Origin of the sequence: Montanilutibacter psychrotolerans, from assembly GCF_003719825.1 — a bacterium.
GTDB lineage: Bacteria > Pseudomonadota > Gammaproteobacteria > Xanthomonadales > Xanthomonadaceae > Montanilutibacter > Montanilutibacter psychrotolerans.
In genome coordinates this window covers 1-110920 of the sequence record NZ_RIBS01000009.1, presented here as the reverse complement: position 1 = coordinate 110920, position 110920 = coordinate 1, and the positions used below count along the sequence as shown (strand labels likewise).

At 68.1% G+C, this 110920-nt stretch carries 113 protein-coding genes, 2 tRNA genes, 2 pseudogenes and 1 riboswitch (1 of these 118 cut by a window edge); of the genes and pseudogenes, 50 read left to right on the top strand and 67 right to left on the bottom strand.

Annotation, left to right across the window (positions count from 1 at the left end; genetic code table 11):
• From EER27_RS15305 to EER27_RS15285, 5 genes are all read right to left on the bottom strand, one after another.
• A protein-coding gene (locus EER27_RS15305) for a hypothetical protein (RefSeq protein ID WP_223807368.1) crosses the window boundary here: on the bottom strand, positions 1 to 1317 show its 5' portion. It extends 99 nt beyond the left edge of the window; 1317 of the gene's 1416 nt are visible here — the first part of the coding sequence; its start codon is at positions 1315 to 1317; the stop codon falls past the left edge of the window.
• Positions 1318 to 1370: 53 nt separating this feature from the next.
• Positions 1371 to 1775, bottom strand: coding sequence for a putative quinol monooxygenase (locus EER27_RS15300; protein WP_123089002.1), 405 nt, complete (start codon positions 1773 to 1775; stop codon positions 1371 to 1373).
• 41 nt (positions 1776 to 1816) lie between these two features.
• Positions 1817 to 2119 carry a hypothetical protein gene (locus tag EER27_RS15295; protein WP_123089001.1) on the bottom strand — a complete coding sequence of 101 codons (303 nt, stop codon included), beginning with the start codon at positions 2117 to 2119 and terminating at the stop codon, positions 1817 to 1819.
• 70 nt (positions 2120 to 2189) lie between these two features.
• Positions 2190 to 3650 (bottom strand): FAD-dependent oxidoreductase, encoded by a 1461-nt coding sequence (locus EER27_RS15290; RefSeq protein ID WP_190285830.1) that lies wholly within the window; start codon positions 3648 to 3650, stop codon positions 2190 to 2192.
• A 214-nt stretch (positions 3651 to 3864) separates the two neighbouring features.
• Positions 3865 to 5466, bottom strand: a complete 1602-nt coding sequence (locus tag EER27_RS15285) for a flavin monoamine oxidase family protein (RefSeq protein ID WP_123088999.1) — start codon at positions 5464 to 5466, stop codon at positions 3865 to 3867.
• A 354-nt stretch (positions 5467 to 5820) separates the two neighbouring features.
• Here EER27_RS15285 and EER27_RS15280 point away from each other — a divergent pair, with 354 nt between their 5' ends.
• Positions 5821 to 7839 (top strand): multicopper oxidase family protein, encoded by a 2019-nt coding sequence (locus tag EER27_RS15280; protein ID WP_123088998.1) that lies wholly within the window; start codon positions 5821 to 5823, stop codon positions 7837 to 7839.
• A 153-nt stretch (positions 7840 to 7992) separates the two neighbouring features.
• On the opposite strand, the gene groL is transcribed toward EER27_RS15280, so the two are convergent.
• Both groL and groES read right to left on the bottom strand, forming a co-directional pair.
• On the bottom strand, positions 7993 to 9633 hold the full coding sequence (gene groL, locus EER27_RS15275; RefSeq protein ID WP_123088997.1) for a chaperonin GroEL: 1641 nt from the start codon (positions 9631 to 9633) through the stop codon (positions 7993 to 7995).
• A 123-nt stretch (positions 9634 to 9756) separates the two neighbouring features.
• Positions 9757 to 10044 (bottom strand): co-chaperone GroES, encoded by a 288-nt coding sequence (gene groES, locus EER27_RS15270; RefSeq protein ID WP_123088996.1) that lies wholly within the window; start codon positions 10042 to 10044, stop codon positions 9757 to 9759.
• A 1145-nt stretch (positions 10045 to 11189) separates the two neighbouring features.
• Here groES and EER27_RS15265 point away from each other — a divergent pair.
• From EER27_RS15265 to fis, 11 genes are all read left to right on the top strand, one after another.
• Positions 11190 to 12935, top strand: coding sequence for an endonuclease (locus EER27_RS15265; RefSeq protein WP_123088995.1), 1746 nt, complete (start codon positions 11190 to 11192; stop codon positions 12933 to 12935).
• A gap of 257 nt (positions 12936 to 13192) precedes the next feature.
• The gene (gene cutA / locus EER27_RS15260; protein ID WP_123088994.1) at positions 13193 to 13528 is read left to right on the top strand and encodes a divalent-cation tolerance protein CutA; all 336 of its coding nucleotides are present in this window, start codon (positions 13193 to 13195) and stop codon (positions 13526 to 13528) included.
• A 127-nt stretch (positions 13529 to 13655) separates the two neighbouring features.
• Positions 13656 to 16001, top strand: coding sequence for a protein-disulfide reductase DsbD family protein (locus EER27_RS15255; RefSeq protein ID WP_123089015.1), 2346 nt, complete (start codon positions 13656 to 13658; stop codon positions 15999 to 16001).
• A 22-nt stretch (positions 16002 to 16023) separates the two neighbouring features.
• Positions 16024 to 16656 (top strand): TlpA family protein disulfide reductase, encoded by a 633-nt coding sequence (locus EER27_RS15250; RefSeq protein WP_123088993.1) that lies wholly within the window; start codon positions 16024 to 16026, stop codon positions 16654 to 16656.
• Positions 16657 to 16975: 319 nt separating this feature from the next.
• Positions 16976 to 17443, top strand: a complete 468-nt coding sequence (aroQ, locus tag EER27_RS15245) for a type II 3-dehydroquinate dehydratase (RefSeq protein WP_123088992.1) — start codon at positions 16976 to 16978, stop codon at positions 17441 to 17443.
• Between the two features lie 55 nt (positions 17444 to 17498).
• Complete coding sequence (accB, locus tag EER27_RS15240) at positions 17499 to 17972, top strand: acetyl-CoA carboxylase biotin carboxyl carrier protein (RefSeq protein WP_123088991.1); 474 nt, start codon at positions 17499 to 17501, stop codon at positions 17970 to 17972.
• Between the two features lie 67 nt (positions 17973 to 18039).
• Positions 18040 to 19407, top strand: a complete 1368-nt coding sequence (gene accC / locus EER27_RS15235; protein ID WP_123088990.1) for an acetyl-CoA carboxylase biotin carboxylase subunit — start codon at positions 18040 to 18042, stop codon at positions 19405 to 19407.
• A 362-nt stretch (positions 19408 to 19769) separates the two neighbouring features.
• A complete protein-coding gene (locus EER27_RS15230; RefSeq protein ID WP_123088989.1) occupies positions 19770 to 20312 on the top strand; it encodes a hypothetical protein in 543 nt (180 codons plus the stop codon).
• 117 nt (positions 20313 to 20429) lie between these two features.
• Positions 20430 to 21350 carry a 50S ribosomal protein L11 methyltransferase gene (gene prmA / locus EER27_RS15225; protein WP_123088988.1) on the top strand — a complete coding sequence of 307 codons (921 nt, stop codon included), beginning with the start codon at positions 20430 to 20432 and terminating at the stop codon, positions 21348 to 21350.
• Between the two features lie 121 nt (positions 21351 to 21471).
• On the top strand, positions 21472 to 22455 hold the full coding sequence (locus EER27_RS15220) for a DUF3426 domain-containing protein (protein WP_123088987.1): 984 nt from the start codon (positions 21472 to 21474) through the stop codon (positions 22453 to 22455).
• A gap of 150 nt (positions 22456 to 22605) precedes the next feature.
• Positions 22606 to 22878, top strand: coding sequence for a DNA-binding transcriptional regulator Fis (fis, locus tag EER27_RS15215; protein ID WP_123088986.1), 273 nt, complete (start codon positions 22606 to 22608; stop codon positions 22876 to 22878).
• 50 nt (positions 22879 to 22928) lie between these two features.
• On the opposite strand, the gene EER27_RS15210 is transcribed toward fis, so the two are convergent.
• The 8 genes and pseudogenes from EER27_RS15210 to EER27_RS15180 form a co-directional block, all read right to left on the bottom strand.
• Entirely contained in the window at positions 22929 to 23873 is a 945-nt protein-coding gene (locus tag EER27_RS15210; RefSeq protein WP_123088985.1) for a phosphatidate cytidylyltransferase, read from the bottom strand.
• A gap of 149 nt (positions 23874 to 24022) precedes the next feature.
• Positions 24023 to 24631 (bottom strand): annotated as a pseudogene (locus EER27_RS15205) (lysophospholipid acyltransferase family protein); the annotation flags it as partial.
• Positions 24628 to 25329, bottom strand: coding sequence for a CDP-alcohol phosphatidyltransferase family protein (locus tag EER27_RS15200; protein ID WP_425480854.1), 702 nt, complete (start codon positions 25327 to 25329; stop codon positions 24628 to 24630). The pseudogene EER27_RS15205 and the gene EER27_RS15200, both read right to left, overlap by 4 nt.
• On the bottom strand, positions 25322 to 26809 hold the full coding sequence (locus EER27_RS15195) for a TIGR04222 domain-containing membrane protein (protein WP_190285829.1): 1488 nt from the start codon (positions 26807 to 26809) through the stop codon (positions 25322 to 25324). The genes EER27_RS15200 and EER27_RS15195 overlap by 8 nt, the downstream gene beginning before the upstream one ends.
• Positions 26806 to 27273, bottom strand: a complete 468-nt coding sequence (locus tag EER27_RS17180) for a hypothetical protein (protein WP_190285828.1) — start codon at positions 27271 to 27273, stop codon at positions 26806 to 26808. Before EER27_RS17180 ends, EER27_RS15195 begins: the two co-directional genes overlap by 4 nt.
• Complete coding sequence (locus EER27_RS15190) at positions 27270 to 28658, bottom strand: phosphatase PAP2/dual specificity phosphatase family protein (RefSeq protein WP_123088982.1); 1389 nt, start codon at positions 28656 to 28658, stop codon at positions 27270 to 27272. Before EER27_RS15190 ends, EER27_RS17180 begins: the two co-directional genes overlap by 4 nt.
• On the bottom strand, positions 28655 to 30406 hold the full coding sequence (locus tag EER27_RS15185; protein WP_123088981.1) for a bifunctional alpha/beta hydrolase/class I SAM-dependent methyltransferase: 1752 nt from the start codon (positions 30404 to 30406) through the stop codon (positions 28655 to 28657). Before EER27_RS15185 ends, EER27_RS15190 begins: the two co-directional genes overlap by 4 nt.
• Positions 30403 to 31050, bottom strand: a complete 648-nt coding sequence (locus tag EER27_RS15180; RefSeq protein WP_190285827.1) for a CDP-alcohol phosphatidyltransferase family protein — start codon at positions 31048 to 31050, stop codon at positions 30403 to 30405. Before EER27_RS15180 ends, EER27_RS15185 begins: the two co-directional genes overlap by 4 nt.
• 313 nt (positions 31051 to 31363) lie before the next feature.
• On the opposite strand from EER27_RS15180, the gene purH reads away from it, so the two are divergent.
• The 4 genes from purH to EER27_RS15160 all read left to right on the top strand — a co-directional run bounded on the left by purH (position 31364) and on the right by EER27_RS15160 (position 35463).
• Positions 31364 to 32950, top strand: a complete 1587-nt coding sequence (purH, locus tag EER27_RS15175; protein WP_425480853.1) for a bifunctional phosphoribosylaminoimidazolecarboxamide formyltransferase/IMP cyclohydrolase — start codon at positions 31364 to 31366, stop codon at positions 32948 to 32950.
• Between the two features lie 205 nt (positions 32951 to 33155).
• Positions 33156 to 33632 (top strand): hypothetical protein, encoded by a 477-nt coding sequence (locus tag EER27_RS15170; RefSeq protein WP_123088979.1) that lies wholly within the window; start codon positions 33156 to 33158, stop codon positions 33630 to 33632.
• Positions 33633 to 33768: 136 nt separating this feature from the next.
• Positions 33769 to 35058 carry a phosphoribosylamine--glycine ligase gene (gene purD, locus EER27_RS15165; protein ID WP_123088978.1) on the top strand — a complete coding sequence of 430 codons (1290 nt, stop codon included), beginning with the start codon at positions 33769 to 33771 and terminating at the stop codon, positions 35056 to 35058.
• Between the two features lie 201 nt (positions 35059 to 35259).
• Positions 35260 to 35463, top strand: coding sequence for a hypothetical protein (locus EER27_RS15160; protein WP_123088977.1), 204 nt, complete (start codon positions 35260 to 35262; stop codon positions 35461 to 35463).
• On the opposite strand, the gene EER27_RS15155 is transcribed toward EER27_RS15160, so the two are convergent.
• A complete protein-coding gene (locus EER27_RS15155) occupies positions 35435 to 36097 on the bottom strand; it encodes a Fic/DOC family protein (RefSeq protein WP_123088976.1) in 663 nt (220 codons plus the stop codon). The two genes, EER27_RS15160 and EER27_RS15155, sit on opposite strands and share 29 nt — an antisense overlap.
• Before the next feature lie 3 nt (positions 36098 to 36100).
• The gene (locus tag EER27_RS17175) at positions 36101 to 36253 is read right to left on the bottom strand and encodes a hypothetical protein (RefSeq protein ID WP_190285826.1); all 153 of its coding nucleotides are present in this window, start codon (positions 36251 to 36253) and stop codon (positions 36101 to 36103) included.
• Between the two features lie 415 nt (positions 36254 to 36668).
• Here EER27_RS17175 and EER27_RS15145 point away from each other — a divergent pair, with 415 nt between their 5' ends.
• The 4 genes from EER27_RS15145 to EER27_RS15130 all read left to right on the top strand — a co-directional run bounded on the left by EER27_RS15145 (position 36669) and on the right by EER27_RS15130 (position 39849).
• On the top strand, positions 36669 to 38555 hold the full coding sequence (locus EER27_RS15145) for an MFS transporter (RefSeq protein WP_123088974.1): 1887 nt from the start codon (positions 36669 to 36671) through the stop codon (positions 38553 to 38555).
• 72 nt (positions 38556 to 38627) lie between these two features.
• Positions 38628 to 38993 carry a hypothetical protein gene (locus EER27_RS15140; protein ID WP_123088973.1) on the top strand — a complete coding sequence of 122 codons (366 nt, stop codon included), beginning with the start codon at positions 38628 to 38630 and terminating at the stop codon, positions 38991 to 38993.
• A gap of 92 nt (positions 38994 to 39085) precedes the next feature.
• Complete coding sequence (locus EER27_RS15135) at positions 39086 to 39424, top strand: CD225/dispanin family protein (protein WP_123088972.1); 339 nt, start codon at positions 39086 to 39088, stop codon at positions 39422 to 39424.
• A 29-nt stretch (positions 39425 to 39453) separates the two neighbouring features.
• A complete protein-coding gene (locus tag EER27_RS15130) occupies positions 39454 to 39849 on the top strand; it encodes a DUF2752 domain-containing protein (protein ID WP_223807367.1) in 396 nt (131 codons plus the stop codon).
• 287 nt (positions 39850 to 40136) lie between these two features.
• On the opposite strand, the gene EER27_RS15125 is transcribed toward EER27_RS15130, so the two are convergent.
• The 6 genes from EER27_RS15125 to EER27_RS15100 form a co-directional block, all read right to left on the bottom strand.
• Complete coding sequence (locus tag EER27_RS15125) at positions 40137 to 41039, bottom strand: hypothetical protein (RefSeq protein ID WP_123088971.1); 903 nt, start codon at positions 41037 to 41039, stop codon at positions 40137 to 40139.
• A 60-nt stretch (positions 41040 to 41099) separates the two neighbouring features.
• Positions 41100 to 42059, bottom strand: a complete 960-nt coding sequence (gene nudC / locus EER27_RS15120; RefSeq protein ID WP_425480852.1) for an NAD(+) diphosphatase — start codon at positions 42057 to 42059, stop codon at positions 41100 to 41102.
• On the bottom strand, positions 42056 to 42430 hold the full coding sequence (gene erpA, locus EER27_RS15115; RefSeq protein WP_123088970.1) for an iron-sulfur cluster insertion protein ErpA: 375 nt from the start codon (positions 42428 to 42430) through the stop codon (positions 42056 to 42058). Before erpA ends, nudC begins: the two co-directional genes overlap by 4 nt.
• Before the next feature lie 84 nt (positions 42431 to 42514).
• Positions 42515 to 43279 carry a DUF6776 family protein gene (locus EER27_RS15110; RefSeq protein ID WP_123088969.1) on the bottom strand — a complete coding sequence of 255 codons (765 nt, stop codon included), beginning with the start codon at positions 43277 to 43279 and terminating at the stop codon, positions 42515 to 42517.
• Between the two features lie 26 nt (positions 43280 to 43305).
• On the bottom strand, positions 43306 to 43722 hold the full coding sequence (locus EER27_RS15105; protein ID WP_123088968.1) for a bactofilin family protein: 417 nt from the start codon (positions 43720 to 43722) through the stop codon (positions 43306 to 43308).
• A 1-nt stretch (position 43723) separates the two neighbouring features.
• Positions 43724 to 44455, bottom strand: coding sequence for a DUF6776 family protein (locus tag EER27_RS15100; protein WP_223807366.1), 732 nt, complete (start codon positions 44453 to 44455; stop codon positions 43724 to 43726).
• 67 nt (positions 44456 to 44522) lie between these two features.
• On the opposite strand from EER27_RS15100, the gene EER27_RS15095 reads away from it, so the two are divergent.
• Positions 44523 to 45104, top strand: a complete 582-nt coding sequence (locus tag EER27_RS15095; protein WP_123088967.1) for a DUF4126 domain-containing protein — start codon at positions 44523 to 44525, stop codon at positions 45102 to 45104.
• Between the two features lie 96 nt (positions 45105 to 45200).
• Here EER27_RS15095 and bfr read toward each other — a convergent pair whose 3' ends face one another.
• The 3 genes from bfr to EER27_RS15080 form a co-directional block, all read right to left on the bottom strand.
• Positions 45201 to 45671, bottom strand: a complete 471-nt coding sequence (gene bfr / locus EER27_RS15090) for a bacterioferritin (protein ID WP_123088966.1) — start codon at positions 45669 to 45671, stop codon at positions 45201 to 45203.
• Between the two features lie 132 nt (positions 45672 to 45803).
• On the bottom strand, positions 45804 to 46007 hold the full coding sequence (locus tag EER27_RS15085) for a (2Fe-2S)-binding protein (protein WP_123088965.1): 204 nt from the start codon (positions 46005 to 46007) through the stop codon (positions 45804 to 45806).
• Positions 46008 to 46073: 66 nt separating this feature from the next.
• Positions 46074 to 46676 carry an RNA pyrophosphohydrolase gene (locus EER27_RS15080; RefSeq protein ID WP_123088964.1) on the bottom strand — a complete coding sequence of 201 codons (603 nt, stop codon included), beginning with the start codon at positions 46674 to 46676 and terminating at the stop codon, positions 46074 to 46076.
• A 150-nt stretch (positions 46677 to 46826) separates the two neighbouring features.
• On the opposite strand from EER27_RS15080, the gene EER27_RS15075 reads away from it, so the two are divergent.
• From EER27_RS15075 to EER27_RS15065, 3 genes are all read left to right on the top strand, one after another.
• Positions 46827 to 46903 (top strand) — tRNA-Met (locus EER27_RS15075).
• Positions 46904 to 47099: 196 nt separating this feature from the next.
• Positions 47100 to 47453: a 6-carboxytetrahydropterin synthase QueD gene (gene queD / locus EER27_RS15070; protein ID WP_123088963.1), complete on the top strand. Its 354-nt coding sequence runs from the start codon at positions 47100 to 47102 to the stop codon at positions 47451 to 47453.
• Between the two features lie 256 nt (positions 47454 to 47709).
• Positions 47710 to 48126, top strand: a complete 417-nt coding sequence (locus tag EER27_RS15065; RefSeq protein ID WP_123088962.1) for a phasin family protein — start codon at positions 47710 to 47712, stop codon at positions 48124 to 48126.
• 294 nt (positions 48127 to 48420) lie between these two features.
• Here the strand turns inward: EER27_RS15065 and EER27_RS15060 are convergent, their stop codons facing one another.
• The 3 genes from EER27_RS15060 to bioD form a co-directional block, all read right to left on the bottom strand.
• Positions 48421 to 51486 (bottom strand): efflux RND transporter permease subunit, encoded by a 3066-nt coding sequence (locus tag EER27_RS15060; protein ID WP_123088961.1) that lies wholly within the window; start codon positions 51484 to 51486, stop codon positions 48421 to 48423.
• Between the two features lie 201 nt (positions 51487 to 51687).
• On the bottom strand, positions 51688 to 52740 hold the full coding sequence (locus EER27_RS15055) for an efflux RND transporter periplasmic adaptor subunit (protein ID WP_190285825.1): 1053 nt from the start codon (positions 52738 to 52740) through the stop codon (positions 51688 to 51690).
• A 211-nt stretch (positions 52741 to 52951) separates the two neighbouring features.
• A complete protein-coding gene (bioD, locus tag EER27_RS15050) occupies positions 52952 to 53656 on the bottom strand; it encodes a dethiobiotin synthase (RefSeq protein ID WP_123088959.1) in 705 nt (234 codons plus the stop codon).
• Positions 53657 to 53734: 78 nt separating this feature from the next.
• On the opposite strand from bioD, the gene EER27_RS15045 reads away from it, so the two are divergent.
• From EER27_RS15045 to btuB, 3 genes are all read left to right on the top strand, one after another.
• Complete coding sequence (locus EER27_RS15045; RefSeq protein ID WP_123088958.1) at positions 53735 to 54220, top strand: GAF domain-containing protein; 486 nt, start codon at positions 53735 to 53737, stop codon at positions 54218 to 54220.
• A 67-nt stretch (positions 54221 to 54287) separates the two neighbouring features.
• Positions 54288 to 54710 carry a TfoX/Sxy family protein gene (locus tag EER27_RS15040; protein ID WP_123088957.1) on the top strand — a complete coding sequence of 141 codons (423 nt, stop codon included), beginning with the start codon at positions 54288 to 54290 and terminating at the stop codon, positions 54708 to 54710.
• A 210-nt stretch (positions 54711 to 54920) separates the two neighbouring features.
• Positions 54921 to 55244, top strand: a riboswitch (cobalamin riboswitch).
• 131 nt (positions 55245 to 55375) lie between these two features.
• Positions 55376 to 57223 (top strand): TonB-dependent vitamin B12 receptor, encoded by a 1848-nt coding sequence (btuB, locus tag EER27_RS15035; RefSeq protein WP_123088956.1) that lies wholly within the window; start codon positions 55376 to 55378, stop codon positions 57221 to 57223.
• 105 nt (positions 57224 to 57328) lie between these two features.
• Here btuB and EER27_RS15030 read toward each other — a convergent pair whose 3' ends face one another.
• Complete coding sequence (locus EER27_RS15030) at positions 57329 to 57970, bottom strand: glutathione S-transferase family protein (RefSeq protein ID WP_123088955.1); 642 nt, start codon at positions 57968 to 57970, stop codon at positions 57329 to 57331.
• A gap of 277 nt (positions 57971 to 58247) precedes the next feature.
• On the opposite strand from EER27_RS15030, the gene EER27_RS15025 reads away from it, so the two are divergent.
• Together EER27_RS15025 and EER27_RS15020 are read left to right on the top strand one after the other, a co-directional pair.
• Positions 58248 to 58523 (top strand): type II toxin-antitoxin system TacA family antitoxin, encoded by a 276-nt coding sequence (locus tag EER27_RS15025; RefSeq protein WP_123088954.1) that lies wholly within the window; start codon positions 58248 to 58250, stop codon positions 58521 to 58523.
• Between the two features lie 3 nt (positions 58524 to 58526).
• A complete protein-coding gene (locus EER27_RS15020; RefSeq protein WP_123088953.1) occupies positions 58527 to 59078 on the top strand; it encodes a GNAT family N-acetyltransferase in 552 nt (183 codons plus the stop codon).
• A 77-nt stretch (positions 59079 to 59155) separates the two neighbouring features.
• Here the strand turns inward: EER27_RS15020 and EER27_RS15015 are convergent, their stop codons facing one another.
• The 5 genes from EER27_RS15015 to glmS form a co-directional block, all read right to left on the bottom strand.
• The gene (locus EER27_RS15015) at positions 59156 to 59551 is read right to left on the bottom strand and encodes a GFA family protein (protein ID WP_123088952.1); all 396 of its coding nucleotides are present in this window, start codon (positions 59549 to 59551) and stop codon (positions 59156 to 59158) included.
• Positions 59552 to 59569: 18 nt separating this feature from the next.
• Positions 59570 to 60085 carry a hypothetical protein gene (locus EER27_RS15010; RefSeq protein WP_123088951.1) on the bottom strand — a complete coding sequence of 172 codons (516 nt, stop codon included), beginning with the start codon at positions 60083 to 60085 and terminating at the stop codon, positions 59570 to 59572.
• A 117-nt stretch (positions 60086 to 60202) separates the two neighbouring features.
• The gene (locus EER27_RS17655) at positions 60203 to 60652 is read right to left on the bottom strand and encodes a YbbD-related protein (protein ID WP_484502469.1); all 450 of its coding nucleotides are present in this window, start codon (positions 60650 to 60652) and stop codon (positions 60203 to 60205) included.
• Between the two features lie 200 nt (positions 60653 to 60852).
• On the bottom strand, positions 60853 to 61575 hold the full coding sequence (locus EER27_RS15005) for a zinc-ribbon domain-containing protein (RefSeq protein ID WP_123088950.1): 723 nt from the start codon (positions 61573 to 61575) through the stop codon (positions 60853 to 60855).
• A 122-nt stretch (positions 61576 to 61697) separates the two neighbouring features.
• The gene (gene glmS, locus EER27_RS15000) at positions 61698 to 63527 is read right to left on the bottom strand and encodes a glutamine--fructose-6-phosphate transaminase (isomerizing) (protein WP_123088949.1); all 1830 of its coding nucleotides are present in this window, start codon (positions 63525 to 63527) and stop codon (positions 61698 to 61700) included.
• Between the two features lie 311 nt (positions 63528 to 63838).
• On the opposite strand from glmS, the gene EER27_RS14995 reads away from it, so the two are divergent.
• The 7 genes from EER27_RS14995 to EER27_RS14965 all read left to right on the top strand — a co-directional run bounded on the left by EER27_RS14995 (position 63839) and on the right by EER27_RS14965 (position 71799).
• Positions 63839 to 65119 (top strand): efflux RND transporter periplasmic adaptor subunit, encoded by a 1281-nt coding sequence (locus EER27_RS14995; protein WP_123088948.1) that lies wholly within the window; start codon positions 63839 to 63841, stop codon positions 65117 to 65119.
• Positions 65120 to 65121: 2 nt separating this feature from the next.
• Positions 65122 to 65322, top strand: coding sequence for a hypothetical protein (locus tag EER27_RS14990; protein WP_123088947.1), 201 nt, complete (start codon positions 65122 to 65124; stop codon positions 65320 to 65322).
• Between the two features lie 102 nt (positions 65323 to 65424).
• Entirely contained in the window at positions 65425 to 66156 is a 732-nt protein-coding gene (locus EER27_RS14985) for an ABC transporter ATP-binding protein (RefSeq protein ID WP_123088946.1), read from the top strand.
• A 10-nt stretch (positions 66157 to 66166) separates the two neighbouring features.
• A complete protein-coding gene (locus EER27_RS14980) occupies positions 66167 to 67489 on the top strand; it encodes an ABC transporter permease (RefSeq protein ID WP_123088945.1) in 1323 nt (440 codons plus the stop codon).
• Positions 67490 to 67497: 8 nt separating this feature from the next.
• Positions 67498 to 68724, top strand: coding sequence for an ABC transporter permease (locus EER27_RS14975; RefSeq protein WP_123088944.1), 1227 nt, complete (start codon positions 67498 to 67500; stop codon positions 68722 to 68724).
• 290 nt (positions 68725 to 69014) lie between these two features.
• Positions 69015 to 70400, top strand: a complete 1386-nt coding sequence (locus EER27_RS14970; RefSeq protein WP_123088943.1) for a sigma-54-dependent transcriptional regulator — start codon at positions 69015 to 69017, stop codon at positions 70398 to 70400.
• A 130-nt stretch (positions 70401 to 70530) separates the two neighbouring features.
• Positions 70531 to 71799, top strand: a complete 1269-nt coding sequence (locus EER27_RS14965) for a sensor histidine kinase (protein WP_123089009.1) — start codon at positions 70531 to 70533, stop codon at positions 71797 to 71799.
• 176 nt (positions 71800 to 71975) lie between these two features.
• Here the strand turns inward: EER27_RS14965 and glmU are convergent, their stop codons facing one another.
• Entirely contained in the window at positions 71976 to 73346 is a 1371-nt protein-coding gene (gene glmU / locus EER27_RS14960; protein WP_123088942.1) for a bifunctional UDP-N-acetylglucosamine diphosphorylase/glucosamine-1-phosphate N-acetyltransferase GlmU, read from the bottom strand.
• 170 nt (positions 73347 to 73516) lie between these two features.
• Between glmU and EER27_RS14955 the strand changes: the two genes are divergently transcribed.
• Complete coding sequence (locus EER27_RS14955) at positions 73517 to 73900, top strand: GtrA family protein (protein ID WP_123088941.1); 384 nt, start codon at positions 73517 to 73519, stop codon at positions 73898 to 73900.
• Between the two features lie 288 nt (positions 73901 to 74188).
• On the opposite strand, the gene EER27_RS14950 is transcribed toward EER27_RS14955, so the two are convergent.
• The 10 genes from EER27_RS14950 to EER27_RS17170 all read right to left on the bottom strand — a co-directional run bounded on the left by EER27_RS14950 (position 74189) and on the right by EER27_RS17170 (position 81792).
• On the bottom strand, positions 74189 to 74614 hold the full coding sequence (locus tag EER27_RS14950; protein WP_123088940.1) for a F0F1 ATP synthase subunit epsilon: 426 nt from the start codon (positions 74612 to 74614) through the stop codon (positions 74189 to 74191).
• A 129-nt stretch (positions 74615 to 74743) separates the two neighbouring features.
• Entirely contained in the window at positions 74744 to 76144 is a 1401-nt protein-coding gene (gene atpD / locus EER27_RS14945) for a F0F1 ATP synthase subunit beta (protein WP_123088939.1), read from the bottom strand.
• A 79-nt stretch (positions 76145 to 76223) separates the two neighbouring features.
• Entirely contained in the window at positions 76224 to 77087 is an 864-nt protein-coding gene (gene atpG / locus EER27_RS14940) for a F0F1 ATP synthase subunit gamma (protein WP_123088938.1), read from the bottom strand.
• A gap of 90 nt (positions 77088 to 77177) precedes the next feature.
• Positions 77178 to 78728: a F0F1 ATP synthase subunit alpha gene (gene atpA, locus EER27_RS14935; RefSeq protein WP_123088937.1), complete on the bottom strand. Its 1551-nt coding sequence runs from the start codon at positions 78726 to 78728 to the stop codon at positions 77178 to 77180.
• Between the two features lie 75 nt (positions 78729 to 78803).
• Positions 78804 to 79331 carry a F0F1 ATP synthase subunit delta gene (locus EER27_RS14930; protein WP_123088936.1) on the bottom strand — a complete coding sequence of 176 codons (528 nt, stop codon included), beginning with the start codon at positions 79329 to 79331 and terminating at the stop codon, positions 78804 to 78806.
• 17 nt (positions 79332 to 79348) lie between these two features.
• The gene (locus EER27_RS14925; protein WP_123088935.1) at positions 79349 to 79822 is read right to left on the bottom strand and encodes a F0F1 ATP synthase subunit B; all 474 of its coding nucleotides are present in this window, start codon (positions 79820 to 79822) and stop codon (positions 79349 to 79351) included.
• A gap of 87 nt (positions 79823 to 79909) precedes the next feature.
• Positions 79910 to 80176 (bottom strand): F0F1 ATP synthase subunit C, encoded by a 267-nt coding sequence (gene atpE / locus EER27_RS14920; protein WP_123088934.1) that lies wholly within the window; start codon positions 80174 to 80176, stop codon positions 79910 to 79912.
• Between the two features lie 78 nt (positions 80177 to 80254).
• On the bottom strand, positions 80255 to 81094 hold the full coding sequence (gene atpB / locus EER27_RS14915; protein ID WP_123088933.1) for a F0F1 ATP synthase subunit A: 840 nt from the start codon (positions 81092 to 81094) through the stop codon (positions 80255 to 80257).
• Positions 81091 to 81450, bottom strand: coding sequence for an ATP synthase subunit I (locus tag EER27_RS14910; RefSeq protein ID WP_123088932.1), 360 nt, complete (start codon positions 81448 to 81450; stop codon positions 81091 to 81093). Before EER27_RS14910 ends, atpB begins: the two co-directional genes overlap by 4 nt.
• A 201-nt stretch (positions 81451 to 81651) precedes the next feature.
• Complete coding sequence (locus EER27_RS17170; RefSeq protein WP_190285824.1) at positions 81652 to 81792, bottom strand: hypothetical protein; 141 nt, start codon at positions 81790 to 81792, stop codon at positions 81652 to 81654.
• Between EER27_RS17170 and EER27_RS14905 the strand changes: the two genes are divergently transcribed.
• Entirely contained in the window at positions 81791 to 82009 is a 219-nt protein-coding gene (locus EER27_RS14905) for a DUF2061 domain-containing protein (RefSeq protein ID WP_123088931.1), read from the top strand. The two genes, EER27_RS17170 and EER27_RS14905, sit on opposite strands and share 2 nt — an antisense overlap.
• 232 nt (positions 82010 to 82241) lie before the next feature.
• Here the strand turns inward: EER27_RS14905 and lpdA are convergent, their stop codons facing one another.
• The 4 genes from lpdA to EER27_RS14885 form a co-directional block, all read right to left on the bottom strand.
• On the bottom strand, positions 82242 to 84083 hold the full coding sequence (lpdA, locus tag EER27_RS14900; RefSeq protein WP_123088930.1) for a dihydrolipoyl dehydrogenase: 1842 nt from the start codon (positions 84081 to 84083) through the stop codon (positions 82242 to 82244).
• Between the two features lie 16 nt (positions 84084 to 84099).
• Positions 84100 to 84795 carry a hypothetical protein gene (locus EER27_RS14895; RefSeq protein ID WP_223807365.1) on the bottom strand — a complete coding sequence of 232 codons (696 nt, stop codon included), beginning with the start codon at positions 84793 to 84795 and terminating at the stop codon, positions 84100 to 84102.
• 27 nt (positions 84796 to 84822) lie between these two features.
• Positions 84823 to 86253: a dihydrolipoyllysine-residue acetyltransferase gene (locus EER27_RS14890; RefSeq protein ID WP_123088929.1), complete on the bottom strand. Its 1431-nt coding sequence runs from the start codon at positions 86251 to 86253 to the stop codon at positions 84823 to 84825.
• Between the two features lie 147 nt (positions 86254 to 86400).
• Positions 86401 to 87162: a DUF2884 family protein gene (locus tag EER27_RS14885; protein WP_123088928.1), complete on the bottom strand. Its 762-nt coding sequence runs from the start codon at positions 87160 to 87162 to the stop codon at positions 86401 to 86403.
• Positions 87163 to 87443: 281 nt separating this feature from the next.
• On the opposite strand from EER27_RS14885, the gene EER27_RS14880 reads away from it, so the two are divergent.
• A complete protein-coding gene (locus EER27_RS14880) occupies positions 87444 to 88172 on the top strand; it encodes an OmpW/AlkL family protein (protein WP_123088927.1) in 729 nt (242 codons plus the stop codon).
• 81 nt (positions 88173 to 88253) lie between these two features.
• Here EER27_RS14880 and EER27_RS14875 read toward each other — a convergent pair whose 3' ends face one another.
• Positions 88254 to 89096 (bottom strand): DMT family transporter, encoded by an 843-nt coding sequence (locus EER27_RS14875; protein ID WP_123089007.1) that lies wholly within the window; start codon positions 89094 to 89096, stop codon positions 88254 to 88256.
• A gap of 308 nt (positions 89097 to 89404) precedes the next feature.
• On the bottom strand, positions 89405 to 89971 hold the full coding sequence (locus EER27_RS14870; protein ID WP_123088926.1) for a CcdC protein domain-containing protein: 567 nt from the start codon (positions 89969 to 89971) through the stop codon (positions 89405 to 89407).
• A 196-nt stretch (positions 89972 to 90167) separates the two neighbouring features.
• Between EER27_RS14870 and EER27_RS14865 the strand changes: the two genes are divergently transcribed.
• Positions 90168 to 90827: a hypothetical protein gene (locus EER27_RS14865; RefSeq protein ID WP_123088925.1), complete on the top strand. Its 660-nt coding sequence runs from the start codon at positions 90168 to 90170 to the stop codon at positions 90825 to 90827.
• Between the two features lie 61 nt (positions 90828 to 90888).
• On the opposite strand, the gene EER27_RS14860 is transcribed toward EER27_RS14865, so the two are convergent.
• The gene (locus EER27_RS14860; protein WP_123088924.1) at positions 90889 to 91959 is read right to left on the bottom strand and encodes an NAD(P)-dependent alcohol dehydrogenase; all 1071 of its coding nucleotides are present in this window, start codon (positions 91957 to 91959) and stop codon (positions 90889 to 90891) included.
• Between the two features lie 160 nt (positions 91960 to 92119).
• Between EER27_RS14860 and EER27_RS14855 the strand changes: the two genes are divergently transcribed.
• Together EER27_RS14855 and EER27_RS14850 are read left to right on the top strand one after the other, a co-directional pair.
• On the top strand, positions 92120 to 92602 hold the full coding sequence (locus EER27_RS14855) for a YajQ family cyclic di-GMP-binding protein (RefSeq protein ID WP_123088923.1): 483 nt from the start codon (positions 92120 to 92122) through the stop codon (positions 92600 to 92602).
• Positions 92595 to 93170 (top strand): DUF1415 domain-containing protein, encoded by a 576-nt coding sequence (locus tag EER27_RS14850; RefSeq protein WP_123088922.1) that lies wholly within the window; start codon positions 92595 to 92597, stop codon positions 93168 to 93170. Before EER27_RS14855 ends, EER27_RS14850 begins: the two co-directional genes overlap by 8 nt.
• A gap of 109 nt (positions 93171 to 93279) precedes the next feature.
• On the opposite strand, the gene EER27_RS14845 is transcribed toward EER27_RS14850, so the two are convergent.
• From EER27_RS14845 to EER27_RS14825, 5 genes and pseudogenes are all read right to left on the bottom strand, one after another.
• Positions 93280 to 93981, bottom strand: coding sequence for a pseudouridine synthase (locus EER27_RS14845; protein ID WP_123088921.1), 702 nt, complete (start codon positions 93979 to 93981; stop codon positions 93280 to 93282).
• Positions 93982 to 93991: 10 nt separating this feature from the next.
• Positions 93992 to 95113: a class I SAM-dependent methyltransferase gene (locus EER27_RS14840; protein WP_123088920.1), complete on the bottom strand. Its 1122-nt coding sequence runs from the start codon at positions 95111 to 95113 to the stop codon at positions 93992 to 93994.
• A 144-nt stretch (positions 95114 to 95257) separates the two neighbouring features.
• Complete coding sequence (locus EER27_RS14835) at positions 95258 to 95785, bottom strand: DUF6630 family protein (protein WP_123088919.1); 528 nt, start codon at positions 95783 to 95785, stop codon at positions 95258 to 95260.
• 100 nt (positions 95786 to 95885) lie between these two features.
• On the bottom strand, positions 95886 to 96827 hold the full coding sequence (locus EER27_RS14830; protein ID WP_123088918.1) for an MBL fold metallo-hydrolase: 942 nt from the start codon (positions 96825 to 96827) through the stop codon (positions 95886 to 95888).
• Positions 96828 to 97023: 196 nt separating this feature from the next.
• Positions 97024 to 98211 (bottom strand): annotated as a pseudogene (locus EER27_RS14825) (tryptophan--tRNA ligase); the annotation flags it as partial.
• A gap of 108 nt (positions 98212 to 98319) precedes the next feature.
• Here EER27_RS14825 and EER27_RS14820 point away from each other — a divergent pair.
• Positions 98320 to 99132, top strand: coding sequence for a hypothetical protein (locus EER27_RS14820; protein ID WP_223807364.1), 813 nt, complete (start codon positions 98320 to 98322; stop codon positions 99130 to 99132).
• A 131-nt stretch (positions 99133 to 99263) separates the two neighbouring features.
• Here the strand turns inward: EER27_RS14820 and EER27_RS14815 are convergent, their stop codons facing one another.
• The 3 genes from EER27_RS14815 to rocF all read right to left on the bottom strand — a co-directional run bounded on the left by EER27_RS14815 (position 99264) and on the right by rocF (position 101108).
• On the bottom strand, positions 99264 to 99464 hold the full coding sequence (locus EER27_RS14815; protein WP_123088916.1) for a CsbD family protein: 201 nt from the start codon (positions 99462 to 99464) through the stop codon (positions 99264 to 99266).
• A 264-nt stretch (positions 99465 to 99728) separates the two neighbouring features.
• Positions 99729 to 99881, bottom strand: coding sequence for an entericidin A/B family lipoprotein (locus EER27_RS14810; RefSeq protein WP_123088915.1), 153 nt, complete (start codon positions 99879 to 99881; stop codon positions 99729 to 99731).
• 303 nt (positions 99882 to 100184) lie between these two features.
• Entirely contained in the window at positions 100185 to 101108 is a 924-nt protein-coding gene (gene rocF, locus EER27_RS14805) for an arginase (RefSeq protein ID WP_123088914.1), read from the bottom strand.
• A 393-nt stretch (positions 101109 to 101501) separates the two neighbouring features.
• Between rocF and EER27_RS14800 the strand changes: the two genes are divergently transcribed.
• The 5 genes from EER27_RS14800 (at position 101502) to EER27_RS14780 (ending at position 103651) form a co-directional block, all read left to right on the top strand.
• A complete protein-coding gene (locus EER27_RS14800) occupies positions 101502 to 101912 on the top strand; it encodes an MAPEG family protein (RefSeq protein WP_123088913.1) in 411 nt (136 codons plus the stop codon).
• Positions 101913 to 102002: 90 nt separating this feature from the next.
• Positions 102003 to 102365, top strand: a complete 363-nt coding sequence (locus EER27_RS14795; protein ID WP_123088912.1) for a VOC family protein — start codon at positions 102003 to 102005, stop codon at positions 102363 to 102365.
• A gap of 117 nt (positions 102366 to 102482) precedes the next feature.
• Entirely contained in the window at positions 102483 to 102791 is a 309-nt protein-coding gene (locus tag EER27_RS14790) for a hypothetical protein (RefSeq protein ID WP_223807363.1), read from the top strand.
• A gap of 69 nt (positions 102792 to 102860) precedes the next feature.
• Positions 102861 to 103304 (top strand): GNAT family N-acetyltransferase, encoded by a 444-nt coding sequence (locus EER27_RS14785; RefSeq protein WP_123088911.1) that lies wholly within the window; start codon positions 102861 to 102863, stop codon positions 103302 to 103304.
• 62 nt (positions 103305 to 103366) lie between these two features.
• Positions 103367 to 103651: a hypothetical protein gene (locus EER27_RS14780; RefSeq protein ID WP_123088910.1), complete on the top strand. Its 285-nt coding sequence runs from the start codon at positions 103367 to 103369 to the stop codon at positions 103649 to 103651.
• 475 nt (positions 103652 to 104126) lie between these two features.
• Here EER27_RS14780 and EER27_RS14775 read toward each other — a convergent pair.
• The 6 genes from EER27_RS14775 to EER27_RS14750 form a co-directional block, all read right to left on the bottom strand.
• Positions 104127 to 104202, bottom strand: a tRNA-Thr gene (locus tag EER27_RS14775).
• Between the two features lie 32 nt (positions 104203 to 104234).
• Positions 104235 to 105002, bottom strand: a complete 768-nt coding sequence (locus EER27_RS14770) for an SPOR domain-containing protein (RefSeq protein WP_123088909.1) — start codon at positions 105000 to 105002, stop codon at positions 104235 to 104237.
• The gene (locus tag EER27_RS14765; RefSeq protein WP_123088908.1) at positions 104996 to 105763 is read right to left on the bottom strand and encodes a type III pantothenate kinase; all 768 of its coding nucleotides are present in this window, start codon (positions 105761 to 105763) and stop codon (positions 104996 to 104998) included. The genes EER27_RS14770 and EER27_RS14765 overlap by 7 nt, the downstream gene beginning before the upstream one ends.
• Positions 105763 to 106776 (bottom strand): bifunctional biotin--[acetyl-CoA-carboxylase] ligase/biotin operon repressor BirA, encoded by a 1014-nt coding sequence (gene birA / locus EER27_RS14760; RefSeq protein WP_123089005.1) that lies wholly within the window; start codon positions 106774 to 106776, stop codon positions 105763 to 105765. The genes EER27_RS14765 and birA overlap by 1 nt, the downstream gene beginning before the upstream one ends.
• Positions 106777 to 106811: 35 nt before the next feature.
• Positions 106812 to 107501 (bottom strand): glycerol-3-phosphate 1-O-acyltransferase PlsY, encoded by a 690-nt coding sequence (gene plsY / locus EER27_RS14755; protein ID WP_123088907.1) that lies wholly within the window; start codon positions 107499 to 107501, stop codon positions 106812 to 106814.
• A gap of 33 nt (positions 107502 to 107534) precedes the next feature.
• Positions 107535 to 109400 (bottom strand): DegV family protein, encoded by a 1866-nt coding sequence (locus tag EER27_RS14750; RefSeq protein WP_148041045.1) that lies wholly within the window; start codon positions 109398 to 109400, stop codon positions 107535 to 107537.
• 127 nt (positions 109401 to 109527) lie between these two features.
• Between EER27_RS14750 and EER27_RS14745 the strand changes: the two genes are divergently transcribed.
• Positions 109528 to 109806, top strand: coding sequence for a hypothetical protein (locus EER27_RS14745; protein WP_123088905.1), 279 nt, complete (start codon positions 109528 to 109530; stop codon positions 109804 to 109806).
• A 92-nt stretch (positions 109807 to 109898) separates the two neighbouring features.
• Positions 109899 to 110663, top strand: coding sequence for a M90 family metallopeptidase (locus EER27_RS14740; RefSeq protein ID WP_123088904.1), 765 nt, complete (start codon positions 109899 to 109901; stop codon positions 110661 to 110663).
• The last annotated feature ends 257 nt before the right edge of the window (positions 110664 to 110920 follow it).

The window sequence follows — 110920 nt, the reverse complement described above, 5'->3', positions numbered from 1 at the left end:
CACCTCTCCCTGGCTGTAGGTTTCCAGCGTGGTGTTGGCCAGGAACAAGGGCGCCGGCGCACCGTTGGGGTCGGTCGGACTGGTCGGGTTGGTCGGCCATTGCGTACTGATCAGCTCGTAGTTCGGCCAGACCGTCCCGGCCAGGATTCCCTGGAAGGCGGTGTTGAGCTTGACCGTAGCGCTGGTGAGCGGGGTGATCCGCGTGATCTGGCTGGTGAAACCGTTCGGGAACGGCTGCACGTTCGGGTTCCACGGACGCGGTGGCGGTTCGTTGACCGGCTGTCCGGCCTTGGCCGAGGCGTAGAAGTTGTAGTGCGGGTTGACCTTGCCGCCGAGCGCGATGGCATTGTCGGGCACGTTGTCCACCTGCTCGAAGGTCGACCAGATCCACTGCGGTGCGCCGTCGGTCTTGTGCGCGGCATGCCAGCCCACCAGGCCCAGCGTGACCGCCGTGCAACTCTCCTCCACCGTGGGATTGGTCGAAGGTGGGTTGTAGGCCAGCGCGTCGACGGTGTGGAAGCGGCTGGGGTCGTCGCCCGCGCCCATCACCTTCCACGCGGCCTTGACCATGATCGCGCCCATCGTGCCGTTGCTGCCGGTGGTGTCCGCGCCTTCGGGAAACACCACCCCGCCGGTGAAGGCCTTCTGCCCGGACTTGCTGTACAGGCCGTTCTGCACGATGTACTCGAACATCGGCTTGTTGACGAGCAACTCGTAGCGCACGTAGTTGCCGTTCTGGTCGATCAGCGGGCCGGTGTCGAAGGGCTGGTCGATCTCGCTGGTCACGGTCTTGTTGAGCGAGAAGCGGCGCACGATGCGCTTCTGGTCCGCGCCGGCGATGCCGCGGCAGGCCGGCGGGATCACCCGCGGCGCATCCCAGGCCGTGGGCGTGGCGCCATCGGCGAGCATGATGTCCGACACTTCCTTCCAGTCCTCCCACTGCGTCCGCGTATCGCTTCCGGGTGACGGTGCCTGGCCCTCGGCCGGGGCGTTGAGGGCGATGAAGGTCAGCCACGAGTAGTAGTCGAACCCATGCTGCACGTTGGCCAGCGCGCCGGGCCCCTTGAACGGCGGAACCAACTGCGCGTCGCACGGCAAGCCGGTGGTCAGCAGGGCCGTGGTGATCGCCGTGGTCGGCGGGGTGATGTTGCAGTTGTCGACCGGCGGGTTGATCGGTGCAGCCGCAGGGGGCGTCGTCGTTGTCATCGGCTCGGACACGGCCGGCCCTGGCTCCGTTTCCTGCAGACCGGCGCAGGCGGCAACCACCGCCAGTGTCAGGGCGGCAACGCCCAGATTGCGTATCGCGGGTTTGTTCATGGCCAACATTCCTTGTTCGGGCGGCTGCAGCGCAGCCGCGTGTGGCGGCGTGCTCAGGCCGGATCGGCAGCCAGCACCGGACGCGCGGCGACGCCGGCCGCGTCGGTCACCATCGACGGGCGGATGAAACCGGCAACGCGCTCGAGCAGTTCGGAAACCACGAACAGCTGTCCGTTGTTGAACAGGAACAGGTCGGGATGCTCGGCCAGCCAATCACGGAACACCGGCCCCTTGAGGTGCTCCTCGAATGCCGCCTTGTCGTCGAACGCCGAGAGGAAGATCAGGTCCTGGGTGGACGGCGTGGGATAGGAGGTCACCGAGAAATCCGGCAGGAAGATCGTGTACATCGGCACGAACGGCTCTTGTTCCTGCACGCGACGGGCGAGCTCGGTCAATGCCACGACGGCCTGGTCACGCTTGCCCGGCAGAATGCTCCACTTGGCGACGATCGAAATCATGGCTTGCTCCTCGGTAGTTGAGTTGGCTTGCGGTGGTGTGGTCAGAGCGAACGGAAGAACCCCAGGCTGGGCAGGTAGAAGTACTCGCCGCCCCGCATCTGCACCCAGGTCGAAAAGTCGAACGCGACGCTGCCGTCGCGGCGCACGCCCCAGGTCGCGCGATAGCCATCGGCGGACAGGGCGGCGGAGAGGAAGGAGGGGGCGAACTGGGCGCCGAAGTCGCGACCGTGCGACTTGAGGATGTTGCCCTGCGAGTCCTCCAGCAGACGGATGTACGCATCGCCGCTGTAGTTCGGGCTGGCCGGATTGGTATCCAGCGATGTCAGCTGCAGGTCGACGTTCATGCGCTTCCCCTGTTCGGGTGGAGGCATTCGATGGCTGGGCGAGCGCGACCACGTGGCCGCGCACGCTGGCTCAATCGACGAAACTGCGGTTCAGCGGTGCAAGGTCCAGCGGTTGCGACTGGTCGGGCTCGAACGCGGAGCCGACGCCCTGTTGGAAGTCCATGAATCCGTCGGGATCGCAGGCGCGCTTGACGTCCAGCAGACGTGGGTAATTGCCCAGGTAATAGCGGTTGGCCCAGTCGGCCAGCAGCGGATCGATGTAGTTGACGTACGCGCCGACGAAGTGCGGTTGCAGGTCGGTGAAGAACGCATGCGCCCACTCGACGTTTGCGCGTGCGTCGGACGCGTTGGTCCAGATGGACTTCACCTCCGGCACGAAACGCGCGCCGCGATGCGCGAACGCGGTGGCATCGTCGGCCACCTGCGAGACCTTGCCGCCGGCGTGGGTCCAGACGATGAAGCTGTCGGTCGACGGAACGCTGGCCATGTAGCGCTCGAACACCGCGATGGCATCGGGCGTGAACGCCCCCGGCATCATCATCCCCGAGCAGATGTAGGCACTGCGGTTGTCCACCAGGGTCGACGCGCCGTTGAGCAGCTCGAAGTCCGGAAGGGTGATGGCGTTGAGCGATACCGTCAGCGGCCCTTTTTCCAGCAGCGGTGCAAGCAGCGACGCGCCCGTGGTGGCATTGCCGTTGTAGATCACCGTGAAGCCGAAGGTCTGGATCTTGACGGTGGGATCGGACGGCGACGGACTCATGCCCCAGATGCCGTACACGGCCATCTCGTCGGGCAGGGTTTCCACCCACTGGTTGTAGAAGCCCAGCACATCCTGCGCACGATCGGGCAAGAAGCGGATCTGCCCCGTCAGCATGGTGTCGGTGGCCGGCGCGTGCACCTGCAGGGTCATGTCGACCACCACGCCCCAGTTGCCGCCACCGCCGCCGCGGCAGGCCCAGAAGAGGTCGCGGTCGGTCGGGTCCTGGCAGTCGGCGTCGAGCTTGCGCACCTGGCCGTCGACCGTGACCAGCGTCAGCGACACCAGGTTGTCGATGCTCATGCCGTACGAGCGCGACACGAAACTGTAGCCGCCACCCTGCATGAAACCGGCGATGCCGACGGTCGGGCAGCCGCCACCAATCGGGATCAGACCGGTGCCGCTGTTGATCAGGTACACGTACACGTCGTGCCAGCGCGCGCCCATCTGCACGAACACCCGACGCGTGTCGCGATCGAGCGAGATCGCGCGCATCAGGCTCATGTCGAGCACGAGGCCGTCGTCGTTGAGGCAGTAGCCGGTGGCGCTGTGGCCACCGCCCTTGACCGTGAGGCGAAGGCCGTGGCGCTGCGCGAACTGCAATGTCAGCACGATGTCGCGGGTGCTGTTGGCCTGCACGACGAGCGACGGTTGCAGTTGCACGCGGCCGTTGTCGATCTTCAATGCCTGCTGGAAACCCGCCTGCCCGGACACGAGCAGGGTGCCACTGAGTTGCCGACGCAACTCATCGATCTGCGCTTGATCAGCGGCCATATCCATCCCTTGGATTGCCTTGGCGTCCGATTGCCATGGACCGCACCCTTGGCACCGACGCCATCCGCGTCCGGTGCGATCCCCCGGGGCCGACTATGGTCCCGGGGAAGATGGGCCGTCCATAGGAATTCGCGGCTTTCGGCGAAGTCCTGTCAGGTTTTACAGGGGGAATCTGACCCGCTGGTGCGTCGTTTCCCTACCCCGAAATCAGCACTCAGGCGATTGCCGCACGCGCGCGACGCGTGTACCAGCCCCGGGTCGCCACACCGCGTTGCGCCATCACCGCGCGCGCGGCGTCCTCGCCCGACACGCAGCCGCCTTCCATGAATCCCTGGGTGTCTAGCGCGCAATGTTCGCCGGCGAAGAACAACCCGCCCACCGTCTCCCCCATCGCACCGCGCAGGCCCGTCCAGTCGCCCGGACGCAGGCAGGCGTAACTTCCCAGCGACCATGGATGGCTGGGCCAGTGGAAGCGCGCCTCGCGTGCATCGCCGCGCGCCGCGGCGGCGCCCGGGAACACGCGATCCAGTGCCGCGACCGCGGCGTCGGCCTGTTGCCTGGGCGTGCCCTGGCCGAGTTCGACGCCGTGCCGGCCACCGGTGAAATTGGTCAGCACACCGGCCTGGCCCGGCTGCTTGCGCGAAGTGTCCCAGGTGGTCTGGAGCGGCAGGTCGCTCACCAGCGCGCCGTTGGCGTCGTGTTCGTTCCACACGCGCCGGCCGAACCCGATCATCAGCTTGGCGTTGGTGCCATACGCCAGCTGATCGATCGCACGGCGCTTGTGCACCGGCAGCTCGACGTCGATCGACACCTTGCGCAGCAGCGTGAATGGCAACGCGAGGATCGCCTGCCTGGCGTGGACATCGCGGGTCGCGCCATCGCGGCGGAAGCTCAGCGTGTAGCCATCGGCACGTCCCCGGATCGCTTCGAGCACGCTGCCGGTTTCCACCGTCCCGGAAAGCCGCTCACCCAGGCCCTGCACGATGAGGTCGTTGCCGCCGCGCACATGGAATCGCTCGTCGCTGCTGCCGAACACCTCGAACGTGTCGCCCTCGGTGCCGATGAAAGTCAGCAGGTTCAACGACGACTGCTCGTCCAGCTCCAGCCCCATCTCGGTGGTGTAGGCCACGTCGATCAGCTTGCGCAACCACCCGCTGACGCCGTTGCGATCCAGCCATTGCGCGACCGACAGCGCGTCCAGCGCCTGCGCGTTGTCGGGTTTGTCCCAGGTGATGTCGCCGTCGCCGATCGTGGCCAGGTCGCGCTCGATCGCCGCGGCCACGGGCACGAATGCCTCCACGATCTCGCGCTCGCCGATCGCGCGACCATCGAAATACCAGGTGTCCTGCATCGTGTCGCCTTCGAGCAGGTCGTCCAGTGTCAGCCCCATTTCGGCCGCCAGCGCGCGGATACGGACGTGGTCGGTATCGATGAGCTCGCCGCCCAACTCGATCACCTGGCCGTCGGCGAAGTGGTTGCGCAGGCTGTGCATGCGGCCGCCGATGCGGTTGCTGGCCTCGTAAATGCGCGAGCCCACCCCGGCCTGGCGCAACCGCCACGCAGCGCTGAGCCCGGCGATGCCGGCGCCCACGATGACCACGTCATCGCCCGCAATCGGCGCCGGAGTCGGAAGATGGCTGCAGCCTGCCAGCACCAGGCCCGCACCGGCGCCCTGGAGCAGGCGCCGGCGGCGCAGGTCGATGCGCAGGGCCACGCCCTGGGCGTAGAACTCGTCCAGCGGCTGGGCCGTGTGCCCGGAGGCGCGGGCGATCCGCGCGGCGCGTTGCAACAGCGAGAACAGCGGCGTGCGTGCCATCGGAAGCTCCTATGCAAGGGACGGGGCGGGTCCGAGGAGATGACCCAACGATCTGACCCAACGAAGAAACGCAACGAAGAAGCGCAACGTGATAGCCCAACGAGAAACCCGCTCAACGGGACCAGCGGCGATGTTCCCCCCACGGACCAGCCGACCCGCCCCTGCCGATACTGACAGTGTCCGAGTGGGCGGCCGCGGCGGGACGCTGCGTCGGATCGGGGCGTCGCTGGGGGCGCGCGGCCCGATCGTCCGGTTCGCCGGTGGACCTTCGCGGCGCTCGCCGCACTTTCCGCGCTTCCTCCCACCAAGCGGTTTCCCATGGCACCGCCGCGTGCCGTTACCAGGAGCAAAGCGATGGAACGCAGCACCTTGTCTTCAATCCGGCGCGTAAGGCGCCAATCCACACGGCATCAGGGGGCCCACGGCCTGCTTCCGTGGTTGTGCGCGCTGGTCATCGCCGCGCCGGCCTCGCTGGCCGCGAAAGAGCCGCCGTCGCGCGATGCCGAGGCACCGGTGCTGGCGGTCATGGAACGCAGCACCGACGAACGCAAGCCGTTGATGCGCCTGACCGCAACCGGTGCGCAGCCGCTGGACACGCACGAGGCGCGCCTGGACCTGCGCATCGCCTACACGCGCTCGCGGATCTGGAACCCGGCGACGCCGGGCTACGACGAGGTCAACCTGCGCTCGTACCACAGCCCGGGCACCAACCCGGAAACGCCCTTCGTCGCACCGACCATCGTGACCGCTCCCGGCGAGACGGTGCGCATCCGGCTGGAAAACCAGTTGCCCCAGGAGCCGGACTGCAAGCCGCCGAACGTCAACATCCCGCACTGCTTCAACTCGACCAATCTCCACTCGCACGGACTGTGGGTCAGTCCCACCGGAAACAGCGACAACGTGCTGCTGACACTGCGGCCCGGGGTCACCTTCGAGTACGAGTACAACCTGCCCGCCGATCATCCGGCCGGCACGTACTGGTACCACCCGCACCTGCACGGCTCGACCGCGCTGCAGGTGTCCAGCGGCATGGCCGGCGCCCTGCTGATCCGCGGCAGCCGCCTGCCTGCGCCTGAGCGAAACGGCGACGTCGACACGCTGCTGCGCGACCTCAACGGCCAGCCGTTCCACGAACGGGTGCTGCTGTTCCAGCAGGTCGCCTACGCCTGCCGAGACGCCAACGGCGCGATCAAGGTCAAGAAGAACGCCGCAGGCGACGTGATCGCCTGGGTCTGCGATCCCGGCGAAGTCGGCAGCATCGAGGGTTACGACCAGTTCGGCTTTGCACCCGGCGCCAGCGTGGACACCTGGGTCCAGTCGGGCCGACACACCAGCATCAACGGCAGCGTGCTGCCGACCTTCAACGACGTGGTTGCCGGTCGCATCGAGCGCTGGCGCATGCTGCACGCCGGCGTGCGCGACACGATCAGCCTGCAGCTGCGTGAACTGCGCACCGACCACCCCAGCATCGAGGGCCTGTCCGGCGCGGAGCTGGACAGCTGGGTGACGCAGAACTGCACCGGCCCGGTGCTGACGCAGTTCGAGGTGGCTGCCGACGGCCTGACGCATGGCCAGGCCATCGAGAAGGGGCAGAACGTGCTGCAACCGGGCTACCGCAGCGACGCGCTGGTGGTGTTCCCGAAGGCCGGCCAGTACTGCGTGCTCGATGCCGCCGCGCCCGCCGACGGCAGCATCACCAATGCCGCCGAGGATCGCCAGTTGCTCGGCATTGCGACGGCCCGCTCGGAAGGCGCGCCGCCGGTGACGGATGTACGTGCCTTCCTCACCAACAACCTGGTGGCCGCGTCGAACATGTTCATGCCGACCGACACGCGCGCCAAGGTCACCGCCGACCTGCGCAACGGCCTGCGCCTGGATGCGTTCGTTCCGCACAAGAGCATTCCCAAGAGCGAGGTCACCGGCACGCAGGACCTGGTGTTCAACATCGATCTGGACAAGACGCCGTTCGTGTACATGGTCGATGGCAAACCCTACGACCCGAACACCGCCCGCCAGCTGGTGCTCGATGACGTGGACGAGTGGACGCTGAAGTCCACTCGCGCCAACCACCCGTTCCACATCCACGTGAATCCGTTCCAGGTCGTCAGCATCCTCGATCCGCACGGGGTCGATGTCAGCGTCACCGGCGAGCCGAACGACCCGCAGTACGCCAACCTGCAAGGCACCTGGAAGGACACGCTGTTCGTGAAGCAGGACTACACCGTGGTCGTTCGCACGCGCTACCAGCGCTACATCGGCGAGTACGTCCTGCATTGCCACATCCTCGAGCACGAGGACCAGGGCATGATGCAGAACGTGCGCGTGGTGTTGCCCGACGGCATGGGCGGCGCCGTCGGCGAGGGCCACCACTGACCCTGCGGCGTCGGGAGGCGCGCGCAGCGTGACGGCCGAGGCAGTGATCGGCTGATCCCGCTCGTCGTTTCCCGCCGCCGGCCGGACAAAGAAAAACCCCGCCTCGCGGCGGGGTTTCTCGTTTTTAACGGTGTTGCGCTGCCTGGGGCTGGATCAGAAATCCATGCCGCCCATGCCGCCCATGCCACCGCCGCCCGGCATCGCCGGCTCGTCCTTCTTCGGCAGCTCGGCAACCATCGCTTCGGTCGTGATCATCAGACCGGCGATCGAGGCAGCGTTCTGCAGCGCGGTGCGGGTGACCTTGGTCGGGTCCAGGATGCCGAACTCGAGCATGTCGCCGTACTCGCCGTTGGCGGCGTTGTAGCCGAACGCGCCCGTGCCTTCCTGCACCTTGTTGAGGATGACCGACGGCTCTTCGCCGGCGTTGGTCACGATCTCGCGCAGCGGCGCTTCCATCGCGCGCAGAGCGATGGTGATGCCGTGGTTCTGGTCTTCGTTGTCACCCTTGAGACCGGCGATCGCGGCCTTGGCGCGCAGCAGTGCCACGCCGCCGCCCGGGACGATGCCCTCTTCGACGGCAGCACGCGTGGCGTGCAGGGCGTCTTCGACGCGAGCCTTCTTTTCCTTCATCTCGATCTCGGTCGACGCACCGACCTTGATCACCGCAACGCCGCCGGCCAGCTTGGCAACGCGCTCCTGCAGCTTCTCGCGGTCGTAGTCCGACGACGTCTCTTCGATCTGCGCCTTGATCTGCTTGATGCGGCCTTCGATGCCACCGGTCTCGCCGGCGCCGTCGATGACGGTGGTGTTTTCCTTGGAGACCTGCACCTTCTTGGCGCGGCCGAGGTCGGCAATGGTCGCCTTGTCGAGCGCCAGGCCCACTTCCTCGGAGATCACGGTGCCGCCGGTCAGCACGGCCATGTCTTCCAGCATCGCCTTGCGACGGTCGCCGAAGCCCGGAGCCTTCACGGCGCAGACCTTGACGATGCCACGGATGGTGTTGACGACCAGCGTGGCCAGGGCCTCGCCTTCGACTTCCTCGGCGATGATCAGCAGCGGCTTGCCGGCCTTGGCAACGCCTTCCAGCACGGGCAGCAGGTCGCGCACGTTGGAGATCTTCTTGTCGTGCAGCAGGATGAACGGGTCATCCAGCTCGGCCTGCATCGACTGCTGGTTGTTGATGAAGTACGGCGACAGGTAGCCGCGGTCGAACTGCATGCCCTCGACGACGTCGAGCTCGTTCTCCAGGCCCGAACCGTCTTCGACGGTGATCACGCCTTCCTTGCCGACCTTGTCCATCGCCTGGGCGATGAGGTCGCCGATGTTGGCGTCGGAGTTGGCCGAGATCGCGCCGACCTGGGCGATTTCCTTGCTGGTCGAGGACGGCTTGCTGATGTTCTTCAGCTCGCCCACGGCCGCGGTGACGGCCTTGTCGATGCCGCGCTTGAGGTCCATCGGGTTCATGCCGGCGGCAACGGCCTTCATGCCCTCGCGGATCAGCGCCTGGGCCAGCACGGTGGCGGTGGTGGTGCCGTCACCGGCGTTGTCGGAGGTCTTGGAAGCAACTTCCTTGACCATCTGCGCGCCCATGTTCTCGAACTTGTCGGCCAGTTCGATCTCCTTGGCGACGGACACGCCGTCCTTGGTGATCGTCGGCGCGCCGTAGCTCTTCTCGAGCACGACGTTGCGACCCTTCGGGCCCAGGGTGGCCTTCACGGCATTGGCGAGCACGTTGACGCCGCGCACCATCTTGGCGCGTGCATCCTCACCGAAACGAATTTCTTTGGCAGCCATTTGTTACTCCAGGATTCTTGAATTGGGGTTAGGGATTCAGAAGACGAAAGCGAGGCGGGACAGGGCGGGAAGGCGGCCAGCGCAGGCGCATCGGCCATCCCGGCATCCCGTTCCCGCAGGGCGTCAGCCCAGGATCGCGAAGATGTCGTCTTCCTTCACCACCAGCAGGTCGACGCCGTCGAGCTTGACCTCGGTGCCGCTGTACTTGCCGAACAGGACCTTGTCGCCGGCCTTGACCTTCGGTGCGCGCACGGTGCCGTTGTCGAGCGCCTTGCCCTCGCCGACGGCGATCACTTCGCCCTTGATCGGCTTCTCGGTAGCCGAGTCCGGAATCACGATGCCACCGGCGGAAACCTTCTCTTCTTCCATACGCTTGATGACCACGCGGTCGAACAGCGGCTTGATGTTCATGGGCAACCCTCTGGATGTAAGTTATTGATGCAGCGTAAAAAACCGGGGAATTTTAGCAGTCGTCGACGGTGAGTGCCAAGTCTGCGGACGACAACACCCGGCAAACCGGGATCGCAAAGAGATGGGGAAGCGCCTGCCGCTTTCAAGGGCACGACACGACGGAAGTGCCATCGACGTGGCTTCAGGGCCGCCGGGATCGCGGTGCTACGCGGCGCCCGAACGGTGCCGCGGGGTGGGTCTGGGCTCGACGGCGTTTGCTCACGCCACCACGGGATCGCGCCACTGGATCGCGTCCCACGGTTCTGCTCCAGGGCGTCGCCACCCGGTGGAAACCACGCCTGCGACAGATGCCCGGATCGGTCCCGCGGGGACGTACATAAAGAAAGAGCGCGCCCCTTGGGGCGCGCTCTTTCCGGTACGGAGATGGCTATCCCTCAGCTTGGCGCAACCGTGCGCCCCTCCCCTGACCCAGACCTCATGTCGAACCGGCATCCTGCCGGCCAATGGCAATCTTGGACCGATCGCGTCACCTTTTCCACCAAGACGTGCGGCCCCACTCCTGTATTTATGTGACGTACGTCACACTTTGACGAAATACTTTTCGACTGCTTTCCCTATGTACAGCCGCAATATGCCAGCGGCTTGGGATCACGAGTCACTCCCGTATCGAGACCCGGGATTGGGCCCGAAGGCGCAGCACTCCTGCGAACGGCGCGCCCCCGGATGGCGCCCGCCGCCGTCAGGCGCGACCACCATTCGCACCGGCTCGGACGAGGCGGTCCTTGCCCCAGACGGATCGAAGCCGTGGGCGAAACCGACAAGCGCAGACGTTGCGCAGTGCAGCATCGCCGGTCCCATTTGGCCAGCCGTTGGCCAGCCAGGCGGATGTCCAGCGGGACGCGCCGCGGGCACCCTGACGCTTGCTGGGCCGGGCATCGGCCGGTTCGCTGGCAACCTGTCACGCGCCCGGATCGATCTCCGCCGGCGCCCAAGCGACCTGCGTCGGCGACGGGAATACGCGATGCTCGGCCGCCGTGGGGTGGCGTACGGCCACGCCCGGGTGACGGCCCGCGCTCTCGGGCCGCTGTCACATGCCCCCAGCAGACTATTGATTCAGCCACTGCCAGCAAGGCAAGGAGCCATTGATGCACCGCAAGATCCTCATCCTCCCGCTGGCCTGCGCACTGTCGCTCGTCGGCGGTACCGCGAACGCCGCGGTGTTCATCAACGAAATCCACTACGACGACGCCACCGCCAGCGGCGACGTCGGCGAGCGCATCGAGGTGGTGGCCACGGCCGGCGAAAGCCTGTCGGGCTACCGCGTCTATCTCTACAACGGCGCCACCCCGAGCGCGGCGACCAGCTACGACAACGATCCGGTGCCGACCGGCAGCCTGCTGACCTGCGGCGGCAGCGTGCGCGTGGCAACCCTCAGCTACCCCAGCAACGGGATCCAGAACGGCAGCAACGATGCGATCGCCCTGGTCAACGCCAGCGGCGCCGTCGTGCAGTTCCTGAGCTACGAAGGTGCCGTTACCGCCAGCAGCGGCCCCGCCGCCGGACTCACCAGCAGCAATCTCCCGGTCGCCGAATCGGGCTCCACGGCAGTGAACACCTCGCTGCAGCTGGGCGGCACCGGCAGCAGCCCCGCTCACTTCACCTGGAAGCCGTCGGCTTCGCAGACGTTCGGCAGCTGCAACAACGCCCAGACCTTCACCGGCACCGCGAACCCCCCACCGACGATCACCTCCACCCTGCCCGCCAATGGCGCCACCGATTTCCCGGCCGCCGGCGACCTGGGCGTCGCTTTCAGTGAATCGGTGTCGCTGACCAGCGGCGCCTTCGTCCTGCAGTGCGCACAGTCGGGGTCCGTGGCACTCAGCCACGCCAGCAGCGGCAGCAGCTTCACCGTCTCGACCAACAGCGCGTTGCACGCCGGCGAAGCCTGCACGTTGACGGTCGTCGCGGCCAAGGTCAGCGACAGCGGTGGCGCGCATCCTGCGCAGGACAAGCTGGTCGCCTTCAACGTCGCCGCCGGCAGCAGCGGCGGCTATTACTCGCACGTCAACACCTCCAGCCCCAGCCAGTTGCGCTGCTCGCTGCACCAGGCCATTCGTGGCCACACCGCCTACCCGTACAGCGGCGGCACCACCAACACCTGGACCATCCTGGAGATCGCCGACGAGGACCCCAACAACGCCGGCCGCATTCTCGATGCCTACCGCAACCGCAGCTATCTCAAGGTCACCGACCGTGCGGGCAGTGGCTCCGGGTTGAAGTACAACCGCGAGCACAGCTGGCCCAATTCGCTGGGCTTTCCAAGCACCAGCGGCGACCTCGGCCTGCCGTACGCGCCGTACACCGACACCCACATGCTGTACCTGACCGATGCGGCCTACAACGCCGACCGCGGCAACAAGCCGTACGCCAACTGTCCGGTGTCGGCGCAGTGTGGCGAGCGCAGCACCGAGGCCAACAACGGCAGCGGTGGCGGCAGCGGCACCTACCCGGGCCACTCGAACTGGGTGAACAGCAATTCGTTCGAGGTCTGGGGCACGCGCCGCGGCGACATGGCGCGCGCGGTGATGTACATGGCGATCCGCTACGAAGGCGGTCGCGACGTCAACACCAACCAGTCCGAGCCAGACCTCGAACTGACCGACGACCGCAGCCGGATCGTCGGCACCTCGTCGTCGCCGGCCTACATGGGCTTGATGTCGACCCTGCTGGCCTGGCACCAGGCCGACCCGCCGACGGCCGCCGAGCGCGAGCGCAACGAGGTGATCTTCAGCTTCCAGGGCAACCGCAACCCGTTCATCGATCACCCCGAATGGGCGAGCACGGCGTTGTTCACCTCGGTCAAGCCGGCCAGCTGCCAGCTGATTCCCTGATTTGATCGGGCTGTCGCGCTGAAGTGAGGGTGGCCGCCGCGTCGAACCGGCAGGCCACCCTCCCATCGACCGGCCTGCCCGGAAGCGAGAGCGTCGTGGTCCGGCTCTGGGCACCGCGCTCCGGGTTCGGCACGCGTCCGCCGAGATGCCGCCGCGGCATCGACGGGCTTCCCACGAGATCCCTGTCAACGAGGCCAGCCGGCACTCTTGGCCGGCCGACCCGATCCGACACGGCCGCGGACGCTAAACTGCGCGGCATGCCCGATCCCCGGAAGCCCCTCCTGGTGTTCAGCACCTGCCCCGACGACGCCAGCGCCGATGCGATTGCAGCGGCGCTGGTCGACGAGCGCCTGGCCGCCTGCGTCAGCGCGCTGCCGGGCGTCCGCTCGGTCTACCGCTGGCAGGGTTTGACCGAGCGCAGCACCGAGGTGCAGTTGCTGATCAAGACCACCGCCGACCGCCTCGATGCGCTGACCGCGCGCCTGCAGGCTCTGCATCCGTATGAACTGCCGGAAATTCTTGCGGTCGAAAGCCGCGGCGGCCTCACCCCCTACCTGGACTGGGTGGCCGAACAGACCCGAGACCATGACTGACACCCCCAGCCTGTCGTGGCGCGATCGCGCCGCCCGTTTGCCCTTCCGCGCCCCCCTCACCGCCCATCCGCAGGCGCCCGGCCTTGCCGCCCGCGGCGCGCGCGCGCTTCTGGCGTCGCTGCTGGCGATGGCCGCGATGCCCAGCCTGGCGGCGAACGTCGACGACCTGCTCCCGGTCGACCAGGCCTTCGTGCTGAGCGTTCAACCCGCCGGTGCGGGGAAGATCGCCGTGCAGTGGAAGATCACCGACGGCTACTACCTGTATCGCCACCGCACGTCGGTGCAGGCCGATGCCGGGTTCACCGCACAGGCGCTGCAACTACCAGCCGGCGAAGCGCACGACGATGAATTCTTCGGGCGCGTGGAAACCTACCGCGGCCGCCTCGACGCGACCCTGCCGGGACAGGCGAACGCCGCGAGCACGGTGCTGACGATCAAATACCAAGGCTGCGCGGACGCGGGAATCTGCTACCCACCGCAGACTCGCAAGGTCACCGTCGCCTTGCCGGCAACCGGCGACACTGCCGGTGTCGGGTCGGGCATGTCGCTGCCCAACAGCGGCGGCCTGCGCAGCAACGCGATCGGAGGCGGGCTGTTGGGCAACCGCGGCGGTGGCTTTGATGCGCTGCCACTGCCAGCGGAACAAGCCTTCAACTTCGAGGCCATCGCCGGCGACGGCAACACGCTGCTGCTTCGCCTGACGCCGGCACGCGGCTACTACCTGTACCGCGACAAGACTTCGTTCCGCCTGGATGCCGCCGCGACGCGTGCGGGCATTGGCATCGGCCAGCCGCGTTGGCCGGCCGGCAAATCGCATCGCGATGAGCATTTTGGCGATGTCACCGTGTATTTCGACCAGATCGAACTGCCGTTGCCGCTGCTGCGCAACCGGGCCGACGCCGCGACGATCCACTTGACCGCCGGCTTCCAGGGCTGCCAGACCGACGGCATCTGCTACCCGCCGATGACCCGCACGATCGAGCTGGCCCTGCCGCGCGGCAAGGTCACCACGCCCGTGGCACCGGCGGACGCCGGCGCGCTGGCGGTGGCCACTGCCGCGAGCACCGCGCAGGGCGCCCCCATGCCCGGCGCCGCACCTGCGGCCCCCGCAAGCGGTGATCTGCCCAACCTGGTCCAGGCCGACCCCGCCGCTTCCGTCGCTTCGACGCCGGCGGCAGCGACCACCCGCCCGACCACCGTCGCCGAAACCGCCGAGTCCTCGGCGGCGCCGCGCGGCAGCAACCTCGGCCCGCTGTCGGCATTGCTGTTCGCCCTGCTCGGCGGACTGGTGCTGAACCTGATGCCGTGCGTGCTTCCGGTGCTGTCGCTGAAGGCGCTGTCGCTGGCCGGCAATGGGCAGGATCCGGTCCGCGCGCGCAGCGGCGCGCTTTGGTACACCGCCGGCGTGCTGTTGAGCTTCATGGCGCTGGGCGCGATTGCGCTGGGTCTTCGCGAGGCGGGCCTGGCGCTGGGATGGGGCTTCCAGTTGCAGCAGCCATTGGTCGTGGCGTTGTTGGCGCTGCTGATGTTCGCCCTGGCGTTGAGCATGTCCGGTGTCTGGCACGTCGGCGGTCGCTGGACCGGCGCTGGCCACGCGTTGACCACCCGGCACGGCCCCGCCGGCGATTTCTTCACCGGCGTCCTGGCGGTGGTCGTTGCCACGCCGTGCACCGCGCCGTTCATGGGCGCCGCGCTGGCCTGGGCGTTCACTGCGCCAACCGCGTTGGGGATGGCCGTGTTCGTCGCCCTCGGGCTGGGCCTGGCGCTGCCGTTCCTGCTGGTCGGCTTCGTGCCGGCGCTGGCGCGCCTGCTGCCGCGCCCGGGGGCGTGGATGGAGACGCTCAAGCAATTGCTGGCGTTCCCGCTCTACCTCACGGCAGCGTGGCTGGCCTGGGTGCTGGGCCGACAGCGCGGTGCCGATGCGATCGGCTGGTGGCTGGTGGCGGCTGTGCTGGTGGCGTTTGCCGCCTGGGCGTGGACGCGTTCGCACCGGGGCAGCGGACGCTGGGCGATGCCGGTCGCGGTGCTCGCCGTCGTGGCGATGGCGCTTCCCCTGCGCGCCATCCAGCAGCTGCCGCGACCGACCACCACCGCTGCCGCACCGACCCACGATGGGCTGGTGGCCGTGCCGTTTTCCGAGCAGAAGCTCGCCGACCTGCGCGCTTCCGGACGCGTGGTGTTCGTCAACATGACTGCCGACTGGTGCGTGACCTGCAAGGCCAACGAGAAGGCGGTGTTTGCGCGTTCGGGCTTCCGCGACGCGCTGGCCGCGGCGGACGCGGTGTACATGGTGGGTGACTGGACCGATGTCGATCCCGCGCTCACCGCCTACCTGCAGCGCCACCAGGCCGTCGGGGTGCCGTTGTACGTGGTCTACCCGCGCGCCGGCGGCGACGGCCGGGTGCTGCCCACTGTGCTGACGCCCGGCCTGGTCCACGCCGCGTTGGCCGAAGCCGCCGGCGCTGTACCGTGAGCCACGACTTGACGGCCTCCCCATGAAAGTCACCACCGGCAGGATCGTCGCCATTGCCGTGGTGGCCGGGTTGTTGGGCGTGGCCGCCAGCCTGCTCAGCTCCGGCCCGGGACCGCTGCTGCGCAGCGAGATCGGGCAGCGTGTGCTGCAGACCGTGATTGCCAGCAACGCACCCGAGCCACCGCCCGGATTGACGGTCGCCCAACGCGGCAAGATCGTGCCGGCACTGCAGCTTCCGTCCCTGGACGGCCGCCCGGTCGCGCTGCCAGCCGCTTACGCCGGCCGGCCAATGCTGATCAACATCTGGGCCACCTGGTGCGGCCCCTGCATCGCCGAGATGCCGGAACTCGACCGCTACGCCGCCACCCAGGGTGCGAACGGCGTGCAAGTGGTCGGTATCGCGCTCGATGATGCCGCCGCGGCGCGTGCCTTCCTGCAGCGCGTGCCGGTGCGCTACCCGATCCTGCTCGACGTGGCGGGCCCCGCCGACAGCAGCGTCCGCCTGGGAAATCCCAAGGGCGTGCTGCCGTACTCGGTGCTGGTGGACGCCGACGGCCGCCTGGTGAAGCAGCGGATCGGCCCGTTCGAACATGGCGAGATCGAGGGCTGGGCAGGGACGCCGACAGGAACGCCGACAGGCGGCGTGACCCGGTAAGACCGCGGGCGCGGCCGGTACTGCGCCAGGCCATCCGGTACCCATTGCGCATGCGCACCTGGAGCGGTCGCGACGGGCCGTCCCGGCCATCGGCCGGCATTTCGAGCCATTCGCCGCATGGCGCCGGACCTTGCGGAGCCGCGCGGGTCGCCAATCCGTGGCCGCTCGAAGCCTTGGTACGGGTGGCTGGTCGGGCTAGAGCCCAAACTCAAACAATCGTTTAAATCACTGTAACTTCGCCGAAATGCCGGCGAACGTCTGGACACCCTCCCGGCCATCAAGCACACTCCCGGCCTTTCCAGCGATGCCGGTCACAGGAATGGCGAAGCTTCTGGTCCTGCACGGCCCCAACCTCAACCTGCTCGGCGACCGCGAGCCGGCGCACTACGGCCGCACCACGCTGGCCGAGATCGACGACGCCCTGCGCGACGGCGCGCGGCGCGCGGGCCACCAGCTGGAATGCCTGCAATCCAACGCCGAGCACGTGCTCGTCGACCGCATCCAGGCCACCCGCCACGACGGCACCGCGATCATCCTGATCAACCCGGCCGCCTTCACCCACACCAGCGTGGCGATCCGCGACGCGTTGGCCGCAGTGCAGGTGCCGTTCATCGAGATCCACCTGTCCAATCCGCACGCGCGTGAACCGTTCCGCCGCCACAGCTACGTCAGCGATCTCGCCCTGGGCGTGGTCTGCGGCTTCGGCGATGGCAGCTACCGCTATGGCCTGGACGCCGCGCTTGCCTGGCTCGACCGGCAGGCCGCGACCAGCGCCCGGACGTCCTGACCCTTTTCCTTCCGCATCACGCCCCGGCACGCCGGGACCAACCAGAGGCCCGTCCATGGACCTGCGCAAAATCAAGAAGTTGATCGACCTGCTCGAGGAATCCAACCTCGCCGAAATCGAGATCAAGGAAGGCGAGGAATCGGTGCGCCTGGCCCGCACGCCAAAGGGCAGCTTCACCATGGCACCGCAGCCCATGCACCACGCCCCGGTCGCGCACGCCGCGCCGATGCCGATGCACTCGCCCACCGAGGCGGCCACCGGCGGCCATGCCAAGCCCGCCAATGACCTGCCCGATGGCCACGTCGTGCGCGCGCCGATGGTCGGCACGTTCTACGCGTCGCCGGCACCGGACAAGCCGGCGTTCGTGACCGTCGGCCAGACCGTCAAGGCCGGCGACACGCTGGGCATCATCGAAGCGATGAAGATGTTCAATCCCATCGAGGCCGACGTGTCCGGCACGGTGCTCAAGGTGATGGCCGAGAGCGGCCAGCCGATCGAGTTCGACCAGCCGCTGTTCGTGATCGGCTGAATCATGAGCAGGACGCCGGACGTGGTCCGGGTCCCGTTTCGCAGAAACCCGAGTCCCGGAACTCCTCATGCTCGATAAAGTCGTCATCGCCAACCGAGGCGAGATCGCGCTGCGCATCCTGCGCGCGTGCCACGCCCTGGGCATCCGTACCGTCGCGGTGCACTCCACCGTCGACCGCAACCTCAAGCACGTTGCGATGGCCGACGAGTCGGTCTGCATCGGCCCGGCGCCATCCACCGACAGCTACCTCAACATGGCCTCGCTGATCGCGGCGGCCGAAGTGACCGACGCCCAGGCCATCCACCCCGGCTACGGTTTCCTGTCGGAGAACGCCGACTTCGCCGAGCGCGTCGAGGAATCGGGCTTCATCTTCATCGGCCCGAAGGCCGACACGATCCGCCTGATGGGCGACAAGGTCGAAGCCATCCGGGCGATGAAGGAAGCCGGCGTGCCGTGCGTGCCCGGCAGCGGCGGTCCGCTGGGCGACGACGCGGCCACCAACACCAAGATCGCCCGTGAGATCGGCTACCCGGTGATCGTCAAGGCGGCCGGCGGCGGCGGCGGTCGCGGCATGCGCGTGGTCCACACCGAGGCCGCGCTGATCAACGCCATCGCCACGACCAAGGCCGAGGCCAAGGCCGCGTTCGGCAACGACATGGTCTACATGGAGAAGTTCCTGGAGAACCCGCGTCATGTGGAGATCCAGGTCCTCGCCGACGGCCAGGGCAACGCGATCCACCTGGGCGAGCGCGACTGCTCGATGCAGCGTCGCCACCAGAAGGTGGTCGAAGAAGCGCCGGCACCTGGCATCACCCCGGAGCAACGTGCCGAGATCGGCCGAGTCTGCACCGAGGCCTGCGTGCGCATCGGATACCGCGGCGCCGGCACGTTCGAGTTCCTGTACGAAAACGGCCGCTTCTACTTCATCGAGATGAACACCCGCATCCAGGTCGAGCACCCGGTCACCGAGATGGTCACCGGCATCGACCTGGTGCGTGAGCAGCTGATGATCGCCGCCGGCCACAAGCTGTCGCTGAAGCAGGAAGACATTGTCCTGGAAGGCCACGCGATCGAGTGCCGCATCAATGCCGAGGACCCGGACACCTTCATGCCCTGCCCGGGCCTGATCCAGCATTTCCACGCCCCGGGCGGCCCCGGCGTGCGCGTCGACAGCCACATCTACGAGGGCTATCGCGTTCCGCCGAACTACGACTCGATGATCGGCAAGCTGATCGTGCACGGTCCGGACCGCGAGACCGCGATTGCACGCATGCGCGTGGCGCTGAGCGAGATGGTCGTCGACGGCATCAAGACCAACATCCCGCTGCAGCAGCGCATCCTCGCCGACGTGGGATTCCAGCAGGGCGGGCAGAACATCCACTACCTGGAAAAGCGGCTCAAGGAACAGAAGGAAAAGACGATCTCGATCGTCTAAGCCCGAATTGCCCGCGCGGGAGCGCGCGCGCCGCACAACGGCGCCGCCGCTGCGCGAACGCGTAACCACCCGCTGGCGCGCATCTCGCGCCAGCGGGGCCGCGGCACCTCGCCGCGGGCACCTCGCCGCGAGCTACCGTCGGCCCCACCGGCGCCCGGCGCGATGCCGGGTCGTGCGCCCGGACGTCGGCGCCAGCACCAGCCTTGGATCTCCCGTGCCTGCCGTGGCCCGCGGGCAACGCGACCGGAAGTCGCCGCGCAACCCACCCCACTACGAACCCGCCTGTGCGACCACTGTCGATCCCGCGAGGTTGGTGCCCCGGGGGGCCTGCGCTACATTCGCGCACTCGCCTGGAGTGAGTGATGGCACGCCCCAAGTCCTTCGCCATCGCCGCGCTGCTGCTCCTGCCGCCGCTCGCCTTTGCCACGCCTGCCGAGGCCACCGGGCCCAACCCGGCCATCGATGGCCAGGTGCTGGCAGCGGACCGCCTCGGCGCGGTGCGGGTGGGCATGCGCGAAGAGCAGCTCACCGCGCTCGGCCTCGCCCTCGCCGACGAGCCCACGCCGGACGGCCAGACGACGGACTTCCTCGCCTGCCATCGCAGCCGCATCAACGGCAGTGCCGTGGTGGTGATGTTCGAGGACCTGGTGATGACCCGCATCGAATTGGACGACGACTCGATCGCGACAGCCGCTGGTGCGCGCATCGGCACGCCAGAGGCACAGCTGAGGCGGCTCTACGGCCGCAGCCTGGTCCGAGTCGGCGCGGACGGCCCACCCACCCGATACACCGTGACCTCCACCGATCGCCGCCACGCGTTGGTCTTCGAGGTGCACGACGGTAAGGTCAACGCCCTGCGCGCGGGTCTGCCCGACGCGGCGATGCACGGCGAAGGCTGCCGCTGACGCCGCGGCCGGAGGCGGCGGCGCACGAACCGGCCCGCGCTCGCCCTGGGGTGCCGGGTGGCGGGTGCCCGGCGGCGGTCCATAATTGCGGCCCCAACCTGCCGGCCGGCCCACGCGATGCCCTTTCTCGAACTCACCCTGCCTTGCAGCGAAATCCAGCAGCCGCGTTACGAGCACGCGCTGGAGGATGTCGGCGCACTGGCAATCACCCTGGCCGACGCGCACGCCGATGCACCCGACGAGCAGGCGATCTTCGAACCCGGGGTCGGCGAGACGCCGCTGTGGGGCGAGATGGTGCTGACCGCGCTGTTTCCGGCCGAGACGCCCGAGCAACTGCTGCTGCATGCGCTGGCGGCGGTCGACGTCGAGCTGGACTGGTCACGGGCGCAGTTCCGCCAGGTCGAGGACCAGGACTGGGAACGGGCGTGGATGGACCAGTACGCGCCGTTGCAGTTCGGTCATCGCACCTGGATCGTGCCGTGGAACCACCCGCTGCCCGAAGGCGCCGATGCCGCCGACGCGGCGGTGGTCAGACTCGATCCGGGACTGGCGTTCGGCTCCGGCACCCATCCGACCACGGCGCTGTGCCTGCAGTGGCTGGATGGGCTGGCCGACGAAGGCGTGCTGCGCGGTGCGCGCGTGCTCGACTTCGGTTGCGGCTCCGGCATCCTCGCGCTGGCCGCGCTCAAGCTCGGTGCCGACTCGGCGCTGGGCATCGACAACGACCCGCAGGCGCTGCTGGCCACGCACGACAACGCCGAGCGCAACGGCGTCGGCGACCGTCTCGCGGTCTGCCTGCCCGGCGACGAGACGCCCGCCACCTACCCGGTGGTGGTCGCCAACATCCTCGCCTCGGCGCTGATCGCGCTGGCCGACACCCTCGCCGCGCGCGTCGCACCGGGCGGCCGCATCGCGCTGTCGGGCATCCTGGCGGGCCAGGAGGACGAGGTGCTGTTGTCCTACGAGCATGCGTTCGAGCAGCTGCAGGTCGAGCGACTCGACGACTGGATCCGCATCGACGGCGTGCGCCGCCACTAAGCCTCCGCACCCGGATCGCCCTCGACCGGACGGTGCCGCGCGTTCGCGTGGCACGCCGTCGGGATCGCGTGCCGGGTCACGGCCCCTCCCCGTTCCGTGAACGCCCGCTTACACTCGTCGCATGTTCCTCGCCTGCCCACACTGCGGCTTCCTGGTCGCCCTGATCGCCCATCAAGATGGCCGTGCGCCGTTGTGCCCTCGTTGCAAGGGCGCGGTGCAGGCGTCGCCTGCGGCACTCGACGACGTCACGACGGACGCCGCGGTGTCCGGGGACGAACGGGATGCGCCGTCGGTAGAGACCGAGCCACCGATCTCCGAGCAGCTTGACGCCACGGCCGGCCACGGCGGACCGGGCGACGTTGACGCCAGCTCCGGCACGAACGCGTCGGTTGAGGCGGTCGCCGGCGATGCGGTAACGACCGACGCGGCAACGTTGTCGCCTGAAACATCATCCACAGCGCCATCGGGCGTACCGACCGATACGACCGGCACCGACGGTGCGGTGGTCGAGGGCACCGGTGCCGACGTCGCGGCCGCCGCAGCGAGCGCGACGCCGCCGGTCGCAAGCGATGCGTCCCCCGGACCGCGTCCGCGACGCCATCACGCGCCGAGCTTCGCGCGTCGCGCGCAGGCCCGACACGCGCACGGCCGGCGCTGGCCAATGCGCGTTGCGGTGGCCGCGCTGACGCTGGCGCTCGGCCTGCAGCTGCTGCTGGCGCAACGTGCCGAACTCGCCGCCGACGCGCGCTGGCGGCCGCTGATCAGCAGGGTCTGCGGCGCGCTGGGCTGCGCGATTCCGGATTGGCGCGAGCCCACCGCCATCGCGATGCTCGACCGCAGCGTTCGTCCCGCCGGGCGTCCCGGGGTGTTGCGTGTCGACGCGAGTTTCCGCAACGACGCGCAATGGCCGCAGGCCTGGCCGACGCTGTTGCTGAGCCTGACCGATATCGACGGCCGCACCGTCGGCGCACGCGAGTTCACCGCCAGCGAGTACCGCAAAGGCGACGGGCCGACCACGTTGGCCCCCGGGCAGAGCGCCACGGTGCAGTTCGAGGTACTGGAACCGGGGCCGCGCATCGTCGCGTTTACCTTCGAATTCCGATGAGGCCGCCTCCGGCCGATGCGCGGTCGCGACGGCCGCACCGCAATTCGCGACACGGATGACGCCGTCGTCATGTTTTCCGGCGCCGGGCCGCGCTAGACTCCCCCTCCCGTCGCCTGGCCATCATGCCGCGACGCATGTCTCGGGGATTTCTTGAACGCCGCCACCGACCGCCACGACGCCTCCCGCCCAGGCCCCAAGGTGCCGCTGCGCGACCATGTAGCGACCTCGATCCGCCGCTATCTCGGCGATCTGGACGGCAGCGACACCGAGAACCTCTACGAGATCGCGCTGCGCGAGCTGGAAATCCCGTTGTTCGTCGAAGTGCTCAAGCATTGCGAAGGCAATCAGAGCCGCGCCGCGGCGATGCTCGGCATCCACCGCGCCACCTTGCGCAAGAAGCTCAAGGACTACGGCCTGGGCTGACGGCTGTCGCGTGCCGGCCGCGCGTGGCGGGTCACGCCCGCGGCGCGCCCTCAGCCTTTCCAGAAGTACCGGATCAGGTGGAAGAACACCGGCGCGGCGAAGCACACCGAGTCGAGACGATCGAGCACGCCGCCATGGCCCTCGATCATGTGCCCCCAGTCCTTGATGCCCCGGTCGCGCTTGATCGCCGACATCACCAGACCGCCGTAGAACCCCATCAGGTTGGCCACCAGCGCCAGCGCTGCGGCCTGCCATGGCGTGAACGGCGTGATCCACCACAGCGCCGCGCCAAGTGCGGTAGCCGACAGCACGCCCCCCACGAAACCCTCGACCGTCTTCGACGGCGACAGCCGCGGCGCCACCAGGCGCCGACCGGCGAGCTTTCCCCAGATGTACTGCAGCACGTCGGACGATTGCACCACGATCACCAGGAACGCGATCAGCAGCAGGTTGCTGCCCTCGTAGCCGCGGAGCTTGAGGTTCAGCAGTGCCGGCACGTGCGAAATGCAGAACACGCAGATCATCAGCCCCCACTGCACCTTCGCCGTGCGTTCGAGGTAGCGCGTGGTGTCGCCGCCGGCGGTCGACAGGATCGGCAGCAACAGGAACGCGTAGACCGGGATCAGCAAGGTGTACATGCCGTACCAGTCGATGTAGACCAACCAGTACTGCCACGGCAGCACCACGTAGAACGCCACCAGCAGCGCGTAGTAATCGCCGCGCCGAGTGGGCGCGAGGGTGATGAACTCGCGCAACGCGAACAGCGACACCAGCGCGAACAACACGATCACGCCAATGCGCCCCAGCGCGAACGCGATGCCCACCACCAGGGCCATCACCCACCACGCGCGGATCCGCGCGACCAGGTTGTCGACCACGCTGCTGGACCGGCCGTGCAGCCGCCAGCGCAGAACCTCGGAGACCGCAGTGGCCACCAACAGCACCGCGGCGATGCCGAGAAACAGCCACACCGGCTTGGATATCGCGGCGATCATGGCGTGCCCTGTTGGCCGTTGTCGCCACCGTGGGCCGCCGTGCTTGCGCCAATCCCATTGTTGTTGCGGTTGCCGGCGGGCCCGCCATCGGTGCCGTGACCATCTCCCGACCCACCGTGGCTGTCATTGCCATTGCCGTTGCCGTCGCGCGGCGCCAACGCGATCAGCGCCGCGCGCGCGCGCGCCAGGAAGGCCGGCTTGTCCTCATGACAATCCAGTCGCAACGGCCGGCCGAACGTGGCCGTGCACAGCAGTGGAAGTGGCAGGAATTTGCCCTTGGGCATGACCCGCGAGAGGTTGTCGATCCACACCGGCACGAACTCAAGCTCCGGGCGTTTGCGCGCGAGGTGGTAGAGGCCGCTCTTGAACGGGAGCACGCCATCGCCGGGGTTGCGCGTGCCCTCCGGAAACAGGATCAACGAGCTGTCGCCATCGACGGCATCGCACAGCACCTGGATGGGATCGGCGTGCCGGTTGGCCGCCTCGCGCTCGATCAGCACGCCATTGAACACCGAGCGGATCAGGTAGCGACGCAGCGCATCGCCCTGCCAGTACTCTGCCGCCGCGACCGGTCGCACCCGACGGCGCAGCGCGGGCGGCAGCGCCGACCAGATCATCACGAAGTCGCCATGGCTGGAGTGATTGCCGTAGTAGACCCGGTGCTCTGCGGACGGCGTGCAACCCTGCCACAACGCGCGCGCGCCGGTGATTGCATGGATGGCGAAACTGAAGCATCGCGCAATCAGTTCACCGATCATCGCGCCTCCAGGCGGTGCACGATCGCGCGCAGGCGCAACGCCGCCGTCACCGCCGCGCCGGTGGCGACCAACGCGGTGGCCACGGCCAGCGCCCATGCCGCGAGCCGGGTTTCGCCGACGCCCACCAGCACGGCCGCGATCAACGCGGCCACGCTCATCACCGCCATTCGCCGGCGCCGCGGCATCAGCCCATCGGCGCGCTCGGGCAAGCCGCAGGCCACGCCGAGAACGCGCACGTAGGCTGTCGACAGCGCCAGCAACGCCGCCGCCCATCCCAGGTCGACACCCCAGGCGAACGTCGGCGCCAAGCCGTAGCCGAGACCGACGAACACCAGCGCGTCGGCGGCGCGATCGGGCGCGTCGTTGTAGACCTCGCCGGCGCGTCCGCGCAGCCGGGCGTACGTCGCCAGCAAGCCGTCGAGGCGACTGCTGGCCAGACGGGCCTGCATCGCCACCGCCGCGATCACCAGCAATGCCGCCGCCGAGGCCGGCGGTTCGCGCAATGCGAGCATCAACGACAGGCCGGCAACCATCGCGAACACCACGCTGCTCCAGGAGAGGCGATTCGGGGTGGCGCCACGCGCACGCAGCCACACCACCACGGCGCGCGACCAGCGCTCGCGCCAGGGGCGCGCCGCATCCACGCCGGCGTCGTTGGCGCCGTGCGGGTCCTGTCCTTCGATAGCGCGCTTATCCACCGCAACCTCCGCATCCACCGCCGCCGCAACCGCCACCACCGCCGTCGCCGCTACCGGTCGAGCCGCCGCAGCTGCTTACGCCATCGCTGGTAGCGCTGCCCGGTGGCGGCGTGCGCGCGAGGTGGTAGTCGGCGTAGGCACTGCCGATCAGCACCGGAGTTCCGGCCAAGGCCACCTGTTGCAGCAGGTCATCGTCGTTCGCTCGGCCCGATACCCGCTTGGAAGCAAGGTGCAGGGCCGCGGCACCGGCGCGCGTGTGCCACACCGGTATCCGTGCGAAGCCGACCACCACCATCGCCATCAACGTGGTCAACACGGTCAGCAGCCCCACCGGTCGATCGCGCTCCAGTCCGATGGCGATCTTGGCCAGGCCCGACACCACCGCGAACGCCGGCAGCGAGGCGGCCATCAGCGCGTAGGCGTGGGCGGTGCCCGCGTCGAACTGCAGTCGCTTGCGTTCCAGCGCCGAACGCACCGACTCCTGTGACTCGGTGATCGCCGTCAAGGCCTTGTGGATGCGCTCGTCCATGCGCACCGTGGCGAGTGCGTCGCGCAGTTCCACCGGAAGATCGTCACCACCGTGGGCCGCACGCAACCACGAACGCGTGGCGGGGTGCGCCACCCCGGCCGCGTCGCGGGGCAGATCCACGCGCAGCGCGCCGCGCTGCAGCAGGTCGGCGACCACGACGTCGGCCGCGCGCGGTGCGCCGCGCGCAAGGAAGCCCAGCTCGACCGGCGTTGGCGATTCGGCCTGGACACCGACGCTGCCGCGATCACGCAGCGCACGGCGCAGGCGCCTGGCCGCGACGATCGTCAGCGCGGACAGCACCAGTTGGAACAGCAGGAACCAGCCACCGCGCCACTCCAGCGGGTTCGGCTCGGCTGCGGACAGCGCGCCGAAGCCCCATACCAGCGCCATCAGCACGCCGCAGACCAGCAGCGATGCCGAGCCCGTGTCCGGGGCGGGCCAGACCTGGCTCAGGGGCATGCGCGGCGCCGACGCGCGCGCGTGGCGCTCCGGTGGCGGCCAGAACGTCTCCGGCGGCGGGCCGAAGTGCATCCGGTAGGCGTCCCAGGTGGCCTGGTACTGCGCACGATGGCGCGTGGTATCGGCGCTGCTGCCGTCGCTGGCGAGGTGGTGCAACGGCACGCCGAGTACGTGCGGGCAGAACCGCTCCCAGTACTCGCGCGAGTCGGTGAGGTGCAGGTGCCAGACCGCGTCGACGGTCCGGCTGGGCGTGACCTCTTGACTGCCGATCACGGCCAGGAAGCAGAACCGGCGGTACTCGATCAACGCGGACTCGGCGCTGGCCTGCGAGCAGCCCAGCGTGTGTGCCAGGCGTGCCGCGAAACCACGCGGGCGACCGCCCGCTCCCCCGTCGTTCCGATCGCCGAAGTCGTAGTCCTGAAGCCGCTGCCACAGCGCCTGCTGCGTGGCGGTCCAGTTGGCGGGCGGAGTCTGGTTGCGGCCTTCACTCACGACGATGCACTCCACAACGCCAATCCGACAGACACCCATTGGGCCAGTAGCCACGCGGACTGCCACAGCAGCAGCCGGCGCGCACCCCGCCAGCGCGCGCGCCAATCCCGTCCGCCACCAGAGGGTGGCTGAAGACCCAACGATTGCAGGCTGGCGTCGAGCGTGCGCGCGGACGCGTCGGCGACGTCTTCGTCCGAACCGCCAGGTGCGCCGCCGGCCTCCGACAGCGCCTCCAGCAGGTCGGCATCGAGATCGACACGTACTGCGTGGTAGAGCTGCAACAGGCCGGCGCTCACGCTGACCAGCAGCCATGGCAGCGACCCGCCTGCGAGCGTGCCCTGCCCGCTGGCCGCGATTACCAGCCACCCACCTGCCAGGGCCAGCAGCAGCCATGACAGCGCGTTGAGCCGGCGCCCCTGCCGCAACAGCAGCGCCATCGTGCGCAACGTAAAGCGCGTGGTCATCTCGACGAGGCCGGCATGGCGGCAGGGTGCATCGGCGTGCCGCCGTCGAAGGCGAGCTGCAGCGCCTGCCGGTGCGGCTCGCCTAGCACCACCGCCGGTCGCGCTGCCTGGACGCGCGCGATCGCCAGCTCCACCGACGCTGCGCGCCCACTGTGCAACAGCCACGCGGCAACCGCCGAGGCGCTACGGGAATACCCCAGCGCGCAGCACACCAGCACCCGGCCCCGGCTTCGCGCGATCTCGATGTCGGCCGCCACCGCCCGCAGCAACGTAGGCGCCGGGGCGATCAAGTCGAGCGTCGGTCGCACGGCATCGTCCGCGCGCGCATCGGCCAACGGCAGCTCGGCGGCGAGGTCCACCACCACGTCGAAGCCATCGCGCTCGGTTGCCGTCGGCACGCGGCCCAACCACACGTCGTCGCACACCGGCACCGGCCGGGGCGAGCGCCGCGTCCACCAGCGCGAGTTGATCCACGCCGCCAGCAGGTAGGGCGCATACAGCCATTGCGCCGCGACCGTCAGGCGGCCATCGGCCTGCTTCTGGAACCCCGACGCGCCCAGCAGCGCGTAGTTGGTCGCCACCAGCAACAACGACACCGCCGGCCACAGCAGCCACAACGCGGCGCCTGAAAACACGACCGCCGGCAGCGCCAGCGACATCGCGCCGGCCAGGTACAGCGCCGCCAGGCGCCAGCGCGCGCGTTCACGCGTCCAGACCGCGCCGCGCCACGGCGGGTCCACCCGCATCGGCCACAACCACGCGCACAGGAAGCCGGCCAGCAGGCCGGTGGGTACATCGAAGAAGTGGTGTTGGAACGTCGTCAGCACCGATACCGCGATCAGCACCGCCCAACCGTGCAGCCACCAGCGCCAGACGCCGTGGAGATGCGCACCGAAGCGCAGCCACAGGATCACCAGCAGCACGATGTGCAGCGACGGCGCCTGGTTGAACGGCTTGTCGAAGCCCAGCAAGACGTCGAACAGCCAACCGAACACGCCGTCGCTGTCGGGTCGCGTGAAGCTGAAGCGCAGCGGCCACAAAACGAAGCAGGTGACGGCGACAAACTGCGCGGTCAGCAGCCGCAACGCCTGGCGATCGAGCTCGCGGCGATCGCGGCAGATGAACAGCGAGACGGCGTAGAACGCGTCGATCGACCAGTACGGCACGATGGTCCAGGCCCAGAACGGAATCGCCGATTCCCAGCCAAACACCACGCTGGGTACCGACACGCGCGCCGCCGCCAGCGAATTTGCCCAGCCGTAGCTGAGGAAGAACAGCGGGCCCAGCAGTACCAGCCATGCGATCGCGCGCTTCCACGGCCGCGCCGACGGCACGGCTGTGGGCGGCGGCGTGTTGACCGATGGCACGGCCGCGGCGTCGCTCATGCCTCGACCCGCTGCGCCAACGACACCGTGAAGATGCCCCATTTGTCGATGCGCTGCTCGACTTTGCGGAAGCCTGCCGCGCGTACCAGCTGGTCCATCTCGGCCTGGCTGCGGCGGCGCATGACCCACGCCGCGCCACCACGATGGCTGGTGAGCGCGCGTGCGATGAACTCCAGCTGCGGGTGCCAGGGCTGGCCGGTGTAGACGAGGTAGCCACCGACCGGCACCGCCGCGCCCAGGCCCTCGAGGGAACGCCGCACCATCGCGTTGTCGGGGAACAGCTCGTACAGGCCCGACACCACCGCCAGCGTCGGCCGGGGGTCGAGCGTGACCAGCGAGGCGCGGTCGAACGCGTCGGCACGCTCGAACGTGGCGATGTCGCTGGCGCCGAGTTCGGCGATCAGCGCGCGGCCCTTCTCGACGTTGAGCTCGCTGAAGTCGCGCAGCCGCAGCGAATCGGCGCTGTCCCGGCCCTGCCCGAGCGCCTCCAGCGCATAGCGGCCGTGCCCGGCGGCGATGTCGACCGCGTGGACAGGCAAGCCGGCCGCGCGCAGCCGCGACTTTGCCTCGCGCAGCAGTTCGGTGATGTGCTCGCGCCGGACGCGGATGCCGCGCCAGCCGATGGCATCGAGGTAGTTGCGATCCACCAGTTTGCCCAGCAGCGTCTTTCCGTGCGCCTGGTTGCGGTAGACGTAGTCCAGGCTGCTGCCCGAATCGAAGCCGGTTTCCAGGCCCAGCGCGATGCCGTCGGACAGCCTTCCGCCGAATCGCAACCCGGCCCGCACGCCGCGCCAGCGCAGGTCGGCCAGCGAGTTGCGCTCGGGCGGCCAGGCCAGCTTCTGGGCTTCGTCGAAGCTGGGACCGCGCTCATGCGCGTCCAGCAGTTGCGGGCGCAGCACGGGCTGGGCGAAGCGCGCCAGCAGGAACGCGCGCACCTTGGCGACCACGGCGCCGCGGCCTTCCTCGCCGAGGGTGTCGTGATAGAAGCCCGGCAGCAGGTGGCGCTCCTTGATGCCGGCGCCGAGGTTCTCGTAGAAGCGGTCCTGCGGCGCGCGGTGCACGACGAAGTCCGATCCCGACACCAGCAACTGCGTCGGCACGTGGATTGCCTGCGCGTCGGCGACTACGCGCTCGGCGGCCTCGTACAGCCCGAGCAGCACGCGCACCGAGATCGGCCGGGTGATCAGCGGGTCGCTGGCGTAGCTGGCAGCGCGCTGCGTGTCGTGGGTCAGCCACTGGGGCCGCACGTAACTGTTGACGAAGAAGTTGCCCCGCAGCTTCTGCATCAAACCCAGCAGCGGTCGGGCGAACGGCACGTACAGCTTGACCTTGAACGCCGGCGAGGCCAGCACGAGGGCGCGCAGGCGCGGCGCGTAGTCGTGGGCCCAGGTGGTGGCGACCACCGCACCGACACTCTGCGCGACCACCGCGACATCCTCGATCGCAATCCCGTGCGCGGACCCCAGGTGGGCGATGAACGTGTCCAGGTCGCGCACCAGCGCTTCGAAGCCCGGCGCATCGCCGCGGGCGCCGGGCGATTGGCCGTTGCCGCGCGCGTCCCAGGCGAAGAAATCGAAGGCGTTGAGGCCGAGTTCGTCGACCAGGTGCGCGACGCGGCCGGAATGCTCGTGCCCCCGGTGCAGCAGCACGATCGCGCGGCGCGGGCCGTCGCCGGGCGCTCGCCAATGCCGGTAGAACAGTCGCTCGCCATCGAAACTGCTGAACTGCGATTGCTGGAAATCCCTCAAGTCCCGCTCCTCCTGTGATCCGTCACATCATTGCCGGTGCGCGCCTGGGCGAGACCGGCGCGCACACGGCGCACCACGGTCCACGCACACAGCACCGCCATCGCCAGCACCACCCATTGCACCGCCATCGCATCGATCAAACCCAGCGCCAGCAGCAGGCCCAGCGTGCCGATCACGAACGCGCGATCGCTCTTGCCCATCGGCCCGTCGTATCGACGCTGCGCGCCCACCATCAGGCCCAGCACGCCGGCGTATTCGCTCAACGCCGCCAGCCACACCAGCAGCCACAGCGGCCACGCCGCCATGCCCGCCACCGCCAGCAGCGACAGATACAGCGCGGCATCGGCGATCACGTCGCCCAGTTCGTTGAGGAAGGCGCCCAGCGGCGACTGCTGCGCGAATTCACGCGCCAGCATGCCGTCGATGGCGTTCAAGGCCATGCGCGCAAACATCCAGACCGGCAGCAGCGCGAATACCCAGGGCCGCAGGGGCGCTTGCCACCAGACCAGGCCAGCCACCACCAGCGACAGCAGCGCCGCGGTCACGGTGACCTGGTTGGCCGTGGCCCCCAGCGCGTGCAGGCGACGCACCGCTGGACGCAGCAGCGCCTGGAAACGTCCCTTCAATGCGTAGATCGAGGCCAATCCCGGGCTCCTGACGCCTGTCCACAGCGCGGACCAGCGTCGCAGCTTAGCCGTTGGCCGCGCGTCCGGAAATTGCGGATGGCGGCGTCGGGAGAATGCGCCTTGTTTCCTCATCCGATTGCGGCCGGAGCGGGTTGGTTTCCTGCGCAGCTGCCGCCGCAGCGACAGAGTCCCCGCGCCGCACCGCGACCCGCCCGCCGAAGCGGCACCCGCGCCAGGCGCCACGTCCGATGCCGACCGGTGGTCCGCCCCGGGCCGGCCCCGCCGGCCCCAACCGCTATAATTCGCGCCTTCCCTGCTGCCCCCTCCCCGTATGACTTCCGATCGCCTGTCCGCCTCGCCGGTGAAGATCCGCCGCGCGCTGCTTTCCGTTTCCGACAAGACCGGTCTGGTCGACCTCGCCCGCGCACTGGCCGCGCGCGACGTGGAGCTGCTGTCCACCGGCGGCACCGCCAAGACGATCCGCGACGCGGGCCTGGCCGTCAGGGACGTCAGCGACGTCACCGGTTTTCCCGAGATGATGGACGGCCGCGTCAAGACGCTGCACCCGCTCGTCCACGGCGGACTGCTCGGCCGCGCCGGCATCGACGATGCGGTGATGGCCGAACACGGCATCGGCGCGATCGACCTGCTGGTGCTGAACCTGTACCCGTTCGAGCAGGTCTCGGCCAACCCCGACAGCACGATGGACGAGATCGTCGAGAACATCGACATCGGCGGCCCGGCCATGTTGCGTTCGGCCGCCAAGAACTTCGCACGCGTGGCCGTCGCCACCGACCCGGCGCAATACGCCGGCATCGTGCAGGAGCTCGATGGCGCCGACGGCACGCTGTCGGCCAAGACCCGCTTCGCGCTGTCGGTGGCCGCGTTCAATCGCGTCGCCCAGTACGACGCCTGCATCAGCGACTACCTGTCGGCGATCGGCGACGACGGCGCGCGCGCGTTGTTCCCGGCGCAGCAGAACAGCAACTTCGTCAAGGTGATGGACCTGCGCTACGGCGAAAACCCGCACCAGCACGGCGCGTTCTACCGCGACCTGCACCCGGTGCCGGGCACGCTGGCCACGTTCACCCAGCTGCAGGGCAAGGAGCTGAGCTTCAACAACCTCGCCGATGCCGATGCCGCCTGGGAATGCGTGCGCCAGTTCGAGACCCCGGCGTGCGTGATCGTCAAGCACGCCAACCCCTGCGGCGTTGCCCAGGGCGTGGCCTGCGGCGATGCGTACGAGCTGGCCTACGCCACCGACCCCACCTCGGCGTTCGGCGGCATCATCGCCTTCAACCGCACGCTCGACGCGGCAACGGCCAAGGTCATCCTCGACCGCCAGTTCGTCGAAGTGCTGATCGCGCCGGACTACGAGGAAGGCGCGCTCGATTACGCCCGCAAGAAGGCCAACGTGCGCGTGCTGCGGATTCCGCACGGCGATGGCCGCAACAACTTCGACATCAAGCGCGTGGGCTCCGGCCTGCTGATGCAGACCAGCGACATCCGCGAGGTCGGCCGCAGCGAGCTCACGGTGGTGTCGAAACTGGCCCCCACCGACAAGCAGCTCGACGACCTGCTGTTCGCCTGGCGCATCGCCAAGTTCGTGAAGTCCAACGCGATCGTCTACGCGCGCGACAGTCGCAGCATCGGCATCGGCGCCGGCCAGATGAGCCGCGTGGTGTCGGCGAAGATCGCCGCCCTCAAGGCCGAGGAAGCCGGGCTGGTGGTGCCGGGATCGGTGATGGCATCGGACGCGTTCTTCCCGTTCCGCGACGGCATCGACGCCGCGGCGGCCGCCGGCATCAAGGCGGTGATCCAGCCGGGCGGGTCGATGCGCGACAACGAGGTCATCGCCGCCGCCGACGAGCACGGCCTGGCGATGGTGTTCACCGGCGTGCGTCACTTCCGCCACTGAACCGGGCCGGCCGCATGCGCCCCACGTGGCTGGCGTCCGCACTGCCCGCTTCCGGCGGGCAGCCTGCGGGCGGCGCCGTCGGTCTCGAAGCGCTCGACCACTCGCCGCGCGCCCGGAGCCCCAACCGCGCCGCCTGACGACCCGGACACGCCGCCCCCCGCACGCCCGTCGCCCCAGCGCCACCCCGAACCCAACGGAGCCCGCCATGCGCAGCCAGCACGATCACCCCGAAACGAAAACGCCGACCCAGGCCACCGGTCATCGCGCTGCCGGCATCGCCGCCCTGGCCGTTGCCACGCTGTTGCTGGCCGGCTGCGGCAAGGACGAAGGCGTCGAAGGCGCGCTGGACCAGGCCGCCGGCGCCATCGGCAAGACGCTGCCGACGCCGTACCGCGACGGTCTGGTAGTGGATGCGGCCAAGGTCGAAGGCAACGATCTCGTCTTCGTGATCCGCAATCCCGACATCACCGTCGCCAAGGCGCGCGGCAAGAAGGACGTGCTCGATGCGCTGCAGCGCGATGAGCAGGACGCGATCAGCGAGCTGTGCCGACACGACGATCTCGCCGCGGTGCTGAAAAACGGCGGCGGCGTGCGGCGACGCTTCGTCGACGGCAGCGGCCAGTCGTTCTTCGAGGTCACCTTGCAGCCCGCGCAGTGCAACCCGGCCGGCAAGCCGCGCTAGCCGCCGCGCCCGCGCCCATCGAGGGCGTCGGCGTCCGCCGCATCCGCAACACGGGCGGCTGCCACCCGGCGCCACCTCCACACGTACACCTCACCCGAACGCGTCGGCGGTCGGGGCACCACGGAGCACACTCGCAATGAAGATCCTCGTCATCGGTTCCGGCGGACGCGAACACGCGCTGGCATGGAAGCTCGCGCAGTCCGCGCGCGTCGACGAAGTGCTGGTCGCGCCGGGTAACGCCGGCACCGCGCGCGAGCGCAACTGCCGCAACGTCGACGTCGCCGCCAGCGACATCGACGGCCTGCTCGCGCTGGCGCAGCGCGAAGGCGTCGCGCTGACCGTGGTCGGCCCGGAAGGCCCGCTGGTGGCCGGCGTGGTCGACCGCTTCCGCGCTGCCGGCCTGAAGGTGTTTGGCCCCACCGCAGCCGCCGCGCAGCTGGAAGGCAGCAAGGCCTACGCCAAGGACTTCCTGGCCCGCCACGGCATCCCCACGGCGTACTACGCGGTGCACACCGACGTCGACGCCGCGTTGGCGTACGTTCGCGAAAAGGGCGCGCCGATCGTGGTCAAGGCCGACGGCCTGGCCGCGGGCAAGGGCGTGATCGTGGCGATGACGCTGGCCGAGGCCGAAGCCGCGGTGCGCGACATGCTGGCCGGCAACGCATTCGGCGCCGCCGGTTCGCGGGTCGTGATCGAGGAGTTCCTCGACGGCGAGGAAGCCAGCTTCATCTCGATGGTCGATGGCGTGACTGCGCTGCCCATGGCGACCAGCCAGGACCACAAGCGCGTCGGCGATCGCGACACCGGCCCCAACACCGGCGGCATGGGCGCGTACTCGCCGGCCCCGGTGGTCACCCCCGACGTCCACGAACGCGTGATGCGCGAGGTGGTCAATCCGACCGTGCAGGGCATGATCGCCGACGGCATTCCGTTCACCGGCTTCCTGTACGCCGGGCTGATGATCGACAAGGCCGGCGCGCCGAAGGTCATCGAGTTCAACGTGCGCTTCGGCGATCCGGAAACCCAGCCGGTGATGCTGCGCCTGCAGTCGGACCTGGTGGACCTGGTCGAGGCCGCGCTCGCGCAACGCCTGCACGAGGTGGAAGCGCACTGGGACCCGCGCCGCTCGCTGGGCGTGGTGATGGCGGCGGCCAACTATCCGGAAACCCCGAAGGCCGGCGACGCGATCCACGGCCTCGACGCCACCGTTCCGGCAGGCAGCAAGGTGTTCCATGCCGGCACGCGCCTGGACGACGCCGGCAACGTCGTCACCTGCGGCGGCCGCGTGCTGTGCGTGTGCGCGCTCGGGGACAGCGTCGCGCAGGCCCAGCAGGATGCCTACGCCGCGGTGGCAGAAATCAGCTGGGACGGCGAGTTCCACCGCAACGACATCGGCTGGCGCGCGATCGAGCGCGAGCAGGGCTGAGGCGAGCCGCAACCGGGCGCTCGGAGCGAGGCAGGGCCAGTGCTCGCATCGTGCTCAGCGCCCGCACGGCCGCTGCCCGCCGCATCGTTCGTGAGCCGGATCGATGTGTTCCGCCCGGGTCTCCGACTCGGTTCATGGGGCGACGGGACACCCTCGTTCCGATCCATGGCATGTACAGGGCGGCAGTGCTAGCCTGCAGAAATGAAGTCAATTGCCGCCAGCAACGTCTACCTCCGCACCCCGGCAGCCCGCAAGGAAGGCGTCGAACGGAACGTACGCAGCTCGTCCGCAATCGAGGGCGTGTCCGCCAAGGTGTTCCGCAGCGCGGTTGACGGGCGCTTCGTCACGACTTCCAAGTCGGACCGAACGACCGTCGTCAAGGACGGCCGCCCGAAGAAGAAGTAGCCGTTCGGCGAGTGCGCCGCAGCACGCCGGCGAAGATCGTTTCCAGAAGCTGGTAATCGCGGTCCATCGCAGCATGGATCGCGCCGATGTATTCCTGCTTCTTCCTGCCGCGAATCCCACTGAAGTCGAGGATGGGCCAACCGGCCTGCAACGCCATCAGCGTGTTGAGTAGGCGTACCAAGCGGCCGTTTCCCTCGCGGAAAGGATGGACCAGGATGAATTCGGCATGGGTCCGAGCCATTGCGGCTGACAGGCTGGCTTCGTCCATGCCCTCACAGGGCGTGCATTCGGCCAGGACGTCTCTCTGAAACGTCGTCATCAATCCGGCAATCAGGTGCGCGCTGGCGAACTGGAAACCGCCCTTGCCCATATTGACCTGCCGGTAGTCGCCCGCCCATGGGTAGACGCCACCCAGCCAGCGCCGATGCCAGTCACGCAAGTCGTTGGTGGTGAACCGCTGTGCCACGCCGACTTCGTCCAGCAGCGCATCGGTCAATGCGAGCAGCGTTTGGGTTTCCGCGCGCTGCATTTCCCGCACACGGACGATGCCCGGACGATTGGCCAGCACCCGGCCGCGTGAGCCGGGCTGGAATGCGCCCTCCGAACCGTCAACGACATATCGGCCAGGTGTCATGGCTTACAGGTGGCCGGAGAAGGTCTGGTGCAGGAGGGATTGCTTGAGTTCGTTGAGCTCAGTGAGCTTCGACTGCCCGGCGTAGTCCAGATCTCTGGTACAGCCGGCAACCTTGTGCAGGAGGTGGTCGATGCACTTGAAACCTTGGTCAAACACGGCGTGGCTCCCTTGTCCGGCTGCACTTTAGCCGGTGACGCAACCGAACGGATCAGCTGGGACGGCGAGTTCCACCGCAACGACATCGGCTGGCGCGCGATCGAGCGCGAGCAGGGCTGAGGCCACCGACGCCAGGGCGGGCTCCGGGTGCGGCGCTAGGGCTCGCCCGGGGGGGCCACGCCGCCGTCGGCCGCGCGACCAAGGCGCTGGCCGCTGAGCTTCGGTCGGCGTCATCCCCGCGCGCCACGCCGGGCCGGCGACGCGCCAGGCCCGGCGTCACAGCCTCCGGTCGAGCGATCCGATACGCCGCGTCGTCATCGGCGCTACCCCGGCGATCGCAGGGCGCGGCCAACGCGCGCACCACGCGGCAGGTGGCGCGCGCTCTGCTAGGCTCGCCGGCAAACCCGGGGGCCGCATGGCGCACAACCAGTTCGATCTGCTCAAGCAACGACGCTTCGCGCCGTTCTTCCTGACCCAGGCACTGGGTGCGTTCAACGACAACGTCTATCGACAGGCGATCATCGGCCTGCTGTTCTGGCTCGGCGTCAGCGGCGAGCAGCGCACGCTGTACACCAACCTAGCCCCGGCGCTGTTCATCGCGCCCTACTTCCTGTTCTCGGCCACCGCCGGACAGATCGCCGAAAAGCTGGAGAAGTCGCGGCTGATCCGCATCACCACCACGATGGAAATCGTGATCATGTCGCTGGCGGCGATCGGCTTCCTGACGCAGAACATGGTGGTGCTGCTGGTCGCGCTGTTCTGCACCGGCCTGCAGTCCACGCTGTTCGGGCCGGTCAAGTACTCGATCCTGCCGTCGGTGCTCAAGCCCGAGGAACTCACCGGCGGCAACGGCCTGGTCGAGATGGGTACGTCGATCTCGATCCTGCTGGGAATGATCCTGGGTGGGCTGATCTTCAAGCTGGCCGGCGACCAGGGGCCGGTGGTCGCAGCCACCGCGATCGTCGCGCTGGCGGTGACCGGCAACCTGGTCAGTCGCGCAATTCCGCGTGCGGAAGCCGGCGCCCCGGAGCTCAAGGTCAACTGGAACCCCATTCCCGAATCGATCGCCGTGCTTCGCCTGGCGCGCAAGCAGCTGGCGGTGCGAAACGCGATCCTCGGCGTGTCGTGGTTCTGGTTCATCGGCACGGTACTGACCGCGCAGCTGCCCACGTACGCCGAGGTCAACCTCGGTGGCAGCGAAACCCTGTACCTGTTCGCGCTGGCGCTGTTCTCGATCGGCACCGGCGCGGGCTCGATGCTGTGCGAGCGGCTGTCGGCGCGCACGGTGGAGATCGGCCTGGTGCCACTGGGCGCGTTTGGCATCAGCGCCTTCATGGTCGACCTGTACTTCGCGCGCAGCGGATTGCCGGCGGCAACCGGGCTGGACGTCGGCGCGTTCCTGCAGCAGCCGGGCAGTTGGCGCATCGTCATCGATCTGGTCGGCATCGGCGTGTTCGCCGGTTTCTTCGTGGTGCCGCTGTTCGCGCTGATGCAGAGCCGCACGCCGAAGCAGGAAATATCGCGCGTGATCGCCGGCATGAACATCCAGAACGCGGCCTTCATCGTGCTGGCAGCGGCGCTTGGCATCATCGTGCAGCGCTTCCTCGGCTGGAACATTCCGCAGGTGTTCCTGGCACTGGCCATCGCCAACGCGCTGGTCGCGATCTGGATCTTCACGATCGTGCCCGAGTTCCTGATGCGCTTCCTGAGCTGGGTGTTCGTGCGCGGCCTGTACCGGCTGCGCCTGGAAGGCATCGAACGGCACATCCCCGACGAAGGCCCGGCCTTGATCGTGTGCAACCACGTCAGCTACATGGACGCGCTGATCCTGTCGGCGAGCATCCCGCGGCCAGTACGCTTCGTGATGTATTACCGGATTTTCAACATCCCGGTGATGAGCTGGATCTTCCGCACCGCCAAGGCCATCCCGATCGCCGGTGCCCGCGAGAATCCCGAGCTCATGCAGCGTGCGTTCGACGAGATCGACGCGGCGCTGGCCGATGGACAGATCGTGGGCATCTTCCCCGAGGGCGCGCTTACGCGCGATGGCGACATCGCCGCGTTCAAGTCCGGCGTCGAACGCATCCTCGAACGCCGTCCGGTGCCGGTGATTCCGATGGCGCTGCGGGGCATGTGGAGCAGCATGTGGAGCCATCGCGACAGCCGCATGGGCCGCATGCGCGTGCCGCGCCGATTCCGCGCCAGCGTCGGCGTGGTGGCGGACGCCGCCATCGATCCGTCCGCGGCCGACGCGCGGATGCTGGAGGCACACGTGCGTACCCTGCGCGGCGACGCGGCCTGATCGTCGTGGACTGATCGTCGCGGCGCCGGTCGACGGCGTTACGATGCGCGCTCCCTTCTCCGGACCGACGTGATGCACGACCAGACAACGCCCGACGGCCTGCCGCCACCGCCACCGCTGCCGTCCATCGCACAGGCACCGCCCGTGCAGCACGCGCAGCACTACCCCGCGCAGAAATCCGTCGCGGTCGCGGTGCTGCTGGAGCTGCTGCCGGGTGCGTTCTTCCAGACGTTCGGGATCGGTCAGCTGTACGCCGGCAACGTCGTCAGCGGACTGGTCTTCATGATCGGCTACTGGATCGTCGCGTTCATCAACCTGATGCTGTGCGCGATTTTCATCGGCTTCATCACCTGGCCGCTGTGCTGGATCGCCGCCGCGGTGGTCTCCTCGCTGATCGCAGCGAACGCGGCCGGCCGCACGTCGCCCCGCCGCGTCTGATCTCCATCGCACAGACAGTTTCCGACCGACGCTGCTAGGATTCGCCGCGCGGGCGGCCAGGGTGGCGGCCCAGATCATTCAAAGGGGAAACAATGAGCACACCACCACCGTTCCAGGAAGCTGCACCCGGCCCGATCCAGAGTTACATGGTGTGGTCGATCCTCATCACCATTGCCTCGCTGTGCTTCTGCTGCGTCATCGGCACGATTCCGGGCATCGTCGCGATCGTGTTCTCCTCGCAGGTCAACAGCAAGCTGGCCCAGGGCGACCACGCCGGTGCGCAGGATTCCTCGCGTCAGGCCAAGCTGTGGTGCTGGATCACCAGCGGCCTGTGCATCGTGGGTGTGCTGTTCAACGTGGTGTGGCTGCTGGGCGGCGGCGCCGAGCATTACATGGAAATGATGCAGCAGATCCAGAACGCGCAGCGATGATCGCGTTGCGGCCATCGCGGCGTCTGCCGATGAAGGCCGCTGTCGTGGCGGTGGCCCTGGTGGCCATCGCCGGCGGCTTCTGGGTGCTGCGCACGTTCGACCCGAATGCCGTCGGCAACCTGTTCCCTCGTTGCATGTTCCACGCCCTGACCGGGTGGTTTTGCCCCGGCTGCGGCATGACCCGCGCGTTGCACGCACTCGCCCAGGGCGACCTTCCGCGCGCCCTTTCGATGAACGTCCTGCTGGTGCCGATGCTGGCAGCCGCGCTGTTGATTGCCTGGCAAGAGTTGGGCAACCGCCGCCTGCTCGGGCCGACGGCGCGCGCCTGGCTGTACAGCCCGGCGTTGTGGATCGGCCTGCTGCTGGTGTTCGGCGTGCTGCGCAACCTGCCCTGGTGGCCGTTGAGGCTGCTGGCTCCGGGCTGAGGCGCCCGCCCGCGCAAGCCCGCGGCGCGGCAGCTCCGCCCCGCCTTTCCCTGCAGTGAATACGATCGGTGCGCCCCGGCCCGTGGCGTGCGCGGGATCCGACACCCGATGGCCCTGGCGGGCACCGCAACGCGTGGCGGCCGGGCGAATGACGTGCGTTGGCGGGGTGCACCCAGGATCGGGGCTGCCTGGGGCGGTATGGCTCGGAACGGTACCGGTTGGCAAGGTCGCAACCGGTTGCGGACCCGAGTATTTCCCGGAGCCGCGCAGGCGCCTCGCTGCCGGCCTCAGTTCACCCAGCCGGCGATGACGAACAAGGCGAGGACGGCCATCCAGACCAGCAGGCTGCGCCAGACCAGGCTCATCGCGTCGCGCAGTTCGGGCAGGTCACCGGCGATGACCGGAGGTGGTCCGCCCACGTCGTCGGCGTAGTCGGCCGCTTCTTCGGCCAGCTCGGTGCGCACACTCGCGCGCGCCACCGCGCCCAGGAAGCGTCCGTCGAGCGAGAACGAGGCACCGCCGTTGTCGCGCCAGGCGCCCAGCACGGTGTCGAAATTGCCGACCAGAGCCAGCGCAAGCGTCATCAGCTGCGAGGCAGGCCAGTCCAGTATCGCGAGCAGGACGCGCGCACCGGCCCGGGTTTCCATCGGCAACGCCTGGGCCGCCTCGCTTTCTGCCGCCAATGCCGCCAGGCGGTACAGCAACGCACCGAACGGACCGAGCAGCAGGAACCACAGCAACACGCCGAACCAGCGGCGCAGCGCACTGCGGAAAACCGCTTCGATCATCGCGCCGCCATCGACGGGCGCATCGTTGCTGGCGCCCAGCAGGCTCACCGCGGCATCGCGGCGGGTTTGCGGATCCTGACTCGATGCCACTGCCTCGACATCGACATCCAGGTCGCGCGGTCCCCACGAATAGAACAGCACCGCCACACCAAACAGCAGACCGCCCAGCCCCAGCAGCGGAGCCTGCAGTGCGTACTGGAACAACGCGACGGCCAGCAGCGGTGGCAACAACGCCACCACGATGCCCCATCGGCTACGCCACAAACCGCCTTCGGACAGATGCGAGTCGAGCCAGCGCAGCCAGTCACCAAACCAGCCGTACTGGCGCAGTGCAGCGGCCAGGGCGGGCGCGAGGTGGCCCAGCACGAGGGCGACGACAGTGGCGATCAGGGTGGCTGACATTGCGGCTTCCTTCCCAACGTCGCGTGGGACCGCTGTGATTCTAGCGTCTCCGCGCCGACCTCAACGCACCCCGGAAGACGATGCGGTGGCGCATGCTCGGGCCAGCCATTGCTCGATCAGCCAACGTGCGATCGAGATCGGCGGCGACAGCAGCGGGCCGCCATCATCCATGGCGGCATCGTCGCGCGCCTGCGCCGCGCGGATCTCCTCGACGGTGAACCAGCGCGCCTCCTCAAGCTCTTCGGTGACCCGCGGCTCGTCCGGCTCGGCCTGGGCGATGAAGCCGAGCATCAACGCACTCGGGAACGGCCACGGCTGCGAGGCAAGGTAGTGGCAGCTGCGCACGCGCAGCGAAGTTTCCTCGGCCACCTCACGGGCGACCGCCTGTTCGAGCGACTCGCCCGGCTCGACGAAGCCGGCGATCACCGACCAGCGCCGTTCCGGCCAGCTCGACTGGCGACCCAGCAGGATCCGGTCGCCATCGCCGACCGCAACGATCACCGCCGGATCGGTACGCGGGTAATGCTCGATACCGCATCCACCGCAGACGCCCAGCCAGCCGCCGCGCTGCATCGCCACCGGGCTGCCGCAGACACCGCAGAAGCGGTGCCGGTTGCGCCAGTGCTGCACCGCCCGCGCCTGTGCGAAGACGCTGGCGGGAAATGCCGGCCACAACGTTGCGGCGGAGCGCAGGTCGATGCGTTGCGGCGCGTCGAATGCCGTCAGCGCGGCCTCCAGCGAAAACCACGCTTCGCCCTCGGGATCCAGACCGAGGAACGTCGCGGCACCGACGCCGCCGGGCCCTTCGCTGAGCTGCTCGCCACGCGGCGTGCTGGGCATGCGCTGCGCGTCGGCCAGCGCCTGCCCGTCGGCATCGAGCAGCAGCACGCGCGATTGCGCCCACAGAGCGCCCAAGGCCACGGGGTCGTGGCGCAGATGATCGGCGCGATCGAGCGCGGCCCACGGGATCTCGCCCGGAGCGGCGTCGGTGAATGCGAAGGGCGCGCGCGCGACGGTCACGCCGAGAACGAGGAGCCGCAGCCGCAGGTGGTCTTCGCGTTCGGATTGCGGATCACGAACTGCGCGCCGTGCAGGCTCTCGGTGTAATCCACTTCGGCGCCCATCAGGTACTGCAGGCTCAGCGGATCGACCAGCAGGGTCACCCCGTCGGTGTCCACCGCCAGATCGTCCTCGCCCTGGTTCTCGTCGAACTCGAAGCCGTACTGGAAGCCGGAACAGCCGCCACCCTGGATGTAGACGCGCAGCTTCAGCGCCTCGTTGCCCTCTTCGGCGATCAGCTCGCGAACCTTGGCCGCGGCCGCGGAGGTGAACTGCAGCGGACGATCGAGCGATTGGTAATCGGGCAGGCCGAGCGTGGGAATGGTTTCCATGCGATCAGGATGGGGCGCGAAGGCCGCGCATTCAAGGCGCGTCGTGCGCCGATCGCGATCCCGGTACACCGTGGGCGTGCACCACTACGGCGCCGCGCCGGTCGCGCCACCGGTGGCCGCGGTGCCTTCGCGCGTGGCATCTGCCCAGGTGAACGATTGCTCCACTGCCGAGCCCGACTGCGGTGCCAGCCGCACGATCACGCGCACCGGCGTGAACCCTGCGGGCAGGAACACATCGCCCTCCACCTGCTGGAAGTACTTGAACGAGTACGACACGCCCTGGGCATCGGGCTGCTGGCGCAGGTCGGTCCACGCCAGCTTCTGCAACTTGCCGCCGCGACTGCCCTCGACCGACAGACTCAGCCGCCCGGCACTCACGGCGCCGCGGTTGAGGTTCTGGGTGAGCGTCGTGGCGAAATGCCAGGCGGCGGCGCCGGCCTGCGGCTGCGATTGCTGCTGCTCCATGCGCAGGGCGTGCACGCTGAGGCCGCGGCGCTGTCCGGTTGCGCCGACCAGCCGCTCGTAGAACGCCACGTCGGCCCGCAGCCCGGCGATTTCCTCGTCGCGCTCGGCCAACGTGCCCTGCAGGTCGCGGTTGGCATCGCGACTGATCTCGTCCGAACGCGTCAGCGTGCTGACCCGCTGCTGCAACTGCTCGATCCGGCCCAGGTGCCCCTTCGCGTTGCGCTCGGCCTCGATCAACCGGCCGTGCACGTCACCCGGCGCCGGCGCAACGACCCGCCACAGGCCCCAGCCACCAAAGGCCAGGGCCAGCACGAACACCGCGCCAGCGACGATCCACCAGTGGCCAGGGCGGCCTGCAGTTCGAATGACCGGACGCGACGCCATGGCTGCCTACCGCTGGGACGGGATGCTCAGCCTACTACGAGGTCCCCGGCCTTCGCGCCCGCCGCCTCGATCATGCCGGCGGTGTCGCTGTGGATCAGGCGCCCGGTGAGGGTCGCGCCGGCCATCATCTCGACCACCTTGTAGTGGACATTGCCGAGCACGCGCGCCTTGGACTTGAGTTCGACGCGATCGCCGGAATACACGTCGCCGTCGAGCTGGCCGTTGATCACCACCACCGGCGCACGAACTTCGCCTTCGATGCTGCCGTTCTCGGTCAGGTCGAGCACGGCGTCCTGGCCGTCTTCGGCGATCACCTTGCCGATGATCTTGCCCTCGACCATGAGGGTGCCGCGGAACAGGAGGTCGCCACGAATGACCACCTGCGGGCCGATCAGGGTGTCCACGTAACCGTCTTGCTGGTTGGGCTTGTTGCTCTTGAACATCTCAGGTCTCCCCGTTTGCGGTGTTGTGGTTCCAGCCGATGTCCTGGTCGATCGACGCGCCGTTGCCACGCAACGACACGCGCACACGCTGGGGCGTGAACCCCGGCGGCAGCATCACGCTGCCCTTGAGGCGCTGGAAATAGCGGAATGAATAGGACTGCGCAGGCGAGGTCGGCTGCTGGTGGAGCTCGTTCCAGCCGATCGTCGCCAGCTTGCCGTCGCGCACGCCCTCGACCACGAACCGCATCTGGCCGGCGCTGACCACGCCCCGGTTGAGGTTCTGGGTCAGCACGACCAGGTAGCTCCAGGTGCCGCCGGTCTCGGCGACGAAGTCGGCCGAGTGTACATTCAGGCCCTTGGGTGGGGCGGTGGAACCGACCAGGCGCTCGTAGAACGCCACGTCGCCGCGCAGGTCGGCAAGCTCTTCCTCGCGGTCGGCCAGCGCGCGCTGGACCTCCTTGTTGGCGACCCGGCTGATCTGGTCCGACCGCTGCAGGGTGGCCTCGCGCTGACGGAACGTCGCCAGCGCGGCCTGGCTGGTACGCAGCTGCGCGCGGGCATCGCCCAGCGCCTGCCGCAGGGCGGGCAATTGCGGGCCGGCGCGATGGCTGGCCCACGCCCAGGTGGCCGCCAGCGACAGCACCCACAGCAGGGCAAGAGCCAGCCAGGGCGTGCGTTTGCGGTCTTCTTGCGGCCGCACGATGCGGTAGCGGGAATTGGGTTTTTGACTCATCAAGGTGCGATCCCTGGGGGGCGGGATGTCCCTATACTCGGTCGCATAGTTTAGCGAGGCTGCGGCGATGACCGATGCGCACCTGTTCGCAATTGGCGTGGTGCTGGCGTGGTTGGCCGGCATCCGGGTCTATCTCACGGTATTCGGGGTCGGCGTGGCCGGCGCCCTGGGCTGGCTGGACCTGCCCCAGGCGTTGGAGGCCACCCAGTCCCCCTGGGTGCTCGGGGTGTCGGGAGCGCTCGCGGCGGCGGAGTTCTTTGCCGACAAGATTCCCGGCGTCGACTCGGGCTGGGACCTGCTGCACACCTTGCTGCGGGTGCCGGTCGGCGCCTTCCTGGCCGCGGCGACGCTGTCACCCGATGGCGAACTCGGGGCCGGGGCGCTGGCCACCGGCGCCGGCGTGGCGCTGGGCAGCCACCTGTTGAAGTCCGGCTCGCGCGCACTGCTGAACACCTCCCCCGAACCGGTCAGCAACTGGACCGCCTCGGTCACCGAGGATGTCGCGGTGGTCGGTGGGCTTGCGCTGGTGTTCGCCTATCCGTGGCTGGTGTTCTCGATCGCGTTGCTGGTCAGCATCCTGCTGGCCCTCGCCCTGTGGTGGGTCTGGCGCAAGCTGTTCCGCAGGCCGCCCCGGCCGATGACGGGCTGACGTCCACACAACGCAAAACGCCACCGGGTCACGGTGGCGTTTTCGTGTGACCGCGCTCCGTGCTGTCCGCCTAGCGGATCGCACGGTCGGCAGGGCTCAGCCTTCGATCTTGGTGGCCAGGTAGTTCGGCTCGCCGATGCGTTCGATCAGCGCTAGCTGAGTCTCGATCCAGTCGATGTGCTCTTCCTCGGAATCGAGGATGTCGGCAAACAGTTGGCGACTGGTGAAATCGCCCACGCTCTCGCAATGCGCGATCGCCTCGCGCAGCACGGGCAGCGCCTCGAGCTCCAGGGCCAGATCGCAGGCCAGCAACTCGCGCGGGTTCTCGCCGATACGCAGCTTGCCCAGCGCCTGGAAGTTCGGCAGGCCATCGAGGAACAGGATCCGCTCCGACAACTTGTCGGCGTGCTTCATCTCGTCGATGGACTCGTGGTACTCGTGTTCGGCAAGTTCCTTCAGGCCCCAGTTCTTCAGCATCTTGGCGTGCAGGAAGTACTGGTTGATGGCGATCAGCTCGTTGTAGAGCGCCTTGTTGAGGAATTCGATGACTTTCGGGTCGCCTTTCATGGCCGTGCTCCACCTCTGCAATGGCGGCACTCTAGTCCTTTCGCGCGCGCGCTGGCGGAACGCGAATCGAGTGCATTTGCGAGGCGGGGCGAACCGCTGCGCGCCAGGCCTGGCGCGGCTACCGGGGGCGGATCAGGCCGCTTGCTGCAACATCGGCAGAGGCAGCTCGCGACGCACGCGGGCTTCCTCGAGCAGGCTGGAAGCCAGGTCCAGGCAGCTGCCGCAATTGGCGCCGGCGCCGGTGCGCATGGTCAGCTCGGGCACGCTGCGACAGCCTGCCTCCGCCGCCTGGCGGATGTCATGGTCGGTAACCCCATTGCAGATGCATACGTACACGGCGGACCCGCTTGTCGTGCGGCCCGGTCGGCCGCAGGGCAATTTCGCCACGAATGCGAATGATTGTCAATTCGTCGGGGTGTCACTGCCGCCACGGACCGGCTGCCCGGTCGGCCGGGGACGCGCACGCGGCCGGCTCCAGCTGCCCTGCTGCCGAGGGTCCGGGCCCGGCGCCGGCACCGCCAGCGCACCGGCGACGTGCCGGGCGAAGGGCGCCAGGTGACGCAATGCGCTGCTGTAGACCCCTCGCTTGAAGATCACCACATGCTCGAGCGGGTACCAGAAATCCACCCAGCGCCAATGGTCGAACTCGGGCTTGTCGGTGGTGTCCAGGCGCAGGTCGGATTCCTGCCCGGTCAGGCGCAGCAGGAACCACACCTGCTTCTGGCCGATGCAGACCAATCGGTCGTTGCGGCGGATGGCGCGCTGGGGCAGCCGATAACGCAACCAGCCCGGGGTCGCGCCAAGGACTTCGACGTGCTCAGGCAGCAGCCCGGTTTCCTCGCGCAGCTCGCGGTACATCGCCTCGATCGGTGTCTCGTCGGTGTTCATCCCGCCCTGCGGGAACTGCCACCCGTCGCGATGCACGCGGCGCGCCCAGAACAGGCGCCCATCCGGGTGCATCAACACGATGCCGACATTGGGCCGGTAGCCGTCCGGATCGATCACGATGCGGACTCCAAATTCACTGGCTCCGACTCTGCCACGCGCCTGCAACCACGACAACCCGTTACAACGGCCACTTTCGCGATTGACAAGCCGCGGCCGCGAATGGAGAATCTGCGGCCCGCCACGACTGGGGCGGAATTCAAGATCGCCGGCTATGTAGCTCAGCCGGTTAGAGCACAGCACTCATAATGCTGGGGTCGGTGGTTCGAGTCCACCCATAGCCACCACTCTTCGGCGATCTGTTTCCTTGGTTTTCCGTGACTTGCGACGCCCTCGGGCCGTCGCCGCGCCGCGCGCATCCGGACCGGTTCCTGCCTGCTTCGCCACGCCCGCCGACCCGCGGTCGGTTGCCTTTCGTCCGTCGAACGCCCGTCCTGCCCAGCGCATTCCCGCGCATGCTCCGGCTTGTCGCACAATGACGGCATGGACATTTTCAAGATCTTCACCGTCGAGGCGGCACACCGCCTTCCCAACGTGCCCCCCGGGCACAAATGCGCGCGCCTGCATGGCCACTCGTTCCGCATCGAGATCCACCTGTCGGGCGAGCCCGGTGCCGACACCGGCTGGGTGATGGACTTCTCGGACGTCAAGGCGGCATTCCAGCCCACCTACGACCGGCTGGATCACCACTACCTCAACGACATCGAGGGTCTCGAGAACCCCACCAGCGAACGACTGGCGATCTGGATCTGGGACCAGGTGAAGCCTGTACTGCCGCTGCTAAGCGAAGTCGTGGTTCACGAGACCTGTACGTCGGGCTGCCGATACCGCGGCTGATGCGACGGGCCGCCCTCACGCCGGCCGCGACTCCCCCGTTGCCGGCCAGCCGTTCCGGCCGGTCGCCCGGCGCGCTGGATGCCGCAACGGCGGCGTCGACAAACCTGAACAGGGCCTCCCGCAAGCCTTTGTTTCCGAACGGTTTCTGAATCGGAAGGTGCTGTCATCCGCCTGTTGTTGCATTGCAACAATTCGACGCCTATGCTGCACCGCACAAACCGGCAATTCCGCCGATGTGATGCCTCAGGAGCCTGCCATGTACCAGCAGTTCAACGAACAGTTCGTCGCCGCCACGCGCCAGTTCGCGGACACGGCAGCCCAGATCAACCGCATCGCGCTGGAAAACGCCGAGGCCGTGTTCGGCCTGCAGCTGGCCGCCCTGGAAGAGCGCGCGACTGCCACGTTTGCCTTCTTCGGCGAAGCCACCGAAGCGCGTGACATCGACGGCCTCAAGACCCTGTGGCCGAAGGGCGTGCAGCTGGCCCGCGAGAACCTCGAGCGTGCCGTCAGCACCGGCCAGGAAGTGATCGGTCGCTCCACCAAGACCAACCAGGCCATTGGCGAGATCGCCAAGAACCAGTTCGAAGCGGCCGCCAAGACCACCCAGGCGAACGTCGAAACGGCCGCCAAGGCCGCGAGCAAGGTTGCCGCTTCGGCCGGCGCGGTGAAGTAAGCACTCGCCGTCGCCCAGCGACGCAAGACAGAACCCGGCAGGCGACTGCCGGGTTTTTTGTTGCCTGCGATGCCGCCTTTGGTCTCCGTCGGGACGGGGAGACCTTGCCGGCGCCTGTACGCGAACACGATCGCAATGCCCACGGGCCCGCGCGGCACCGGGCCCGCATTCCGCCGCCAGTGCACCACATGGGCGCGAACTCTGCCCCGACTACGACGCGTCGCGCTCGCGCCCCCCGAAAACGACAAGGGCTGCCAGTGGCAGCCCTTGTCGTGACACCGCCGCTCGCGCCACTCAGTGCGCGGGCGCAGCCTCGAGGCTCGCCTGCGCGGCAGCCGCCTTCTGGTGGTCGCGACCGATCAGCAGGTACACCACGGGCACCACGAACAGCGTGAACAACGTGCCGATCGCCATGCCGCCCACGATCACCCAGCCGATCTGGTTGCGCGCTTCGGCGCCGGCACCGCTGGCGATGGCCAGCGGCAGCGAACCCAGCACCATCGCGCCGGTGGTCATCAGGATCGGGCGCAGGCGCAGCGCAGCGGCATCGATCACCGCGTTGAACTTGCTCTTGCCCTGCTCTTGCAACTGATTGGAGAACTCGACGATGAGAATGCCGTGCTTGGCGATCAGGCCGACCAGCGTGACGATGCCGATCTGCGAGTAGATGTTCCAGCTGCCGCCGGTGAGTTTGAGCGCAAGGAACGCACCGAACATCGCCAACGGCACCGCCAGCAGGATCACCAGCGGATCGACCCAGCTTTCGAACTGCGCCGCCAGCACCAGGAAGATGAACACCACCGCCAGGGCGAGGATCATCGTGAAGTCGCTCGACGATTCCCGGAATTCGCGGCTCTGCCCGGACAGGTCGTACTGCGCGGTCGGGGCCACCTCACGCAACGCAGCCTCCATCCACTCCAGCGCCTCGCCCTGCGAGTAACCCGGCGCCAGGCCGGCGCTGACGGTCGCCGCACGCAGCTTGTTGAAGTGGTTGAGCTCCTTCGCCGCGACGGTCTCCTCGACGCTGACCAGGTTCGACAGCTGCACCATCTGGCCATCGCCGCCGCGCACGAAGATGTTGCTCAGGTCGCCCGGCGTGCGCCGGTCGGCGTCCTCGACCTGCACGATCACGTCGTACTGCTCGGACCCCTTCTTGAAGCGCGTGACGTTGCGGCCACCCAGCAGCGTTTCCAGCGTGTGGCCCACCGTGTCCACCGTGCTGCCCACCGCGGCCACCTTGTCGCGGTCCAGCGCCACCTTGAGTTGCGGCTTGTCGAGCTTGAGATCGCTGTCGGGGTTGGTGAGCCTGGGGTTCTCGGCCATCTTGGCCATCAGCTTCTGCACGGTCTCGCCCAGGTCTTCCCAGGTGCCGGTGCTTTGCACGACAAAGCTGACCGGCTGGCCGAAGCCGTCCTGGCCCAGCGGTGGCGGCAGCGTCGGGAACGCCATGACGCCGGGGATGCCCATGAACTGCGGGAACAGCTGTCCCGACACGTCCGCGGTCGAGACCTCACGATCGTCCCAGTCCTTGAGCATCACGAAGCCGATCGTGTTGGTCACCGCCGGGAAGCCGACGATCTGGAAGTACTGCTGCACGTCCGGGATCTTCGCGAACATGCTCTCCATCTGCTTGGCGTACTTGTCCGTGTACTCGGGCGTGGAGCCCTCAGGCGCCATGCCGAAGCCGATGATGAAGCCCTGGTCCTCTTCAGGCGCAAGCTCCTTGGGCAACGCGCTGAAGGTCAGGTACGCGCCGATGAAGATCACCGCCGCCGCACCCACCACGATCCAGCGAAAGCGCAACGCACTGCCCAGCACGCTGCGGTAGCTGCGGTCGATCCAGCCCAGCACCTTCTCGCCGGCTTGGTAGAAGCGGCCGTGCTTGGTCTCGTGGCGCAGCAGCTTGGACGACATCATTGGCGACAGCGTCAACGCGGTGAAACCCGAGACCAGCACCGCGCCGGCCAGGGTCAACGCGAACTCGACGAACAGCTTGCCGGTGCGTCCGGTGGAGAACGCCAGCGGCACGTACACCGCCGCCAGCGTGAGCGTCATCGCGACGATCGCGAAACCAATCTCCTTGCTGCCCTTCAACGCCGCCTGGAACGGCGGCATGCCTTCTTCGATGTGCCGGTAGATGTTCTCCAGCATCACGATCGCGTCGTCGACCACCAGGCCGATCGCCAGCACCATCGCCAGCAGGGTCAGGGTGTTGATGGTGAAGCCGAACGCGTACATCAGGCCGAAGGCGCCGATCAGCGACACCGGGATGGTCACCAGCGGGATCAGCGTGGCGCGCCAGCTGCGCAGGAACAGGAAGATCACGATGATCACCAGCACCACCGCCTCGGCGACGGTGGTGTAGACCTCGTCGATCGACTTCTCGATGAAGATCGTGGTGTCGAACGCGATCTCGATCTTCATGCCTTGCGGCAGCGTGCGCTGGATCTCCGGCAGCATCGTCTTGAGCGACGCGGAGATGTCCAACGGGTTGGCAACGGCCTGCTTGATGATCGCCAGCGGCACCGCGTTGACGCCGTTGTAGCGAGCGCGGAAGCGCTGTTCCTGGGCGCCCAGCTCGACCCGTGCGACGTCCTTCAGGCGCACGAGGTAGCCGTCGACGTTGCCCAGGATGATCTCGCCGAACTGTTCGGGCGTCTTGAGGTCGGTTTCTGACAGCACGGTGAACTCGCGCGCGCTGCCCTCGACACGGCCGGCGGGAATCTCGACGTTCTGCGCGCGCAGCGCACGCTCGACATCGGCCGGGGTCAGGCCGAAACCGGCCAGGCGCTGCGGCTGCAGCCACACGCGCATGGCGAACGTGCTGGCGAACACCTGCGCCTGCGCGACGCCGGGGATGGTCTGGATGCGGTCCTTGACCAGGCGTTCGGCGTAGTCGGCGATCTCGACCTGCGAGTGGCGATCGGACGAGAACGCCAGGTAGATGATCGGCTGCTGGTCGGCTTCCTGCTTCTGGATGATCGGCTCGTCGACTTCGTCAGGCAGCACTTCGCGCGCCTGCGCGACACGGTCGCGCACGTCGCTGGCCGCGCCGTCGGGATCGCGGTCGAGGCGGAAGCGGATCGTGACCTGACTGGACTGTTCGCGGCTCACCGACTGCATGAACTCGACGCCTTCCACGCCCGACAACGCATCCTCGATCGGCTGCGTCACCTGCGACTCGATCACCTGCGCGCTCGCACCGGGATAGCTGGTGTTGACGGTGACGACCGGGGTGTCGACGTTCGGGATCTGCCGGACCGCGAGGCGGTCGTAGGCAATGACGCCGACCAGCAGCACCACCAGGTTGATCACCATGGCGAATACCGGACGGCGGATGGAGATGTCGGACAGGACCATGGGGGCCTCGGTTCTCGTGGTTCCTGCAGGCCGCGGCTGCCGGGCGGCAGTCGGGCCTGGAGGTGTGCCCCGGCAGACGGCGACCGGGACGGATGGGTTGTCGAAACGGGAACCGGCCGCGCTCGCGCGCCGGTCCACCGCCCCTGCTCCTCACGCTGCGGCCACCCGGTGGGAGCCCGCGACGGAGAAGATCACGCCACGCTATTTCTTCGGCTGTTCGGCGGCGGCCGCGGCCGGCTCGGCGGCCGGCTCGGCCGGCGTCTCGGGCTTGGGCTTGGCAGCGCTTGCGGCCGGTGCCGCGCCTTCGGACGGCAGCGGCATCACGCCCATGCCGTCGTGCATCATCGGCTTGCCTTGGCCGGCGGTGATCACCATGTCGCCGGCCTTGAGGCCTTCGACCACCTGCACCTTTCCGGGCACGCGCACGCCGGTGCGCACCACCGTCTTCTTGGCCTTGCCGTCGACCACGGTGTAGACGAAGCGCGTGTCGCCGTCCTGCATCAGCGCCTGCTCGGGCAGCAGCAGGGCATCGGCGCTGTCGTTGCCGGTGTCGAGCTGCAGGCGCGCAAACTGGCCCGGACGCAGGCGGCCGTCGGGGTTGGGGATCCTGGCGCGCAGCTTGGCGCTGCGGGTGTTGGAGTCGATCACCGGATCGATCGCAACCACGTCGCCACCGAAGGTGTCGCCGGGAAACGCGTCGACCGTGAGCTTGACCTTTTGGCCGCTGCGCAATTGCGCGAGCACCGTCTCGGGCACGCTGAAGTCGACTTCGATCGGGTCAAGGCGCACCAGCGTCACCAGGTCCTGGCCGACGCTGACAAACTCGCCGACGCTGACGCTGCGCAACCCGAGCTGGCCCGCGAACGGCGCCACCAGGGTCATCTTGCCCAGTGCGGTCCGGGCCGAGGCAACGCGGGCTTCGTCAACACCCAGCGCGGCGCGCGCCTTGTCGTAGTCCGAGCGCGCGATCAGCTTGTCGCCGACCAGTTGTCCGGCACGCGCGGCGGCGGCCCGGGTGTTGGCCAGGTTGGCCATGGCCTCGTTGAGGCTGGCCTGGGCGATGCTGCCATCGAGCGAGAACAGCGGTTGCCCGGCCGAAATGTGGCCGCCTTCGCTGAAGTGAATGCGGCTGATGCGGCCGGCAACTTCCGGGCGCACCACCACCGATTCGTCGGCGCGCAGGCTGCCGACCGTCTGCAGACCGGCGGATAGCGCCTGGGGCTGGACGGTGATGACTTCCACCGGCAACTTCATTTCGCCACCGGGCGGGCCGCCAGCCGCGGCTCCGCCGGGACCTGCCTCGCCACCACCGCAAGCCGTCACGCCGCACGCGACAGCCATCATCAAAGCCGTGACCAAAAGGGTGCGGCGCATGCGTGAAACCTCGTGATGATCAATTCTTGTACTGATCAGTTTAGGCCGCGGAACCACAACCGCCCCCTGCCGGAAGTAGGGGGCTTGGGAATTACCGCGTTGCAGCGGGCGTTGGGGGCCTCAGGAATGCCGCCAGTTCGCGCGGATCGGGGGAGTCGCGAAACGGCAGCCGGCCCCAGCACGGTAACGCGAGCCAGTGTTGCAGCAGCGCGAAATTCTCGTCGGCGCACGCCATTGCCGGATCGATATCGCTGGCGATCCAGCCGGCCAGTTGCCGCCCATCGGCCAGGATCGCGCGAGCCGTCAATCGCGCATGGCTGATGCAGCCCAGTCGCAGGCCAACCACCAGCACCACCGGCAGGTCGAGTGCGCGGACGATGTCGACCTGCTGCAGATCCGCCGCCAACGGTGCGGCCCAACCGCCGACGCCCTCGACCACCACGGTGTCGGCCTGCGCGGCCAGGCGCGCGTGGGCGGCCAGGATCGGCGCCAGCGAGAGCGTGATGCCGGCCTCGGCGGCCGCCAGCTCCGGCGCCAGCGGTTGCAGCAACGCATACGGGTTGACGTCGTCGTACGCCGGCGTCGGGTGGCTGGCCTCGCGCAGAAGCAAGGCATCCTCGTTGCGAAGTCCATCGACGGTGACGGCGCAACCGCTCGCCACGGGTTTCATGCCGACCGCGCGCAGCCCCTGCGCGCGCAGGGCGTGGAGGAGGCTGGCGCTGGCGAGCGATTTGCCGACACCGGTGTCGGTGCCGGTGACGTAGTAACCGGTGCGGGCGTGGGAATCGGGCGTCATGGCGGTCATGGTAAGCCGCGCCGCCGCGGCCGGTCCCCGGGCGCTCCGGAAGACCCGCCGCGCCGCTACACTCGGCACATGTTCACTGCCAACTCCCTTTCCGGCAGCAAGCCGGAGCAATACGCCCAGTTGCTCGACCAGGCACGCGCGCTGCTGCACGGCGAGCGTGACCGAATCGCCAACGCCGCCAACGTGTCGGCGCTGGTCTACCACGCACTGCCCTCGCTGAACTGGGTCGGTTTCTACTTCTTCGACGGCCGCGAGCTCGTGGTCGGTCCGTTCCAGGGCCTGCCGGCCTGCGTGCGCATCGCGCTCGACAAGGGCGTCTGCGGCGCGGCCGCGTCCACCCGGCAGACCCAGCGCATCGACGATGTCCACGCATTCCCCGGACACATCGCCTGCGACGCCGCCTCCAACGCCGAACTGGTGGTACCGCTGGTGGCCGCAGACGGCAGCCTGATCGGCGTGTTCGACATCGACAGCCCCGAGCCGGGCCGATTCGACGAACACGACCAGCAGGGCCTGGAAGCCATCGCGCGCGCCTTCACCGAATCACTTGCATGACCTCCACCGCACGGTGCCGACACGCGCACCTGCGGCCCGCACGCCATCCCAGGAAGGGTTGCTTCGTATGACTACCGTGAAACTGCGCAATATCGGCCCGAAGTCCGCGGCATGGCTGCGCCAGGTAGGCCTGCGCAGCCACGAGGACCTCGCCGCGATCGGCACGGTCGAGGCCTTCATGCGCGTCAAGCGCGCGGGCTTCAAACCCACGCTCAACCTGCTCTACGCGATCGAAGGCGCACTGCTGGATTGTCACTGGCAGGAAATTCCGGACGAACGCCGTGCCGAATTGATCAGTGCGGCCGAAGCCGCGATCGCCCTGTTGCCACCACCGCGCTACCGCCCGGCGGCATCGCCCTGCACCACCACGATGATCGCCTCCGAACCGACCAACATCGCCGGCCTCCACGACAGCGACGGCGCGGGCCTGGATTTCGACACCGGCATCGAGGATGGCAACGAGTCCGGCAGCGGCGACGACCGGAACTGATCGACGCGCCTGGTCCTTGCACCGCCACGCCCGGCGCGACAGGCGTCGAAACGGGCTCGCCAAGCGGTCCATGCAAGTCGCCTCGACGTGAGGACGGCGTGTGTCACCGGCCCAGGCGCCAACGGCATCACCGCCAAAGCCGCACCCGCGACACACGCGGCCCGGACACGACGCCCAACCCCACCGCAACGCCCGCCCCGCCGATCGCGTAGACTGCGCGCGCTTCTGGGTGACCCGACGGCGCGCTGCCAATGGGTTGAAACGGGAAGCCGGTGACGTCGCCAGGACGGACCGCGCCGGTCAGGGCCACGCCCGCCGTCGCACCGCCCCGGCACCATTCCGGCGCTGCCCCCGCAACGGTAAGCGAGCAGTTCCGCGGCATCCGCCACTGTGCCCACGCACGGGAAGGCGCCGCGACAGGAGGCAGGCCGCGCCACGGCCTTGTGCAGGACGCACGCCATCGCCACGGCCTACGGTCGGTCGGTGGATGCCCCGCTCGCGAGTCCGGAGACCGGCCCCGAAGCATGACTGGTTGCGATGCGGAGGGCATTGCGGCGGCGTAAGCCGGCGTTTGCCGTGCGCGCAGCCCTGCGTTCCTCCCCCGCGATCTCCGAACCTTGCCGAACATCCGGCACGGCAACACCGTGCGCGTTGGAGAACCACCGATGCAGTTCCGCCCTCTTTTCGTCGCGCTCGCCTGCGCGCTCGCCCTGCCCGTGCATGCCCAGGACCACGACGATGCCACCGCGCTCGACAAGGTCGTGGTCACCGCGACCCGCACCTCGATCAGCGCCAACGACGCGCTGGCACCGGTCGAGGTGATCGACCGTGTCGAGATCGAACGCAGCCAGGCCCGCTCGCTGCCCGACCTGCTGCGCGGCCGTGCCGGCATCAGCCAGACCAACCAGGGCGGCGCCGGCAAGCTCACCACGATGTTCATGCGCGGCACCGAATCGGACCACGTGCTGGTCCTGATCGATGGCGTGCGCGTGGGTTCGCCGACCTCCGGCCTGGCGGCGTTCCAGGACCTGCCGATCGAGATGATCGACCGCGTCGAGATCGTGCGTGGCCCGCGCTCGAGCCTGTATGGCGCCGACGCCATCGGCGGCGTGATCCAGGTGTTCACGCGTCGCGACCAGCAGGGTTACGCCCCGCGCGTCACCGTCGGCGGCGGCAGCAACGGCCTGCACGAGTACAACGTGGGCTTCGGCGGTCGCGGCAAGCGCGGCTGGTTCGGCGCCGACTACGCGTTCCGTCGCACCGAAGGCATCGATGCCTGCCGCGGCATCGGCTTCCCCACCTACTCCGGCTGCGGCACCGCCACGCCCGAAAAGGACCTGGACGGCTACATCAACAACTCGCTGTCGCTGCGCGGCGGCATCGACCTCAACGAGCAGCTCACCCTGGAAGCGCACGCGCTGCGCGCCGAGGGCGAGAACGACTTCGACGGCGATTTCACCGACCGCTCCGAGGTCGTGCAGCAGGTCATCGGTGGCTCGGCGCGCTGGCGCCCGAACGACCGCGTGGACGTGCGCCTCAGCGCCGGCCGCAACGTCGATGCCTCCGACAGCTTCATCGGGGACGTCTTCACCGGCTACTTCGACACCGATCGCGACAGCGCCACCTTGCAGGGTGACTTCACGCTGGCTCGCGACCAGGTGCTGACCGTGGGCCTGGACTGGCTGCGTGACCGGGTCGAGAGCGACACCGCCTACGTCGAGACCGGGCGCAGCAACCGCGCCGCGTTCGTGCAGTACCAGGGCACGTTCGGCGCGCACTCGCTGCAGGCCAGCGTGCGTCGCGACGACAACGACCAGTTCGGCGGCCACAACACCGGCAGCGCCGCGTGGGGAATCGCGTTCGGCGACGGCTGGCGCGTGACGGCCAGCTACGGCACCGCGTTCAAGGCACCGACGTTCATCGAACTGTACTACCCGTTCGGATTCGGCAACCCCGACCTGTCGCCGGAGAAGTCGCGCAGCGCCGAGCTCGGGCTGGCGTGGCAGAAGGCCAACCACGGCGTGGCGTTGAACGTGTTCGAAACGCGTGTGGAAGACCTGATCGGCACCGACATCGCCTTCCGCGCGATCAACATCAACGAGGCACGCGTTCGTGGTGCGGAACTGACCGCAAACGCCAGCTTCGGCGTGTGGGACGCAAGCGCCAGCGCGAGCTTCGCTGATCCGGAAAACCGCTCCACACCGTACGAGGGCAAGCAGCTGCCGCGCCGTGCGCGCACCAGCGCGCGTATCGACGTCGACCGCGCGTTCGGCAGCGTCCGCCTCGGTGTCACCGCTGCCGGCGAAGGCGCGCGTTACGACGACTTCGCCAACACCCGTCGGGTCGGCGGACACGCCCTGCTCGACCTGCGTGGCGAGATCGCGCTGAGCTCGGCATGGACGCTGCAGGCGCGCCTGGCCAACGTGTTCGACCGTGATTACGAGACGGTCGAGTACTACCGCCAACCCGGCCGCGAGTGGTTCCTGACGATGCGCTACGCACCCAAGAACTGATCGGCTCCCGCACCGACGGCGACATGCGTCGCCGCCGGTGCGCACGCTGCAGCGCCGCGGCGTTCGGATGAGTCGCCACGTGCCGCTCGCCCGCGCGATGGCGGCTTACGGCAACTCGCCGGCCGAATGCGGGTCGATCGCGTACGGATGGATGCGGTCGAGGAAACCCGGCTGCGCGCGGACGCGGGCAATCCACGCCAGCACGTTGCCGAAGGGTTCCATCCCGATACCCGCCTCGTCGGCACGATGGCCGTACGCGAACACCGACATGTCGGCGATCGTGTAGTCCTCGCCCAGCAGGAACGGTCGCGCAGCCAGCTCGCGATCCAGCACCTCCAGCGCCTTCCGCCCGCCGGCGCGCTTCATGTCCAGCAGCGCCTGCGGCCGCCGATCGGCCTTGCCGGTCATCACCCAATGCCGCAGCGAGCCGATCGTGGCCTGCACGTAGTCGGCTTCGAACGACAGCCATTGCGCAACCTTGGCGCGCCCGAAGCGGTCTTCGGGCAGGTAACGCGTGCCTTCAGCGAGATAGCCCAATATCGCGTTGGACTCCGACAGCACGCGCCCGTCGTCCAGGCGCAGCGCGGGCACCGCGCCGGTGGGATTGATCGACAGGTACTCCGGCCGCTGACCGTCGCCCTCGAAGATGCTGATGAACTGCGTATGGCAGGCCTGGCCCAGGTGGCTCAGCAGCAAGCGGATCTTGTAGCCGTTCTGGGACGGCAGGTAATCGTAGAGCGTGTGCATCGGGACGTTCCTCCGGTGGAGGCGCCATCCTGGGTTGCAGGCCGCGGCGGGACGATCCGGTTCTTGCGGTCAAATCGGCGGGCAGGAACTCCGGCGATGCGTTGCACGCACCGTTGGAAGACGCGGAGGCCGCGGTTACTTCTGCTTCGGCACCTGCTCGACAAGCCGGCCCGCTGGTGAACACGTTCCGTCCTGTTCAGGATCTCGTGATTGCGCCCAGCGCAACGCGGTGGCAGGATGCTTTTTGTACGGAAAATCGCCGTACTGGAGAAGCCCGATGAAAACCCGCGATCATAGCCACACCAAGGGTCGTTTCGACCTCCGGCTGGACCCCGCCGAGAAGGACCGGATTCAGACCGCCGCCGCCTTGCGCGGACAGAAGGCGTCGGTTTTCGCGCGGGAGGTCATGCTGCGCGAGGCCGACGCCATCGTGGCCCAGCACACGACTGTCGCGCTGTCGGCAGAAGAATCGCGCCGATTCATGGAGGCGCTCAACGCGCCCTTCCGCGCCAACGCCAAACTCGCCAAAGCCCTCGCGCGCGCTGGCGGTTGACGAGTGCACTTCATTGAGCGGCTGGATGCCGCCAAGCACGATATAGAAGGCTTCGCGTGTGGTGAGCATTCGCTCGACCGCTATCTGAAGGCCCACGCGGCAAAGAACCAACTGGACGGCATTGCGACCACGCATGTCCTGGTCGAATCGTTCGAAGCCGGGCCCGAGCCCGGGCGGCGTTTCGTCGTTGAACCGTCGAACGTCATGTCCTTGGACGACCCGCTGTTGCCGATCGTTGGGTACTTCGCCCTGTCTGCGGCCCAGCTGCAGCTCACGGATCTACAGCCAAAGGACCGCGCTCGCCTTCCCAGGTACCCCGTTCCGGCGGTCCGAATGGGCCGCATGGCGGTCGCGACCAGCCAGCAGGGAAAGGGCTTCGGCGACTACTTGATTGGTGAAGTGGTGCAACGCGCCTTGGACATGCGCACAACCCTTGGTGTTCGCGTACTCACCGTCGATGCGCTTCCTAGCGCCGTGGGCTTCTATACGGCTTACGGGTTTAGGCGCATCGCGCCCGACTCGCTGACGCTGTATCTGCCGCTTGGTGTTCTTTAGTCGCTCGACGGTCTACCCACCTCCGCACTTGGGTGCACCGCCTGGCGCGGGCGGTGGCAACGAACGCGCGAGACGACTCAATCGATGTGCTCGATGTCGTCGGACAAGAGCAGCCAGGAGTGCTTGCGCTCCTCATAAACCGATACGTGCGGCGCAGGAAAGCCTGGATCAGCAAAGGCGCCAATCGGTACTACGATGAAGCCTGGGGCAGCATCCAGTTGGTAGAAGACGGTGGAGCCACACTCGGGGCAGAAGTGGAATCGTGCGGTGCTGCCGCTATCGCCCGTGCGCACGTGCTCTTTGCTCTGGCCGTGAATGGTCACCGCCTCAGCGGGAAACCTGACTTGCGCGGCAAACACGCTGCCCGTGCGCTGCTGGCATGCAAGGCAGTGGCAGATGGAGTTACGGACGGGCTCCCCGCGGACCCGGGCAGAGAGCCTTCCACAGCTGCAGGTTGCGATGCGGTCGGGCATGGCGCTTGACCCCTGACGTTACGCCGAGCCGCCAGGCGGCTTTGGCTTGGGTGAACTGTTGGAGCCCTCGGCTGGTTCGCTCGGTTTGACGATCCAGCGTGCATGCCCCGTGTGCTGCCGGTCTACGTAGTAATGATGGTTCTGGTGGGCAATCGCGTCGATTGCCGCCATGGCATCCGCGCAGGTTTTTGGATCCCCGCGCTCCACCACGGATTGGAGGCTGGGAATCACGTCACGGCGAAGGGAATAGGCAAGGATGGAACAAGCAAGCTCCCGGACGAGATACGCGCGGTCTGACAATGCGCCGATCGCGAGTGGCACGACGTCAGGGCAATCTCTGGTTGATCGGAGCAGCCTTGCGAGTATGGCGATACGACCAGCACTCCGCTTTATGCTGGGAAAGGCCTGGACCAACAGCGGAATCAGATCCTTCAGCCAGTGCTGGCTGAAGAGCTCCCTCTCGGCAGTCGCGATGGCGCCACCGTTGGCGTGGCTGTAAGTCCGAATGACATCGACGAGTGCAGCATCCGTCATCGTGGCTCAACGCCTGAATTGAGCCGGCGCCGCAACGCGACGACCGGGACCTGACCAAACGACGCGTTACCAAACCGATGAACCAAGTAGCGAAGCGGCATCGGCTCGCAAGATTTGTCAGCGGGAAAACGCTCGCCAGTGAAGAACATGCCGCCCGCCACGCTGCACTGCCACGACCTCGAGCATAGGTGCTGGGAGACCCGACGGGCAGCTGTAGAAATCGTATGACGCTGCCAGGTTCTGCGATGCAGGAATCCATGGGCGGTCAATGGCCGGCTCAGGGGACTCGCCTCCCGAGGCGGGGCGACACGGTGCCGGCGGGCGCCATCCAGTCTGGGGAAGAGAGAACGCGAGCGCGCTCTGATTGTTGTCTACGCTGTGAACCTCTCGCAGGCCCGTCGCGGTTGAAGGAACCCACACGGGAATCCAGCCGCGTTCAATAGCCCCGTCCGCCACGGCGTCAGAGGTGGTCGGGTAGTCCGCGTCAAGAACGTCGTTGGTGCAGCCCGCCAGCAGTAGGACTGCGCTGAGCAAGGTCACGATGCGCACGTGTGTCTCCAGGTGCATGGATGACATTGGGTCCTGATGCCTGAACTAGGCCGAGCCGCCAAGCGGCTTCGGCGTGGACGAATGGCTAAGCCTCAGTGAGGACGGTCCGACGGGGTCGATGTGTGGGGCAAGAAGCACCGAAGCTCGAAAAGAGCTGCAGCCAGGAGTCTCTTTTCCAGATCGACAATGTTCTCGGTCATGAAGGCCAAGCGCCTGAATCAAGCCGAGCCGCCAAGCGGCTTCGGCTCGACTGATTCGTTGGGTGCCGCCACGCGGAGTGGATGCGCCGGGTTGTCACGGATGAACGCCTCAACTTCCGAGAGCCTTTCCGGCAGGGGCGGCCCCGAGACGCTGCGATAGCTGAAGAATCGGAAACCCGCGTTGTACAGAGCTTGCACCTTGGCCCACTGCTCGGCGTCTGCAGCCGACGGAGCTTTGAACGAGCGCCCCATCTCGTGTAGTTGGCCGCCACAGTTGGGACAAACCGCCTCGCGCTCAGGACGCGGCGCAACCTTGAAGCTCTTGCGGCAGTCAAAGCATGCGTGAGCGATCAAGTATTGGGGACTTGGCATGCGATTGACCTGCATTGGTGGCTGACGCTCGCGAGGCGACTTCGGATTGGATGAATGCTCGGCCGCAACCAAGTGCCTGAACGCATCACGCAGATCCCACTGCTCGTGGCCAGGCGACGTGAGCGCGCCACCGGGTGATAGCGGGGAAATGTTGAAGCCCTCCTCGACGTCCTCGTAGTACATCACTAGGCGGCCGGCCTGAGCCACTACATACACACTCTCGACGTTTCCGCCCCGATCGATTTGGACGAGGCGTGGCGCGACCTTGCAGCGCTCAAAGAGTTGCTGCTGCTCAAGCGAGCAATCGGCGAGCTGAGTCGTAATGAGCGACTCGAGTTCGTCTTGCGTCACGGGCTGCCAAGTTTCCATTGCCGACAACCACCTGATCGACGGACGTCGGGTCCGGTTATACAACCGCCGCCCACCAAACGAAAACCCCGCCGATGAAGGCGGGGTCGTCGGGGTTTGATTGGACTATCCGGGCTTCTGGCTTACTCCACCGTCACCGACTTGGCCAGGTTGCGCGGCTTGTCGACGTCGGTGCCGCGTGCCAGGGCGACGTGGTAGGCCAGCAGCTGCACCGGCACGGTGTGCACGATCGGGCTCAGCACGCCGACGTGGCGCGGTGCGCGGATGACGTGCACGCCTTCGGAGGCGCTGAACTCGCTGTCCTCGTCGGTGAACACGAACAGCTCGCCGCCGCGCGCGCGCACTTCCTGCATGTTGGATTTCACCTTCTCCAACAGGCTGTCGTTGGGCGCGATCACCACTACCGGCATTGCCGCGTCGACGAGCGCCAACGGACCGTGCTTGAGCTCACCGGCCGGGTAGGCTTCGGCGTGGATGTAGGAAATTTCCTTTAGCTTGAGCGCGCCTTCCAGGGCGATCGGGTAGTGCACGCCGCGACCGAGGAACAGCGCGTGCTGCTTGGGCGCGAAACGCTCGGCCCAGGCGCTGATCTGCGGCTCCAGGTTGAGCGCGTGTTGCACGCTGCCCGGCAGATGGCGCAGCGCATCCAGGTAGGAGGCTTCCTGGGCGGCATCGAGACGGCCGCGCAGCTTGGCCAGCGTGCAGGTCAGGGTGAACAGCGCCACCAGCTGCGTGGTGAAGGCCTTGGTCGAGGCCACGCCGATCTCGGCGCCGGCGCGGGTGTAGTAGACCAGCCGACTGGCGCGCGGGATCGCGCTCTCGGGCACGTTGCAGATCGACAGCGTGCGGTCGTGGCCCAGCGACTTGGCGTACTTGAGCGCCTCCATCGTGTCGAGCGTTTCGCCCGACTGCGAGATCGTCACCACCAGGTGCCTGGGGTTGGCGACTGCGGCGCGGTAGCGATACTCGCTGGCGATCTCGACCGAGCACGGCAGGCCGGCGATCGACTCGATCCAGTAGCGCGCGGTCAGGCCGGCGTAGTAGCTGGTGCCGCAGGCGAGGATCTGAACGCCGTCGACATCGGCCAGCACGTCGCCGGCGTCCTTGCCGAACAGCTGCGCCGAAAAGCCGCTGGCCATCACCGCCTCGATCGTGTCGGCAATCGCGCGCGGCTGTTCGTGGATTTCCTTCTGCATGAAGTGGCGGTACGGACCGAGTTCAAGCGAGGCCAACGACACATCGGAGACGTGCACCTCGCGATCGACCTTGTTGCCGTTGCCGTCGAACACCTGCACGCCGTCGCGGCGCACGTCGACGGTATCGCCTTCGTCGAGGAAGATCACGCGACGGGTGGCCTGGATGATCGCCGAGACGTCGCTGGCGACGAAGTTCTCGCCCTCGCCCAGGCCCACCAGCAGCGGGCAGCCCATGCGCGCGGCAACCAGGCGGCCGGGCTCGCGCTTGCTGACCACGGCGATGGCGTAAGCGCCGACCAGCTCACGCACCGCCGTCTGCACGGCGACCAGCAGGTCCATGCCCTTCTGCTGATGGAAGTGCACGAGGTGGGCAATGACTTCGGTGTCGGTCTGCGACTCGAACGTGTAGCCGGCGGCACGCAGGCGCTCGCGCTGCTGTTCGTGGTTCTCGATGATGCCGTTGTGCACCACGGCGAGCTCCCCAAAGCTCACGTGTGGATGCGCATTGGCCTCGGTGACGCCGCCGTGCGTTGCCCAGCGGGTGTGGCCGATACCCAGGGTCGCGGCGAAGTGCTCGGCCTGCGCGGCCGCTTCCATCTCGGCAACGCGGCCGGTACGGCGCACGCGGCGCATCTCACTGCCATCGAACACGGCGATGCCGGCCGAATCGTAACCGCGGTATTCGAGCCGCTTCAGGCCTTCGATGAGGACCGGTACGACATCACGATCGGCGATCGCGCCAACGATTCCACACATGGATGGGGGCTTCCGTGTTTGCTGGGGAGGGCCATTCTACCGCGTCGATCCTCGCGCCCGGCCACGCGGACTCTGGCGCCCGGTCACCGTGTCCGCCCTCATCTGGGCGCGTTGTCCGGGCCGTCCGCGCGACGTCCGGGCACTGTCCGCGGCGCCGACCGGGCTGTCCGGCGGACGCGTCCGCGAGACGGTGGACGGCGGTGGCGCCGGCAACATCTGCAATGTTTTCAGTGTCTTGGCGGTTGGCACGGGATGTGCTTTGGGTACCAGTGACGGCCACCACGGCCCCATCCACACACGGCACCGATCCGATGAGCATCCGCGACACTTCCGCCCAGGACCACGTACTTGCCGCCACCGCCCCGAATGCGCGCCGCCGCCGGCAGTGGATGCTTGCTGCCGCTGGCGGCGGGACGCTGCTGCTGGCGTCGGCCTGGCTGCTGGCGGGCTGGAGCTCGGGCGGCCGTTCGCTCGATGCCAGCCGCGTGCGCATCGCCACCGTCGAGCGCGGCGATCTGGTGCGCGACATCTCCGCCGACGGCCGCGTGATCGCCGCCAACAGCCCGGTGCTCTACGCGATCGCCGGCGGCACGGTGACGCTGAAGGTGGTGGCCGGCGACGCGGTCAAGCAAGGCCAGGCGCTGGCCGAGATCGACAGCCCCGAGCTGCGCAGCGCGCTGGCCCAGGAGCAGGCCACGCTCGCCAGCCTGGAGGCCGAAGCCGGTCGCGCGGCGCTCGATGCCCGCATGACGCGCGCCAACGCCCGCAAGCTGCTCGACCAGGCACAGATCGACCGCCAGGCCGCGGTGCGCGACCTGGAGCGCAACCAGCGCGCGTTCGACGGCGGCGCCGTTGCGCAGATCGACGTCGCGCGCTCGCAGGATCTGCTGAAGAAGGCCGACCTCGGCCTGGTGCACGCGCGCAGTGACTTCGGCCTGCAGGACCAGGGCGCCGGCCTGGACACGCGCAACAAGCGCCTGCTGGCCGACCGCCAGCGCGCGGTCGTGGCCGAACTGCAACGCCAGGTCGACGCGCTGACCTTGCGCGCGCCGTTCGACGGCCAGGTCGGCCAGGTACAGGTGGCGCAGCGCGCCAACGTCGCCATCAACGCACCTCTGCTGAGCGTGGTCGACCTGAGCCGCTTCGAGGTCGAGATCAAGGTGCCGGAAAGCTTTGCCCGGGACCTCGCGATCGGCATGCCGGCGCAGCTGGAAAGCAACGGCAAGACCTTTGCCGGCGCGGTGTCGGCGGTGTCGCCGGAAGTCGTGTCGGGCGAGGTCACCGGCCGCCTGCGCTTCAAGGACACACAACCGCCGGGCCTTCGCCAGAACCAGCGTCTGAGCGCACGCATCGTGCTCGACACCCGCCGCAACGTGCTGATGGTCGAGCGCGGCCCGTTCGTCGAAACCGGCGGCGGCAACAGCGCCTACGTGATGGATGGCAGCGTCGCGGTGAAGCGCCCGATGCGCGTCGGCGCCAGCAGCCTCAATGCCGTCGAGATCGTCGACGGCGCCCAACCCGGCGACCGCATCGTGGTTTCCGGCAGCGACCAGTTCGGCGATGCGCAACGCATCCGCATCTCAGGAGAATGATCATGAACACCACCAACGCCTTCCCGTACCGCCCGCATTGGACCGCCCAGGACATCGCCGACGCCGTTCCCCCGCGCATCAGCGAATTGTTCGCCGCCTCGCAGCTCACTCCCCACGTCGCCAGGCCTGCTTCGGCTCCGCGCTGGAACCTGCACCGCTACCGCCCGCGCAACGAGTTCCCGGCGACGCTGCGCGTGCGCTGAGGGCCGCGCGCTCCCTGCACCGCACGCGCTCGATCCACGCTTCCGATCCACGCCCTCGATCCACCCATCCGATCGTCCACACACCGCCCTACGGAGCTCGACATGCTGCACATGAACGCCGTCACCAAGGTCTACCGCACCGAACTGGTCGAAACGCATGCGCTGCGCGCGCTCGACCTGCACGTGCGCGAAGGCGAGTTCGTTGCGGTCACCGGCCCGTCGGGCTCGGGCAAGACCACCTTCCTCAACATCGCCGGCCTGTTGGAGACCTACACCGGTGGCGTCTACAAGCTCGATGGCGAAGACGTCAGCGGCCTGTCCGACGATGCCCGTTCGCGGCTGCGCAATCGCAAGATCGGCTTCATCTTCCAGAGCTTCAACCTGATCCCCGACCTCAATCTGTTCGACAACGTCGACGTGCCGCTGCGTTACCGCGGCATCTCGTCGGCCGAGCGCCGTCAGCGCATCGAGGACGCACTGGGCCGCGTTGGCCTGGGCTCGCGCATGAAGCACTACCCGGCCGAGCTGTCGGGCGGCCAGCAGCAGCGCGCGGCGATCGCGCGTGCGTTGGCCGGCAGCCCGCGCCTGCTGCTCGCCGACGAACCCACCGGCAACCTGGACTCGCAGATGGCGCGCGGCGTGATGGAACTGCTGGAGGAGATCAACGCCGCCGGCACCACCATCGTGATGGTGACCCATGACCCCGAGCTGGCCGCGCGCGCGCAGCGCAACGTGCACATCGTCGACGGCATGGCCACCGACCTGAGCGTCGAACCGAACCTGGTGCGTGCGCGCCAGCTCGCCGATGCCGCCGAATCCACCCCGGTCGCCTGAGGGCATCGCCATGTTCGGCTACTACCTCGATCTCGCGTTGCGCAGCTTCCGCCGCAACAAGGTGCTGACCGCGTTGATGGTGTTTGCCATCGCGCTGGGCATCGGCGCCAGCATGACCACCCTGACCGTTTTCCACGTGCTGTCCGGCGATCCGATGCCCGGTCGCAGCCACACGCTGTTCTACCCGCAGCTCGATCCCGAGGGCATGGACGACCACACGCCGGGCGCGGAGCCGGTTGACCAGCTCACGCGCTTCGACGCGGAGAAGATGCTGCGCGAGAAGCGCGGCGACCGCCAGGCGATGATGACCGGCGGTTTTGTGGGCCTCGAACCGCAGCGCGAAGGGCTGTCGCCGTTCTCGATGGACGCGCGTTACACCTCGGCCGACTTCTTCGCGATGTTCGACGCGCCGTTCCTGTACGGCACCGGCTGGAGCAGCGTGGAAGACGACAAGCGCGCCCGCGTCGCGGTGATCGACAAGGCGCTCAACGAGAAACTGTTCGACGGCGCCAACAGTGTCGGCAAGTCGGTGCGCCTGGAAGGCACGGATTTCCGCATCGTCGGCGTGCTGGACACGTGGCGCCCGGTGCCGAAGTTCTACGACATGTTCGCCTCCAACGACGGTTACGGCGAAGTCGAGCCGGTGTTCCTGCCGTTCTCGACCTCGCGTGACCTCAAGCTGAGCCGCAACGGCAGCATGAGCTGCTGGAACGACGGCAAGGAAAGCGAAGACCCCGAAGGCAATACCGGCGTCAATTCACCGTGCGTGTGGATCCAGTACTGGGTGCAGCTGGACAGCCCGGCCAAGGTCGCGCAGTACCGCCAATACCTCGGCAACTACTCCGACCAGCAACGCGCCGCCGGCCGCTACCTGCGCCCGACCAACGTGCGCCTGCGCAGCCTGCCCGAGTATCTGGAGTTCAACAAATTCGTGCCCAGCGATGTGCGCCTGCAGACCTGGCTCGCGCTGGGCTTCCTGATGGTGTGCCTGCTCAACACGGTCGGCCTGCTGCTGGCCAAGTTCCTGCGGCGCAGCAGCGAGATCGGCGTGCGTCGCGCCCTGGGTGCGTCGCGCCGGGCGATCTTCGCGCAATGCCTGATCGAGGCCGGCACGGTCGGCCTGGCCGGCGGCATCCTCGGCCTGGGATTGGCGTGGCTGGGCCTGTGGGCCGTGCGTCAGCAACCCAGCAGCTACGCCGAACTGGCCCGCCTGGACCCGACGATGCTGCTGACCACCTTCGCTCTGGCAATCGCCGCCAGCCTGCTTGCCGGCCTGTTGCCGGCCTGGCGCGCCTGCCAGGTCACGCCCGCCATCCAGCTCAAGAGCCACTGAGGCCCGCCATGGACATCCGCCCCATCCTGTCGGCCCTGCGCCGGCACAAGACCGCCGCCGCGCTGATCGTTCTCGAGATCGCCCTCAGCTGCGCCATCATCTGCAATGCCGTGTTCCTGATCAGCGGCCGGCTCGAACGCATGGATCGCCCCAGCGGCATCGCCGAGAACGAGATCGTGCGCATCCAGCTGACCGGCATCGGCACCAGCGACAACGGCGAGGCGTTGACCCGCACCGACCTGGCGGCGCTGCGCAGCCTGCCCGGCGTCAAGGCCGCCTCGTCGGTCAACGCGATGCCGTACGGCAACAGCTCCTGGAACACGTCGGTCATGCTCACCAGCGAGCAGACCGTGCCCACCCTCGAAACCACGCTGTACTTTGCCGACGACCAGCTGACGGACACGCTGGGACTGAACCTGATCGCCGGCCGGGGCTTCAAGCCCGACGAGTTCCTGGAGTGGTCTGTCATCACTGCGCCCAACTCCAAGGCCCATGCGTCGGTGGGGATCATCACCCGCTCGATGGCCGAGAAGCTGTTCCCCGGCCAGTCTGCGGTCGGCAAGACCTTCCATGCCGGTGACGATCCGGTGCGCGTGGTCGGTGTGGTCGATCACCTGGTTCGCCCGAACGAACAGGACGGGCAGACGGCGCACGAGTACGCGACGGTTCTGCCATTGCGCATGCCCTATGACCGCAGCGGCAACTACCTGCTGCGCGTCAGCGACCCGGCGCGGCGTGCGGAAGTGCTGAAGGCGGCCGTGGCAACACTGGAGCGCATCAATCCGCGTCGCATCATCACCGACCAGAAGACGCTTGAGGAAATGCGCGCAACGTACTACCAGCAGGACCGTTCGATGGCCTGGTTGCTGATTGCGGTGTGCGTCTCGCTGCTGGTGGTCACGGCGTTGGGCATCGTCGGCCTGGCCAGCTTCTGGGTGCAGCAGCGCACCAAGCAGATCGGCATCCGTCGCGCACTGGGTGCGACACGCGGACAGGTGCTGCGTTACTTCCAGACCGAGAACTTCCTGCTGGCCACGCTGGGCATCGTGATCGGGATGCTGATGGCCTACGGGATCAACCAGTTGCTGATGCAGCACTACGAACTGCCGCGCCTGCCGGCGATCTACCTGCCGGTCGGCGCGGTGGCGTTGTGGCTGCTTGGCCAGCTGGCGGTGTTCGGCCCCGCGCGACGCGCGGCGGCAGTGCCACCGGCGGTGGCGACGCGTTCGATCTAGTTCACTTCGGCGACAGGTCTCTCCGGGTCGGTCTCCGTCCCGTCCAGCCTCGGCTGGGCGGGACGGGGCCGGGCCGTTCCCGGGGCCGCGACAAGCCCGTCCGCGGCGCCGCAGATGCCGCCGCGGCCCCCGCCGCGCAACGCGCATCGACGCGAAGGGCTTCACTGCGCCGACGCCATCGCCACGCCGCGCCAATGCGCCGATCGCCAGCACGGGCGCTGGCTATACTTTCGACGATACCGCGCGCGCCGGCTCGCGCCGCGCACCCCCATCGCACTGAACGGAACTCCATGCGCACAGTCCTGGTGATCGACGACAACCCCGCGGTCGGCACGGCGCTGGACATGCTGTTCGGCCTGCGCGAGATCGACACGCGCATCGCGCAGTCGCCCGAGGAAGGTCTGCAGGTGCTGGCGCGGGAGGACATCGACCTGGTGGTGCAGGACATGAATTTCACCGCCGACACCACCTCCGGCGAGGAAGGCGTCGCGCTGTTCCGCGCCATCCGCGCGCGTCATCCCGACCTGCCAATCATCCTGCTGACGGCGTGGACGCACCTGGAGATTGCCGTCGACCTGGCCAAGGCCGGCGCGGCCGACTACCTTGCCAAGCCCTGGGACGACCAGAAGCTGCTGGCCAGCGTCGAGAACCTGCTCGAGCTGTCGGCCAGCACGCGCGAGGTCTCCCGCCTGCACGGCCAGCGCCGTCGCGCGCAGCGCGAACTGGCCGCCCGCTACGACCTGCGGGGGCTGGTGTTCGCCTCCGACGAGATCGCGCGCGTGGTCGAGCTGGCCGGGCAGGTGGCGCGTGCCGACGTACCGGTGCTGATCACCGGCGCAAACGGCGCGGGCAAGGAAAAGATCGCCGAGATCGTGCAGGCCAATTCGTCGGTGAAGTCCGGACCGTTCGTCACCGTCAATTGCGGGGCGTTACCGGCCGAACTGATCGAGGCCGAGCTGTTCGGCGCCGACGCCGGCGCCTACACCGGCGCCAACAAGGCGCGCGAAGGCAAGTTCGAGGCGGCCGACGGTGGCACGTTGTTCCTCGACGAAATCGGCAACCTGCCGGCGGCCGGGCAGATGAAGCTGCTGCGCGTGCTCGAAACCGGCCGCTTCGAGCGCTTGGGCTCCAACCGGGAGCGCCAGGTGCGCGTGCGCGTGATCAGCGCGACTAACGCCGACCTGCCGTCGATGATCCGCGACGGGCGCTTCCGCGAAGACCTCTACTACCGCCTCAACACCATCCAGGTCGACGTGCCGCCGCTGGCCGGGCGCGTCGACGACATCCTGCCGCTGGCCTGGCACTTCCTCGCCAGCCTGCAACCGTCTGCCGGCAATGGCAACGGCACGCGCCGGCTCAGCGAAGACGCCGAGCGCGCCCTGCTCGCGCACCGCTGGCCAGGCAACGTCCGGGAACTGCGCAACACGCTGCAGCGCGCCTTGCTGCTTGCGCGCGGCGAGGTGATCACGGCGGCCGACCTGGGTCTGCCGTCGACTCCCACCACCGCCGCCACCAGCGCGCCCGCCGCCGCCGCGGCGGAAGAGCCCGATCGCGACGTCATCGAATCGGCGCTGCACCGGCACGGCGGCGTGCTGGCGCAGGCCGCGGCCGAACTCGGCCTGTCGCGCCAGGCGCTGTACCGGCGCATGGAACGGCTGGGAATCGAGCGCACATGAACCACCGATTGCCCCCACCCGGATCGCCGATGCCGACGTCGCCGCGGAGGCGCGCGCGATGAGCGCCTGGTCGCGTTTCCGCCAATGGCTGCCACTGAGCCTGGTGTTCAGTGCCATCGCGTTGTTCTACATGTGCGTCGCCATCGCGCTGACGCTGCTGCTGTCGGACTGGATCGGCAACCGCTGGCTGGCCGCCGCAACGGCGCTTGCCCTGCTGCTGCCGGCATTGGTCTACCACGTGCAGCGCGCGTTCGCGCCCATGAATGCACTGTTCCGCGCGTTGGCCGGCAGCGTGGCCAGTTACCGCGACGGCGACTACAGCTTCGGCCTGTCGTGGCACGGCAGGGGCGAGCTGCGCGAGCTGGTCGACAGCCACAACGCGCTGGGCGATGCGCTGCGCGATCAGCGACTGGCACTGGTGCAACGTGAGTTGCTGCTCGACACGATGGTGCAGAACACGCCGGTGGCGATGGTGCTGGTGGATCCGAGCCGCCACGTAGTCCACGCCAACATCGCCGCCCGCAAGATGCTCGGCGACGGCCATCGGCTGGAGGGCCAGACCTTCGACGATCTGCTCGCCCGCGCGCCAGACGCCGTGCGCGACGCGTTCGAACGCGGTGGCGATGGCATGTTCACGGTGGGCGACGAGGATCACGAGGACATCTACCACCTGTCGCGACGCCAGTTCCGGCTCAACGGCCGCCGTCACGAGCTGGTGCTGCTGCGACAGCTCACCGCCGAGCTGCGCCGACAGGAAGTGCAGACCTGGAAGAAGGTGATCCGCGTGATCAGCCACGAGCTCAATAACTCGCTGGCGCCGATCGCCTCGCTTGCCCATTCCGGCGCAGAACTGCTGCGCCGCGGCCAGCACGACAAACTACCCACTGCGCTGGCGACCATCGAGGACCGCGCGCGCCACCTCGAGGGCTTCATCCGCGACTACGCGCGCTTCGCCAAACTGCCCTCGCCGCGCCTGGAACCGATCGGCTGGGCGCACTTCCTCGCGCAGTTGCGCAGCCAGGTCGCGTTCGAGTTCGACGAACGCACCTACGGCGGCGACGGCGGTGACGGCAGCGCGCGCGTCGACACCGCGCAGCTCGAACAGGGCCTGCTGAACCTGCTCAAGAACGCGCACGAATCCGGCTCGCCCGAGCACGAGGTCAAACTCGGTCTGCGTCGCGCGCCGGACGCCTGGCGAATCGACGTCCTCGACCGCGGCACCGGCATGAACGAAGCGGTGCTCGCCAACGCCTTGCTGCCGTTCTACTCGACCAAGCGCAACGGCACGGGCCTGGGCCTGGCCCTAGCGCGGGAGATCGCCGAAGCCCACGGCGGCCGCATCGCCCTGCTCAACCGGGAAGGCGGTGGGCTGTGCGTGTCGATGGTGCTGCCCGATTGAGCCGGAGGATCGGCACCGAGGGATGAGCAGCGCGCCCGGCGCTGCATGCGGATGCGACAGTCAGTTGGAGCCGTGCCAACGCCAGGATCACGCGGCGGCCTTCGTTGTGCAGTGCCTGCCGTGGAGGTCGCGATGCAGCTCTCGTCAGACGGCCATCCATGTCACGACGGTGCGCATCACTTGGGCTGCTTTACCGGCCGCCTCCATCCCTCGATCGTGGTCTGTCGCGCGCGCGCCACGCTGAGCTTGTCGGCCGGCGCGTCACGGGTGATCACCGAGCCGGCGGCGATGGTGGCGTCGTTGCCGATGGAAACCGGTGCGATCAGCGAGGAGTTGGAGCCGATGAAGGCGCCGTCACCGATCGTGGTGACGAACTTGTTCACACCGTCGTAGTTGCAGGTGATGGTGCCCGCACCGATGTTGACCGCGCTGCCAACCTCCGCGTCGCCGATGTAGCTGAGGTGGTTGGCCTTGCTGCCGACGCCGAAGCGCGTGTTCTTGGTTTCCACGAAATTGCCGATGCGCGCGCCGTCGGCCAGCACCGTACCCGGGCGCAGGCGCGCGAAAGGACCGATCCTGGCGGCGCCTTCGACCACCGTGCCATCGATGTCGCAATGCGCCGCGACTTCGGTGCCCGGCCCGAGCGTGACATTGCGGATTCGGCAGAACGGTCCGATGCGCACGCCGTCGGCGAGTTCCACCTTGCCCTCCAGCACCACGTCGACGTCGATCTCCACGTCGTTGCCGACGCTGACCTCGCCGCGGATGTCGATCCGCGCGGGGTCGGCCAGGCGGGCGCCAGCCAGGCACAGGGCACGCGCGGCGCGGCGCTGGAACGCGCGCTCCAGCTGGGCGAGCTGCCACGGGTCGTTGGCTCCCTCGACCTCGATCGGATCGGCCACGTGGACCATTTCGGCCGCGCTGAACTCATCGGCGGCGGCGGCGAACACGTCGGTCAGGTAGTACTCGCCCTGCGCGTTGTCGTTGCCAAGGTGCTCCAGCCAGCGACGCAGGGGCTCGCCGTCGGCGACGACGATGCCGGTATTGACGGTGCGGATCTCGCGTTGCTCGTCGGTGGCGTCCTTGTGTTCGACGATGCAGCGCACGCGACCCTCGGCATCGCGCACGATGCGGCCATAGCCGGTTGGATCGGCCAGGTCGGCCACCAGCACCGCAATGCGACCGGGCGCGGAAAGCAGGCGCGTCAGCGTGTCGGCCGCGATCAGCGGAACGTCGCCGTACAGCACCAGCACGCGCGCGTCCTGCGGCACGTTCGGCATGGCCTGTTGCAGCGCATGTCCGGTGCCGAGCCGCTGCGCCTGTTCGGCCCAGTGCAGATCCGGTTGGTCGTCGAACGCATCGCGCACGTGCTCGCCGCCATGACCGTAGACGATGTGGATGCCGGCAGGCTGCAGGGCACGCGCCGTGTCGATCACGTGCCCGAGCATCGACTTGCCCGCGATCTTCTGCAGCACTTTCGGCAGCGCCGACTTCATGCGCTTGCCTTCGCCGGCGGCGAGAATGACGACGTGCAGCGGTGCGCTCATGCGGGCTCCGGGTTCTTGGCGGACAAGCGTTAATTCTATCCGCCGGGCGGCTGCTAGGATGCCGCGGTGCTGAACACCCACCTCACGACAACCCGCCTCGTCATCCGTGTCGGCCCCGGCTGCGTCTGGCGCCGTGTGTGCGGTCAACACCACGCGTCGCGGGACCGCGCATGAGCCTGACGCGGCAGGGACGTCACTTCCTCGCGATCGGCTTGCTTCAGTGGGTGATCGATTGCACCGTGATGATGGGACTGAGCCACGCCGGCGTGCCGGTTGAACCGGCCAATCTGGCCGGACGCGTCAGCGGTGCGATGCTGGGGTTCTGGCTCAACGGCCGCATCACGTTTGCCAGCGAGGACACGCGGGTCGGTCGGCGCCAACTGGGCAGGTTCGTGCTGATGTGGATGGTCAACACCGCACTCAGCACCTGGTCGCTCAGCACAATCAACGGTGCGATCGGATTGCGTGGAGCCTGGCTGGCGAAGCCTGCCGTGGAAGTGGCCCTGGCGGGTCTCAGCTTCGTGCTGTCGCGCAACTGGATCTACAAGCGCTGAGCTCGGCTTCGGGCCGACGACCGCGGCGCTTCTTGGGCGCCGCGTGACAGGCGGACCCGCTGGGGAGCCGCGTAACAGGTGGACGGCGCTTGGGCGCCGCGCGCCACCGAATGCTTTCCCTCGCTGACGGAACCCCGCGTCAGGCGCGGCAGTCGCCGATAGACGCGGGTCGGTCGTGCGCGCGGTTTGTACGGTCGTGCACGTCGGCGCGAGCAGATGGCGACCCCAAGAAAGCAGAACGCCGGCGCTGGGCCGGCGTTCTTTACTGCAACGATGCCGATGCGGCAATCAGTGCTTCATGCTCTTGCGCAGGCGCTCGAGCGCCTGCAGCTGCACCAGGGCCTCGACGAGCTTGGCCTGGGCCTCGGCGATTTCCATCTTCTCGGCGCGACCGGCCAGGATGCGCTCGGCTTCTTCCTTGGCGGCACGGACCGACGCTTCGTCGATGTCCTGGGCACGCACGGCGGTGTCAGCCAGCACGGTGACGACGGTGGGCTGCACTTCGAGAATGCCGCCGGTGATGGCGAAGTCGAGCTGCTCGCCGTTCGGCAGGGTCACCACGACCTTGCCCGGCTTGAGGCGGGTGATCAGCGGCGCATGCTTGGGCGCGACACCGAGCTCGCCCATCTCACCGGTGGCGACCAGCAGGGTCGCGTCGCCGTGGAAGATCTCGTGCTCGGCGCTGACGATGTCGCAACGGAAGGTGGAGGCCATTCTTTTCTCGCTTTGCTCGTCAACGGGATTCGTGGTCGGAACGTCGTCGCATGCCAGGGCATGGGCCCTGGCGCCGACGAGATCCCGCGATTACGAATCCCTAGTCTCGAATCCCGATTCCCGACTGGATCAGCCGGTGATCTTCTTCGCCTTCTCGACCGCTTCCTCGATGCCGCCGACCATGTAGAACGCCTGCTCCGGCAGGTGGTCGTACTCGCCTTCGACGATGCCCTTGAAGCCGCGGATCGTGTCCTTCAGCGACACGTACTTGCCCGGCGAGCCGGTGAACACTTCGGCGACGTGGAACGGCTGCGAGAAGAAGCGCTCGATCTTTCGCGCCCGCGACACGGCCTGCTTGTCTTCTTCCGACAGCTCGTCCATGCCCAGGATGGCGATGATGTCCTTCAGTTCCTTGTACTTCTGCAGCGTCGCCTGGACCTTGCGCGCGGTGTCGTAGTGCTCGTTGCCGATCACGTTCGGGTCGAGCTGGCGCGAGGTGGAGTCGAGCGGATCGACCGCCGGGTAGATACCCAGCGAGGCGATGTTACGCGACAGCACGACGGTGGCGTCGAGGTGGGCGAAGGTGGTGGCCGGCGACGGGTCGGTCAGGTCGTCCGCGGGAACGTACACGGCCTGGATCGAGGTGATCGAGCCGGTCTTGGTCGAGGTGATGCGCTCCTGCAGGACGCCCATTTCCTCGGCGAGGGTCGGCTGGTAACCCACGGCCGACGGCATGCGGCCCAGCAGTGCCGACACTTCGGTACCGGCCAGCGTGTAGCGGTAGATGTTGTCGACGAACAGCAGCACGTCCTTGCCCTTGCCGCTGGCGTCCTTCTCGTCACGGAAGTACTCGGCCATGGTCAGGCCGGTCAGCGCGACGCGCAGGCGGTTGCCCGGCGGCTCGTTCATCTGGCCGTACACCATCGCGACCTTGTCCAGGACGTTGGAGTCCTTCATCTCGTGGTAGAAGTCGTTGCCCTCGCGGGTACGCTCGCCCACGCCGGCGAACACGGACAGACCCGAGTGCGCCTTGGCGATGTTGTTGATGAGTTCCATCATGTTGACGGTCTTGCCGACGCCGGCGCCGCCGAACAGGCCGACCTTGCCGCCCTTGGCGAACGGGCACATCAGGTCGATGACCTTGATGCCGGTTTCCAGCAGGTCGTTGGCCGAGGACTGCTCTTCGTATGACGGGGCCGCGCGGTGGATTTCCCAATGCGCCGACGCGTCGACCGGACCGGCTTCGTCGATCGGGCGACCGAGCACGTCCATGATGCGGCCCAGCGTACCGGCGCCGACCGGCACCGAGATCGCGTTGCCGGTGTTGGTGGCGACCAGGTTGCGCTTGAGGCCGTCGGTGGAACCGAGCGCGATCGTGCGCACGACGCCGTCGCCGAGCTGCTGCTGCACTTCCAGCGTGATCTCGGTGTTGTCGACCTTCAGCGCGTCGTACACCTTCGGCACGGATCCGCGCGGGAACTCGACGTCGACAACGGCACCGATGATCTGAACGATCTTGCCCTGGCTCATTGCTGTTTCCTCGTAACTTAAAGCTGGTTTGCGACCGCGAACTGCGCCCGCATGGATGGGGTTGTTCAAGCCGCGGTGGTCAGACCGCTGCGGCGCCGCCGACGATTTCCGAGATCTCTTGCGTGATCGCGGCCTGGCGAGCCTTGTTGTAGACCAGCTGCAGCGTGCCGATCAGCTTGGTGGCGTTGTCGGACGCCGACTTCATCGCGACCATGCGCGCGGCATGCTCGGAGGCGACGTTCTCGAGCACCGCCTGGTACACCAGCGACTCGATGTAGCGAGTCAGCACGTGGTTCAGGACGGTCTCGGCGTCGGGCTCGTAGATGTAGTCCCAGTCGTGCTTGGCGACCGGCGTGTCCGATGCCGGCAGCGGCAGCAGCTGGTCGAACGCCGCGCGCTGCACCATCGTGTTGACGAAGTCGTTGTAGCAGACGAACACGCGGTCGATATTGCCGGCGCTGTAGCCGTCCAGGACCACCTTGACCACGCCGATCAGCTGCTCGAGCTTGGGCTGGTCGCCCAGGTGCGTCACCGACGCGAGCATGTTGACCTTGATGCGACGGAAGAACACCGAGGCCTTCTGGCCGATGGTGACCACGTCGATCTCGACGCCCTGCTCCTGCCACTTGCGGAACTCGCCGAGCAGCTTGCGGAACAGGTTGTTGTTGAGGCCGCCGGCCAGACCGCGGTCCGAAGACACGATCACGTAACCGACGCGCTTCACTTCCTTGCGCTCGGTCATGTACGGGTGCTGGTAATCGGAGTTGGCCTGCGCCAGATGGCCGATCACCTGCTTCATCACGCGCGCATACGGGCGCGAGACCTTCATCCGATCCTGCGCCTTGCGGATCTTGGAGGCCGAGACCATCTCGAGCGCGCGCGTCACCTTGCGGGTGTTCTGCACGCTCTTGATCTTGGTTTTGATTTCGCGTCCGCCTGCCATGTCTCGCTCGCTGTCGCTATCAACTGCCGCCGTAGGGTGGGCCGTGGCCCACCGTTCTTTCGTGTGGTGGGCCAGGGCCCACCCTACGCGTTACCAGGTACCGGTTGCCTTGAACTCGGAGATGCCCTTCTTGAAGGCGCCTTCGATGTCGTCGTTCCAGTTGCCGGTGCTGTTGATCGTGCTGATCAGCTCACCGGCGGTGTTGGCGAAGTGCGCGTGCAGGCCTTCTTCGAACGCCAGCAGCTTGCCGACCACGATGTCGTCGAGGTAACCCTCGTTGACGGCGTAGATCGTCAGCGCCTGGTTGGCGATCGACATCGGCGCGTACTGCTTCTGCTTCATCAGCTCGGTGACGCGCTGGCCGCGCTCGAGCTGCTTGCGGGTGGCTTCGTCCAGGTCCGAGGCGAACTGCGCGAACGCAGCCAGCTCACGGTACTGGGCGAGCGCGATGCGGATGCCACCCGACAGCTTCTTGACGATCTTGGTCTGGGCCGCGCCACCGACGCGCGACACCGAGATACCGGCGTTCACGGCCGGGCGGATGCCGGCGTTGAACAGGTCGGTTTCCAGGAAGATCTGACCGTCGGTAATCGAGATCACGTTGGTCGGAACGAACGCCGAGACGTCGCCGGCCTGGGTCTCGATGATCGGCAGGGCGGTCAGCGAACCGGTCTTGCCCTTCACCGCACCGTTGGTGAACTTCTCGACGTACTCCTCGGACACGCGCGCGGCGCGCTCGAGCAGGCGGGAGTGCAGGTAGAACACGTCGCCCGGGTACGCTTCACGGCCCGGCGGGCGCTTCAGCAGCAGCGAGATCTGGCGGTACGCAACGGCCTGCTTGGACAGGTCGTCGTACACGATCAGCGCGTCTTCGCCGCGGTCCATGAAGTACTCGCCCATCGTGCAGCCGGAGTAGGCGCTGATGTACTGCATCGCGGCCGACTCGGAAGCGGTCGCGGCGACCACGATGGTGTGCGCCATCGCGCCGTTTTCTTCCAGGCGACGCACGACGTTGGCGACCGAGCTGGCCTTCTGGCCGATCGCAACGTACACGCACTTAATGCCCGTGCCCTTCTGGTTGATGATCGCGTCGATCGCCAGGGCCGACTTGCCGGTCTGGCGGTCGCCGATGACCAGCTCGCGCTGGCCGCGACCGATCGGGATCATCGCGTCGACGGTCTTGTAACCGGTCTGGACCGGCTGGTCGACCGACTTGCGCCAGATCACGCCCGGGGCGACGCGCTCCACCGGCGCGGTCAGCGTGGCGGTGATCGGGCCCTTGCCGTCGATCGGCTCGCCCAGTGCGTTGACGACGCGGCCACACAGTTCCGGACCGACCGGCACTTCAAGGATGCGGCCGGTGGTCTTGGCCACGTCGCCTTCGCGCAGGTGCTCGTAGTCACCCAGGACCACGGCGCCGACCGAGTCGCGCTCGAGGTTCAGCGCAAGCGCGTAGGTGTTGTTCGGCAGCTCGATCATCTCGCCCTGCATCACGTCGGCGATACCGTGGATGCGCACGATGCCGTCGGACACCGAGGTCACGGTGCCTTCGTTGCGCGCTTCGGCGGTCAGCTTGACCTTCTCGATGCGGGTCTTGATCAGTTCGCTGATTTCGGACGGGTTGAGCTGGGAGGTGGCCATGTTCGTTTCCAAAGTAGGGTGGGCCGTGGCCCACCATCGCGTTCGGTGGGCCGAAGCCCACCCTACGTATGCGTGTTAGCCCGCCAGGGCGGTCTGCAGGCGCGCGAGCTTGCCCTTGAGCGAGCCGTCGATCACCACTTCGCCAGCGTCGATCACCGCGCCGCCGATCAGCGACGCGTCGATCGCGGTCACGATCTCGACGTCGCGGCCGAAGCGCTGCTTGAGCGCGGCCTTGATCGATTCGAGCTCGGCGGCCGGCAGTTCGCTGGCCGCGGTCACCTTGGCCTTGACCACGCGGTCGGCGTCGGCGCGCAGTTCCTCGAACAACCCGGCGATCTCCGGCAGCAGCGACAGCCTGTGGTTGTCGGCGAGCAGCTCGAGGAAGCGGGCGACGGTTTCGTCGGCGCCATCGACCGCGAGCAGGCCGACCGCATCAGCGGCGGCCAGCTGCGGGTGCGACAGCAGCACCTGCACGCGCGGGTCGGCAGCGACCTGCGCGGCAAACGCCAGTGCCTGCGACCATGCGGCGGAACGGTTGCCTTCGCGCGACACCGCAAACGCGGCGCGTGCATAGGGACGGGCGAGGGTCAGGGCCTGGCTCATCGTTCAGCGCACCCGGCTCAGAGCTGCGCCGCGAGTTCGTCGAGCAGCGCCTTGTGGGCGTTGGCATCGATCTCGCGCTTGAGCAGCTTCTCGGCACCGCTGACGGCCAGCGTGGACACCTGCTTGCGCAGGTCCTCGCGGGCACGGTTCGCGGACGCGACGATCTCGGCATCGGCCATCGCCTTCTGGCGGGTGGCTTCGACGACGGCGTCGGTCTTGGCCTGCTCGATGATCTGATTGGCGCGGTGGTGCGCCTGGTCGATGATCTCGTTGGCCTTGCTGCGGGCTTCGCGGAGCGCCTCGTCGGCGGTCTGCTGGGCCTGCGCCAAAGCCTTCTGGCTGCTGTCAGCAGCGGCCAGGCCTTCGGCGATCTTCTTCTGGCGTTCTTCGATGGCCGCGTTCAGCGGCGGCCAAATGAATTTCATCGTGAACCAGACAAGGATCGCGAAAGAGATCATCTGGCCCAAGAAAGTCATGAGACTGGGATTCATGACGGGTCCTCGGCGTAATTCGACTGAGGCCGGCCTGGTGGCCGGCCCGGATGCCTGGTCCGCGCGTTATGCGCGGGCCAGTGCGGATCAGCCCTGCAGCGGGGCGATCAGCGGGTTCGCGAACGCGAAGAACAGCGCCACGGCGAGGCCGATGATGAACGCCGCGTCGATCAGGCCGGCGAGCAGGAACATACGACCCTGCAGCATCGGCACCAGCTCCGGCTGACGAGCAGCGGATTCGAGGAACTTCGAACCCATGATCGCGATGCCGAGGCAAGCGCCCAGCGCGCCGAGGCCGATGATGATGCCGATCGCGATGGCGGTCAGGCTCTGGACGTTGGCGATGAACTCCATGGTGCTTCTCCTGGTAGAGGTATTGCTAAACGGTGAAGGGAAAAACGAAAGGGATGACGCGGGGTGCAGCAGGTCCGATCAGTGACTTTCGCGGGCGCCGGCGATGTAGACGACCGTGAGAATCATGAAGATGAAGGCCTGCAGCAGGATGATCAGGATGTGGAAGATCGCCCAGGCCGTGTTGGCGAGAACGCCCGGCACGAAGGTGATCCAGCTGCCAAGCAGGCCGGCGATGAGCATGAACACCAGCTCGCCGCCGTACATGTTGCCGAACAGTCGCATGGCGAGCGAAACCGGCTTGACCAGCCACTCGATGATGTTCATGACGAGGTTGACCGGCACCAGCGCGAACTTCATCGGACCGTGCGCGTGGAACGGCGCGGTCAGCAGCTCTTTGCCGAAGCCCATGGCGCCCTTGGCCGAGAGCGCGTGGCCGATCAGGATGAAGAACACCGACACCGACAGCGCGAACGTGGTGTTGAGGTCGGCCGTCGGGACCATGCGGAAGTACGTGTGGTGCGCGACTTCGGCGCCGGCGGTCGCGCTGATCAGCGTACCGGGCAGGTCGAGCGGGATCAGGTCCATCGTGTTCATGAACACGACCCACATGAAGATGGTCAGCGCCAGCGGGGTCACCGAACGGCGGTCGCCGTGGAAGGTGTCCTTGACCTGGCCGTCGATGAACTCGAGGATCATCTCGACGAATGCCTGGCCCTTGGTGGGCACGCCCGCGGTCGCCTTGCGCGCCGCCAGGCCGAACCACAACAGGAACACCAGACCGAGCACCAGGCTCACCGCCCACGTATCGACGTGGAAGCTCTGCCCGAACACCTCAGAGGTGTTGTGGCCGAGATGGTGCTTGATGTATTCGTTCAGGCCGCCCGAACCGGTCTGTTCACTCACGAAAGACACCTTCATCGATTCAAGAGATTGGCCGGCAGAAGAGCCAGCGTCGCCGCGAGCACCCCAACCAGCATTGGCAGCGGCGGCACGTGGAAACCGGCAAAACCCATCGCCAGTACCGCGATCACCACCACCCACTTCAGCACCACACCCAACAACAGGCGTCCCACGGCCACCCCGGCCGGTTGAACCCCGCCGCCGAGGGCGACACGGGCCGAGACCCAGGCCGCCGAAACCACGGCAAGTCCTCCGACTGCCGCCGCAAGCGCCGATGGCGCACCGCGGAGGATCAGGAAGGCCAGCACGGCCAACGCAGTCGCGCCGGCTTGCCAGACGATCGCGCGCAACGCCAGCCGGCGGCCTGCGGACATTGGATCGTGCACGCGGGACTCGTCGGTCTGGTGGGTTGGACGCAATGCGCCCGGTGGAGCCGCAAAAGTATAGAACGCGCAGGAACTTCCGGCAACCGCCGAGGGTCACGCCCGGCGCTCCTGCCCCACCTGGACCCACCCCATCGAGCTGATCGCGCCTGTCCATGGGCACAGCATGCCGGCAGGCAATCCACCACTGAATTACCCGGGAGGTAACGCCGCAGAGGATGCAGCCTCGGCCGAATAGCCGTCGGCTATCGGATCGAGCGGATCATTCGATTGGCCATTGCCTTGCTGCTGCGGAGAATCGGTGGCTCCGCAATCTGCATCGGTGTCGGCCATGAGCAAGACCCTCAGCTTCGCCTGCGTGCACTTCACCGTGGCGTTCGCGGTCGGCTACGCGATGACGGGCAGCTTGCTGGTCGGCGGCGCGCTCGCACTCGTCGAGCAGGCCTGCAACACGGTCGCCTTCCACCTGCACGAGAACGTCTGGCGCCGCATCCAGGCTCGTCGCGACGCGCTCAGGCCCACGCCTGGGACGGCGCCGGTGTCCGCTTGAGTGCACGCGCGTCTGCGCGACGCGGAACCTTTGCGCGAATGCCTTGTCAGACCCTTCGACCGCCCGCCGCCACTGAATCCTCGTCAATGGCAGAAAGCTGCGACGGGCACTCCGAAGCCCCGGCTTGACCGCCGGGGCTTCGCCTTTTATGGGACGTGGCCGACGCCGCGCGCGCCGGTTGCGCCACGCGGATTGTCAGCAGCCAACGAGCGCGACACGTCCGGCGCGCGCGTCACTTCTTCTTCGGGATGTACAGGTCGGTGATGGTGCCGTCGAACACTTCTGCGGCCATCGCCACCGACTCGCTGAGGGTCGGGTGCGGATGGATCGTCGCGGCAATGTCGTGGACTTCGCAGCCCATTTCGATGGCCAATGCGACCTCGCTGATGAGGTCCCCGGCGTGCACGCCCACGATGCCACCGCCGACGATGCGGTGCGTGGCTTCGTCGAACACCAGCTTGGTGAAGCCCTCGGTGCGCCCGATGCCGATCGCGCGACCGCTGGCCGCCCACGGGAACTTGCCGACGCCGACCTTGAGTCCCTTGGCCTTCGCTTCGGCCTCGGTGATGCCCACCCAGGCGATCTCCGGATCGGTGTAAGCCACCGACGGAATCACGCGGGCAACCCATTCCTTCTTCTCGCCGAATGCGACTTCCGCAGCGAGCCTGCCTTCGTGGGTGGCCTTGTGGGCGAGCATCGGGTTACCGACCAGATCGCCGATGGCGAAGATGTGCGGCACGTTGGTGCGCATCTGCCGATCGACCGGAATGAAGCCGCGTTCGGTGACGTTGACACCGGCCTTGTCGGCGTCGAGCTTGCCGCCGTTGGGCGCGCGCCCCACCGCCACCAGCACGCGGTCGAATACCTGCGCCTCGGGCGCCTTGCCGCCACTCTCGGCAGGCTCGAAGCCGACCTGGATGCCGGCCTTCTGCGCTTGGGTACCACTGGCCTTGACCTTGAGGTGCACGGTCACGCCCTGCTTCTTCAGGCGGTCGGCGAGCGGCTTGACCAGGTCCGGGTCGGCGCCGGGCATCAGCTGGTCCATGAACTCGACCACGGTGACGTCCGAGCCCAGCGCGCGATACACCGTCGCCATTTCCAGGCCGATGATGCCGCCGCCGACGACCAGCAGTTTCCTGGGAATATCGTCCAGCTCAAGCGCGTCGGTGGAATCCATCACCCGCGCGTCGTCCCACGGGAAACCGGGCAGCTTCACCGCCTGCGAACCGGCGGCGATGATGCATTGCTCGAAGCGCACGAGCTGCTTTCCGCCCGGGCCTTCGATCTCCACCTCGTTGGCCGAGACGAAGCGGCCAACGCCTTCGATCACGCGCACCTTGCGCTGCTTGGCCATGCCCGACAGGCCCTTGGTGAGCTGCCCGACGACTTTTTCCTTGTACGTGCGCAGCGCGTCGAGCGAAATCTTGGGCTTGCCGAAATCGATGCCGTAGTCGCTGGCGTGCGCCGATTCGTCGATGACAGCGGCCGCGTGCAGCAATGCCTTGGACGGAATGCAGCCGACGTTGAGGCACACGCCGCCGAGCGAGGCGTAGCGTTCGACCAGCACCGTGTCCATGCCCAGGTCGGCCGATCGGAACGCCGCGGTGTAACCGCCGGGCCCCGCGCCAAGCACCAGCATGCGACATTCGACATCGGCCTTGCGGCCACTTTCGGCGGCGGCCGATGGCGCTTTGGCGGCGGTTGCGGGTGCTGCGGCCGCGGGTGTCGGAGCGGTCGCCGATGCAGTCATCGACGCTGGCGCAGGCGCTGCGGCTGCGGGCGCCGAAACCGGCGTCGATGCCGGCGCAGCCGTCTGCGGAATCGAAGCGGTCGCATCGGACGATTCGATGACCGCGATCACCGAACCTTCCGACACCGTGTCACCCAGCTTGACCTTCAGCGCCGTGACGACGCCCGCGTGCGACGACGGCACTTCCATCGTCGCCTTGTCGGACTCCAGCGTGGCCAGTCCCTGGTCCTTGGCGACGGTGTCGCCCACTGCGACCAGCAATTCGATCACCGGCACGTCGTCGTAGCCGCCGATGTCGGGGACCTTTACCTCAATGCTTGCCATGCGTTTCTCCGTGGACCTAGCCGGCGTCGCCGGCAAGCGATGTGGCGAGTTTGTCGAGCGATTCGCCCAGTTCGACCCAACGACGCTCGCGACGCTTGTCGCCGTCGTCGGTGGCCTCGATCAACAGCGCGGCCTGCTCGCCGAGAATCGCGGCGGGGCCGCAAGTCGGCGCAGCGCCGCTGACGCGCAAGCCGTCGACCATGTACAGGGTGACGTCCTCCTTGAACGGCGCGGTCAGGTCCGCCGGCACCAGCTGTTCGAGCGCGCCGCGCCAGGCGGCCACCAGGCGGCGCCCCAGCTCGGCCGGCATCGGCACTTCGACGACCTCGGGGGTCTGGTCGGTACGCAGCTGCAATTTGTTGTCGGCCCAGACCGACACGCGCTTGTCGGCAACGCTGTGGCGCAGCGTCCAGTCGCCGCTTTCGGCGGCGATCAACTGCAGGCCGCTCTCGGCCGTGCGCTCGGGCAGCGTGGTCAGCGTCATCACCGGCGTGGCGCCGTTGGCGAACAGGCCTTCGACGGCGGTCCCGTGGCTTTCGGTGGCCGGCGGCCAGCCGCGGCCGAGCTCGATGTGGCATTCGTCGGCGGCCTGCGCCAACGGTGCGACGAGGCAGGCCGCCAACAGCCAGGCCAGGCGTGACGAAGCGGAGACGTTGGTGCGCTTGCGATCAGTCGAAGGCGTAGCGATAGCAGTGTTCAGGGAAAACGACATTGCATTACTCCCGAAGCGGTTGCACGGTTACAGCAGGACGCGGCGCATGTCGGCCAGCAACTGGCCCAGATAGGCGGTGAAGCGTGCCGCGGCGGCGCCGTCGATCACGCGGTGGTCGTAGCTCAGCGACAGCGGCAGGACCAGGCGCGGCTCGAACTCGCGGCCGTTCCAGACCGGTTTCATCGCCGACTTCGACACGCCCAGGATGGCGACTTCCGGCGCGTTGACGATCGGCGTGAACGCGGTGCCGCCGATGCCGCCCAGCGAGCTGATCGAGAAGCAGCCGCCGCTCATGTCGGCGGGACCGAGCTTGCCGTCGCGCGCCTTGGCGGCCAGCTCGCCGGTCTCGTGCGCGATCTGCATGACGCCCTTGCGGTCGCAGTCGCGCACCACCGGCACCACCAGGCCATTGGGCGTGTCGGCGGCAAAGCCGACGTGGAAGTACTTCTTGAGCACCAGCGTTTCGCCGCTGGCGTCGAGCGAGGCGTTGAACGTGGGGAACTTCTGCAAGGCACTGACGCTGGCCTTGATCAGGAACGCGAGCATCGTCAGCTTGGTCGCGCCGCCCTTGGCGATGGCCTTGGCGTTTTCCTCGTTGAGTGCGACCCGCAACGCTTCCAGCTCGGTGATGTCGGCATCGTCGTGCTGGGTGACGTGCGGGATCATCGCCCAGTTGCGCGCCAGGTTGGCACCGGAGATCTTCTGGATACGCGTGAGCTCGCGCGTCTCGATGGCGCCGAACTTGCTGAAGTCGACCTTCGGCCACGGCAGCAGGTTGAGGCCTCCGCCGGCGGGAGCCGCCGCGCCGGGAGCGGCAGCCGCCGCGCCGCCCTGCAGCACGCCCTTGACGAACTTCTGCACGTCCTCCTTGCCGATCCGACCGCCGCGCTCGCTGCCCTGGACCTGCATGAGGTCGACGCCCAGTTCGCGCGCGAACAGGCGCACGGCCGGACTGGCATACGGCACCTTGTCGGGCATCAGCTCATCGGCATTGAACGTGACCGGCGGCGTGCGCGGCGGCAGCGCCTCCGGATCGACGCCGGGACGGTCGGACAGCGCCGCGCGCTGGGCGATCTCGCGTTCGGCCAGCTTGTCCGGTTGCGCGGCAACGGCGACGGGCTCGACCTGCGCGGCGGTTTCGGACGCAGGTACCGGCACCGGCGCGGGTGCTGCGACCTGCGGGGCGGCCGGAGCCGGAGCCGGAGCCGCAGCGTCGGCAGCGGGTTCGATCAGGGCCACCAGCGCGCCTTCGGCCAGCGAGTCGCCAATCTTCACCTTGATCTCGCGCACGACGCCGGCGAACGGTGCGGGCACTTCCATCGTCGCCTTGTCCGACTCCAGCGTGACCAGACCCTGGTCGCGCTGCACGGTGTCGCCAACGGCGACCAGCAGTTCGATCACCGGTACGCCGTCGTAGTCCCCGATGTCGGGGACGCGTGCTTCCTTCAACTCAGCCATGCTGGGGGTCCGCCATGCGCGAAAGCCCCCATTGTCACCCCTCCATGCGACAGCGCCAACCGCGGGTCGTCCCTGCCGCGGGTGCGACCCCGGCTGTGGCGCCCGCCGTTGCGACCCAGGGCAGGAGCCGTCGGGCCGAAAAGGCCGTCAGTTGTCGGAGGATTTCGGCGGTTCCAGCTCGACCCGCAGCAATTGCAACGACTGCCCGCCGGGTTGGCGGAACGCCAGCGAGTCCTCCAGGCGGTCCAGTTCGATCATGCGCTGGCACAGGCCCATGGCACGGGCTTCCAGGGCGTCGGCAAGCGGCTTGATGCGGCGGTCCAACTGGTCCTCGATGTTGCTCATGCGTTGCAGGCGTTCGCTGTCGCCGCTCAATGCGGCCGTGACCGCGCCACCGATGACATCGCCCAGCAGACTGGGCAGCACCTCGCCGACCGCGTCGCCGATGCCGTCACCCAGGTCGGCGTTGCTGAAGCGGGTCGGGGTGACCGAACGCGCCAGCCGCGCGTCGAGCCGGCTGCGCGCGGCGTCGAGCTTGCTGCGGCTCAGCCGCGGGTTGCTGGTGAACCCGGCCGCCACCTCGCCCAGCACGTCGAATGCGATGCGCGCGGCATCGCGACCGATCGCCTGCGCTTCGGGCATCGCCGCGCGCGCGCCGGTCTCGAAATCGGCGATGCGGCGGCTGTCCTCGGCGCTGAGCTGGACCCAGCGGTTGTCCACGAACATCCGCCCCTGGCGCATCACGATCGCGTGCGGCTGGCCCACGGCGGTATCGGGGTCGCGAGTCAGGATCAGGCTGCGATCGTTGAGCGTGAGGTGGTAGTCGCTTTTGACATCGCACCCCTTGTTGCCGGCCAGCGCGGTGTGGGCCGCCATCGACAGCAGGACAATCGTTGCGACGCGACGCATGGGCGACTCCGGGTCCTTGGGATGGGCCTATCTTGCCCTTGGACGCACACCGCCCGCACTGCCGTTGGTCATGCCCTGGACCGCCCGGGAAGGCGCTGTCGGCGCGATCCGGGCACGTCGCATCGAGCAGCCCGCACGTCGACACAGCCGTCACATCCGCAAAAGTTCCGCACTAGCCGGACCGCAGCACAAGCGATGTTCATTGCCCCCAGGCCAAGGTGTCCGCGCTGGCCGATGCCCCCGCGCGGCCCGCACCAATGAACAGAACAAGGAGTTGCTGCATGAACCCGATTGCCACGGTCACCCCTTCGACCTCGCACCTTTTCCCGGCACTGCGCACCACAAGCATCGCGCTCGCCGGCGCGCTCGTCCTCCTCCCCGCGGCGGCACTGGCACAGGATGTCGGCCCCACCGACACCAGCGCCGCACCCACCGAACAACCCACCACCGAAAGCGCCAGCGGCAAGCGATTCGCCGTGGTCGGCGGGTACGCACTGGCCGAGCCCACCCGCAATCCACAGATCGATGGCAGCCGCGTGCAGGCCGATGGCGATGGCGTCGCCACGCTCAGCGCGAGCTACTACGTCACCGACAACATCGCCGTCGAGGCGTGGGGCGCGGCCGACAAGCTCGGCCACCGCGTCAACACCGCCAACGGCAAGGCCGGCAGCGTCAACTCGCAGCCCTATGCGGTGAGCGGCCAGTACCACTTCCGCGACGCCGATTCGACCGTGCGCCCCTTCGTGGGCCTGGGCTACTACGAAAGCAACTACGACAACGAGAACGCCGCCCCCACTGGCGACCTCGCCGGCCGCCGCATCGGCGTGGAAACGGCCAAGGGCGCGATGGCGACGGCCGGCGTCGACCTCAACTTCACCCCGACCTGGTTCGCCCGCGCGGACATGCGCTACCTGCATGGCGGATCGGACGTGAAGCTGGATGGCGCCAACGTTGGCGAAGCAAAGCTCGAACCCGTGATGCTGGGCGTTGGCATCGGCGCGCGCTTCTGATCCAGGCCGCACCGGCCGCGGCAACCCACCCCCACGCAGGAGCCGGCAATCCGGCTCCTGCGTTGTCGTGCACCTGCCGCCTCAGGGATGCTCGGCCTCGGCGTGCACCTTCTCGCGCCTGAGCAGGTACAGGCCGCTGGCGACGATGATCGCCGAGCCCAGCCAGGTGATCGCATCGGGCAGCACGCCCCACAACCCCAGGTCCAACAGCACGCCCCACACCAGCGCGGTGTATTCGAGCGGTGCGATCTGCGAGGCCTCGCCAAGGCGGAACGCTTCGGTGATCGCGTATTGGCCAAACGCGCCGGACACGCCGACGCCGGCGATGATCCACAGGTCGCCGGCATCGATCGGCACCCAGTCCGGGATCGCCAGCACGCCGGCCCCGAGCGCGATCATCGTCATCAACCACACCATCATCGACTGCGTGCTGTCGGTGCGCGCCAGCACCCGCACGCTGATCGCGCTGATCGCGTACATCAGCGCCGCCAGCAGCACCGCCAACGAGGCCATGCTCATCAGGCCCTCGCCGGTCGGCCGCAGCAGCACCAGCACACCGACCAGGCCCAGCACGATCGCGGTCCAGCGACGCGGACCGACGTGTTCGCCCAGCATCGGCACCGAGAGCGCGGTGATCAGCAGCGGCGCGACGAAGAACACCGAGTACGCGGTCGACAGCGGCAATGTCTTCAGCGCAAACACGAACGAGGCCATCATCGCCACGCCCAGCACGCCGCGCAGCAGGTGCAGCGACCAGCGAACGCGCAGCAGCGGGCCGATGCCGGCGGTCGCCAGCGCCCAGACCAGCACCAGCGGCAACGACGCCGCACCGCGCAACGCCGCCACCTGGAAGGCCGGGTAGTGCGCGGAGAGCTGCTTGAGACCGGCATCCATCAGCGCGAACAGGCCGACGGCGAGCAGCATCAGCAGCACCGCGTTGCGCGTCTGGCGCGCGGTTCGTACGGGCGGCGCGCGACGGATTGGCGCGCCGCCGGGCGACGGGATCTGGGTTGCGGACATCGGGAGTCTCGACAGGAACGGTGAGGCACGCGTCGGTCACGCCGGGCGCGCGACCTCCGGGACGACGAGCCTGCCCGCAGGTCGGCAGCGCGGCAATAGCGCCGATGGTGTGTGCGTGCCTCCAGCCCGTCCGGCGTGGGGCCGGCGTGCCGAAGGATCACCGCGGCCCGGCCGTCATGCCCGCCCTCGATCCAGGTCTTCCGGACGGCATCTCAACCGGGCCGATCGGCCGGTCCGGCATCGCGAGCGACCGCCGGCATCCGTCGCAGCCGGCGACGCAGGCCCCAGTTGTAGGCGAGGTAGTAGCCCAGCAGCAGCCCGGCCACCGCCAGCATGCCGCCCTGTTGCGCGGCCCATTGGGCATGACCGACGCCTCCGTGCCAGGCCTGCCAGCCGCGCACCAGCCCGAACAGCAGGCGTCCGGCAACCAGCAGGCTCAGCGCCAGCACCAGCCAGCGGTTCGGCGTGTAAGCCCAGCCCTGTGGGAGGGTCTCGAAGCGGGTCAGCGCCAATCCGCCGAGCCCCAGCAGCATGCCCACGGCAGTACCGATCGCAGCGTGCGCGAGTGCCGCCTCCACCCAGAAGCCCAGCAACCAGCTGCTGACCAGCAGCAACAGGAGCGACACCGCCAGGGCGAATGCGTTGATCCGCAACGGCCACACCATCGCCCGACGCCGCGCGGTGCCGGCGCGGTAGCGCTGGCGCATCGCCACCGGCAGCAGCAGCAGCCACAACAGCACCAGCACCACCAGCAGCAAGGGAATCAGCAGCAGGGGCATCGCCGGCTCCGGGCGTGGGAGCGGTCAGCATAGCCGTGTGGCCTGGGACTTCCGCTGGTTTGCGCGCGCGTTGCCTGGCCGTTGTGGCCGTTGTGGCCGTCGTGCGGCGCGGCGTCGTGGACCGGCGGCGCCCGGCCCGGTCGCGGTTCCGCGTTCATAAACACGAGCCCTGCGCCGCACGGCCGGATGCCCCCCCATGAGCTCGCGCCCGACAGCCGATCCAACTTGGCTGCATGCCGCCGCCCCTGCGCTCGCGCTGGCGGCAACGCTTTGCCTCAGCAACTGCAAGGACCGCGACCCAGCCCCGGAATCGCCTTCGGGCGCGGAAAAGCCAGTGCAGCCGGTGGCGACGATCGGCCCGGACGATGCGCTGCCCGCCACCGCTCCACCGGCCACCTCCCCGGCCGTCGCGTTCGACGCGGCCAGCGTGCGCGAGAGCCAGGCATGGCTACCGCCGTTTCCGCTGCTGAAACCGCCCCAAGGCCTCCACGACGCCCCGATGCCCAGCAACATGGCCGGAACCGGCTTCGAGTACATGCAGGCCCGCGGGCATCCGATGCTGGTCGAGGGCCGGGTGCATCGCGCGCGCTACGCGTTGTCGCCTGCCGGTGCGCGGGCGTGGACGCCCGAGGCGTTTGCGCGGCACTACGCCAGGGAGATCACGGCGCTGGGCGGCATCGAGATCGGACGCGAAACACCGTCCGTCACGTTCCCGCCCACCACGTGCGAGGTCTGCCTGCCGCACACCTACCTGATCCGCCAGAGGAGCCGTGTGGTCTGGATTGAAGTGGCCAGCCAGGCCGATCGCGGTGAGTTGACCGTGGTGGAGCAGGCCGTGGTGGACCCGCCCCATTGAACGCGCGGCGAGATCGATCGCCGCGCACCGGGCGCGGTCGACCTCGCGCTGCGCCGGCCCGTCAGCCCTTCAGGCTGGCGATATCGATCACGAACCGGTACCGCACGTCGCCGCGGATCATGCGTTCGTAGGCGTCGTTGATATCGGCGATGTCGATCAGCTCGATGTCCGATGCGACGCCGTGCGCAGCGCAGAAGTCCAGCATCTCCTGGGTCTCGCGGATGCCGCCGATCAGCGAGCCGGCCAGCTTGCGACGGCGCAGGATCAACGGAAACGCCGCCACCGGCGCGGGCTCGTTGGGGATGCCGACGATCACCATGGTGCCGGCGAACTTCAGCAGCTCCAGATAGGCGTTGTAGTCGTGCTCGGCCGACACGGTGTCCAGGACCAGATCGAAGCGGCCGGCGAGTTGCTTGAACGTGGCCGGATCGCGCGTGCTGGCGAAGTCCGCCGCGCCCAGTTCCAGTGCCGCCGCGCGCTTGGATTCGGAGGTGCTGAGCACGGTGACGCGCGCGCCCATGGCGGCCGCCAGCTTGACGGCCATGTGCCCCAACCCGCCCAGCCCGACCACCGCGACCTCGTCGCCGGCCTTGACGCCGTACTGGCGCAGCGGCGAGTAGGTGGTGATGCCTGCGCACAACAGCGGCGCGGCGCGATCCAGCGGCATGCCCTTGGGAATGCGCAGCACGTAGTCCTGGTCGACGGTGATCCGCGTCGAGTAGCCGCCCCAGGTCGGGCGCGAACGATCGAAGCGGTGGGCGGCGTCGCGCTCGAAGCTGTTGTACGTGCCGCTCATGCCGAAGTCGCAGTGCTGCTCCTGGCCGGCCGTGCATTGCGGACAGGTGCGGCACGAGTCGACGAAGCACCCGACCCCGACCGCATCGCCCACCGCGTAGCGCGTCACCGCGCTGCCGACCTGGCTGACGCGTCCGACGATCTCGTGGCCCGGCACCATCGGGAAGTGGTTGCCGCCGCCCCATTCGTCGCGTGCCTGGTGCAGGTCGGAATGGCAGACGCCGCAATAGAGGATATCGATCAGGACCTCGTTCGGGCCTGGCTCGCGGCGTTCGATGGCATACGGCGCCAGCGGCGATTGGCCGTTCAACGCGGCATAGGCGGGAGTCTTGAGCATGGGGATCCTCGGAGCGACGGGGGCGCGGATGCCGCGACGTGGGGCGATCGACCACCAGTCTAGCCAACCCAGCCACGCCGGCGTCGCACGGGCGCAATGCGCGCGTCACACCGTGCTTGCGCTACCCTTTCGCCCCCACGATCCATGACCGGAGCCCGCCATGCCTTCCTTCGACGTCGTCTCCGAAGTCGACACCCACGAACTCACCAACGCCATCGACCAGGCCAATCGCGAACTCACCACGCGTTTCGACTTCAAGGGCGTCGACGCCAGGTTCGAGCTGGACGACAAGCTCATCAACCAGTCCGCCCCCAGCGATTTCCAGCTCAAGCAGATGGAAGACATCCTGCGCGCGCGTCTGATCGCGCGTGGCATCGACGCGCGCTGCCTGGAGTTCGGTGATGTCGAGACCAACCTCGCCGGCGCGCGCCAGAAGATCACCATCAAGCAGGGCATCGAACGCGACCTGGCCAAGAAGATCCAGGGCGCGATCAAGGACGCCAAGCTCAAGGTCGACAGCCAGATCAACGGCGACAAGCTGCGCGTGACGGGCAAGAAGCGTGACGACCTGCAGGCAGCGATGGCGCTGCTGCGCGCCAGCGAATACGAGCGCCCGCTGCAGTTCGACAACTTCCGTGACTGAGTCGCAGCCCGCCGGCGCCGCGCCTGCCACGGACGCCGAAGACCCGATCGCCGCCACCCGCCGCTGGCTGGAACGCGCGGTGATCGGGCTCAACCTGTGCCCTTTCGCCAAGGCCGTGTACGCCAAGCAACAGGTGCGATTCGTGCTCAGCGATGCGCACGACGAGGAGGCGTTGCTGGTGCAACTGGGCGAGGAGCTCGCGCGCCTGCAAGCGACCGACCCGGACGAGATCGACACGACGCTGATCGTGCACCCGCACGTGCTGGGCGATTTCCTCGACTACAACGACTTCCTGGACCTGGCCGACGCGGCCGTCGAGGAATTGGGCTACGAGGGCGAGATCCAGGTCGCCAGCTTCCATCCGGACTACCAGTTCGCCGGCAGCGACATCGACGACGTGGGCAACTGCAGCAACCGCTCGCCCTACCCGATGCTGCACCTGCTGCGCGAGGCCAGCGTCGAGCGCGCGGTGGCGGCATTTCCGGACCCGGAAGTGATCGTCGAGCGCAACCTCGAAACGCTGGAGAAGCTGGGAATCGAGGGCTGGCACAAGCTGCTCGCGCCGTAACGACAGCACGCTCCTGGACTTCCCGCCCCCTGGACCTCCTCCTGCCCTCGGGCACGGGAGGCCAGGCGGCCCGGACCCACGGCCGCGCGCGACGGGCCGTCCGCCCGGGTCAGCCGTTGAACAGCTGCTCGATGTCGGCCGGGCCGAGCACCCGCCATTCGCCGGGCGCCAGCCCGTCCAGGGTCAGGCCGCCGATGCGGCTGCGGTGCAGTGTGTCGACGTGGTTTCCCACGGCGGCGAACATCCGCCGCACCTGGTGATAGCGCCCCTCGATCAGGGTCACCCGTGCGTGGCGCGCATCGACCGCGCTGAATCCGGCAGGCGCCAACGGCTCCTTTTCCGACTCCAGCATCAGCGTGCCACTGCCGAACACGGCGGCCTCGTCACCGCGCAGGTCCGAGGCCAGCGCGGCCTCGTAGACCTTGGCCAGGTTGGCCTTGGGCGAGACGATGCGGTGCAGCAGGCCGCCGTCGTCGGTCATCAGCAGCAGCCCGCTGGTGTCGCGGTCCAGCCGCCCCACCGTCGACAGCAATGGCGCGCGCAGGCGATAGCGCGGCGGCAGCAAGTCGTAGACCACGCGACCGGGGTCCTTGGTCGAGCAGGTGTAGCCGATCGGCTTGTGCAGCATCAGCACCAGGCCGGCGGGCGGGTCCAGCGGTTCTTCGTCGATCCGCACCGCGTCGTGTTCGACCTGGTCGTCGGCGTAAAGCACCTCGCCGTCGGCGTCGGTGACACGGCCCTCGCGGAACATCGCCGCGACCTGTTTGCGGCTGCCATACCCCAGGTTGGCGATCCGCTTGACGAGTTTCATCGCGGCCGCCTCAGTAGCGGCCGCGCCGCAACGCCGCCTTGCCGGCGGCGCGCGTGTCGGGCGACGGGGTGCGCGTGGGCATCGCCTTGATCGCCTCGACGATCTTGAACCCGTCGCTCTGCGCGACCGTGCGCACGTTGCCGAAGGTCTCGCTCAGCACCGCCTCGTAAGGCAGGTGGCGGTTGGCCACCAGCCACAGTCGGCCACCGGGCTTGAGCGCTTCGGCGGCGACCGCGATGAAGCGACGGCCGATGTCCGGACGGTCGGCGCGGCCCTGGGTGTGGAACGGCGGGTTGGTCACGATGACGTCGTACACGCCGCTGCCGACGCCAGCGGTGACGTCGTGCCAGCGGAAATCCAGCGCCGCACGCGACTGCTGGCCGGCCAGGTTTGCACGCGCGAGCGTCAGCGCGCGCGCCTCGGCCTCGAACAGGTCGACCGTGTTGATGCCCGGGCAGCGGGCCAGCAGCTCGGCGGTGAGGTAGCCGAAACCGGCGCCGAGGTCGGCCGCGCGCCCGGCCAGATCGGCCGGCAGGTGGCTGACCAGCAATTTGGAGGCCGGGTCGATGCGATCCCAGGCGAACACGCCGGGGCGGCTGGTGAAGCGCCCGCCCTCGATCTGGCGCGGGGCGTCCAGCGTGGCCCATTGCGCGGCCAGTGCCGGGTCCGCGGCGCCCTGCAGGGGTGCGGTCCAGAACACCCGGCACTTGTTCTTGCTGAGGTTGGCGACCGCACCGGCGATGCGCGCCAGGTCGTCCTGCGCCGAACGCGCGCCTTCGTTGTTCTCCACGCACGCCAGCACGCGTCCGCCGGGCGCGGTGCGCGCGATGGCGCGCGCGAACAGGGCCCGCGATTCCTCGCGCTGGCGCGGCGGCAGCACCATCACCAGCGGATAGCGGCGGCCGTCGTCGGCCTCGTCGTCGACCAGCGTGAAACCGGCCTGCTCCAGGGCCAGGGCATCGGCGCGGAAACTCTGCGCGCAGACCAGCCCCGGCAGCGCCTGCTGGTGCAGCGGCCAGCCCTCACGGGCGCGCAGGAACAGCGCACCGCCTTCACCGGGCCAGGACAGCAGGACGTCGGCAAACGGCAGCAACAGGGTTTCGAGCGCGGGATCGGTCTGGCCGGCAGGCACGGGGGTTCTTCACAACGGGAACGGGTGCGAAGTTTACGTGGCGCGGGGAACGAGTGGGCGGGAGGGGGAACCCCGCCCCGGCGGGAAGCACTGGCACAGGCCCTTGCCGACGCTTCCTACCCGCCCCGGAACCCTGCGCCCGGTCTACTCGCCGTTGCCAGCGCGCAGGTCGATGCCCAGCTCGATTGCCAGTGCCTGCATGGCCTCGTCATCGGTGCTGCGGGTGATCCACCCGGCGCAGGCATCGCTGCCGGTCTGCCAGGTCCACAGCGTGTAGCCGCGCGAACGCAGCTGGTCGTAGGCGATCGACACCAGCTCGGGCACCTCGGCGCGGGCGAGGAATTCCTCGTCGCCGGCGTCCTCGACGCCCCAGTCGATCCACAACCGCCAGCGCGAGACCAGTTGCTCGATCGCATCGATGGCGCCGGTGACATCGTCGCCGTCAACGAAGAAGCCCGACTGCCAGTCGATCAGGTCACGCAGCACCCACACCGGCTCCAGTCCGGAGTACGCCGGATCGCCGAGCGCTTCCTGGTAGGTGACGAACTGCGCCACCGCGGTTTCTTCGTCGCCGGGGTTGATCAGCTGCAGCAACAGCCAGACGCGCGCCTCGGGCGAGTCCTCGTCCAGGTCCTCGGGCGCCGGGCCGTCGTCGTCTTCGTAGTCGTCCATCGTCAGCACCGGGGGTTGCGGCCGTCCGCATCGCGTCGGCATTAGAGCATCGCCACCGCCGTCGCGCACTGCCGCGCCCGGCGGTGCACCGCGCGGCGCGTCAGTGTTCGCCCACGCGCCCGCGATCGAGCCACACCGCCAGACCGCGTGCGTTGAGCTCGATGTCCATCTCCAGCACGGCAAGTATCTCGCCCTCGCTGTGCGGGATGCCGTGCATGCGCGCGTGGCCCAGGAACAGTGCGGTGAGCCGCTCGACCAGCATCCGGTGCCGCGCCGTCTCGCCATCGCACGACCGCGCGATCGCGACCATCGCGTCGATCTGCGTGATCAGGTCGGCGCCCAGCCGGGCGGCATCGCCGACGCGTCCGTAGTGGGTGAGGTAGATCGATTCGGGATGGCGCGCCAGCAGCGTCGCGATCGACGCCTTCAGTGGCTGCGGCTCGAACTGCACCGGCGTGGTGGTGGGAATCACGAACGCGGCGCCGCCAACGTCCAACTCGCGGTACGAGACGCCGAACGTGTCGCCGGCGAACCAGCCGCGGCTGCGCTCGTCCCAGATGCAAAGGTGGTGACGGGCGTGGCCGGGCGTGTCCACGCACACCAGCGGTCGCCCGGCGAGTTCGATCACCTCGCCATCGCCAACCACGCGTACGCGCTCGGCCGGCGTGGCCATGACCTCGCCGTAGCTGCGCGTCATTTCCTCCTCGCCGTACACCACGGTGGCGCCGGCGATCAGGCGTGCCGGATCGAGCATGTGCGGCGCGCCGCGCGGATGCACGACGAGCCGCGCGTTGGGCAACTCGCGCATCAACGCGCCGGCGCCGCCGGCGTGATCCAGGTGCACGTGCGTCAGCATCAGCCAGTCGACCGCGTCCGGTTCCAGACCCTGCGCCGCCAGCGCCGCGAGCATCGCAGGAACCGAATGCTGCGTGCCGCAGTCGACGAACGCCGCGCGCCCCTGCTCGACGATCAGGTAGGCCGCGTCGAAATGCGGCCGCTGAAAGCCCGTGTCTACCGTGGTGATGCCGTGGGACGGGTGCATTGTGGACGTCCGCCTGCTGAAGGAATGAAAGACAAACACGACCGCGCGCGGCGGTCGCTCAGGCCTCGTCCACCGCGAACTGCGCCAGCGCCTCGACCACCTCGGCCAGCTCGACGCCCTCGTGCAGGTGGCCGATCACGTCTTCGCCCAGGTGCAGTGCGGCCGATTCCATGTGCCGCAGCGCCGAGCCGCCCTCCTGCTTGAGGCGCGCGACCAGCTGGCCCGCGTCGCGCGCGGACGCGTGGCCGATGCTCTGCAGCAGCAGGCGGTCGCCATCGACCAGCTTGAAGTAGAACCGGCCATCGGCCTCCCGGTACTGCTTGAACACCGGAAGCACCGCCTTGGCGACCTTGGCATCGGTACTCGTCGATGCGCGCGACAGGTCGCGATAGCCGACCGCCTCGCGCAGCTGCCGCATCAACGGTGCCGCGTGCCGCTCGCGCAGGCGGTGCGCACCGTCGCGCAGGATCGCCTCGATCTCGGCCGGCCTGGCCATCAGCGCCTCGTACTTCACGCGCAGCGGCGCGACCTCGGCGTCGATGCGTTCGAACAGGGCCTGCTTCGCATCGCCCCAGCCGATGCCGTCGGCGAATGCCTGGCGCATCGCGGCCGTCTCGGCGTCGCTGGCGAACGCCTGGTACAGCTGGAACACGTGCGAAGCGTCGGCATCCTTGGCCTCGCCCGGCGCCTTGGAGTCGGTGAGGATGGAGAAGATCAGCTTGCGCAGCTGCTCACGCGGCGCGAACAACGCAATGGTGTTGTCGTAGCTCTTGCTCATCTTGCGGCCGTCGAGCCCCGGCAACGTCGCCACGCTCTCGTCGATGATCGCCTCGGGCAACGTGAAGTGCTCGCCGTAGAGATGATTGAAGCGCTGCGCGAAGTCGCGCGCCATCTCGATGTGCTGGACCTGGTCACGACCGACCGGAACCTTGTGCGCGTTGAACAGCAGGATGTCGGCCGACATCAGCACCGGGTACATGAACAGGCCGGCGGTGATCGCGGCATCGTCATCGAGCTGGTCGGCGCGGTTCTTGTCGACCGCGGCCTTGTACGCATGCGCGCGGTTGAGCAGGCCCTTGCCGGCGACGCACGTCAGCAGCCAATACAGTTCGGCAGTCTCGGGGACGTCGCTCTGACGGTAGAACCACACCTTGTCCGGCTCCAGGCCACAGGCCAGCCAGGTCGCGGCGATCTCCAGCGTGGAGCGCTGCACGCGCGCCGGATCCTGCACCTTGATCAGCGCGTGGTAGTCAGCCAGGAAGTAGAAGCTCTCGACACCTTGCATGCGACTGGCCGCCACGGCCGGGCGGATCGCGCCGACGTAGTTGCCCAGGTGCGGGGTGCCGGAGGTGGTGATGCCGGTAAGGACGCGGGTCGCAGCCATCGAAACACAACGCCAGGAAAACGGGGGACCGCAGTTTACCCACACCGCCGCAACCCCGTCCGCGCCGGCCACGCGTTGCAAGCAGCGTCCACCACGGAGAGCACCGTCATGTCCCGCCTCGCCTCGCTGCTGTGCAATGCCCTGCTGATCGCCACCACCGCGCTGGCGACCGCCTGTTCGCCCGTTTCCGCCCGTGGCCTGGTGGATGTCGCCGTCGTCGATCGCGACAGCGGCCAATGGCTGGAACCGGTCCACCACCGTGGCAAGCGCTGGATCGCCGGCACCCCAGGCCACCGCTACGGCGTGCGCCTGACCAACACCAGCGGCGAGCGCGTGCTGGTAGTGCTGTCGGTCGATGGCGTCAACGCGGTGACCGGGCAGACCGCCCACCCGTCCCAGGCCGGCTACGTGCTGAGCCCCTGGCAGAGCACCGAGATCTCCGGCTGGCGCAAGTCGCTCGACGACGTCGCCCAGTTCGTGTTCACCGACCTGCCCGACAGCTACGCCGCGCGCACCGGTCGCCCCGACAACGTCGGCGTGATCGGCGTGGCGGTGTTCGAGGAATCTCGCCCGATCCGCTACGACTACCCGCCGCCGGTTGCCGGCATGGAACGCGATCGCGCGGCAAGCAAGGCGGCAGCGCCGGCTGCCGATGCGGCCGCCTCGGGTGCGATGCGTGAGCAATCGGCCCCGCAGCGTATCGGCACCGGCCACGGCCAGCGCGAGTGGTCGCCGGTGTCACGCACCGATTTCGTGCGCGCCTCGCGCAGCCCGAGCCAGGTGAGCGAACTGCGCTACGACGACCACGACAACCTCATCGCGATCGGCGTGCTGCCGCGCTATCCGCGCTGGCCGCAACCGCGCCGCGATGGTCCGGAAGCGTTCCCGAACGGCTTCGTCGCCGATCCGCCGCGCTGGTAAGCCGCGCAGCACGCAACACACGCGCAAACGAAAGGACCGGGAATCCGGTCCTTTCGTGTCCTTGCACGATTGCATGCGATGGTTGTGTCAGCGCGGCCCGGCATGCGGGCCACGCCGCGTTGCGCGCTGGCTCAATTCAGCGTCTTGCCGAAGTCGGTGACCTCGCGGTCGGCGCGTTCGCGATCCCAGCCATACCGCTCCTGCAGCCTGCCGGACAGATACTCGGCATTACCGGCGGCGACGTCGAAGTCGTCATCGGTGAGATCGCCCCATTTGGCCTGGGCCTTGCCCTTCAGCTGCGTCCACTTGCCGGCAATGATGTCTTTGTTCATCGAACGATCCTCTCTTTGCGGGGAAGTGCGGCCCGCGTGGTGCGACGACCGCGACGCAAGCATCGCAACGAGGGCGTTGGCGCGAGGTCGTCATTGCGTTAGCCGACGCTTGATCTTGGTGAACGCGATCTTCGTGAACGCGAGTTGCGACGCGCTCGCACTTGCGCGGTGAACGCGAAAGGGCCGGATCGCTCCGGCCCTTTCGGTTGCGCACTTCGATGGCATGCGCGCGATGGCCTGCTCAGGCGGGCCGAGCGGTGTGGCTCAGCACTTGCCGTCCTTGCAGTCTTCTGCCTTGTCCTCAACCTTCTCGCCGGCCTTCTGCACGTCCTTGCCGGCACCGGCCATGGTGTTGCAGCCGCCCAACGTCGCCATCGAGAACATGGCCAGCATCATCAGAATGATCAGTCGCTTCATCGCTTTCTCCTCGTGCGGTTGCGTCGTCTAACGGGGTGCGGGTGGTCATCACACCCTGCCCAGCGATCAGAACCGCGCCGGCGTGAACCCGACGTGCAAGTCGTGCGCGGGCGTCAGCGGCGATTCATCGTGACGATCACGCCGTCTTCGCACGGTACGAATTCGGCGGTCACCGGCCGTTTCCGCAATCGCATCGAAGCGCGCGGCAAGTCGCGGCGATGTAGCGCGGACAAAAACAGCAACGCCCGCATCTATCGATGCGGGCGTTGGCAACCACCGGCGTCCGAGCGGATCAGTCGTGCATCAGTCGCGCATCAGCGTCGACTTGCCGAACAGGCTTTCGACCAGGTCGACTGCCAACTCGGCAGTGGTGTTGTGCGAATCCAGCACGGGATTGAGCTCGACGATGTCGAGCGAGGCCATGCGCCCGGTGTCGGCGATCATTTCCATCACCAGCTGCGCCTCGCGGTAGTTCGGGCCGCCCGGCACGGTGGTACCGACGCCCGGTGCGATGCTCGGATCGAGGAAGTCGACGTCGAAGCTCACGTGCAGGTGGGTGTTCTCGTCCACGCCCTCTAGCGCTTCCTCCATCGCGCGACGCATGCCGACTTCGTCGATGTAGCGCATGTCGTAGACATCCAGGCCGTGCTGCTTGACCAGGCGCTTCTCGCCCTCGTCGACCGAGCGGATGCCGATCTGGCGGATCACGCTGGGCTGGATCGCCGGGCCTTCGCCGTCCAGGTGGGTCAACTCGCGTGGCCCGAGGCCACACAGGCACGCAACCGGCATGCCGTGCACGTTGCCCGATGGCGTCACCTGACTGGTGTTGAAGTCGGCATGGGCGTCGAGCCACAGCACGCGCAGCTCCTTGCCCGTCTCGCGGCAGTGGCGCGCGACGGCGGTGATCGACCCCAGGCCCAGGCAGTGATCGCCGCCGAGCATGATCGGCATGCGCCCATCGCGTAGTTCGGCCAGCACGGCCTCCATGACCAGGCGATTCCACTGCACCACCTCGTCCAGGTGACGGTAACCCTCCACCGGCGGCTGCCACGGATTGCGCGGCCCGTCGAGGTTGCCGCGGTCCAGCACGTCGACACCGCGCGCCACCAGGGCTTCGGCGATACCGGCGATGCGCAGCGCTTCCGGTCCGAGCCGCGCGCCGCGGTGCCCGGCACCGACGTCGGTCGGCGCACCAATGATCGAAACCGGCGGGTAGCTACGGCTCATGCGGGGTCCTTTTCCGGGCGCAACCGGAATCGACGCGGTCGCGCTGCGGTCTTTTGAAGGTGCGGCTGTCGGCACCGCAAGGCCGGGCCAGCACGTTGATCTGGAAGGATTACAGAAACAGGGCTTCCGCTTCGTGCCCCCAAATATGCCCCCTGCTGCGGTCGCCAGGGCGCTACATTCGCCCCCTAGTGTAGCGGGCGCACCGGCTCGCTTGGACCACCTCGGGAGCAGCCCGTGGATTGGGGACCTGCCGGTGCGCTCTGAGTAGAGCTTGTGAGGCCTGGCAACTAAACTGGGGGCTGACAATTCATTCAAGCCGAAGCCGCTTCGCGGCTCGGCTTGATTTCAGGCGTTAGGCCACTGGATCTAGCGTTTCGGAGTTCGATACTACGTATGTCGCAAGCCTTGATTCCCCCAATGGTTGCGCACGTTGCGCTCGCTGGCTTCCTCTATGTCCTACTCACCGTCGCCCGGGCTCCGGCCGTGTGGGGCATCGGGCGCCGAACTGATGGCAGCAATCCTTGGACCGCTGTCGAGAAGCGTATCAGCGCCAATCTATCCAATCAGTTCGAGTGGCCGCTGTTCTTCCATGTTGCATGCCTGATACTTCTCCAGTTTCAGCCAAGCTCCGCTGCAGTGGCTCTGGCGTGGATCTTCGTCATCGGCCGGCTCCTGCACAGCGCAGTCCAGATTCTCACCGGCAATGTTCGGCTCAGAGGTGTCGTGTTCACGGTTAATTTCCTTGCCGTGATCGGTCTCTGGATCTACGTCTTCATGGCTGCCGGAAATTCGCCAGTGGTCTAACAATTCATTCAAGCCAAAGCCGCTTGGCGGCTCGGCTTAGTTTCAGGCCTTAGGCGCCAACCAAGCCGTCTCGTGGACTGAGGAACGGGCATGTCAGAGATCACTGGAGTCAGGTTTGTTCTCGCTGTTCTGAACCTGGATAGATCAACCGACTACTACACATCGGTGCTGGGACTTGGGATCGACTTTGAAGCGCCGGGTTGGTCGTTCCTATCCCGCGGAAGCTTCCGCGTCATGCTGGGCGAATGCATTGATGCAATTCCTCCAGGAGAGCTTGGAGACCATTCCTACTACGGATACATCACCGTCGCGGACGTGGACGCTCTCTACGCTGAGTATCAACAATCCGGAGTGCAGTTCACGCAGTTGTTGGCCAGCAAACCTTGGGGCATGCGAGAGTTCGGCATCCGTACGCTGGACGGTCATAGGCTGATGTTTGGACAAGAATTGTGAGCGCCACCCCATTGGCGCCTGACAACACCATGTGGCGGCCTACCCGCAACGGCCCATTCAAGCCGAAGCCGTTTCGCGGCTCGGATTAATTCGACGTTGGGCGCCACAGGGATTTCCATGGAAAATCAGGATTGGACAGAGGCGGAGTACCTCGCGCATCTGGCGGACGAGCGCCGCATGTTCGCCTGGGTTCTCCACTACTACGGATCACTTTCGGCAACGGATGCTCGTGACGCAGCTCTCGCGTTCTATCCCTACGAGGAGCCTGGCGACCTTCGCGGGCTGATCTTCCATGACGAGGCATGGCACTGGGCTATGCTTCGCATCCATGGGGAGGGCTACTGGCGAACTCGTGCTGAGTTCCTGCATCCATCACAGGAGTATCGTGATGCTTGGTTGGCGCAGGAACCAGCCAGTGGCGCCTAACCACTCCTTCAATTCGATGCCACTTCGCGGCTCGGCTCGATCTCAGGCGTCAGGTGACAGTGGAGCGTTATGACATTGCTCGTCAGATGGCTCACGGCATCCGAACTCGAGTGGGCTAATTCACGCTATGCGGAAGTAGATTTCCTGCCATCGCCTGCGTCAGACCTTGTCGCAGTTGCCGAACTCAATGGAACGGCCGCGGGCCTGGGCAGGGTGACTCACATTGCGCCAGGTATTGGCGAGCTTGGCGGCATGTACGTGTTCCCTGAGCACAGAGGGGTGGGCGCATCCAAGTCTCTGATCCAGTTCCTTATTTCACAGTCCAATCTCGCGACGCTCTATTGCCTGCCGTTCGAGCATCTGGATGGGTTGTATCAGGCTGCCGGCTTCAAACCTTGTGATCCGGGCCCATCTGTTCCGGGAAAGGTCATGGAAAAACACGCTTGGTGCAACGCCCGATACCCTGACCCGGTATTACTCATGTGTCGCGCGGCGTTGCCGCCCGTCAGCTAACAGTTCACACAGGTCGAAGCTGCTTCGCGGCTCGGCTTAGTTCAGGCGTTAGGCCTCGAGAAATGACCGATACTCCTCTCAATCCCGATGCAGTGCATGACCGTGAAAGCTTTATCCGCTTTGTTGAGGCGCTTATAAGAGACCGAGAACAGGCGGAGAACCTGGAGCGGGACCATCCCGAAATGTATCGATGGGGTGGCGCAAATGAATGGCAGAACGGCTCAATCTCCTCCTTCTTGGATTGCGCTCTAGCCGGTGCGGAAGCGCAGGATGATTGGGGCGTTGCCCAAGGGCCAAGCTGGAGGGATCTTGCCGTCTTTCTGTTTCTAGGGAAGATCTATGAATGAGCTGGGGCCTAACAGGTTGCGCTCGCACCCGATGCATGGGTAGCGGACAGGGTCACGCGTGAGGCCTGTACGGCCTCCCGGCGCGCCTGAGGTTGGGTGCAAGATGGAGGCTTATCCAGATCCTCGCCCAGCCTGCGGCGCTAATTTCGGCAGCCGTCATGCATCGCGGCGAGTGCCGCCACTCGCTGGGCTTGCGCAGACGCCAACGCGGTGAAGGTCAAAGACCCGCTCGATTTCGAAGTGCTCGCCGCATGTTGGGCACCGGCCGCCGGTCAAACGCGAACCGGTCATGAGCCGTCCAACGCAGCGCGCGCCGCTTCCAACGGGTCCGCCGCTTCCACGCTGCGCGGTTGCGGGTTATCCGCCGCCGGGGCGTAGGCAGGGGCGCCCCGGAACATCACGCAACAAAAAACCCCGCGTTTGCAGGGTTTCGTGGCATCGCTGGGTTGTCCTGGGACCGCCTGAAACCGGTCCTTGGTGCCGGCTGTCGGAATCGAACCGACGACCTACTGATTACAAATCAGTTGCTCTACCAACTGAGCTAAGCCGGCGCGGAGCCGCATTCTAGCTTGCCGCCGGGCGATCAGCGCAGCGAGCGGCAATCGAGTTGACGACGTTCGGTCGCGGCGACCAGCGTCTGCGCCTTGCCGGCATCGAAACCGGCCGCTGCAGCGACATCGAGCCAGTACACAGTGGTTGCATCGCCCTCGCCGCCAACCGGCGCGGCCTGCGCCGGAATTCCGGCCGCGACCAGCGCGTCGGCGCGCTTGCGGGCGGCGGCCTCGCTGCCATAGCGGCCGAGCGCCACCGAGTTGGCCTCGGCCCCCTCGCGCACGACGAAATAGTCGCTGAAGCCGGCAGCAGCAATGCGCTGGGCGGCGGCATCGGCGGCCGCGGCATCCGCGGACGGCGGCTGGAACACCCGCCAGCCTCGGCCCCGCGACGGCTCCTGCTTGCGCACCGACACACGCTCGACCAAGGGCTTGACCTGCACCTGAGCCTGCGCCACCGCTCCGGTGCTGGCGAAAGGACCCAGGCTCAGACATTGCGCGGTAGGCGCTGGGGGAACGGCCGCTTCCGCAGCGGGCGTTTCGGCAGCAGGCGCTTCGACCGCGGCGGTCGCGGTGGTGGTGGGTGCGGCGGGTTTCTCCACCAGGGCATCGCTGCCATTGCCGGCGGCCGCAGCGGCGTGGATGGCCGTCGCGGCGGCCTCGCTGGTCAGCTGAAGGCGTTGCGCGCCAACCGGCAGCGGCGCTGGTGCGGCCTTGGGAGGCGGGCCGCGCAGCAGCCACCACGTGGCGACGCCAAGGTTGAGTACAAGCAGCAGGACGAGAAGGGCGCGAGTCAGCATGGCCGGATTGTATCGGCGCCCACGGCGGTCGCACCGGCACCGCGCGCCCAGATCGCGAGTCCTTCCAGCACCAGCGTCGGGGCCCAGCTCGCCATCGGCAGCTGTGCCAGCAGCACCTCGCCACCACCGCCGTGCAGGTACAGCGCGGGGCTGGTGCCCAGTTGCTTTCGCGCCGCGGCCAGGCTGTGTCCGATCAACGCGATCGCCGCGCCATCGCAACCCGATGCCAGGGCGTCCTCGGTGTCCGCCGCGAACTCGTGGTACTCGCCGCCCAGCACCGGCAGGTGCGGCGCGCGCAGATTCAGCGCCTCACGCATGAGCGTCGGCGATGGCGCGATGCGGCCGCCCAGGTGCCGGCCGTCGGCATCGAGCAGATCGACGGTGATTGCCGTGCCGACACCGCAGACCAGCGCGGCACCACCGCGACGGCGCGCCGCCAGCAACGCAAGGAACCGGTCGACGCCGAGCTTTCGCGGCTGCGCGTAGGCGATGCGCAAACCCGCGAACGTGGACTGCGTGCGCGCCACCGAGATGCGCGGGCAATGCGCCGCCAGGGTCGCGAGCACCTGCGCTGTCAACGCACTGCCCGAGACGCTGGCCACGCAGGCTAGATCGAAACGCGCCGGGAGGAACTGGCGCAGCTGCGCGGCCACCTCGCCTTCACGGTGCGGCAGCGCGACCACCTCGCCGATGCCGCCGTCGGCGGCCAGTGGCGCGCACTTGAGACGGGTGTTGCCGAGGTCGAACAACCAGGTCGCCATCAGCCCGCCGCTCCGAGTCGGCGCACGCTGACCTCGCCCGAATGCACGTGGCGCTCTTCGCCATCGCCACCACCGCCGGCCACGCGCACGCGCAGCGCACCGTCGTCGGCGAGACCGAGCGCGGTCGCCGTGTAGTCGCCAGCGGCGGCGTGCACCACCACGGTCTGGCCGGCCAGTGCGTCGAGCACCGCGTGACGGGGCAGAAACGCGGCCAGCCCGCTGTCGTCGAACGCATCCAGCGCTGGCAGCAGGCGATCCAGGACGGCGGCGACGATGCGGTCGCGCGGTGGCGTTGCCTGCGCGGCCAGCTGCGACAGGTCGCACCACGGCTGGTCGATCAGCGCGGCCTGGGCAGCCGGCATGCGCACGTTGAGGCCCAGGCCGAGCACCGCGCGCGCCGGGCCGGCGTGTTCGCCGCCGCCCTCCACCAGCAGTCCGCCCAGCTTTCGCAAACCGCCGTCATCGCCGACCACCACCAGGTCATTCGGCCACTTCAGCCGCACCTGCGCGTAGCCCAGTTCGTGCATCGCCTCGGCCACGGCGATGCCGGCCACCAGGCTCAGCCCGCCCAGCCGCGCCAGGCCGCCGGCGAAGGTTCGCGACAACGACAGGTAGATGTGCGCGGCCAGTGGCGAGGTCCATTCGCGCCCGCGTCGTCCACGCCCGCCGGTCTGGCGTTCGGCCAGCAGCACGCTGCTGGCGCCGTCTGCCGCGCAACCGCGGCGCAGCAGCTCGCTGTTGGTGGAGTCGATCGTCCAGGCAACGTCCAATGCAGACAATCGCGCCGATGCGGCGTCGCTCAGCCCGGCGCGGATGCGATCGGCATCGAGCAGGTCGATCGGCGCGGCGAGCGCGTAACCGCGACCGGCCTGCGCCGAGATGGCGACGCCGGCCTCGCGCAGCGCTTCGATGCGTTTCCACACGGCCGCGCGGCCGAGGCCGGTGGCGCCGGCGAGCGCGTCGCCGCTGGCGGGGCCCGCGATCAGGCGTTGCAGCAATGCGCGTTCGTCCATCACCACCACTCCCAGGTCACCATGGCCCTTGCGCATCACGAGGACCGACGCCAACGACGCAGCAGGCGCACGCCGGCAAACCGCGACTCGGTGCCGGCGCGCAGGCGCGCCAGATTGCCGCGGTGCGTGAACAACACCAGCAGCGCCACCGCGCACGCGAACACCACCCGGGTCAGCGACGCGTCGCTGCCCAATGCCAGCACCGGCAGCAACAGGGCCCCACAGATGCTGGCCAGGCTGACGTAGCCGCTGATCACCAGCACCAGCAACCACAGGGCCACCACGCCCAGAAGCGCCCAAGGCCACATCACGGCCAGGCCACCCACCAGCGTCGCCACGCCCTTTCCGCCACGGAATCCGTGCCACACAGGCCAGACGTGGCCGAGCACGGCCGCGAGCGCGGCGGCATGGGCGTACGCGCCCGGCACCAGCGCGTCGCTGCCGGCGGCGTATCGCCATGCCAGCCACGTCGCGAGGGCGCCTTTGCCGATATCCAGCACCACCACGCCCAGCGCAAACCTGGCGCCCTGGGTGCGCAACGCGTTGGTGCCGCCGGCATTGCCGCTGCCGTGCTGACGGATGTCGACGCCACGCAGCCGACCCAGCAGCAGGCTGCCCGACAGTGAACCGATCAGGTAAGCCAGCAGCACCAGCACGACGCCGGGCAACGCGGGCGGGGTGCCCGACGTGGCAGAGGAAATCAGTGCGAGAGCGGATCCGGGCATCGGGCAATTATGCGCGAGCCCCGCGTCACACCATCAACGGCCCTGGTCCGGAGCCGGCTGCAGCGAGACCACCAGCGCACCACGCCCCGCGTGCGCGCCAATCGCCGGGCCGGTCTCGACCAGGTGCGCCTGCGCGATCAGGAGTCGACGGCTCAACTCCCAGAGAACGCGCTCGCCGTCGGCCAACGCATCGCAATGACCGACGATCAGGCGCCACCGGGTGGACGCCGAAAGTCGCCGCGCGAGGTAGCGCGCAAACACCTCGGGCGCGCGTCGGCGTGCAAGCAGTCCGGCCGCCACGCCAAGGCGGCCATCGGCGCGAAAGCGCGCGACCGGTGTCAGCCCGCTCAAGCGCACCATCGGTCCGGCCCATGCCGGGATGCGTCCGCCGCGCACGGCATGCGAGATGTCCCGCGCCATCGCCCAGGTCAGCGTCAACGGGCGAAGCCGTTCGAGCTCGGCAGCGATCTCGGCCATGTCCCGGCCGGCCGCCGCAAGTTCCGCCGCACGCCACGCCAGCAGCGCCTGGCCGCCGGCGGCGTTGACGCTGTCGAACACGCGGATGCGATCGCCACCCAGGCGCTGGGCGACATGCTCGGCGGCCTGCACCGTGCCCGACACGGCACGCGACACGCCGATGTAGAGCAGCTGCGGGTGGTGGGCGAGCAGGAATTCGAACGATCGGCGGAAGTCGCCCGGTGACGGCTGGCTGGTGGTTGGCAGTGGCGCGTTGCCGCCGGCCGCCGACGCCGCCATGCGCCGGTAGAACTCGGCTGTCGACAGTCCGACCTTGTCGAGGTAGTCGCGGCCATCGACGCTGACGCGCACCGGCACGACGTGGATGGCAAGCCGTTGGGCAAGTTCTTCGGGAAGGTCGGCGGCGCTGTCGGTGGCGATCGCCACACGCACCGCCGATGCCTGGCTGATCTGCTGCATCAGCATGTCGTCGGCCTTCATCGACTCGACCGTACCGAACTGGGCGCAGGCGTCGAACAGCCGCTGCGGTGACGCCACGTGCGCATGCACGCGCATGCGGGTCGCGCCACCGGCCAGAACCAGCGATTCAGCATCGATCGAATCGAGCGCATCGCGCAGCACCTCGCGACGGATGCCGTTGCCCAGCAGCAGGCACTCGGTGCACCAACGGTGCTCCGGGTCGCAGTCGTCGTGGGCGAGCGCCGCGGCGTCGGCGACAACGCCATCGTTGACCGCCTCGACACCACCGCGGATGCGCATTGCCCGCGGCCCGCCGTCGACGAACTCCGCGATGCCCTCGAGCAGATCGACGAAGCCCTGCGCGCCGGCGTCGACCACGCCGGCGCGCCGCAGCAGCGGCATCTGCGAAGGCGTCGCGGCGAGCGCCCGGCGGGTGCACAGCAGCGCCGTGGCGAACCCCGCGCGTGGATCGTTGCCGCCGGTCCGCGCCGCGTCGTCGAGCGCATCGGCAAACGCATCGATGACGCTGAGGATCGTGCCTTCGACCGGATGGGCGAGTGCGGCGCGGGCGCCGTCGGCACCGCGTCGCACCGCGGCGGCAAGGGTGGCCGAATCGAGCACGGGGGCGTTGCGGGCGTGCTCGGCCAACCCGTACAGGAACTGCGCGAGAATCGCCCCGGAATTGCCGCGCGCACCGTCGATGGCCTCATCGCCAACGGCCGTCAGCAACTGACCGATGTGGCGACTGCGACGCCCGAGCGCACCGTTGAGCAGGCTGCCCAGCGTGTGGGCGAGGTTGCTACCGGTATCGCCATCGGCCACCGGAAACACATTGATGCGGTTCAACGCATCGCGGGCGGCGATCACGCGACGGGCACCGGCCACCAGCGCCAGCCGCAGGGCCGGGGCGGTCAACGCAGCGGGATTGGAAGCGTCAGCAGGAACATCAACGGGACCAGGCATGCAGCGAGTCTGCCGCAGCTGCCTGCGACCGCCGCGCTGCAACGCAGCATCTGTCAACCCCCCACAGCCATGTTTTAGCGCTATAGTCCGGAGCTACCACGGGCTTCGGCCTCCCTAGGACATCGCCATGATCCGGACTTGCCTGTGCCTGCTGATGTGCCTCGCCAGCGCCGGCGTGGCTGCCCGTGAAGTGCGGCTGTCCGACGCCAATGGCGGAAGCGGCGGCTGCCCCAACAAGCAAGAGGCCGTTGCCGTCGAGCGTGAGGCGCCGCGCGCCACCACCGGCCGCCGCGGTCCGGTCCCGGCGCGCGAAACCAAGGTTCGGCCCAGCGTCCCCGGCGATGCCGCCGGCGGCCGTGGCTCCTCGCCGCGCTGGCACAGCTTCCTGCCGGGCATGTTTCGCTGAGCTTGACTGACTGAGTCTGCCTGCCTGAACACGCTGCTGCACCGCAGCAGCTCTTTGGCGATCCGGCCCCCGGATCGGCCGCTGCCGACCTGATGCCCTTGTTGCGATTGCTGCGACACCTGCGTCGCCCGCCGACGATTGCCCCCGACCTCTGGCGCGATGCCCGAAACGCGCTGCCGTGGCTGCACGGCCTGAATGCCGAACGCGAGCATCGTCTGCGGCATCTCGCGGCGCGCTTCCTGCACGAAAAGGCGATCACGCCCGTTGCAGGGCTGCAGCTCGATGACGTTCAGCGCTGCATGCTGGCGGCGCTGTGTTGCCTGCCGATGGTCGAGTTCGGCGCCGAAGGCCTGAAGGGTTGGTCGCAACTGATCGTCTACCCGGACGCGTTTCGGGTGGATCGCAGTCACGTCGATGCCGCCGGCGTGCTGCACGAATGGGAAGACGAACTGGCCGGCGAGGCCTGGGAGGCCGGTCCGGTGATCCTGTCGTGGGCGGACGTGCTGGCCGATTGCGAGGACCCGCGCGCCGGCTCTTGCGTGGCCGCGCACGAGATCGCCCACAAGCTCGACCTGCTGGACGGCGTGCTCGACGGCACCCCCGCCCTCCCGCGCGCGTGGCAGCGCGAGTGGGCCCGCGATTTCAAGCGGACCTACGATCGATTCGTCGAACGCGTCGACGCCGGCGAGGAAACCGCCATCGACAGCTACGCGGCGCAAGCGCCCGACGAGTTCTTCGCCGTCGCCAGCGAATACCACTTCAGCGACCCGCAATTGCTGCGCGAGCAGATGCCGGAGGTCGCACGGCACCTGGAGCGCTTCTACGGCCCTGCCCCGTTCGGGGCATCGGATCGCTAGCGGTGATCTCCAGTAGGCAATGCACCGCTTGCCCGCCACACCACCGCGACAGCCCGCGCACCAACTCGTAGGGCGCATTAGCCGACGGCGTAATGCGCCGGACCGGACGCCCGATGAGGACCCACTTCGACGTGCAAATCCGGCGCAATGCCCTTCGGTTATTGCGCCCTTGTATCTTCAACCCACCAGCGATGGGCTGGTGATCCGGGGGCACTCGGATCGGTGCAGGGAGAGACTGTTTGCGCCCTGAGACTGCG

What these genes read in the sequence shown, in the direction of transcription:
- EER27_RS14995 (WP_123088948.1), top strand. Translation starts at nt 63,839, where the DNA reads ATGAGCATCCGCGACACTTCCGCCCAGGACCACGTACTTGCCGCCACC.
- erpA (WP_123088970.1), bottom strand. Translation starts at nt 42,430, where the DNA reads ATGGAAACCATTCCCACGCTCGGCCTGCCCGATTACCAATCGCTCGAT.
- accB (WP_123088991.1), top strand. Translation starts at nt 17,499, where the DNA reads ATGGACCTGCGCAAAATCAAGAAGTTGATCGACCTGCTCGAGGAATCC.
- purH (WP_425480853.1), top strand. Translation starts at nt 31,364, where the DNA reads ATGACTTCCGATCGCCTGTCCGCCTCGCCGGTGAAGATCCGCCGCGCG.
- EER27_RS17170 (WP_190285824.1), bottom strand. Translation starts at nt 81,792, where the DNA reads ATGGCCGACACCGATGCAGATTGCGGAGCCACCGATTCTCCGCAGCAG.
- EER27_RS15100 (WP_223807366.1), bottom strand. Translation starts at nt 44,455, where the DNA reads ATGAGTCAAAAACCCAATTCCCGCTACCGCATCGTGCGGCCGCAAGAA.
- EER27_RS14795 (WP_123088912.1), top strand. Translation starts at nt 102,003, where the DNA reads ATGTCAGAGATCACTGGAGTCAGGTTTGTTCTCGCTGTTCTGAACCTG.
- EER27_RS15255 (WP_123089015.1), top strand. Translation starts at nt 13,656, where the DNA reads ATGGCCGCGATGCCCAGCCTGGCGGCGAACGTCGACGACCTGCTCCCG.
- EER27_RS14965 (WP_123089009.1), top strand. Translation starts at nt 70,531, where the DNA reads ATGTGCGTCGCCATCGCGCTGACGCTGCTGCTGTCGGACTGGATCGGC.
- atpB (WP_123088933.1), bottom strand. Translation starts at nt 81,094, where the DNA reads ATGAAGGTGTCTTTCGTGAGTGAACAGACCGGTTCGGGCGGCCTGAAC.
- EER27_RS15025 (WP_123088954.1), top strand. Translation starts at nt 58,248, where the DNA reads ATGAAAACCCGCGATCATAGCCACACCAAGGGTCGTTTCGACCTCCGG.
- glmU (WP_123088942.1), bottom strand. Translation starts at nt 73,346, where the DNA reads ATGAGCGCACCGCTGCACGTCGTCATTCTCGCCGCCGGCGAAGGCAAG.
- EER27_RS15250 (WP_123088993.1), top strand. Translation starts at nt 16,024, where the DNA reads ATGAAAGTCACCACCGGCAGGATCGTCGCCATTGCCGTGGTGGCCGGG.
- EER27_RS15140 (WP_123088973.1), top strand. Translation starts at nt 38,628, where the DNA reads ATGCACGACCAGACAACGCCCGACGGCCTGCCGCCACCGCCACCGCTG.
- EER27_RS15055 (WP_190285825.1), bottom strand. Translation starts at nt 52,740, where the DNA reads ATGAAGTTGCCGGTGGAAGTCATCACCGTCCAGCCCCAGGCGCTATCC.
- EER27_RS15045 (WP_123088958.1), top strand. Translation starts at nt 53,735, where the DNA reads ATGTTCACTGCCAACTCCCTTTCCGGCAGCAAGCCGGAGCAATACGCC.
- EER27_RS15265 (WP_123088995.1), top strand. Translation starts at nt 11,190, where the DNA reads ATGCACCGCAAGATCCTCATCCTCCCGCTGGCCTGCGCACTGTCGCTC.
- EER27_RS15230 (WP_123088989.1), top strand. Translation starts at nt 19,770, where the DNA reads ATGGCACGCCCCAAGTCCTTCGCCATCGCCGCGCTGCTGCTCCTGCCG.
- EER27_RS14765 (WP_123088908.1), bottom strand. Translation starts at nt 105,763, where the DNA reads ATGGCGACCTGGTTGTTCGACCTCGGCAACACCCGTCTCAAGTGCGCG.
- EER27_RS14980 (WP_123088945.1), top strand. Translation starts at nt 66,167, where the DNA reads ATGTTCGGCTACTACCTCGATCTCGCGTTGCGCAGCTTCCGCCGCAAC.
- EER27_RS15145 (WP_123088974.1), top strand. Translation starts at nt 36,669, where the DNA reads ATGGCGCACAACCAGTTCGATCTGCTCAAGCAACGACGCTTCGCGCCG.
- EER27_RS15130 (WP_223807367.1), top strand. Translation starts at nt 39,454, where the DNA reads ATGAAGGCCGCTGTCGTGGCGGTGGCCCTGGTGGCCATCGCCGGCGGC.
- EER27_RS15005 (WP_123088950.1), bottom strand. Translation starts at nt 61,575, where the DNA reads ATGGAAACTTGGCAGCCCGTGACGCAAGACGAACTCGAGTCGCTCATT.
- EER27_RS14770 (WP_123088909.1), bottom strand. Translation starts at nt 105,002, where the DNA reads ATGCTGACTCGCGCCCTTCTCGTCCTGCTGCTTGTACTCAACCTTGGC.
- EER27_RS14875 (WP_123089007.1), bottom strand. Translation starts at nt 89,096, where the DNA reads ATGCTGCTCGCCGTCGGCCTGTTCGCGCTGATGGATGCCGGTCTCAAG.
- EER27_RS14855 (WP_123088923.1), top strand. Translation starts at nt 92,120, where the DNA reads ATGCCTTCCTTCGACGTCGTCTCCGAAGTCGACACCCACGAACTCACC.
- EER27_RS14780 (WP_123088910.1), top strand. Translation starts at nt 103,367, where the DNA reads ATGACCGATACTCCTCTCAATCCCGATGCAGTGCATGACCGTGAAAGC.
- EER27_RS15160 (WP_123088977.1), top strand. Translation starts at nt 35,260, where the DNA reads ATGAAGTCAATTGCCGCCAGCAACGTCTACCTCCGCACCCCGGCAGCC.
- EER27_RS17180 (WP_190285828.1), bottom strand. Translation starts at nt 27,273, where the DNA reads ATGACCACGCGCTTTACGTTGCGCACGATGGCGCTGCTGTTGCGGCAG.
- EER27_RS15105 (WP_123088968.1), bottom strand. Translation starts at nt 43,722, where the DNA reads ATGTTCAAGAGCAACAAGCCCAACCAGCAAGACGGTTACGTGGACACC.
- btuB (WP_123088956.1), top strand. Translation starts at nt 55,376, where the DNA reads ATGCAGTTCCGCCCTCTTTTCGTCGCGCTCGCCTGCGCGCTCGCCCTG.
- EER27_RS14830 (WP_123088918.1), bottom strand. Translation starts at nt 96,827, where the DNA reads ATGCACCCGTCCCACGGCATCACCACGGTAGACACGGGCTTTCAGCGG.
- EER27_RS14860 (WP_123088924.1), bottom strand. Translation starts at nt 91,959, where the DNA reads ATGCTCAAGACTCCCGCCTATGCCGCGTTGAACGGCCAATCGCCGCTG.
- EER27_RS15295 (WP_123089001.1), bottom strand. Translation starts at nt 2,119, where the DNA reads ATGAACGTCGACCTGCAGCTGACATCGCTGGATACCAATCCGGCCAGC.
- EER27_RS17655 (WP_484502469.1), bottom strand. Translation starts at nt 60,652, where the DNA reads ATGCACCTGGAGACACACGTGCGCATCGTGACCTTGCTCAGCGCAGTC.
- groES (WP_123088996.1), bottom strand. Translation starts at nt 10,044, where the DNA reads ATGAACATCAAGCCGCTGTTCGACCGCGTGGTCATCAAGCGTATGGAA.
- plsY (WP_123088907.1), bottom strand. Translation starts at nt 107,501, where the DNA reads ATGCCCGGATCCGCTCTCGCACTGATTTCCTCTGCCACGTCGGGCACC.
- EER27_RS14750 (WP_148041045.1), bottom strand. Translation starts at nt 109,400, where the DNA reads ATGCCTGGTCCCGTTGATGTTCCTGCTGACGCTTCCAATCCCGCTGCG.
- EER27_RS14740 (WP_123088904.1), top strand. Translation starts at nt 109,899, where the DNA reads ATGCCCTTGTTGCGATTGCTGCGACACCTGCGTCGCCCGCCGACGATT.
- purD (WP_123088978.1), top strand. Translation starts at nt 33,769, where the DNA reads ATGAAGATCCTCGTCATCGGTTCCGGCGGACGCGAACACGCGCTGGCA.
- EER27_RS14955 (WP_123088941.1), top strand. Translation starts at nt 73,517, where the DNA reads ATGAGCCTGACGCGGCAGGGACGTCACTTCCTCGCGATCGGCTTGCTT.
- EER27_RS14820 (WP_223807364.1), top strand. Translation starts at nt 98,320, where the DNA reads ATGTCCCGCCTCGCCTCGCTGCTGTGCAATGCCCTGCTGATCGCCACC.
- EER27_RS14880 (WP_123088927.1), top strand. Translation starts at nt 87,444, where the DNA reads ATGAACCCGATTGCCACGGTCACCCCTTCGACCTCGCACCTTTTCCCG.
- EER27_RS15285 (WP_123088999.1), bottom strand. Translation starts at nt 5,466, where the DNA reads ATGGCACGCACGCCGCTGTTCTCGCTGTTGCAACGCGCCGCGCGGATC.
- EER27_RS14905 (WP_123088931.1), top strand. Translation starts at nt 81,791, where the DNA reads ATGAGCAAGACCCTCAGCTTCGCCTGCGTGCACTTCACCGTGGCGTTC.
- EER27_RS14950 (WP_123088940.1), bottom strand. Translation starts at nt 74,614, where the DNA reads ATGGCCTCCACCTTCCGTTGCGACATCGTCAGCGCCGAGCACGAGATC.
- EER27_RS15220 (WP_123088987.1), top strand. Translation starts at nt 21,472, where the DNA reads ATGTTCCTCGCCTGCCCACACTGCGGCTTCCTGGTCGCCCTGATCGCC.
- EER27_RS14890 (WP_123088929.1), bottom strand. Translation starts at nt 86,253, where the DNA reads ATGGCTGAGTTGAAGGAAGCACGCGTCCCCGACATCGGGGACTACGAC.
- bioD (WP_123088959.1), bottom strand. Translation starts at nt 53,656, where the DNA reads ATGACGCCCGATTCCCACGCCCGCACCGGTTACTACGTCACCGGCACC.
- EER27_RS14800 (WP_123088913.1), top strand. Translation starts at nt 101,502, where the DNA reads ATGTCGCAAGCCTTGATTCCCCCAATGGTTGCGCACGTTGCGCTCGCT.
- EER27_RS15210 (WP_123088985.1), bottom strand. Translation starts at nt 23,873, where the DNA reads ATGATCGCCGCGATATCCAAGCCGGTGTGGCTGTTTCTCGGCATCGCC.
- EER27_RS14990 (WP_123088947.1), top strand. Translation starts at nt 65,122, where the DNA reads ATGAACACCACCAACGCCTTCCCGTACCGCCCGCATTGGACCGCCCAG.
- cutA (WP_123088994.1), top strand. Translation starts at nt 13,193, where the DNA reads ATGCCCGATCCCCGGAAGCCCCTCCTGGTGTTCAGCACCTGCCCCGAC.
- EER27_RS14895 (WP_223807365.1), bottom strand. Translation starts at nt 84,795, where the DNA reads ATGTCGTTTTCCCTGAACACTGCTATCGCTACGCCTTCGACTGATCGC.
- EER27_RS15300 (WP_123089002.1), bottom strand. Translation starts at nt 1,775, where the DNA reads ATGATTTCGATCGTCGCCAAGTGGAGCATTCTGCCGGGCAAGCGTGAC.
- lpdA (WP_123088930.1), bottom strand. Translation starts at nt 84,083, where the DNA reads ATGGCAAGCATTGAGGTAAAGGTCCCCGACATCGGCGGCTACGACGAC.
- atpD (WP_123088939.1), bottom strand. Translation starts at nt 76,144, where the DNA reads ATGAGCCAGGGCAAGATCGTTCAGATCATCGGTGCCGTTGTCGACGTC.
- EER27_RS15280 (WP_123088998.1), top strand. Translation starts at nt 5,821, where the DNA reads ATGGAACGCAGCACCTTGTCTTCAATCCGGCGCGTAAGGCGCCAATCC.
- EER27_RS15065 (WP_123088962.1), top strand. Translation starts at nt 47,710, where the DNA reads ATGTACCAGCAGTTCAACGAACAGTTCGTCGCCGCCACGCGCCAGTTC.
- EER27_RS14970 (WP_123088943.1), top strand. Translation starts at nt 69,015, where the DNA reads ATGCGCACAGTCCTGGTGATCGACGACAACCCCGCGGTCGGCACGGCG.
- EER27_RS15190 (WP_123088982.1), bottom strand. Translation starts at nt 28,658, where the DNA reads ATGAGCGACGCCGCGGCCGTGCCATCGGTCAACACGCCGCCGCCCACA.
- EER27_RS14985 (WP_123088946.1), top strand. Translation starts at nt 65,425, where the DNA reads ATGCTGCACATGAACGCCGTCACCAAGGTCTACCGCACCGAACTGGTC.
- EER27_RS14845 (WP_123088921.1), bottom strand. Translation starts at nt 93,981, where the DNA reads ATGAAACTCGTCAAGCGGATCGCCAACCTGGGGTATGGCAGCCGCAAA.
- EER27_RS14865 (WP_123088925.1), top strand. Translation starts at nt 90,168, where the DNA reads ATGAGCTCGCGCCCGACAGCCGATCCAACTTGGCTGCATGCCGCCGCC.
- glmS (WP_123088949.1), bottom strand. Translation starts at nt 63,527, where the DNA reads ATGTGTGGAATCGTTGGCGCGATCGCCGATCGTGATGTCGTACCGGTC.
- EER27_RS14925 (WP_123088935.1), bottom strand. Translation starts at nt 79,822, where the DNA reads ATGAATCCCAGTCTCATGACTTTCTTGGGCCAGATGATCTCTTTCGCG.
- queD (WP_123088963.1), top strand. Translation starts at nt 47,100, where the DNA reads ATGGACATTTTCAAGATCTTCACCGTCGAGGCGGCACACCGCCTTCCC.
- EER27_RS14910 (WP_123088932.1), bottom strand. Translation starts at nt 81,450, where the DNA reads ATGTCCGCAGGCCGCCGGCTGGCGTTGCGCGCGATCGTCTGGCAAGCC.
- atpE (WP_123088934.1), bottom strand. Translation starts at nt 80,176, where the DNA reads ATGGAGTTCATCGCCAACGTCCAGAGCCTGACCGCCATCGCGATCGGC.
- atpA (WP_123088937.1), bottom strand. Translation starts at nt 78,728, where the DNA reads ATGGCCACCTCCCAGCTCAACCCGTCCGAAATCAGCGAACTGATCAAG.
- EER27_RS14785 (WP_123088911.1), top strand. Translation starts at nt 102,861, where the DNA reads ATGACATTGCTCGTCAGATGGCTCACGGCATCCGAACTCGAGTGGGCT.
- EER27_RS15170 (WP_123088979.1), top strand. Translation starts at nt 33,156, where the DNA reads ATGCGCAGCCAGCACGATCACCCCGAAACGAAAACGCCGACCCAGGCC.
- EER27_RS15030 (WP_123088955.1), bottom strand. Translation starts at nt 57,970, where the DNA reads ATGCACACGCTCTACGATTACCTGCCGTCCCAGAACGGCTACAAGATC.
- bfr (WP_123088966.1), bottom strand. Translation starts at nt 45,671, where the DNA reads ATGAAAGGCGACCCGAAAGTCATCGAATTCCTCAACAAGGCGCTCTAC.
- accC (WP_123088990.1), top strand. Translation starts at nt 18,040, where the DNA reads ATGCTCGATAAAGTCGTCATCGCCAACCGAGGCGAGATCGCGCTGCGC.
- EER27_RS14815 (WP_123088916.1), bottom strand. Translation starts at nt 99,464, where the DNA reads ATGAACAAAGACATCATTGCCGGCAAGTGGACGCAGCTGAAGGGCAAG.
- EER27_RS14870 (WP_123088926.1), bottom strand. Translation starts at nt 89,971, where the DNA reads ATGCCCCTGCTGCTGATTCCCTTGCTGCTGGTGGTGCTGGTGCTGTTG.
- EER27_RS15010 (WP_123088951.1), bottom strand. Translation starts at nt 60,085, where the DNA reads ATGACGGATGCTGCACTCGTCGATGTCATTCGGACTTACAGCCACGCC.
- EER27_RS14835 (WP_123088919.1), bottom strand. Translation starts at nt 95,785, where the DNA reads ATGGACGACTACGAAGACGACGACGGCCCGGCGCCCGAGGACCTGGAC.
- EER27_RS14810 (WP_123088915.1), bottom strand. Translation starts at nt 99,881, where the DNA reads ATGAAGCGACTGATCATTCTGATGATGCTGGCCATGTTCTCGATGGCG.
- groL (WP_123088997.1), bottom strand. Translation starts at nt 9,633, where the DNA reads ATGGCTGCCAAAGAAATTCGTTTCGGTGAGGATGCACGCGCCAAGATG.
- prmA (WP_123088988.1), top strand. Translation starts at nt 20,430, where the DNA reads ATGCCCTTTCTCGAACTCACCCTGCCTTGCAGCGAAATCCAGCAGCCG.
- birA (WP_123089005.1), bottom strand. Translation starts at nt 106,776, where the DNA reads ATGGACGAACGCGCATTGCTGCAACGCCTGATCGCGGGCCCCGCCAGC.
- EER27_RS15290 (WP_190285830.1), bottom strand. Translation starts at nt 3,650, where the DNA reads ATGGCCGCTGATCAAGCGCAGATCGATGAGTTGCGTCGGCAACTCAGT.
- EER27_RS14885 (WP_123088928.1), bottom strand. Translation starts at nt 87,162, where the DNA reads ATGCGTCGCGTCGCAACGATTGTCCTGCTGTCGATGGCGGCCCACACC.
- atpG (WP_123088938.1), bottom strand. Translation starts at nt 77,087, where the DNA reads ATGGCAGGCGGACGCGAAATCAAAACCAAGATCAAGAGCGTGCAGAAC.
- EER27_RS15125 (WP_123088971.1), bottom strand. Translation starts at nt 41,039, where the DNA reads ATGTCAGCCACCCTGATCGCCACTGTCGTCGCCCTCGTGCTGGGCCAC.
- EER27_RS14745 (WP_123088905.1), top strand. Translation starts at nt 109,528, where the DNA reads ATGATCCGGACTTGCCTGTGCCTGCTGATGTGCCTCGCCAGCGCCGGC.
- rocF (WP_123088914.1), bottom strand. Translation starts at nt 101,108, where the DNA reads ATGAGCCGTAGCTACCCGCCGGTTTCGATCATTGGTGCGCCGACCGAC.
- EER27_RS15015 (WP_123088952.1), bottom strand. Translation starts at nt 59,551, where the DNA reads ATGCCCGACCGCATCGCAACCTGCAGCTGTGGAAGGCTCTCTGCCCGG.
- EER27_RS14930 (WP_123088936.1), bottom strand. Translation starts at nt 79,331, where the DNA reads ATGAGCCAGGCCCTGACCCTCGCCCGTCCCTATGCACGCGCCGCGTTT.
- EER27_RS15040 (WP_123088957.1), top strand. Translation starts at nt 54,288, where the DNA reads ATGACTACCGTGAAACTGCGCAATATCGGCCCGAAGTCCGCGGCATGG.
- EER27_RS15110 (WP_123088969.1), bottom strand. Translation starts at nt 43,279, where the DNA reads ATGGCGTCGCGTCCGGTCATTCGAACTGCAGGCCGCCCTGGCCACTGG.
- aroQ (WP_123088992.1), top strand. Translation starts at nt 16,976, where the DNA reads ATGGCGAAGCTTCTGGTCCTGCACGGCCCCAACCTCAACCTGCTCGGC.
- EER27_RS15155 (WP_123088976.1), bottom strand. Translation starts at nt 36,097, where the DNA reads ATGACACCTGGCCGATATGTCGTTGACGGTTCGGAGGGCGCATTCCAG.
- EER27_RS15060 (WP_123088961.1), bottom strand. Translation starts at nt 51,486, where the DNA reads ATGGTCCTGTCCGACATCTCCATCCGCCGTCCGGTATTCGCCATGGTG.
- EER27_RS15135 (WP_123088972.1), top strand. Translation starts at nt 39,086, where the DNA reads ATGAGCACACCACCACCGTTCCAGGAAGCTGCACCCGGCCCGATCCAG.
- EER27_RS14790 (WP_223807363.1), top strand. Translation starts at nt 102,483, where the DNA reads ATGGAAAATCAGGATTGGACAGAGGCGGAGTACCTCGCGCATCTGGCG.
- EER27_RS14975 (WP_123088944.1), top strand. Translation starts at nt 67,498, where the DNA reads ATGGACATCCGCCCCATCCTGTCGGCCCTGCGCCGGCACAAGACCGCC.
- EER27_RS15095 (WP_123088967.1), top strand. Translation starts at nt 44,523, where the DNA reads ATGACCGATGCGCACCTGTTCGCAATTGGCGTGGTGCTGGCGTGGTTG.